The sequence below is a fragment of the Acinetobacter sp. NIPH 542 genome, from assembly GCF_000369825.1.
Classification (GTDB): domain Bacteria; phylum Pseudomonadota; class Gammaproteobacteria; order Pseudomonadales; family Moraxellaceae; genus Acinetobacter; species Acinetobacter oleivorans.
In genome coordinates, this window is record NZ_KB850206.1 from 1,848,131 (window position 1) to 1,963,473 (window position 115,343).

103 protein-coding genes and 2 pseudogenes (2 of these 105 running past the window's edge) are annotated in these 115,343 nt (G+C 38.2%); 55 read left to right on the forward strand and 50 right to left on the reverse strand.

The genetic code is table 11. The features are described 5' to 3' along the window. On the reverse strand, positions 1-671 hold the start of the coding sequence (locus F886_RS14120; RefSeq protein ID WP_005306567.1) for an AAA family ATPase. Its footprint begins 1,042 nt before the window's first position; 671 of the gene's 1,713 nt are visible here — the first part of the coding sequence; it begins with the start codon at positions 669-671; the stop codon falls past the left edge of the window. A 230-nt stretch (positions 672-901) separates the two neighbouring features. Here F886_RS14120 and mdh point away from each other — a divergent pair, with 230 nt between their 5' ends. Next, positions 902-2,074: an iron-dependent methanol dehydrogenase gene (gene mdh, locus F886_RS14125; protein ID WP_004791599.1), complete on the forward strand. Its 1,173-nt coding sequence runs from the start codon at positions 902-904 to the stop codon at positions 2,072-2,074. Between the two features lie 195 nt (positions 2,075-2,269). After that, complete coding sequence (locus F886_RS14130) at positions 2,270-3,238, forward strand: alpha/beta hydrolase (protein ID WP_005306570.1); 969 nt, start codon at positions 2,270-2,272, stop codon at positions 3,236-3,238. Here F886_RS14130 and F886_RS14135 read toward each other — a convergent pair. Next, positions 3,235-4,425 (reverse strand): helix-turn-helix domain-containing protein, encoded by a 1,191-nt coding sequence (locus F886_RS14135; RefSeq protein ID WP_005306572.1) that lies wholly within the window; start codon positions 4,423-4,425, stop codon positions 3,235-3,237. The two genes, F886_RS14130 and F886_RS14135, sit on opposite strands and share 4 nt — an antisense overlap. A 142-nt stretch (positions 4,426-4,567) precedes the next feature. On the opposite strand from F886_RS14135, the gene F886_RS14140 reads away from it, so the two are divergent. The 6 genes from F886_RS14140 (at position 4,568) to F886_RS20585 (ending at position 11,124) form a co-directional block, all read left to right on the forward strand. Then, positions 4,568-6,079: an acetaldehyde dehydrogenase ExaC gene (locus F886_RS14140; protein ID WP_004791594.1), complete on the forward strand. Its 1,512-nt coding sequence runs from the start codon at positions 4,568-4,570 to the stop codon at positions 6,077-6,079. Between the two features lie 220 nt (positions 6,080-6,299). Next, the gene (gene eat / locus F886_RS14145) at positions 6,300-7,736 is read left to right on the forward strand and encodes an ethanolamine permease (RefSeq protein WP_005306575.1); all 1,437 of its coding nucleotides are present in this window, start codon (positions 6,300-6,302) and stop codon (positions 7,734-7,736) included. 14 nt (positions 7,737-7,750) lie between these two features. Next, the gene (locus F886_RS14150) at positions 7,751-9,136 is read left to right on the forward strand and encodes an ethanolamine ammonia-lyase subunit EutB (RefSeq protein WP_005306579.1); all 1,386 of its coding nucleotides are present in this window, start codon (positions 7,751-7,753) and stop codon (positions 9,134-9,136) included. Positions 9,137-9,146: 10 nt separating this feature from the next. Further along, a complete protein-coding gene (eutC, locus tag F886_RS14155; RefSeq protein ID WP_005306581.1) occupies positions 9,147-9,962 on the forward strand; it encodes an ethanolamine ammonia-lyase subunit EutC in 816 nt (271 codons plus the stop codon). A 166-nt stretch (positions 9,963-10,128) separates the two neighbouring features. Next, a complete protein-coding gene (locus tag F886_RS14160) occupies positions 10,129-10,851 on the forward strand; it encodes a glutamine amidotransferase (RefSeq protein WP_005306584.1) in 723 nt (240 codons plus the stop codon). A gap of 159 nt (positions 10,852-11,010) precedes the next feature. Then, positions 11,011-11,124 (forward strand): hypothetical protein, encoded by a 114-nt coding sequence (locus F886_RS20585; protein WP_081399129.1) that lies wholly within the window; start codon positions 11,011-11,013, stop codon positions 11,122-11,124. A 118-nt stretch (positions 11,125-11,242) separates the two neighbouring features. Here F886_RS20585 and F886_RS14165 read toward each other — a convergent pair whose 3' ends face one another. Then, positions 11,243-12,970 carry a glutamine--tRNA ligase/YqeY domain fusion protein gene (locus tag F886_RS14165; protein WP_005306586.1) on the reverse strand — a complete coding sequence of 576 codons (1,728 nt, stop codon included), beginning with the start codon at positions 12,968-12,970 and terminating at the stop codon, positions 11,243-11,245. Between the two features lie 168 nt (positions 12,971-13,138). Here F886_RS14165 and F886_RS14170 point away from each other — a divergent pair, with 168 nt between their 5' ends. Together F886_RS14170 and F886_RS14175 are read left to right on the forward strand one after the other, a co-directional pair. Beyond that, positions 13,139-13,648 (forward strand): peptidylprolyl isomerase, encoded by a 510-nt coding sequence (locus tag F886_RS14170; protein WP_004791583.1) that lies wholly within the window; start codon positions 13,139-13,141, stop codon positions 13,646-13,648. Between the two features lie 15 nt (positions 13,649-13,663). Then, on the forward strand, positions 13,664-14,383 hold the full coding sequence (locus tag F886_RS14175) for a UDP-2,3-diacylglucosamine diphosphatase (protein ID WP_005306590.1): 720 nt from the start codon (positions 13,664-13,666) through the stop codon (positions 14,381-14,383). Positions 14,384-14,390: 7 nt separating this feature from the next. Here the strand turns inward: F886_RS14175 and F886_RS14180 are convergent, their stop codons facing one another. Further along, the gene (locus tag F886_RS14180) at positions 14,391-14,621 is read right to left on the reverse strand and encodes a hypothetical protein (RefSeq protein ID WP_005306593.1); all 231 of its coding nucleotides are present in this window, start codon (positions 14,619-14,621) and stop codon (positions 14,391-14,393) included. Positions 14,622-14,760: 139 nt separating this feature from the next. Here F886_RS14180 and nfsB point away from each other — a divergent pair, with 139 nt between their 5' ends. After that, on the forward strand, positions 14,761-15,414 hold the full coding sequence (gene nfsB / locus F886_RS14185) for an oxygen-insensitive NAD(P)H nitroreductase (RefSeq protein WP_005306596.1): 654 nt from the start codon (positions 14,761-14,763) through the stop codon (positions 15,412-15,414). A 35-nt stretch (positions 15,415-15,449) separates the two neighbouring features. Here the strand turns inward: nfsB and F886_RS14190 are convergent, their stop codons facing one another. From F886_RS14190 to tsaE, 5 genes are all read right to left on the reverse strand, one after another. After that, positions 15,450-16,310 carry a DMT family transporter gene (locus F886_RS14190; RefSeq protein ID WP_005306598.1) on the reverse strand — a complete coding sequence of 287 codons (861 nt, stop codon included), beginning with the start codon at positions 16,308-16,310 and terminating at the stop codon, positions 15,450-15,452. 141 nt (positions 16,311-16,451) lie between these two features. After that, positions 16,452-16,973, reverse strand: coding sequence for an RNA chaperone Hfq (hfq, locus tag F886_RS14195; RefSeq protein ID WP_005306601.1), 522 nt, complete (start codon positions 16,971-16,973; stop codon positions 16,452-16,454). Between the two features lie 94 nt (positions 16,974-17,067). Further along, positions 17,068-18,012, reverse strand: coding sequence for a tRNA (adenosine(37)-N6)-dimethylallyltransferase MiaA (miaA, locus tag F886_RS14200; protein WP_005306604.1), 945 nt, complete (start codon positions 18,010-18,012; stop codon positions 17,068-17,070). A 6-nt stretch (positions 18,013-18,018) separates the two neighbouring features. Further along, a complete protein-coding gene (mutL, locus tag F886_RS14205) occupies positions 18,019-19,968 on the reverse strand; it encodes a DNA mismatch repair endonuclease MutL (RefSeq protein WP_005306607.1) in 1,950 nt (649 codons plus the stop codon). After that, positions 19,961-20,434, reverse strand: a complete 474-nt coding sequence (gene tsaE / locus F886_RS14210) for a tRNA (adenosine(37)-N6)-threonylcarbamoyltransferase complex ATPase subunit type 1 TsaE (protein ID WP_034591353.1) — start codon at positions 20,432-20,434, stop codon at positions 19,961-19,963. Before tsaE ends, mutL begins: the two co-directional genes overlap by 8 nt. Positions 20,435-20,554: 120 nt before the next feature. Here tsaE and F886_RS14215 point away from each other — a divergent pair, with 120 nt between their 5' ends. The 3 genes from F886_RS14215 to F886_RS14225 all read left to right on the forward strand — a co-directional run bounded on the left by F886_RS14215 (position 20,555) and on the right by F886_RS14225 (position 22,425). Next, complete coding sequence (locus F886_RS14215; protein ID WP_005306613.1) at positions 20,555-21,463, forward strand: pseudouridine synthase; 909 nt, start codon at positions 20,555-20,557, stop codon at positions 21,461-21,463. Positions 21,464-21,574: 111 nt separating this feature from the next. After that, positions 21,575-21,883: a type II toxin-antitoxin system RelB/DinJ family antitoxin gene (locus F886_RS14220; RefSeq protein WP_005306616.1), complete on the forward strand. Its 309-nt coding sequence runs from the start codon at positions 21,575-21,577 to the stop codon at positions 21,881-21,883. Between the two features lie 98 nt (positions 21,884-21,981). Beyond that, a complete protein-coding gene (locus F886_RS14225) occupies positions 21,982-22,425 on the forward strand; it encodes a GNAT family N-acetyltransferase (RefSeq protein ID WP_002122286.1) in 444 nt (147 codons plus the stop codon). On the opposite strand, the gene F886_RS14230 is transcribed toward F886_RS14225, so the two are convergent. Together F886_RS14230 and F886_RS14235 are read right to left on the reverse strand one after the other, a co-directional pair. Beyond that, positions 22,418-23,122 carry a pseudouridine synthase gene (locus tag F886_RS14230; RefSeq protein ID WP_005306619.1) on the reverse strand — a complete coding sequence of 235 codons (705 nt, stop codon included), beginning with the start codon at positions 23,120-23,122 and terminating at the stop codon, positions 22,418-22,420. The genes F886_RS14225 and F886_RS14230 overlap by 8 nt on opposite strands. A 101-nt stretch (positions 23,123-23,223) precedes the next feature. Beyond that, complete coding sequence (locus F886_RS14235; RefSeq protein WP_005306622.1) at positions 23,224-23,442, reverse strand: hypothetical protein; 219 nt, start codon at positions 23,440-23,442, stop codon at positions 23,224-23,226. A gap of 251 nt (positions 23,443-23,693) precedes the next feature. On the opposite strand from F886_RS14235, the gene F886_RS14240 reads away from it, so the two are divergent. Further along, entirely contained in the window at positions 23,694-24,146 is a 453-nt protein-coding gene (locus F886_RS14240; RefSeq protein WP_004791554.1) for a DUF441 domain-containing protein, read from the forward strand. Positions 24,147-24,208: 62 nt separating this feature from the next. Here F886_RS14240 and F886_RS14245 read toward each other — a convergent pair whose 3' ends face one another. From F886_RS14245 to F886_RS14255, 3 genes are all read right to left on the reverse strand, one after another. After that, a complete protein-coding gene (locus F886_RS14245; protein WP_005306625.1) occupies positions 24,209-25,129 on the reverse strand; it encodes a LysR family transcriptional regulator in 921 nt (306 codons plus the stop codon). A gap of 287 nt (positions 25,130-25,416) precedes the next feature. Further along, positions 25,417-26,214, reverse strand: a complete 798-nt coding sequence (locus F886_RS14250) for a DUF4198 domain-containing protein (protein ID WP_005306628.1) — start codon at positions 26,212-26,214, stop codon at positions 25,417-25,419. A 151-nt stretch (positions 26,215-26,365) separates the two neighbouring features. Further along, on the reverse strand, positions 26,366-26,794 hold the full coding sequence (locus F886_RS14255; RefSeq protein ID WP_005306633.1) for a hypothetical protein: 429 nt from the start codon (positions 26,792-26,794) through the stop codon (positions 26,366-26,368). Positions 26,795-27,020: 226 nt separating this feature from the next. On the opposite strand from F886_RS14255, the gene F886_RS14260 reads away from it, so the two are divergent. Beyond that, positions 27,021-28,214 (forward strand): MFS transporter, encoded by a 1,194-nt coding sequence (locus tag F886_RS14260; RefSeq protein WP_005306635.1) that lies wholly within the window; start codon positions 27,021-27,023, stop codon positions 28,212-28,214. Positions 28,215-28,246: 32 nt separating this feature from the next. Here F886_RS14260 and F886_RS14265 read toward each other — a convergent pair whose 3' ends face one another. Both F886_RS14265 and F886_RS14270 read right to left on the reverse strand, forming a co-directional pair. Beyond that, positions 28,247-29,230 (reverse strand): ion transporter, encoded by a 984-nt coding sequence (locus F886_RS14265; RefSeq protein WP_005306638.1) that lies wholly within the window; start codon positions 29,228-29,230, stop codon positions 28,247-28,249. Positions 29,231-29,349: 119 nt separating this feature from the next. Further along, a complete protein-coding gene (locus F886_RS14270; protein ID WP_005306641.1) occupies positions 29,350-29,784 on the reverse strand; it encodes a hypothetical protein in 435 nt (144 codons plus the stop codon). 660 nt (positions 29,785-30,444) lie between these two features. On the opposite strand from F886_RS14270, the gene F886_RS14275 reads away from it, so the two are divergent. Then, positions 30,445-31,902, forward strand: coding sequence for a DASS family sodium-coupled anion symporter (locus tag F886_RS14275; RefSeq protein WP_005306644.1), 1,458 nt, complete (start codon positions 30,445-30,447; stop codon positions 31,900-31,902). A gap of 83 nt (positions 31,903-31,985) precedes the next feature. Here F886_RS14275 and F886_RS14280 read toward each other — a convergent pair whose 3' ends face one another. The 7 genes and pseudogenes from F886_RS14280 to F886_RS20685 all read right to left on the reverse strand — a co-directional run. After that, the gene (locus F886_RS14280; RefSeq protein ID WP_005306647.1) at positions 31,986-32,207 is read right to left on the reverse strand and encodes a hypothetical protein; all 222 of its coding nucleotides are present in this window, start codon (positions 32,205-32,207) and stop codon (positions 31,986-31,988) included. Between the two features lie 295 nt (positions 32,208-32,502). Beyond that, complete coding sequence (locus F886_RS14285) at positions 32,503-35,142, reverse strand: bifunctional aconitate hydratase 2/2-methylisocitrate dehydratase (RefSeq protein WP_005306651.1); 2,640 nt, start codon at positions 35,140-35,142, stop codon at positions 32,503-32,505. A 251-nt stretch (positions 35,143-35,393) separates the two neighbouring features. Further along, positions 35,394-35,756: a hypothetical protein gene (locus F886_RS14295; RefSeq protein ID WP_004791531.1), complete on the reverse strand. Its 363-nt coding sequence runs from the start codon at positions 35,754-35,756 to the stop codon at positions 35,394-35,396. A gap of 126 nt (positions 35,757-35,882) precedes the next feature. Then, positions 35,883-37,118 (reverse strand): lactonase family protein, encoded by a 1,236-nt coding sequence (locus F886_RS14300; protein ID WP_005306655.1) that lies wholly within the window; start codon positions 37,116-37,118, stop codon positions 35,883-35,885. A 319-nt stretch (positions 37,119-37,437) separates the two neighbouring features. Beyond that, the gene (locus F886_RS14305; protein WP_005306656.1) at positions 37,438-41,943 is read right to left on the reverse strand and encodes a translocation/assembly module TamB domain-containing protein; all 4,506 of its coding nucleotides are present in this window, start codon (positions 41,941-41,943) and stop codon (positions 37,438-37,440) included. A gap of 26 nt (positions 41,944-41,969) precedes the next feature. Next, a complete protein-coding gene (locus F886_RS20680; RefSeq protein WP_416202157.1) occupies positions 41,970-43,085 on the reverse strand; it encodes an autotransporter assembly complex protein TamA in 1,116 nt (371 codons plus the stop codon). Positions 43,086-43,120: 35 nt separating this feature from the next. After that, positions 43,121-44,702: pseudogene (locus F886_RS20685) on the reverse strand (POTRA domain-containing protein); the annotation flags it as partial. 166 nt (positions 44,703-44,868) lie between these two features. On the opposite strand from F886_RS20685, the gene F886_RS14315 reads away from it, so the two are divergent. Then, positions 44,869-46,191, forward strand: a complete 1,323-nt coding sequence (locus tag F886_RS14315) for an MFS transporter (protein WP_081402187.1) — start codon at positions 44,869-44,871, stop codon at positions 46,189-46,191. 3 nt (positions 46,192-46,194) lie between these two features. Beyond that, on the forward strand, positions 46,195-46,830 hold the full coding sequence (gene coq7, locus F886_RS14320) for a 2-polyprenyl-3-methyl-6-methoxy-1,4-benzoquinone monooxygenase (protein ID WP_004791519.1): 636 nt from the start codon (positions 46,195-46,197) through the stop codon (positions 46,828-46,830). A gap of 45 nt (positions 46,831-46,875) precedes the next feature. On the opposite strand, the gene F886_RS14325 is transcribed toward coq7, so the two are convergent. Continuing rightward, positions 46,876-47,424 carry a DUF2799 domain-containing protein gene (locus F886_RS14325; protein WP_005306667.1) on the reverse strand — a complete coding sequence of 183 codons (549 nt, stop codon included), beginning with the start codon at positions 47,422-47,424 and terminating at the stop codon, positions 46,876-46,878. Positions 47,425-47,829: 405 nt separating this feature from the next. Between F886_RS14325 and F886_RS14330 the strand changes: the two genes are divergently transcribed. Continuing rightward, complete coding sequence (locus tag F886_RS14330) at positions 47,830-49,254, forward strand: glutamine synthetase family protein (protein ID WP_005306669.1); 1,425 nt, start codon at positions 47,830-47,832, stop codon at positions 49,252-49,254. 76 nt (positions 49,255-49,330) lie between these two features. On the opposite strand, the gene F886_RS14335 is transcribed toward F886_RS14330, so the two are convergent. From F886_RS14335 to F886_RS14375, 9 genes are all read right to left on the reverse strand, one after another. Next, positions 49,331-50,047, reverse strand: a complete 717-nt coding sequence (locus tag F886_RS14335; RefSeq protein WP_005306672.1) for a response regulator — start codon at positions 50,045-50,047, stop codon at positions 49,331-49,333. An 11-nt stretch (positions 50,048-50,058) separates the two neighbouring features. Beyond that, positions 50,059-52,713 carry a sensor histidine kinase gene (locus F886_RS14340; RefSeq protein ID WP_005306675.1) on the reverse strand — a complete coding sequence of 885 codons (2,655 nt, stop codon included), beginning with the start codon at positions 52,711-52,713 and terminating at the stop codon, positions 50,059-50,061. A 38-nt stretch (positions 52,714-52,751) separates the two neighbouring features. After that, the gene (gene kdpC, locus F886_RS14345) at positions 52,752-53,357 is read right to left on the reverse strand and encodes a potassium-transporting ATPase subunit KdpC (RefSeq protein ID WP_005306678.1); all 606 of its coding nucleotides are present in this window, start codon (positions 53,355-53,357) and stop codon (positions 52,752-52,754) included. 13 nt (positions 53,358-53,370) lie between these two features. Continuing rightward, positions 53,371-55,410, reverse strand: coding sequence for a potassium-transporting ATPase subunit KdpB (kdpB, locus tag F886_RS14350; protein ID WP_081402188.1), 2,040 nt, complete (start codon positions 55,408-55,410; stop codon positions 53,371-53,373). Positions 55,411-55,418: 8 nt separating this feature from the next. Next, positions 55,419-57,128, reverse strand: coding sequence for a potassium-transporting ATPase subunit KdpA (gene kdpA / locus F886_RS14355; RefSeq protein WP_005306684.1), 1,710 nt, complete (start codon positions 57,126-57,128; stop codon positions 55,419-55,421). 258 nt (positions 57,129-57,386) lie between these two features. Further along, a complete protein-coding gene (locus F886_RS14360; RefSeq protein ID WP_005306687.1) occupies positions 57,387-57,824 on the reverse strand; it encodes a 2-amino-4-hydroxy-6-hydroxymethyldihydropteridine diphosphokinase in 438 nt (145 codons plus the stop codon). Next, positions 57,781-58,161, reverse strand: coding sequence for a dihydroneopterin aldolase (gene folB, locus F886_RS14365; protein ID WP_005306690.1), 381 nt, complete (start codon positions 58,159-58,161; stop codon positions 57,781-57,783). The genes F886_RS14360 and folB overlap by 44 nt, the downstream gene beginning before the upstream one ends. Positions 58,162-58,176: 15 nt before the next feature. Continuing rightward, complete coding sequence (locus F886_RS14370; RefSeq protein ID WP_005306693.1) at positions 58,177-59,475, reverse strand: ABC1 kinase family protein; 1,299 nt, start codon at positions 59,473-59,475, stop codon at positions 58,177-58,179. 58 nt (positions 59,476-59,533) lie between these two features. Continuing rightward, positions 59,534-60,310, reverse strand: coding sequence for a HesA/MoeB/ThiF family protein (locus F886_RS14375; RefSeq protein ID WP_005306696.1), 777 nt, complete (start codon positions 60,308-60,310; stop codon positions 59,534-59,536). Between the two features lie 173 nt (positions 60,311-60,483). Here F886_RS14375 and F886_RS14380 point away from each other — a divergent pair, with 173 nt between their 5' ends. Next, the gene (locus tag F886_RS14380; protein ID WP_005306699.1) at positions 60,484-61,062 is read left to right on the forward strand and encodes a flavin reductase family protein; all 579 of its coding nucleotides are present in this window, start codon (positions 60,484-60,486) and stop codon (positions 61,060-61,062) included. Between the two features lie 133 nt (positions 61,063-61,195). Here F886_RS14380 and F886_RS14385 read toward each other — a convergent pair whose 3' ends face one another. Next, positions 61,196-62,332 (reverse strand): acyl-CoA dehydrogenase family protein, encoded by a 1,137-nt coding sequence (locus F886_RS14385; RefSeq protein ID WP_005306702.1) that lies wholly within the window; start codon positions 62,330-62,332, stop codon positions 61,196-61,198. Positions 62,333-62,351: 19 nt separating this feature from the next. Continuing rightward, positions 62,352-63,122, reverse strand: coding sequence for a 3-hydroxyacyl-CoA dehydrogenase (locus F886_RS14390; protein WP_005306704.1), 771 nt, complete (start codon positions 63,120-63,122; stop codon positions 62,352-62,354). Positions 63,123-63,291: 169 nt separating this feature from the next. Between F886_RS14390 and F886_RS14395 the strand changes: the two genes are divergently transcribed. From F886_RS14395 to F886_RS14405, 3 genes are all read left to right on the forward strand, one after another. Further along, positions 63,292-64,320: an AraC family transcriptional regulator gene (locus F886_RS14395; protein WP_005306707.1), complete on the forward strand. Its 1,029-nt coding sequence runs from the start codon at positions 63,292-63,294 to the stop codon at positions 64,318-64,320. Between the two features lie 241 nt (positions 64,321-64,561). Continuing rightward, entirely contained in the window at positions 64,562-65,536 is a 975-nt protein-coding gene (locus F886_RS14400; protein ID WP_005306710.1) for an aliphatic sulfonate ABC transporter substrate-binding protein, read from the forward strand. A gap of 3 nt (positions 65,537-65,539) precedes the next feature. Further along, positions 65,540-66,379, forward strand: coding sequence for an ABC transporter permease (locus F886_RS14405; RefSeq protein WP_005306712.1), 840 nt, complete (start codon positions 65,540-65,542; stop codon positions 66,377-66,379). Between the two features lie 2 nt (positions 66,380-66,381). On the opposite strand, the gene prmC is transcribed toward F886_RS14405, so the two are convergent. Together prmC and prfA are read right to left on the reverse strand one after the other, a co-directional pair. Further along, on the reverse strand, positions 66,382-67,197 hold the full coding sequence (gene prmC / locus F886_RS14410) for a peptide chain release factor N(5)-glutamine methyltransferase (protein ID WP_005306715.1): 816 nt from the start codon (positions 67,195-67,197) through the stop codon (positions 66,382-66,384). Then, positions 67,197-68,285, reverse strand: coding sequence for a peptide chain release factor 1 (gene prfA / locus F886_RS14415; protein WP_005306718.1), 1,089 nt, complete (start codon positions 68,283-68,285; stop codon positions 67,197-67,199). The genes prmC and prfA overlap by 1 nt, the downstream gene beginning before the upstream one ends. 181 nt (positions 68,286-68,466) lie before the next feature. Here prfA and F886_RS20275 point away from each other — a divergent pair. The 5 genes and pseudogenes from F886_RS20275 to F886_RS14435 all read left to right on the forward strand — a co-directional run. Beyond that, positions 68,467-68,571 (forward strand): annotated as a pseudogene (locus tag F886_RS20275) (LysR family transcriptional regulator); the annotation flags it as partial. A 196-nt stretch (positions 68,572-68,767) separates the two neighbouring features. Continuing rightward, a complete protein-coding gene (locus tag F886_RS14420; protein WP_005306721.1) occupies positions 68,768-69,187 on the forward strand; it encodes a glycine zipper domain-containing protein in 420 nt (139 codons plus the stop codon). A gap of 237 nt (positions 69,188-69,424) precedes the next feature. Next, complete coding sequence (locus tag F886_RS14425; RefSeq protein WP_005306723.1) at positions 69,425-69,940, forward strand: glycine zipper domain-containing protein; 516 nt, start codon at positions 69,425-69,427, stop codon at positions 69,938-69,940. 133 nt (positions 69,941-70,073) lie between these two features. Beyond that, entirely contained in the window at positions 70,074-71,078 is a 1,005-nt protein-coding gene (locus F886_RS14430) for an LLM class flavin-dependent oxidoreductase (protein ID WP_005306725.1), read from the forward strand. Between the two features lie 147 nt (positions 71,079-71,225). Continuing rightward, entirely contained in the window at positions 71,226-71,789 is a 564-nt protein-coding gene (locus F886_RS14435; RefSeq protein ID WP_005306728.1) for an NAD(P)/FAD-dependent oxidoreductase, read from the forward strand. A gap of 40 nt (positions 71,790-71,829) precedes the next feature. Here F886_RS14435 and pgaD read toward each other — a convergent pair whose 3' ends face one another. The 5 genes from pgaD to F886_RS14460 form a co-directional block, all read right to left on the reverse strand. Further along, positions 71,830-72,288: a poly-beta-1,6-N-acetyl-D-glucosamine biosynthesis protein PgaD gene (gene pgaD / locus F886_RS14440; protein WP_005306731.1), complete on the reverse strand. Its 459-nt coding sequence runs from the start codon at positions 72,286-72,288 to the stop codon at positions 71,830-71,832. Next, positions 72,285-73,532 (reverse strand): poly-beta-1,6-N-acetyl-D-glucosamine synthase, encoded by a 1,248-nt coding sequence (gene pgaC, locus F886_RS14445; protein WP_005306734.1) that lies wholly within the window; start codon positions 73,530-73,532, stop codon positions 72,285-72,287. Before pgaC ends, pgaD begins: the two co-directional genes overlap by 4 nt. Beyond that, on the reverse strand, positions 73,532-75,358 hold the full coding sequence (gene pgaB / locus F886_RS14450) for a poly-beta-1,6-N-acetyl-D-glucosamine N-deacetylase PgaB (RefSeq protein WP_005306736.1): 1,827 nt from the start codon (positions 75,356-75,358) through the stop codon (positions 73,532-73,534). Before pgaB ends, pgaC begins: the two co-directional genes overlap by 1 nt. After that, positions 75,358-77,796 (reverse strand): poly-beta-1,6 N-acetyl-D-glucosamine export porin PgaA, encoded by a 2,439-nt coding sequence (gene pgaA, locus F886_RS14455; RefSeq protein ID WP_005306739.1) that lies wholly within the window; start codon positions 77,794-77,796, stop codon positions 75,358-75,360. The genes pgaB and pgaA overlap by 1 nt, the downstream gene beginning before the upstream one ends. 385 nt (positions 77,797-78,181) lie before the next feature. Then, complete coding sequence (locus tag F886_RS14460) at positions 78,182-79,018, reverse strand: posphoenolpyruvate synthetase regulatory kinase/phosphorylase PpsR (protein ID WP_004791471.1); 837 nt, start codon at positions 79,016-79,018, stop codon at positions 78,182-78,184. Positions 79,019-79,165: 147 nt separating this feature from the next. On the opposite strand from F886_RS14460, the gene ppsA reads away from it, so the two are divergent. The 12 genes from ppsA to alr all read left to right on the forward strand — a co-directional run bounded on the left by ppsA (position 79,166) and on the right by alr (position 91,571). Next, complete coding sequence (gene ppsA / locus F886_RS14465; protein ID WP_171056848.1) at positions 79,166-81,553, forward strand: phosphoenolpyruvate synthase; 2,388 nt, start codon at positions 79,166-79,168, stop codon at positions 81,551-81,553. A gap of 64 nt (positions 81,554-81,617) precedes the next feature. Next, entirely contained in the window at positions 81,618-82,373 is a 756-nt protein-coding gene (locus tag F886_RS14470) for an RDD family protein (protein WP_005306747.1), read from the forward strand. 316 nt (positions 82,374-82,689) lie between these two features. Beyond that, a complete protein-coding gene (gene cyoA / locus F886_RS14475; RefSeq protein ID WP_004791463.1) occupies positions 82,690-83,724 on the forward strand; it encodes a ubiquinol oxidase subunit II in 1,035 nt (344 codons plus the stop codon). Between the two features lie 3 nt (positions 83,725-83,727). After that, on the forward strand, positions 83,728-85,719 hold the full coding sequence (gene cyoB, locus F886_RS14480; RefSeq protein ID WP_004791462.1) for a cytochrome o ubiquinol oxidase subunit I: 1,992 nt from the start codon (positions 83,728-83,730) through the stop codon (positions 85,717-85,719). A 4-nt stretch (positions 85,720-85,723) separates the two neighbouring features. Then, positions 85,724-86,344 carry a cytochrome o ubiquinol oxidase subunit III gene (gene cyoC / locus F886_RS14485; protein WP_005306751.1) on the forward strand — a complete coding sequence of 207 codons (621 nt, stop codon included), beginning with the start codon at positions 85,724-85,726 and terminating at the stop codon, positions 86,342-86,344. Then, a complete protein-coding gene (locus F886_RS14490) occupies positions 86,344-86,673 on the forward strand; it encodes a cytochrome o ubiquinol oxidase subunit IV (protein WP_004643325.1) in 330 nt (109 codons plus the stop codon). Before cyoC ends, F886_RS14490 begins: the two co-directional genes overlap by 1 nt. A gap of 10 nt (positions 86,674-86,683) precedes the next feature. After that, on the forward strand, positions 86,684-87,562 hold the full coding sequence (gene cyoE, locus F886_RS14495; protein WP_005306754.1) for a heme o synthase: 879 nt from the start codon (positions 86,684-86,686) through the stop codon (positions 87,560-87,562). Between the two features lie 184 nt (positions 87,563-87,746). Beyond that, complete coding sequence (rpsF, locus tag F886_RS14500) at positions 87,747-88,130, forward strand: 30S ribosomal protein S6 (protein ID WP_004791455.1); 384 nt, start codon at positions 87,747-87,749, stop codon at positions 88,128-88,130. 11 nt (positions 88,131-88,141) lie between these two features. Further along, the gene (rpsR, locus tag F886_RS14505) at positions 88,142-88,369 is read left to right on the forward strand and encodes a 30S ribosomal protein S18 (protein WP_004791454.1); all 228 of its coding nucleotides are present in this window, start codon (positions 88,142-88,144) and stop codon (positions 88,367-88,369) included. Positions 88,370-88,377: 8 nt separating this feature from the next. Then, positions 88,378-88,824 (forward strand): 50S ribosomal protein L9, encoded by a 447-nt coding sequence (gene rplI, locus F886_RS14510; RefSeq protein ID WP_004700828.1) that lies wholly within the window; start codon positions 88,378-88,380, stop codon positions 88,822-88,824. Between the two features lie 198 nt (positions 88,825-89,022). Next, on the forward strand, positions 89,023-90,468 hold the full coding sequence (gene dnaB / locus F886_RS14515) for a replicative DNA helicase (RefSeq protein ID WP_004791451.1): 1,446 nt from the start codon (positions 89,023-89,025) through the stop codon (positions 90,466-90,468). A gap of 32 nt (positions 90,469-90,500) precedes the next feature. Next, a complete protein-coding gene (gene alr, locus F886_RS14520; protein ID WP_081402189.1) occupies positions 90,501-91,571 on the forward strand; it encodes an alanine racemase in 1,071 nt (356 codons plus the stop codon). A gap of 60 nt (positions 91,572-91,631) precedes the next feature. Here alr and F886_RS14525 read toward each other — a convergent pair whose 3' ends face one another. From F886_RS14525 to F886_RS14540, 4 genes are read right to left on the reverse strand one after another with little or no spacing between them, the layout of a single operon-like run. After that, positions 91,632-92,366 (reverse strand): proteasome-type protease, encoded by a 735-nt coding sequence (locus F886_RS14525; protein WP_004791447.1) that lies wholly within the window; start codon positions 92,364-92,366, stop codon positions 91,632-91,634. Positions 92,367-92,382: 16 nt separating this feature from the next. Next, positions 92,383-93,162, reverse strand: coding sequence for a transglutaminase family protein (locus F886_RS14530; protein ID WP_005306763.1), 780 nt, complete (start codon positions 93,160-93,162; stop codon positions 92,383-92,385). 2 nt (positions 93,163-93,164) lie between these two features. Continuing rightward, positions 93,165-93,761, reverse strand: a complete 597-nt coding sequence (locus F886_RS14535) for an alpha-E domain-containing protein (RefSeq protein ID WP_005306766.1) — start codon at positions 93,759-93,761, stop codon at positions 93,165-93,167. 22 nt (positions 93,762-93,783) lie between these two features. Further along, positions 93,784-95,334: a circularly permuted type 2 ATP-grasp protein gene (locus tag F886_RS14540; RefSeq protein ID WP_005306769.1), complete on the reverse strand. Its 1,551-nt coding sequence runs from the start codon at positions 95,332-95,334 to the stop codon at positions 93,784-93,786. Between the two features lie 227 nt (positions 95,335-95,561). Here F886_RS14540 and F886_RS20460 point away from each other — a divergent pair, with 227 nt between their 5' ends. After that, positions 95,562-96,569: a helix-turn-helix transcriptional regulator gene (locus F886_RS20460; protein ID WP_004791440.1), complete on the forward strand. Its 1,008-nt coding sequence runs from the start codon at positions 95,562-95,564 to the stop codon at positions 96,567-96,569. A gap of 377 nt (positions 96,570-96,946) precedes the next feature. Here the strand turns inward: F886_RS20460 and mnmG are convergent, their stop codons facing one another. Continuing rightward, complete coding sequence (mnmG, locus tag F886_RS14550; RefSeq protein ID WP_005306773.1) at positions 96,947-98,827, reverse strand: tRNA uridine-5-carboxymethylaminomethyl(34) synthesis enzyme MnmG; 1,881 nt, start codon at positions 98,825-98,827, stop codon at positions 96,947-96,949. 231 nt (positions 98,828-99,058) lie between these two features. On the opposite strand from mnmG, the gene F886_RS14555 reads away from it, so the two are divergent. The 11 genes from F886_RS14555 to F886_RS14605 all read left to right on the forward strand — a co-directional run bounded on the left by F886_RS14555 (position 99,059) and on the right by F886_RS14605 (position 109,574). Then, positions 99,059-99,352: a hypothetical protein gene (locus tag F886_RS14555; protein WP_005306776.1), complete on the forward strand. Its 294-nt coding sequence runs from the start codon at positions 99,059-99,061 to the stop codon at positions 99,350-99,352. Between the two features lie 155 nt (positions 99,353-99,507). Then, on the forward strand, positions 99,508-100,413 hold the full coding sequence (gene prmA, locus F886_RS14560; protein WP_005306779.1) for a 50S ribosomal protein L11 methyltransferase: 906 nt from the start codon (positions 99,508-99,510) through the stop codon (positions 100,411-100,413). Between the two features lie 12 nt (positions 100,414-100,425). Beyond that, complete coding sequence (locus F886_RS14565) at positions 100,426-101,271, forward strand: DUF3426 domain-containing protein (RefSeq protein ID WP_005306783.1); 846 nt, start codon at positions 100,426-100,428, stop codon at positions 101,269-101,271. A 376-nt stretch (positions 101,272-101,647) separates the two neighbouring features. After that, positions 101,648-101,917, forward strand: coding sequence for a DNA-binding transcriptional regulator Fis (gene fis, locus F886_RS14570; RefSeq protein WP_001086304.1), 270 nt, complete (start codon positions 101,648-101,650; stop codon positions 101,915-101,917). Between the two features lie 85 nt (positions 101,918-102,002). Beyond that, the gene (gene purH / locus F886_RS14575) at positions 102,003-103,577 is read left to right on the forward strand and encodes a bifunctional phosphoribosylaminoimidazolecarboxamide formyltransferase/IMP cyclohydrolase (RefSeq protein ID WP_013197325.1); all 1,575 of its coding nucleotides are present in this window, start codon (positions 102,003-102,005) and stop codon (positions 103,575-103,577) included. A gap of 124 nt (positions 103,578-103,701) precedes the next feature. Continuing rightward, complete coding sequence (gene purD, locus F886_RS14580) at positions 103,702-104,985, forward strand: phosphoribosylamine--glycine ligase (RefSeq protein ID WP_005306786.1); 1,284 nt, start codon at positions 103,702-103,704, stop codon at positions 104,983-104,985. 481 nt (positions 104,986-105,466) lie between these two features. Then, the gene (locus tag F886_RS14585; protein ID WP_005306789.1) at positions 105,467-106,339 is read left to right on the forward strand and encodes a MetQ/NlpA family ABC transporter substrate-binding protein; all 873 of its coding nucleotides are present in this window, start codon (positions 105,467-105,469) and stop codon (positions 106,337-106,339) included. Between the two features lie 75 nt (positions 106,340-106,414). Next, entirely contained in the window at positions 106,415-107,440 is a 1,026-nt protein-coding gene (locus F886_RS14590) for a methionine ABC transporter ATP-binding protein (protein ID WP_005306792.1), read from the forward strand. Beyond that, positions 107,437-108,132, forward strand: coding sequence for a methionine ABC transporter permease (locus tag F886_RS14595; RefSeq protein WP_005306795.1), 696 nt, complete (start codon positions 107,437-107,439; stop codon positions 108,130-108,132). Before F886_RS14590 ends, F886_RS14595 begins: the two co-directional genes overlap by 4 nt. Before the next feature lie 161 nt (positions 108,133-108,293). Continuing rightward, positions 108,294-109,025, forward strand: a complete 732-nt coding sequence (gloB, locus tag F886_RS14600) for a hydroxyacylglutathione hydrolase (RefSeq protein ID WP_005306797.1) — start codon at positions 108,294-108,296, stop codon at positions 109,023-109,025. Between the two features lie 345 nt (positions 109,026-109,370). Next, positions 109,371-109,574 (forward strand): hypothetical protein, encoded by a 204-nt coding sequence (locus F886_RS14605; RefSeq protein ID WP_003652518.1) that lies wholly within the window; start codon positions 109,371-109,373, stop codon positions 109,572-109,574. 177 nt (positions 109,575-109,751) lie between these two features. On the opposite strand, the gene F886_RS14610 is transcribed toward F886_RS14605, so the two are convergent. Then, positions 109,752-111,050 (reverse strand): dicarboxylate/amino acid:cation symporter, encoded by a 1,299-nt coding sequence (locus F886_RS14610; RefSeq protein WP_004791418.1) that lies wholly within the window; start codon positions 111,048-111,050, stop codon positions 109,752-109,754. Positions 111,051-111,496: 446 nt separating this feature from the next. After that, positions 111,497-112,069, reverse strand: a complete 573-nt coding sequence (locus F886_RS14615) for a TetR/AcrR family transcriptional regulator (RefSeq protein ID WP_005306800.1) — start codon at positions 112,067-112,069, stop codon at positions 111,497-111,499. A 133-nt stretch (positions 112,070-112,202) separates the two neighbouring features. Between F886_RS14615 and F886_RS14620 the strand changes: the two genes are divergently transcribed. Both F886_RS14620 and F886_RS14625 read left to right on the forward strand, forming a co-directional pair. After that, a complete protein-coding gene (locus F886_RS14620; RefSeq protein WP_005306802.1) occupies positions 112,203-113,405 on the forward strand; it encodes an MFS transporter in 1,203 nt (400 codons plus the stop codon). Between the two features lie 225 nt (positions 113,406-113,630). Next, complete coding sequence (locus F886_RS14625) at positions 113,631-114,284, forward strand: glutathione S-transferase family protein (protein ID WP_005306804.1); 654 nt, start codon at positions 113,631-113,633, stop codon at positions 114,282-114,284. 49 nt (positions 114,285-114,333) lie between these two features. Here the strand turns inward: F886_RS14625 and F886_RS14630 are convergent, their stop codons facing one another. Then, positions 114,334-115,343: the 3' portion of a sterol desaturase family protein gene (locus F886_RS14630; RefSeq protein ID WP_005306805.1), read on the reverse strand. Its footprint extends 142 nt past the window's final position; only the last 1,010 of its 1,152 coding nucleotides appear in the window; its start codon lies off the right edge, out of view — the gene reads right to left on this strand; it ends in the stop codon at positions 114,334-114,336.

Consider the following 115,343-nt stretch of genomic DNA (forward strand, 5'->3'; position numbering starts at 1 on the left):
ATATTGTGCGTATAAAGACGAGTAAAGGTCTCACCAATATCATGCGAGCGTGATTGACGTAATGCGTGTAAATGATCTGATTGAATATTCTGCGCACGAATGGCATTTAAAATCTGATTAAGAATTTCATCATCTTGACGGTGTTGTTCTGTTAAATAACATACGCGGAATTTGGCTTCGACCCATGCATCAGACATAAAACAGAACTTGTCACGGTTGGCTTCACTATTACGCCCAACGGGTGGCAATTGAAAGAAATCTCCAGCCACAATGACTTGAATGCCACCGAATGCTTCATCACTTTCTTTAAAATATTTTAAAACCTGATTGACCAGATTAAGCTGCTTAGCATGCAGCATCGAGATTTCATCGATGACGAGAACTTGCGCATTTTCAAGGTGTTCCTTGAGATATTTACGCTCTTTCATACGTTTTAGGTCATCGTCAGTTAACTGATCTTTAATACCGATGCCCGCCCATGTATGAATGGTCATGCCGTTCATATGTGTTGCAGCAATACCTGTAGATGCCGTGATTGCCACAGGCACTTTACGTGCTTTTAGGTATTGGATGTACTGATTAAGTGTATAGGTTTTCCCTGCACCAGCCGAACCGGTTAAAAAGACATTTTCACCTGCTTTAAGCAGTTTAAGCGCAGTTTCCTGTTTCATAATCTCATAAGTACATCTTCAACAGCCCATAGCTTAACGACTTTCCCGAAAAAATTAAATGAATGCGCCAGAATTTCTGTAAAATCATTATAAATCAATAATTAACAATAAAATAATATTTGGTAGGTTTTTGGTAGGTAGGAAAATAATCTTCACATCACAATACTAAGGCCATGGTGAGGCTCACCTGTAATAACAAACAATGGATTTATGGAAGAAGGAATCACTCCATGGCTTTTAAAAATATTGCAGATCAAACAAACGGTTTTTATATTCCATGCGTATCACTCTTTGGACCAGGATGTGCCAAAGAAATTGGTACAAAGGCACAAAACCTCGGCGCAAAAAAAGCATTAATTGTGACCGATGAAGGCTTATTTAAATTTGGTGTCGCAGATCTTATCGCAAACTATTTAACTGAAGCAGGCGTTGCGAGCCATATTTTTCCGGGTGCAGAACCTAACCCAACCGATATTAATGTTCATAACGGTGTAAATGCCTATAACGAAAATGGCTGTGACTTTATTGTCTCTCTAGGTGGTGGATCATCTCATGACTGTGCAAAAGGGATTGGTTTAGTCACTGCTGGTGGGGGTCATATTCGTGACTATGAAGGTATTGATAAAAGCAAAGTGCCAATGACACCGCTCATTGCAGTGAATACAACGGCTGGTACTGCATCTGAAATGACCCGTTTTTGTATTATTACCAATACAGACACTCACGTAAAAATGGCGATTGTTGACTGGCGTTGTACCCCACTCATTGCCATTGATGACCCGAAACTCATGATCGCAAAACCAGCTGGTTTAACAGCGGCAACAGGTATGGACGCGTTAACCCATGCAGTTGAAGCATATGTGTCTACAGCAGCAAACCCAATTACCGATGCGTGTGCAGAAAAAGCGATTACGATGATCAGCCAGTGGTTACAACCTGCTGTCGCAAATGGTGAAAATATCGAAGCGCGTGATGCAATGAGCTATGCACAGTACTTGGCTGGTATGGCATTTAACAACGCATCTTTAGGTTATGTTCATGCAATGGCGCACCAGTTAGGCGGTTTTTACAACCTACCTCACGGCGTATGTAATGCAATCTTGTTACCACACGTGTGTGAATTTAACTTAATTGCTTGCCCAGATCGTTACGCAAAAATCGCGGAGTTAATGGGTGTAAGAACTCATGGATTAACAGTGATGGAAGCTGCATATGCTGCTATTGATGCCATTCGTAAACTGTCTTCGTCTATTGGTATTCCATCTGGTTTAACAGAGCTAGGTGTGAAAACTGAAGACCTTGCGGTGATGGCAGATAATGCTCAAAAAGATGCGTGTATGTTGACCAACCCTCGTAAAGCAAACCATGCACAAGTTGTGGAGATTTTTAAAGCAGCACTTTAATACTGATGTAATGGCATATCCCTCTAGTAAGTCAAATCCCTCCGACCGTTGACTTACTTTTTTCGGGAATACTTAGCTCCAGCGGTATTCCCTTTTTTTAGAAACTATATTCCAACCCTCTCTAAACCTGATTGACAATTCGCCCATTTCATTGAAGGATACTCAGCATGTCTTAATTACAATAGCTCGATAAAAATGAATACATCTTCAGCTAATCAAAATTATGTTCCAGATATTTTAGGTACTGGCTACGAACAGCTCACACTCAATTTTTCTAATGATTACGAAGGAAAAGTTGTAGCTACCTTAGTGCGTAAAAAGGCTGCTCAATCAACTCAAAAAGCCGTGCTTTATATTCATGGTTTTTTAGATTATTTCTTTCAAACCGAAATGGCTGAGCAATTCAATGCTCATGGTTATGACTTCTATGCGCTAGATTTAAGAAAATATGGCCGTTCAAAGCTGCCTCATCAAATTTTCTATAATGTGCTTGATTTAAATGAATACGATGCTGAAATTACACAAGCATTAGAGATTATTGGCAAAGAACAGCACACACAAGTCTTGCTTGCAGGGCATTCGACTGGCGGTTTGACAGCGACGCTTTATGCTGCCCATAACCCAAACCACCCTCTGATTAAAGCACTTTGGGCAAACAGCCCGTTTTACGATTTTAATTTAAGCTTGGTCGAGAAAAAATTTGGTATTCCAGTACTCAGTCGAGTAGGAAAATATCTGCCAAAAGTTAAATTCCCAAGTCAATTAAACAAATGGTACACCGCGAGCCTTCACAAACAGCTCAAGGGCGAATGGGACTTTAATCTGGACTGGAAACCTACCTCTGCCCCTACGGTTCAACTCAGCTTTCTACATGCGATTCATACAGCACAAAAAGAGATACATCGCGGGGTCAAACTCAATGTTCCCGCACTAATTATGCATTCTCACCAGACTAAAAACCCTAAAAAATGGGGAACAGATGCGACTCAAAGCGATGTAATTTTAGATGTTAAAGACATTGAAAAATTTGGTAAAAAAATCAAAGGCGATGTCTCTGTTGTCTCTATTCACAATGGGTTGCATGATTTAGTCCTTTCGGCCCAGCCAGTACGAGAACAAGTCTATCAACAATTGTTTCAGTGGCTGGATCAAAAAATCACTTAACTGAGCTTAGGTGAGTCAAGGTATTTCACCAGTAATTGATGCGCAGGATGTTCACTCGGTAAGAGCTCCATAAGACGTTCTACCGCATCGATTGCTTCAGGGAAATGAGCTAAATGCTTAAGTAATAAATCCGTTTCTTGCGTTTTAAAAATTGCATCGCTCAAACGCGATTCAAGGCAATCACGCCATGCGCATAAAAATGGACTTTCCGTTTTTGCCAGAAATACACCTGTGTAAAGCTGCAAAGCCGAGGCTGCATATCCTGCATCCAGTGCTTGCTCCGCTTGTAAAAAATCGGCTTCAACATGTACCAGCAAACGATATGGGCGTGAACCAAGTAAACCGCCCAAAATATCTCGTAGTTGAGACATTTCAGCTTTAAGCGTACCCATACTGACTTTACGTTCACCATAGAGCGCCTGATAAAGATGCTCTAAAGTTAAACCATGTGGACATAACGCCAATATGGTTAAAATTTCAATTTGACGCGGTGTTAATAATAAACTTTTGCCATTAAATTTAACTTGTGGCGTCGAAAATGCACGAATATGTAATTGCTGGCGCTGCTGCTCTAGCAAAGCAGACTGAATAATGGATGCACAACGTTCAGCAGCCAATATTCCTAAACTATTATGGTTCTTCCACGTGGTTGATAAATCAACGACACCAAGGGTTTGTTTTGAGTATGGATCGATAATCGGTGCGGCATAGCACACCCATTCATGAATCGATTCCATGTAATGTTCATTTGAAAAAACACAGCTTGATTGTTGAGTTTTTAAAGATAAAGCCAAGGCATTTGTACCCACAAATTCTTCACGCCACTGACCACCCTTCACAAAATGTACACGTTCAGCAGCACTTTGCATTTGAGGACTTGGTGCCGTCCAGATAATGGTACTACCGATATCACCGACAGCAATCACCATTGAAGATTGCTCTGCAATATGACGTAAATCGTCAGCACACTGACTTAAAGCCATATCTAAAGCATTTTGTGAAGCAGTTTTTTTCTCGACTAATGGAGCAGCAAAACGCTCTTTAGGAATCGCAGCAGAAGCTGACCGTTCCCATGAGCTTGCAATACTTTGGCCGAGTTTGGCAGCATTCTGAGGAGAGAGACTATTTTGCGTGCGCAGTTGATCAATCAACGTCCGTTGCTGCAATAAATCCTTTTTTGTGAACATTTGTAAATTCCTTATATATCCACATTTCTATTCCAACCTTTCTCCAACCTTCTTCTTTATATCCTAATTATACAAAGTACGAAAGTACCTACTGACAGGGTTCTTGTTAGTCTTTAGTCCTAAAAAGCAAAGGAATATTTATATGCGCTATATCGATCCAAATCAACCAGGCTCAAAAGTTCAATTTAAATCACAATACGAAAATTTTATTGGCGGTGAATGGGTAGCACCTGTAAAGGGTGCGTATTTTGACAATGTATCTCCTGTTGACGGAAAAGCTTTTACACGTATTCCACGCTCTAGTGCCGAAGATATTGAACTCGCTCTAGATGCAGCGCACAAAGCGAAAGCAACATGGAATAAAGCATCACCAACAGTACGCTCGAATATCCTTTTAAAAATTGCTGATCGTTTAGAAGCAAATCTTGAAATGCTTGCTGTTGCAGAAACTTGGGATAACGGTAAAGCAGTGCGTGAAACTTTAGCAGCTGACCTTCCACTTGCGATTGACCATTTCCGTTATTTCGCTGGATGTATTCGTGCTCAAGAAGGTGGCATCTCTGAAATTGATGAAGATACCATTGCGTATCATTTCCACGAACCACTCGGTGTAGTTGGTCAAATCATTCCATGGAATTTCCCGATTTTGATGGCAGCATGGAAACTTGCACCTGCTTTAGCAGCTGGTAACTGCGTTGTGATTAAGCCAGCTGAGCAAACCCCAGTGGGTATTTTGTTGGTGGCTGAACTGATCCAAGACATTTTACCGCCGGGTGTCCTTAATATTGTCAATGGTTTCGGTTCAGAAGTCGGCCGTCCTTTAGCGACAAACCCACGTATTGCAAAAATCGCATTCACAGGTTCAACTCAAACTGGACAAATGGTGATGCAATATGCGACTGAAAATATTATTCCAGTTACCTTAGAACTTGGCGGTAAGTCACCAAACCTTTTCTTTGAAGATATCATGGATAAAGAAGATGACTTCTTAGAAAAAACGCTTGAAGGTTTCGCCATGTTTGCCTTAAACCAAGGTGAAGTATGTACTTGCCCTTCTCGCGCTTTAGTACAAGAAAGCATTGCTGATCAGTTCTTAGAAATGGCTGTCGAGCGTGTAAAACGTATTAAAACTGGTCATCCACTTGATACTGAAACGATGATTGGTGCTCAAGCATCTCTACAACAACAAGAGAAAATCTTACGTTGTATTAACACTGGTCGTGAAGAAGGTGCAGAACTCTTACTTGGTGGTAGCGGCCGTAAAGAAGTAGGCGATGGTTACTATGTCGATCCGACTATTTTTAAAGGTCACAATGGCATGCAAGTTTTCCAAGAAGAAATTTTTGGACCTGTACTTGCTGTAACAACGTTCAAAGACTTTGACGATGCAATTAAAATTGCCAATGACACCATGTATGGTTTAGGTGCAGGTGTATGGTCACGTTCAGCTCACATTTCTTATCGTGCTGGTCGTGCTATTGAAGCTGGCCGTGTTTGGACAAACTGCTACAACATCTACCCTGCACATGCTGCATTTGGCGGCTACAAGAAGTCTGGTATTGGCCGTGAAAACCATAAGATGATGCTAGATCATTATCAACAAACTAAAAACTTGTTGGTGAGTTATTCAACTAAACCAATGGGCTTCTTCTAAGTTTCGCACCAAGTTGATACCAAACTATCAACACTAGAAAGAAGTAAGATGACTAATTATATAAGAAGCCAGTAATTTAGATTGCTGGCTTCTTTATTTACGATTGTTAAGCTTGAATTTTTATTTTTTAAAATAAAAAAATTCCATCTACTCTCTAAAGTGCTTCATTTAGGCATTGCTTTTGCATTGATTCATACAAACCCACTCGCAGGAGTATTGTATGAATCAACCAGAAACAGCTTCCGTCATTTCTTCAAGCACAGAAGTCTCATCAGCAGAATATTTTGCTCAGCGTCAACTCAAACAAGGTACGGTTGGTTGGTTACTCCTGATTGGTTTAGGCGTAGCTTATGTGATATCGGGTGATTTTGCTGGCTGGAACTTTGGTATTGCTCAAGGTGGCTGGGGGGGTATGTTTATTGCCACTGCACTCGCTGCGCTTATGTACTTATGTCTATGTCTTTCTATGTCAGAAATGTCCACCATGATGCCGACAGCAGGTGGCGGTTATAGTTTTGCGCGTGCTGCCTTTGGTCCTTTTGGGGGCTATTTAACAGGAACAGCCATTTTAATTGAATATGCGATTGCTCCTGCGGCGATTGCCGTATTTATTGGTGGTTATTGCGAATCTCTATTTGGTATTAATGGCTGGATGATTTATCTCGCCTGCTACGCCATTTTTATGGGCATACATCTGAAAGGTGCTGGCGAAGCCTTAAAAATTATGTTCGCAATTACACTTGTCGCAGCTGTTGCTCTGGTTGTGTTTATTGTCGCAATGATTCCACATTTTAATACACAAAACCTGTTAGATATTCCTGTTGGCACAGCAGCTGGTGCAAGTCGTTTTCTACCTCATGGCTATTTAGGCATCTGGGCCGCAGTTCCCTTTGCAATCTGGTTTTTCCTTGCAGTTGAAGGTGTGCCATTAGCCGCCGAAGAAGCAAAAGATCCAGCGAAATCTCTCCCACGCGGTTTAATCGGTGCAATGCTCATCTTAACGGCGTTTGCCATGCTCATTTTATTCTTGGGTGCGGGCGCAGCAGGTGCAAGTACTTTACAAAACTCAGGTGCTCCCCTCGTCGATGCTCTGGTTAAAGTTTATGGCGCCAACACTTGGCTTGCGACTTTTGTTAACTTTGTTGGTTTAGCAGGTTTAATCGCGAGTTTCTTTTCAATTATCTATGCCTATTCCCGTCAAATTTTTGCACTCTCTCGTGCTGGTTACTTACCTACTTCACTCTCTTTAACCAATAAAAATAAAGCCCCTTATCTCGCAATTATTATTCCGGGCATTATTGGGTTCTTGCTTTCACTGACCAAAGAAGGTGATTCACTGATTTTAATCGCGGTTTTTGGTGCAACCATTTCTTATGTGTTGATTCTTTTATCCCACATCAAACTACGCCTATCTAAACCCGACATGCCTCGTCCTTATAAAACTCCTGGAGGAATCGTTACTTCAAGTATTGCCTTAGTTCTAGCAGTCGCTGCTGTAGTTGCAGGCTTTGTTGTTAATCCAAAAGTTTGGTTTATTGCTGCCGCTATTTATGTCGTATTTATTGCTTACTTTTTATTCTATAGCCGTTATCATTTAGTTAAAGGTACACCAGAAGAAGAGTTTGCAAATATTAAAGCCGCAGAACAAGAACTATAAAAAAGGATGCAACTATGAGTTATCGCAATATTGTCGCCAATCAACAGTATCACTTTGCTGACTTGAAGACCTTGATGGCAAAAGCAACGCCGTTACGTTCTGGCGATGAATTAGCAGGTGTAGCGGCCAGAGATGCAACCGAACATGTTGCGGCACAAATGACTTTGGCCGATGTACCACTTAAAACCTTTTTAAATGAGGTTCTAGTCGATTACGAAACTGATGAAATTACACGACTAATTATTGATGAACATGATCTGGCAGCCTTTGCCCCTATTTCACACTTTACAGTAGGTGATTTTCGAAATTGGTTACTTGGAGAAGAAGCCACTGCCCAAAACTTAAAAGCATTAGCATCAGGTTTAACTCCAGAAATGGTGGCTGCTGTCAGCAAAATTATGCGCAATCAAGATTTAATTTATATCGCCAGTAAATGTGAAGTAATCACCCAATTTCGCAACACGATTGGTTTAAAGGGTCATCTTTCTACCCGTTTACAACCCAATCATCCTACGGATGATGTGCTTGGTATTTCTGCCAGTATTTTAGATGGTTTGATGTATGGTAATGGGGATGCCGTGATTGGTATCAATCCAGCGACGGATAACCTACATAATTTGTCAGAGCTACTAAAACTACTTGACCATGTCATTCAGGAATATCAAATTCCAACACAATCTTGTGTACTTACCCATATCAGCTCAGGCATTCAACTGGCAGAAAAAAATGTGCCCATTGATTTAATGTTTCAATCAATCGCTGGCACCCAACTGGCTAATGAAGGTTTTGGAATTTCACTCGATTTACTACAAGAAGGATATGAAGCCACACTCGCACTTAAACGCGGAACCATTGGGCAAAATGTTATGTACTTTGAAACGGGTCAAGGCAGTGCCTTATCGAGCAATGCACATCACGGCGTTGATCAGCAAACATTAGAAACGCGTGCTTATGCAGTAGCTCGTAAATACAATCCGCTTTTAGTGAATACTGTCGTTGGCTTTATTGGTCCCGAATATCTTTTTAACGGTAAACAAATTATACGTGCAGGACTAGAAGACCACTTCTGCGGCAAGTTACTCGGAGTACCAATGGGCTGCGACATTTGCTATACCAACCATGCCGATGCTGACCAAAATGATATGGATGTTCTCCTTACTCTATTTGGTGCCGCGGGCATTAACTTCATTATGGGAATTCCGGGTTCAGATGATGTCATGCTCAACTATCAAACGACCTCGTTCCATGATGCCCTCTATTTAAGACAACTCCTCGGTTTAAAACCTGCTCCTGAGTTTTCAGCTTGGCTTGAACAGCAAGGTATTTTTAAACAGCAAAACTCTCAAATCTGTTGGGCAGACCATATGCCTGACCAATTCTCTCGTCTGCTCATGAACTAGGGAGAACGCAATGAAACTGAACCGTGATATTCAATATCCATCTTCTACCCATCAAGACCAGTGGGAAAAACTTAAACAGTTTACTGATGCCCGTATTGCTCTGGGCCGTGCGGGTTGTAGTATCCCAACACGAGCCTTACTTGAATTTCAGTTGTCGCATGCTCAAGCAAAAGATGCGGTTTATCAAGACATGGATGTTTCCTATTTATCTGAGCAATTAGCGCAAAGACAGCTGCAAAGTCTTCATGTCCAAAGTAATGCTCCTAATAAGGAAATCTATCTTAAACGTCCTGATTTAGGACGTCAGCTTTCAGATCAATCAAAAGATGTATTAATTAAAAAGTATGCAGAAGAGCCTCAGCAATACGATGTTTGTATTGTGGTCGGTGATGGACTCTCTGCAAGAGCGATTGAAGCGAATGCTATTCCATTCATTACTGCACTAAGTGAACAAGTTCAGCAAGAAAACTGGACTCTTGCACCCATTACACTGGCAACAGGCAGTCGGGTTGCTTTAGGTGATGAAGTTGCTGAGATCTTTAAGGCACCCATGCTAGTGATGCTCATCGGTGAGCGCCCTGGTTTAAGCTCTCCTGACAGTATGGGAATTTACTACACATGGAATGCATACTCAGGCTGTCTTGATGCCAAACGTAATTGTATTTCTAATGTCCGCTCTGCAGGCTTAAGTATTCCTGTTGCGGTACAACGTTTAATGACATTAATGAAAAAATCAAAACAGCTCGGCTTTTCAGGAGTTAATTTAAAAGATGAGCATCAACTTTCAGATATAGGTCTTGAGGGAACTCAAAAGCTATTATTTTAAACAGTAGAATATGTTTAGGGATTTATTCATAAATAGATAATCCTTTGCATAACAACATCATTTTAACGAAAAATATCAATTTTCAGGTATTGACGATTTATACAGATATTTTCTTCTTTATATTTATCGCTATACTCCACCTATTGATCTTCTATGAATCATTTGTATGAGCACAACAAACGCCTTCCCAAAAACTATTTATGCCATTCAGCATCTTGCTTTCGAAGACTTAGGTTCATTAGAAGATGTCTTTTATCAACTCGGATTTCGCGTCCGTTATTTTGAGGCAGGTGTTGATGATTTAACCCCTGCTTTTTCACATGAAGGTTTAACTATTATTTTAGGCGGTCCAATCGGAGTTTATGAAACTGACGATTATCCATTCTTAAAAGATGAAATCACTTTACTCAAACAACGTTTAGCAGCTGACAAGCCTACACTTGGTATTTGCCTAGGCGCACAGCTTATTGCTCATGCACTTGGTGCAAAAGTATATGCAGGACATCAAAAAGAAATTGGATGGGGTCCACTCAGCTTAAGCTTACGTGCTAATCAGGTTTTATCTGGTTTGCTTAACAATGTTCATGTTCTACATTGGCATGGCGACACTTTCGATCTTCCTGAAAATGCGGTGCTATTAGCAAGTTCCGATGTTTATACCAATCAGGCATTTGAAGTCGGTAATAATATTCTTGCCTTGCAGTTCCACATTGAAACGACTGAAGAACATTTTGAAAAATGGCTCATTGGTCATACATGTGAACTTCGCCATGCAAATATTTCAATTCCAAAACTTCGCGAAGAAAATCAGCAATATGCTCAAAACCTCGAACATGCTGCTTTTGATGTTATTCAAAAATTTCTTAAACGAATTGGATATAGTGGTTAATCTTTAATTCAATATATTAGTTAAAGTATATCCATAAAACTAAATGCTTATTTTTCACCCAAAGATGGATTATTAATCTGTCTTTGGGAACCTTTATAATTAATTTCCGTGTATTATTAATTTATTAACTTTGTAACATAAAATAAACGCTGATTTACTATGGAAATCCTGAAATTTCTTAAAAGCTTTAATACAGTGAATACTTATTTAACGCTAGCATCTATTCTTCTTATCATCATTGTTCTTTATTTCTACGTGGTTAATCCAGCTTAGCTTATTTGCAAAAGCACTATAAAGCATAATATATGTAAGAAAATAGATATAAAAAAAAGCCCAACTGAGTTGGGCTTTTTTTTATATCTGCTATTTGCTCAAAAATATTTTACGCGTCTTACTTTTTCTCAGGCTTAAAGCTATCTTTCAAATCGAGAATACGGTTAAACACTGGTTTTTCAGGTGAATGATCATGTTGATCAGCCACAAAATAACCTTCGCGTTCAAATTGGAAACGATCTTCTGGACTCGCTTGTGCCAAAGCAGGTTCAATTACAGCTTCTAACACTTGCAATGAATCTGGATTTAAGTTCGCCAAGAAGTCATCACCTGTTTCAGGATCTGCTTCTGTAAATAAACGATCATAAATACGTACTTCAGCAGGAATACCTTTTGTTGCAGATACCCAGTGAATTACGCCTTTCACTTTACGGCCTTCAGGGTTTTTACCCAAGGTTTCTGGGTCAATTGAACATTTAAGTTCAATGACTTCACCATTAGCATCCTTAATAACTTCATCACATTTAATGACATAAGCATGGCGTAAACGCACTTCACCGTCAGGAACTAAACGCTTGAAGCCTTTTGGTGGTACTTCTTCAAAGTCTTTACGGTCAATATAGATTTCCTTAGTTAAAGGAATTACACGGTCACCCATATCCACGTTTGGATGGCGAGCATGTGTAAGATCCATATCTTCTGGTAAATTAGTTAAAGTCACTTTTAGTGGACTTAAAACAGCCATTCCACGCGCAGCTGTATTTTCCAAAGATTGACGAATACAGAACTCAAGCATTGCAACATCTACAATACCATCAGTTTTAGACACACCTACACGTTTACAAAACTCACGTAAGCCTTCTGGTGTGAAACCGCGACGACGCATACCCACTACAGTCGGCATACGCGGGTCATCCCAACCATTCACATGGCCACCTTCCACTAATTTACGTAATTTACGTTTTGATGTAATGGTGTAGTCCACATTTAAGCGTGAAGATTCATACTGATGTGGAACCGCTGGAGATTTTACCTTTTCTACAATCCAGTCATAAAACGGACGGTGATCTTGGAACTCTAATGTACAAAGTGAATGAGTAATCCCCTCGATCGCATCAGACAATGGATGAGCATAGTCATACATTGGATAGATTTTCCATTTATCACCTGTTTGGTGATGTTCTGAATGCAATACACGATATAAAATTGGATCACGCATATGTACGTTTGGACTTGCCATATCAATTTTGGCACGTAAAACAGCTTCACCCTCTTTAAATTCACCACTACGCATTTTTTCAAAACGCGCAAGGTTCTCTTCAACAGATGCATCACGGTATGGGGAATTTTTACCCGGTTCAACAAAACTACCGCGGTTTAACTTAATTTCTTCTGGAGATTGTAAATCAACATAAGCATCGCCTTGCTCAATGAGTTGAACAGCCCATGCATATAATTGATCAAAATAACCCGATGCATAGCGTGGTTCACCGTTCCAGTTAAAACCAAGCCATTTCACATCATTAGCAATACCGTCAACATACTCTTGTTCTTCAGCATCAGGGTTTGTATCGTCAAAACGTAAATTACATAACCCATCAAATTCTTCAGCCACACCAAAGTTTAAGCAAATTGCTTTTACATGACCAATATGTAAATAGCCATTTGGTTCTGGTGGAAAACGCGTTACGATCTGCTTTGCACGCCCAGCAGCCAAGTCTTCAGTAATGACTTGGCGAACGAAATCTAAGCCAGCCTGTTGTTCTTGCTGCGCAGAATCGACAGAGGCATGAGTATTCGGTGTCGGGTTATTTGGCAGGCTCGAGACAACATCATTAGGCTTCATAGTGTATCAATCACTTCTTTGTAGATAAAATTTCGAAAAATTTAAACGCTATCTTCATTTTTCACAAAGATTTTAACGTTTTTTACTTGCCTTGTAGTTTACAGTTTGCTTATGCTTCTCTCAACCAAAAACCCATGGTCATAAGCCCATGTTTAGGAGATTAATGTAATGAGTTTTCCTCAAGTCGAATTAAACACCAATAAAGGTCGTATTGTTCTTGAACTGAATGCTGAAAAAGCACCTAAAACAGTAGCAAACTTTTTAGAATATGTACGTGACGGTTTTTATGACGGCGTTATTTTCCACCGCGTCATTGATGGTTTCATGATCCAAGGTGGCGGTATGGATGAAAACTTCAAAGAAAAAGCGACACGCGATTCAATTGAAAACGAAGCTGATAACGGTTTAAGCAACGACGAAGGTACGATTGCAATGGCGCGTACTCAAGCTCCTCACTCAGCGTCTGCTCAATTCTTCATCAATGTAAAAAATAACTCTTTCTTGAACCATACTTCTAAAACTGCTCAAGGTTGGGGTTATGCTGTATTTGGTAAAGTTGTTGAAGGTTTAGATGTTGTTGAAGCAATCAAAGGTGTTCGCACTGGCAACCGCGGTTATCACGCTGACGTTCCTTTAGAAAATGTAGTAATCGAATCTGCTAAAATTATTTCTGAATAATTTTAGGATAAAGCTGTGACTTATCTGTTTATCTCAGATTTACATTTGTCACCTGAACACCCTCGACTTGTTCGAGGGTTTTTAGACTTATTGGTGCATTACCAGCATAAAAATACTCAACTCTACATCTTAGGCGATTGGTTTAATGCCTGGATTGGAGATGACTATTCAGCACCATGGCTTGATGAAATTGTTGAGGCCTTAAAAGACTTTAATCAAAAAGGGAATCAGGTTTACTTTCAAGTCGGTAATCGTGATTTTGCGCTTAATCAGGTTTTTCTCAATAAATTTAATGGCGTCTTACTTCCTGACATTTATTCCCTCAATATCTCAGGACATCAATATCGTCTAGAACACGGCGATGCATTATGTACAGATGATATTTCTTATCAAAGATTTAAAAAGATTATTCGAAATCCGCTCTTAGTTGCTCTTTTACGCCGGACTCCTCTCAGTTTTCGCACTAAACTAGTGAATGGCTTTCGCAAAAGAAGCTCCGCTGATAAACAGCAAAAAAGCTATGAAATTATGGATGTAAATGAACAAGCTGTTATTTCTGCTTTAGAAGATGTAGATATACTGATTCATGGGCATACTCACCGCCCTTCAATTCATCAGGTACAAGCGAAACAACGAATTGTTCTTGGCGATTGGCGTGAAGATCAGGCTTATATTTTGGAAATTGATCCATCCTCAAATACGCAACAGCTCGAATTGATTGTCTGGAATTATTAACTAGTAATTAGTCATTTTTTATTTCAACTTTCAATTCTTTAATTTTTTTATTTAAATCAGAATCGTAAATCACACACATGCTGGCAATAAATATAAATCTCCAGCTTATATGTGCATGATCGTGATAATCAATGTATAAAATAAGAAGACTCAATACAAATATAAGAATGATAAAGGCTTTAACAATTCTAATTTCTCGCAGCTTACTCTTTGCATCTGTTGGCAGTAAATCAATCATTTTCAATAAATTACTAAACTTTTATATAAACATTATATTTCTTTATCAAATTACATAGGAAATGTTTTTGAATAAAATAGCGTATGATGGCAAAGATTAAATTCTCTCAATTGCCATAAGATTGATATGGAGCACACCTATGGACCTATTGAATTCTGTTAAAAGTCGCTATACAACAAAAGCGTATGATTCTGAAAAGAAAATTCCTCAAGAAAAATTTAATAAATTATTAGAAATTTTACGTTTTACCCCTTCTTCAGTAAATATTCAGCCTTGGCATTTCGTAGTTGCAGATAATCAAGCAGCTAAAGAACGAATTGCGAAAGCCTTAACAGGTAAATATGCCTACAACGCTCCAAAAGTACTCGAGTCATCACACACACTTATATTTTGCACAAGAACAGATATTTCAACTGAATACTTAAATCAATTGCTTGAACAAGATGATTTGAGCGGTCGTTTTAAAGATGAAAAAGCAAAGCTCGGCCAAAAAGATACTCGCCATGGCTATGTTGAATTCTATCGAAATGAGCAAAAAAATTTATTTGGGTGGATGGAAAATCAAACATTTATTGCTTTAGGGCAACTACTTTTTGCTGCGGGTTTAGAAGGAATTGATGCAACACCAATGGGCGGCTTTGATGAAGATATTTTAAATACTGAGCTTGGGTTAACTGAAAAGGGCCTTCGTAGTTCAGTCATTGTTTCTCTAGGTTATCGCAGTGAAAATGATTTCAATGCCAAACTTCCTAAATCGCGTCTACCAGATGAAGTTATTTTTACCTATTTATAAAATGAAAATAGTTCAAGAGATTCAACTCTCTTGAACTATAAACTCATTGCCCTAGCTAAGCAAAGTACGCCACTGATCCCCAATAAAATACCCAAAGTGGTAGGCCATTTTAATTTTTCTTTATATAAAATAACGCCACTTGCAATTCCTAATAACACAACGAGTATATTCATACTTGCAAAAACAATTGCAGGTGAATCCTTTAAAAAGATATGAGCCTTCACATATAAAGCAATATTTGAAAAATTAAGCACACCTAATACTAATCCAGCTATAGCACTTTTAAGCTGCCATTTTTGGGTTTTCTGCACCAATAAATATGAAATTGATAATATAAAAGATGTAATAAAAATAAGATTCAACGTGAGTGTAAATTGAAGACCTAAACTACTCGTATATTTTAAGAGAATGTCTACCGCGGCATATCCACACCAAACACTTAATAGAGCAACAATTGCTTTTCGAGATTGATGATTCGAAGAAGTATTCATTTGTCCAAATAAGACGAGTAAGACTGCAAAAACTCCTAGACCTATTCCCCACAGCTTTAATGCATTAAATTGCTCATTAAAAATGAAATAAGCTGCGAGTAAAGAAAGTACCACGGAAAGTCGTTGTGCAACCTCAGTTTTAACAATTCCTGCATATTCTAATGATTTAGCTAAACATAGAAAAATACTGGGCAAAATCACTCCTAATGCAACAATTAACCACCAAGGCGTCTTTTGTATTGAAATATGTTGAATATCTGGCTGAAACCACCAAAAGCAAAGAAAACTCGCACTCGCATAATTCCATGCAATCATTTGTAGCGGCTGGTAACCTTTTTTCTTTAAGTTTTTTAATAGGATGGACACCAAAACACTGCTTAAAGCAGCAGCTAATATTAATAGCATCGATTAAAACTCTATTTATTTAGATATATCAGCCATAATGATCAGATTACGACTACTGTTGAATTAAATATTCTAAATTAATTTATAAATAAACATAAAAAAAGCCAGTCATTATCTGACTGGCTTCTTTTTAGATTTCAATTAACGATTATTTTCGTCTTCTTGACCATCTTCAAATTTAGTATCGTTGTCAAAACCACCTTGATGACCACCGAAACCGCCTTGACCACCGAAACCGCCTTGACCGCCGAAGCCACCTTGACCGCCGAAGCCGCCGCCTTGACCACCGAAGCCGCCTTGACCGCCGAAGCCGCCTTGACTACCACCAAAGCCACCGCCTTGACCGCCACCAAAGCCACCGCCTTGACCGCCACCAAAGCCACCAGTAGGTTGACCACCGAAGCCGCCTTGTGCGCCACCTTGTGCTGGGAAGCCAGTACCTTGCGCGCCTGCTGGGCGTGGGTTACGTGCTGGAACAACAGTTGAAATAGCGTGTTTGTAAACCATTTGACTTACTGTATTTTTTAATAAAACAACATATTGGTCAAAAGATTCAATATGACCCTGTAATTTAATACCGTTCACAAGGAAAATAGAAACAGGGATACGTTCTTTACGGAGAGAATTTAAGAACGGATCTTGTAAAGTTTGACCTTTAGACATTTTTAACTCCAAAAAAAAATTTTTAAATCAGCGCAAAAAAACTATCTTTATTTTTCAACTAAAAATTATAAAAAGACAGTGTGCAAATTTTGCTTTATCCATAAGAGTTTCGCAAGTCTTCTTTCGCCTGCTTTATCGTCAAGTAAGTTTTAAAATCGTGTATTTCTTGCAAAGAACGTAACCACGTATATTGACGTTTGGCAAGTTGTCGTGTTGCAAATAAAGCTTTATCCTCCATTTCACGTTTACTTTTGAGACTTAAGTCACTTTTTAATAGAAATTCTAGTGCTTGTCGATAACCCACTGAACGCATTGAGGGTAAATTTTCATCTAAATCGTATTTTTCAATTAGAGCTTCAACTTCACTCAAAAAACCGATATCCCACATTTTGCTTAATCTTTGCTCAATGCGTTGATGTAATTCTACCCGATCTGGAAGTAAAGCATAATTATGAAATATGTATCGATATGGTACGTTTTTTGGTTGTTCTGCCTGCAATTTAGTAATTGGTTCGCCCGTAATCTTATAAACTTCTAATGCTCGAATAATCCTTTGCTTATCAGTCACATTAAATTTTATAGCGGCAGCAGGATCTACAGAAACCAACTCATCATAAACGGCCTGCCACCCTTCATTTAAACCTTTTTCTTCAATTGCTGCACGGACATTTGCATCCGCACTCGGTAAATTACCAGACAACCCTTCTAATAATGCCTTAAAGTACAACATAGTGCCTCCTACCAAAATAGGAGTCTTACCGCGTGAATGCATATCATCAATTAACTTACATGCATCTTCAACAAACTGAGCAGCTGAATAAACTTCAAGAGGCGTAATAATATCAATCAGATGATGAGGATAGAGCGCTTGCTCTTCACGCGTTGGTTTAGCCGTACCAATATCCATATCTTTATAGACGAGTGCAGAATCAACAGAAATTAGCTCAAAATTTCCCCGCTCGTATAATTCACATGCCAAAGCGGTTTTCCCGCTCGCAGTTGGTCCCATTAAATTGATGACGGGCAATTGATTTGACATGTAAAACTACTCTCCTCGAGCAAATAATTTATCTAATTGAGATAATGGAAATGCACGCCAAGTTGGCCGCCCATGGTTACATTGGCTCGCAAATTCAGTTTGTTCCATTTGACGAAGTAAAGCATTCATTTCTGAAAGGCTGAGTTGTCGATGTGCACGCACTGCACCATGGCATGCCATTCCTGCTAATAACTCGTCTCTTTTTTGAAGTAACCCTTGGGCTTCATCATTTGGATCTAAATCATTTAAAAGCTCTGGAATAAGATTTTCAAAATCAGCTTTTTGTAATATGGCAGGCACACCACGAACAATAACTTGCTCATCGCCATATAAATCAATTTCCAAACCTAAGCGCTCAAGTTGAGGTTTTAATTCCTCTACCCTAACGGCCTGCATACGGCTAATAGAAATGACTTTAGGTATAAGTAACTGCTGAGATGTCCAAAATTCAGGTTTATCCCAAGCATTTTTCATTTGTTGTAATAAAATACGCTCATGTGCCGCATGCATATCAACAATAATAAGCCCTTCGGTATTCTGCGCTAGAATATAAATTCCATGAAGTTGAGCAATTGCGATACCTAAAGGAAATTCATCAACTTTAGTTACTGGTTCAATATTTTCATTTACTGAAAAAGTAGCAGGTTGATCACGTAGAGGTGCCAAGTATGTCTTTAACGCATTATTTAATTGAGCAGAACCATTATATTTTGGTGTTTGATCTGCATAGTGAACAGCTTGCGGACGACTAGCATTAAAATCGGTTAATAACTCTGTTGGTGCGTGCTGAGTCTGTGGCTCACTATCTGCATTTAAAGTTTCATTTGCTCTGTGCAATGAAAATTGTTCTTGATATTTAGGCTGCGGCTGTACTGAGTAATCTGATTGTTCATCTACTTTCATCGCTTGAGCTAAATCAGCACTCGCTGTCTGAAATTGCGATAGAGTTTCTTTTGCATAATGCCTTACAAACTCATGCACTTCTCTTTGATTTAAAAAGCGAATTTCATGTTTTGTAGGATGAACATTGACATCAATATTTTCAGGATCGACTTCTAAGAAAAGTAGATAAGATGAATGTTGATGACCATGTAAAATACCGTCATATGCCATGCGTAACGCATGCGAAATTGTTTTATCTTTGACAATACGGCCATTTACATAGACATATTGCATATCAGCCTGCGCACGTGCATCAGAAGGATGGCCAAGCCAACCCGATAAACGCATGCTAATACTTTCAGCATCCATCCAATATGCATTTTGTACGAATTGCGAACCTAATAATTGCTGTACCCGCTGAAAACGCAGCTCGCCGCTATCCGCTATAGGTAAATTAATTCTAATATTATCATTATGCTCAAGCACAAAACGTATATCGAAATGTGTTAGAGCTAGACGGCGAACAATCTCTTCAATATGGCCAAATTCAGTGGTTGGTTTTTTTAGGAATTTACGGCGTGCAGGGACATTAAAAAATAAGTCCTGAACACGTATATGGGTTCCCTTTTGAGCAGCAACAGCTTGTACTTCTTGATGATCAAATGCTGTACCGTTTACTTCAACCTGATGGCCAATACCACTTTCATCTTGGCTACTGGTCAATGTCAATCTTGAAACAGCGGCAATCGAAGCAAGTGCCTCCCCGCGAAATCCTAGACTTACAATAGCGTGTAAATCTTCTGCCGTTTTAATTTTACTTGTGGCATGGCGCATAACCGCTAGTGCTAAATCTTCAGAATGAATACCATGCCCATTATCAATAATTTCTATTAGGGTCGAACCACCTTGAGCAATCCGCACAATCAGCTCAGTTGCACCGGCATCGATAGAGTTTTCTAATAATTCTTTAACAACAGATGAAGGACGCTCAATCACCTCACCAGCAGCAATCTGGTTGGCTAACGCTGCGTCTAATGTATGGATACGACGTTGTGTTAGCTTTTCATCAGTCATGAAGCTGTTCCTGCAAAGTCTGATACAAATGTTCTGTAGGTAAAGTTAGGGTTACTAAACGGCTCAACTCATCATCTGACTTTTGAATATCAATAATGATATCTGCCTCTGGAATTTCATCGCCACCTTTTGATGGCCATTCAAATAAAAATAATGCGTCTGCGATATCTAAATAATCACGGATTCCCATTAATTCAAGTTCGTACGGATCATTCAAACGATATAAGTCAAAATGAAAAATTTCTTTATCATTAATTTTATATGGCTCAACGAGTGTATAAGTTGGACTTTTAACAGAGCCTTTGTGGCCCAAAGCCTGTAAGAAATAGCGCGTAAGTGTGGTTTTACCCGCACCTAGATCCCCAATTAAATAAATTATACCCGACTGAACATGCTGCGCCAAAGCTTGAGCTAAACGCTCAGTATCTTCTTCATGATTTAAGACCAATTTCAATGAATACGACATAGCACACATAACATGATTCGAAATAATCGATATGATAACATTGCCCTGCCTTAAAAGCCTACTTAAGCCCTAGAAGTTGGCTTTTTTTATATCAATTTTCTTACATATTTACATTTTTTTATGTCTAGTCCGAACGATTTTTTGCCACCTATGGTTGATGGTGTAAGCGCAAGCCAAGTCTATCTTCCTGCACAAACAAATACTCAAACTATTTATGAGTATCTATGCCAACATTTCCAACATATTAAAGTGCAAGAGTGGCAACAACGATTTCAAGATGGACTTATTTATGGGGCAAATGGACAAAAACTAACATTAGACAGTCCATACCAAAGTAATACCCATATTTTTTATTATCGCTTTCTTGCATATGAACCACATGTTCCATTTGAACATCGGATTTTATTTGAGAATGATGATTTACTGGTGGTCGATAAACCCCATTTTTTAACAATTAGCCCGACTGGACAATATGTTCAAGAGACACTTTTAGTCCGTCTTAAAAAACAAACAGGCAATGAATTTTTAACCCCTATTCATCGTCTAGATCGTGAAACTGCTGGTGTTGTTCTATTTTGCAAACGGGTTGAGTCGCGTGGTATTTACCAACAATTATTTGCAGAGCGCCAAGTCAATAAAATTTATCACGCTGTTGCACCTTATAAAAAAGATTTAAATTTTCCTCAAACATTACATTTGCATTTAGATAAAGGTCATCCTTTTTACACCATGCGGGTTATAGAAAATGCAAAAACAAATACCGAGACCTATATTGAACTCATCGAACATAACCAGATTTGGGCAAAATATCGCTTAACACCGACAACGGGCAAACAGCACCAACTTCGCGTGCATCTTAATTACTTAGAAATTCCGATTAAAAATGATCCATTTTATCCAGTAGTTCAACACAAGGCTGAAGATGATTTCTCGGAACCATTACAGCTACTCGCTAAGCACATTTCATTTATAGATCCCCTCACAAAAGAGGGAATGTCTTTTAATTCTGAGTTTGAATTGACATTGTAATGTAACCGTAATGACAAAAAGATTATTTTTTATGCCAAAAAGCATTGAAATTACATTGCGATGGTTTAAAATAAATTCCTAAAAATTAAAAATCATTTGGTTTTGTTATTCATGCGAAAAACAGAAGTTTATCAGGTTCGACTTGACTCCCAAGAAAAAAAGCAGGCTTTTGCTGTTTTTAAACAACTGGGAATTACCCCTGCCCAAGCAGTACGACTTTTTTTTAAACAGGTCGTATTAACTAAATCTATTCCTTTTGCTATCGAAAATCAGAATATTAATATGGAACAATTATTAAAGCTGAGAAAAGCAAAAGCATCTTCATTGAACCAAAATCCATCAAATTTAGCTGAAGATGATGACCATGAAGATTTATTTGAAGAACTTAATGCACTTCTTGGTGAAAGCGACAAAACTTAACACTGTTGCATTTATAAACAAGTTTTAACGTCAAAAAGCTGTTTTTTTCGTTATGCTCTCTTTGTAAAAACATAATGATAAGTTACAAGGAGTGCCAAATGATCGTTAGACGAGCGACTTTTGAAGATTTAGAGCAACTCGCCGTTTTATTTGATGAATACCGCCAATTTTATGGGGCCTCTTCTAATTTTAATGAATCACTTCACTTCCTTAAACAACGTTTTGAGAATAGAGAAAGTGTGTTTTTCATTCATATTAAAGACGATAAAATCACGGGTTTTATTTTACTCTATTTAGGTTTTTCTTCAGTTGCTTGTTCAACTTACTATATTTTAGATGATGTATATGTTACGCCCGTTTTCCGCCGTCAAGGTTCTGCTAAACAGCTAATCGATACAGCAATCTTATTTGCAAAACAAGAAAATGCTTTGCGGATTAGTTTGGAAACTCAAAGTAACAACCATGAATCTCATCGTTTATATGAACAAATGGGATTTATTCGAGATAGCGAGTTCCAAACCTTCCATTGTTTTCTCAAATGATATTTTGAGCGCGTTGTTTTTGTTGTTCAGATAAATAAACCCACTCACCATCTTCAAGTTCAGGTAAAACCAATTGCCCTACTTGATGGCGATGTAATGCTTCTACCTTATTTCCTACAGCTGCAATCATTCTTTTTACTTGATGATAAACACCTTGATGAATCGTCATGGTTAATTGATGCGTTTCTAATATCTCCACATCTGTTGCAGCAAAAACACCTTTTTCTTGATGCAAACTCACACCTTGGCTCAGCATTTCAATTTGCTCAGGTGTAACTGGATCTACAGTCGTAACATGATAAACCTTGGGCACATGTTTACGAGGATGAGTTAAAGCTTGAAGATATTTACCGTCATCAGTAAGTAAAAGTAAGCCCGTCGTATCTTGATCTAAACGACCAATAGCCTGCACACCACGTTGAATCATAATTTCTGGTAAAAGGCTAAATACGCTTTGATGATGATGGGGCTGGTGTGAACACTCAAAACCTTTTGGTTTTTTTAGAGCAAGGTAAACTTTTTCTCGATATTGATAAGTTTCCCCAAAAAGAGAAAACTCTAAATTTTCTGGAGAGAATTGCTTTTTGAGATCATCTGCAACCTCTCCATCAATACTTACAGATCCGTTTTTTATTAACTGCTGACAATATTTACGTGAACCAAACCCTTGTGATTGTAAAATTTTTTCCAGCAGCATGAAGTTTTCTCATTAGAACTAAGCTGTTATTTTAACGTAGTTTCCACTTTTTACTAAACGCTACGAGCAGCTCTTTACATTTACTTCATGTAACTCGCACACTATTCTTCGACTACTCGATAAATATTTTCATTCTGTTCACTTTCAAATAATAATTCGGTAGTAGGCAGAATAATTTCATTATCAACAATAATATGTTCAATACGTTGGCTTAGCTTTAACGTTTCATTCTCATGTTCAACTAAATTTTTCTTTAGTTGCGCTTTTGCATCATGAATCTGGTCAAACTGATCTTTGATTTTGATATCTATAATGTCCATAAATCTATCCTGTACTCATGAGTAATGACTATTTTTATATCACAATTTTTAAAAACTAAAATTTTTAACTTGTTAATTTATATAACATTGTTTCCAAGCGTAACCAAAAATTAAAACTCTTTAGGATTGAGAGATATACAATCATTTATTCTTAAAAATAAGATTTAAAATCGGCTATATCTTTTAAAGCGTTCACATTACGAGTCTTAAATATTATACAATTCCATTTATTTACTTCCTCCGCACTCCCCATGCTTGCCCAATTTGATGTTAATTTAGTTGTTCTACTCGTTCTGTTGATCTGCGGCTTATTAAGTCAAAATGCAGCTGTAACGATTGCAGCTGGTGTGCTCATTGTCGTTAAAATTACGCCATTAAATGAGTTTTTCCCCTATATTCAAGCTCACGGTCTTAATTTAGGAATTCTTATTTTAACGATTGGTGTACTTACTCCAATTGCCAGTGGGAAGCTCAGTGGGGAGAGTATTTTAAAGTCCTTTGTTAGTTTTAAATCACTTTTGGCTATTGCAATTGGCTTATTAGTCGCTTGGTTGGGTGGTCGTGGAGTAAAACTAATGTCAAGCCAACCCGATGTGGTTGCAGGTTTACTGATTGGTACGGTTGCTGGTGTTGCTTTACTCCGTGGTGTACCAGTCGGTCCCCTAATTGCGGCAGGCTTACTCTCTTTATTCATTGGCAAATAAGAAATCGACGTGAAAAAGGTGCAATAAAGCACCTTTTTAACACTTAGGCTAAATTTTTATTTTTAGCCAGAATAATAAGCATTCCGTTTCAAAGAGAACTTTTCTAACTGCTTTAAAAATCCTTCAAAATAACTTTTCTCTTTTTCTTCAGTTCGATAACCCGCATATAAAGTTCGTCTTAAACCTGTAGAAGAAACACAATCTAAACGGCGGCTTGTGACCCAACCTTTTTGTTCATATTCATTTACTACCCAATCAGGTAAAGCAGCAATACCTCGTCCACTTGCAACAAGCTGAATAAGCATTTGAGTTAAATCAGTTGTTCGTATTTGTTTAGGCTGAATATTCGCAGGAATGAAAAGTTTAGACATAATATCTAAACGGTGCTTATCAACCGGATAAGTAATTAAAACCTCTTCGGCTAACTCTTGAACTGTAATATTTTCAGCCCGTACCAAAGGATGCGTATTTGATAAGACTAAACGTGATTCGTATTCAAAAATCGGAAAATACTCAATTCCTTTTAAAGCAATTGGGTCAGCTGTAATCAGTAAATCAAATTCTGCATTTTGTAAGAGTTCATGCGGATTGGCTTCAAAACCTGATGCAAAGTCTAAATCTACATCTGGGTATTGCTGGCGATACTGATTTAATAAAGGCATTAACCAGTCAAAACAACTATGGCATTCCGATGAAAAAATAATTCTGCCGGTCTGTCCATGCACAATACGCGTGATATCACTGTGGGTGATCTGAATTTGTGGCAAAACATCATCGGCTAACTTTAATAAGCGCTGACCAACATTAGAAAAACTAACAGGTCTGCTTCGACGATTAACAACCTCTACCCCATACCAATGATCTAATTCTTTTAACTGATGAGAAATAGCCGAAGGCGTTAAGCAAAGGTCATTTGCTGCCGAAACTAATGAACCATGCTCGCGTAAAGCAACTAGAGTTTTAAGGTGGCGTATTTCTAACATGAGCACAAGCCTACAAAAAGAGATTTATCTATAAATTGGGTAAAGCTCATGTTTGCTTTTCCATAAAACTTTCGATAAATCTTCATTAATGAATTTTATTCACTTTAACACAAAATTAGTTAGTTTGCCTCAACATGAATTTTATTTTACTATTTTTGCTTGGGATGAATTTAGGTCTTCAAAAATGAAGGAAAATTAAAGCGATTTTATAAAAATTTTTAAAGTGCTTAAAAAGCATAAGACAAAAATAGACCCTTATCAGGTCTATTTTTATAAAAAACTAAAAACTACTGTGCTAATACATTTAAGCTAATAATCGTATAACTCTGGTTTTTAGGTTTTACTTTCAAGTTTAGGGGAGCTGTTACTTCTACTAAGTACTCTCCAGCCTTTGGAAATCTAAGCTCAACCTGACCATTCTTTTCAGCCTTAAACTGCTGCACTTGTTTGTCAGTTGCACCTTTTTCTCTTACATTAACTTCAGCATAAGCTAAAGGCTGGCCCTTTTCAGTTATAGCTAATTTAACTGGTTGAGCAGCTTTAATCTGGTTTGGATGCACAGAAAAACTAACTTTAATCGGTGTATTAGGAAGCTGAATATCTGAAATTTTTCCCTTAGAAAGATAACTCTGCAATATCCACTCACGTGTTACTTGTTCTGTTTTAATTGTTTTTGTTTTAAGGTCAGTCGGAATCAAATATTCACGTTCTGCTTTCGGTGGAGCTTTATCAGCTGGCATATCAAAAAATAGATGCCATTCTTTTTGGTCAAATACATATTTTAAAGGGTAACTCGTCTGAGTTTGAACAATGTATGTACCTTCTTCAGGTAGATCTATATCAAAAACAGTTACAGACTTATGCACAGCTTCTGAGTTAACGGTTTTAAGCTCATTTTTAGGTGTAATTACAGTAAGCTTGGCATCCTTTAAAGGATATCCACTATTTAATGCTTCTTCAGCATAACCAGCAATTACGGGTACTTGAGTCTGGTCAGTTTTATAAGCTACAGGCGCTACATAAGGTTCATGAGCAAAGCCCGTTGTACATATCAATGCAAGTGACGTCATTAGAAATCTATTCATTATTACAAAATCCTGTTGTATGCAAAGTGAAAAAATCAGACAAAATATAAGCGAATATAGCATACACAAATAAAAATAATTCTTATTATCATTAATAGATTTAATTTTACATCAAAAAAGACCCGAAGGTCTTTTCTTATTTAATTTGATTTTATTGCTGCTTTATCTTTGGAAATGTCTGATCGAAATCAATTAGCTTATAGCTTTTCACTAAATCATCTGGTCCGTAAGATACTTCGTATGAAGTTTCTTTACCATTAAAATATGCTTCTGTCGGAGTCCCAAATACTTCCCAAAGGCCGATTGAAGCCACATCTGCCACACCATGACCAAAAGCTCTGCCGACTTTCACCCACTTTGAATAACCTTGCTGAAAAGTATAGATCTCAACGCGTGTTCCATCACGGTATTCTGAAAGTACAGGCGCACCAAACTCAGCAATCACATAATTACGAGAACTGCCTGGATTTAGAACATTTAAATTTTTTTTACTTGGTTGATTACCCGCCATAAATACTGCGCAACCAGACATAGATAACATAGCCATACCCATAAGGCAGGTAATAAATAATTTTCTCACGTTTTAGCATCTCTTTTTTTAGATATTTATACAACTTGTTGTAATGCTTAAAGTATTACGCGCTAATCATATATAATTTTTAAAAGTTTTTCGATGAATTATTTCATATAAAAATTTAAATTTACCTCATTTAAATACGTAATCATTTTCTCAATATTTTAGTTTTTTATTATTCTGTTCTCTTTTCCCTTATACTTCTCTTTTTTGTGTCTTCCCTTAACTTATTATGGCGTCCCCGCAATCCCCTCTTTCTACACATCAACACTATTCTCTCTTTTTAGCAATTTTCTCACTCGCTGTAGGTGGTTTTTGTATTGGAACTACCGAATTCGTCGCAATGGGACTGATTCAAGAAATTGCAAATAATTTACATATTACAGTTCCTGAAGCTGGCCACTTTATTAGTGCCTATGCATTGGGTGTAGTTATTGGTGCTCCTGTCATTGCTATTCTCGGAGCCAAAGTTCCGAGAAAAACTTTATTGCTTGGCTTAATGCTTTTTTATGGTGTAGCTAATGCCTGTACTGCTTTAGCTCATACACCTGAAACTGTTTTAATCTCACGTTTCATTGCAGGTTTACCACACGGAGCATATTTTGGAGTGGGTGCCTTAGTTGCAGCAGAACTAGCGGGTCCATCAAGAAGAGCTTCTGCGGTTGCCCAAATGATGATGGGTCTTACAGTGGCAACTGTAATTGGTGTTCCTCTCGCAACGTGGTTAGGTCAAAATTTTGGCTGGAGAGCAGGTTTTGAGTTTTCAGCAACCATTGCATTCGTTACTTTAATTGCGGTTGGTTTCTTTGTACCCAATATTCCAGTCCAAGCTACTGCGAGTATAAAAACAGAATTAGCTGGTCTTAAAAATATCAATATGTGGTTAACACTAGCGGTAGGTGCTATCGGTTTTGGAGGCATGTTTTCTGTTTATAGTTATGTCTCACCAATTTTGACTGAATATACTAAAGTTAATATCCAAATTGTCCCTATCGCTTTAGCTATCTGGGGTATCGGTATGGTTATAGGTGGCTTAGCAGCGGGATGGCTTGCTGATAAAAACCTAAACAAAACGATTGTAGGTGTATTAATTAGTTCAGCAATCGCTTTTGTTGTTGCCAGTTTCTTAATGAGTAATATCTATAGTGCTATTGCTTCATTATTTTTGATTGGTCTCACCGTAATGGGATTAGGCGGAGCTTTGCAAACCCGTCTAATGGATGTCGCAGGCGATGCCCAAACATTAGCAGCCTCACTTAACCACTCTGCCTTTAATATGGCCAATGCATTAGGTGCATTTTTAGGTGGATGGGTACTCAGCCACCAAATGGGTTGGATCGCGCCAATCTGGGTAGGTTTTGTTTTGAGTCTAGGTGGTCTTATCATTTTACTTATTGCATTTGCTGTTGAAAAAGCCAGTAAGTAAATTTAATCAAAGAAGACGCTAACTTATTATTTCTAATCAGTTAGCTTTCCACCACAGTGTGGGCAATAACATTTTTTCTCTCTAACAGATTCTTCTTGTTCTAATACTTTTTCTCGCATAATTTGAACAATCAGGTTATGCGCCTGCTCTTTGGGTAGACCAACTTTTTGACGGATTCGTTCTATTTCAACTTCATCATGTAAAATATCAATACCTCGTACTTGAAGTAATTCACGAAATTCTTGCTCTAGACGTTGATTACGCTGGTTAAGTTCATTTGCAAGCCCCGATGCCAAAATACCAGCTGGTAAAGCCGCAATACCCACACCCAAAATTGTAATAAGTGCCCCCAGTAACTTTCCTAAACTGGTCACTGGTGTTACATCGCCATAACCGACTGTAGTTAAAGTAACAACAGCCCACCACATAGATTTAGGTATTGAACTAAAAGCTTCTGGCTGAGCCTTGTTTTCAACCACATAAATTCCAGAAGCAGTCATAATAATCATAATGATTAAAATAAAAATAACAGCCTGAAAAGAACCTTTCTCACGTTTGATCACGCATAACAATATCTGTAGTGAGATAAAATACCGCGTTAATTTTAATAAGCGTAGTAAACGTAAGATTCTGAGCATACGAAGATCAATTCGTACAAAGAAATTGAGATAGGCAGGTAAAATTGCCATCAAATCAATAATTGCTTCCCCGCTTTTCATCCAGTTCAAGCGAATTTTCCATGCAGATTGTGTCGTATCTCGATCTGCAATACTCCACAATCTTAATAAATATTCAATACTAAAAATTGCAATTGAAATAACTTCAAAATAGTCAAACCAAACACGATAGCTTGTGTACAAATCATTTACTGTTTCTAATAAAACGGCAGCAACATTACCAACAATTAAAACAACTAAAAAATAATTAATACATCTACTTACGGTAGTTTCATAGTCATGATTATGAAGATTATTATAGAAAAACTTACGCAATCCCTTCAACGCTGAATTTTGCATATTGATCTGACCACTTGATATTGAAGATATAGTAAGCTCTCACTGCCTATTCACCAATATGGTCTTTAATAAATTTTCCTTAACACGCTTCGGTAATTAAAATTTTATATTTTTCTACTTCAGCTCGCCGCTACACATCGGAATTCATTTTCTTTCCACCACATCACATCATAGATTCCTGGATGTGATTTTAAGATAATATTTATATAATTTTGAAGTACCATAATATGATGGGTAATATCAATTTTTCGAAATAAAAATTTTCTTAAAATAGGTGTATTCGGTGAAATAAAAATTGCGAATCCGTTTCTATATTCTTCATAGACACTTATTCCAAGATACATCGTTATTTCAGGCAATGGAATTTCAATTTGCCATCCCCAATTTTCACTATATAGTTCAACATTTAAATGATATCTATTTCTCAATATACTAAAAATATATTGCGCGATGTCTTCAGTTTTTTGAACTAAAATTCCTCCTTCATTATAGTGTATTTTTTGTTCATATAGTTGATAATCATCAAATTTAAATTCAACTATTGTCTTTAGCATTCTCAAATTCCCTATATAAAATACCCATATTTTTTTTAATTATTTTTAAGTTCGTTTAATTATTTTAAAACAAAAAACCAGTTAATTACTACTACTATATTCAATTTTATATATATTAAATTTTAAAATGATATATTTAACATTTTTAAATAAACTCATGACTCATTTCACGCTTTCAATAAAATTAACAACTCAGAAAGACCAATTTTTACCCAATATTATATCTAAGTTATTTTATTTAATAATTTTTTATACCTATTATACCTTAATTTAGATATATAACTTATTTTTTGATCTTTAATATTTTCTAAAAATTAGTATTAAAATATATTAATTTAATTAGATATCTTTATAGCTTTTTTTAAAATTAACCATACTAAGTACTATTTATTAGACTGATATCTATAAAAAGAATTTATCATTCTGACATCCATTTCAGAGCTAAAAATTCAGTAAAACTTAATAATTTAGGTTTAAATTAAGAAATATTTAACTTAAAAGAATGACGTTTTCATAGAAATGAAAGCTAGTACTTATTGCTTGTGATTTTTTGAATTCTTGAATCATTTAATCGATAATAGAACTTTAATACTTATGTCTTTAGCGATTTACTCATAAAGAACTTTAATTTTGAATCATACGAAAACAAGGGGAAATTATATGGGATTTAAAGCCCTCCCTACACTTATTTCTTTATTTATTACATTGTTAATCTGGTTCATGATTCCTGTACCAAATGGTGTTGATCCTGATGCTTGGCATTTGCTAGCAATGTTTGTCGGTGTAATTGCCGCAATCATCGGTAAAGCGATGCCAATTGGTGCCATTGCCATTATTGCAATAACTTTAGTCGCTATTACTGGTGTGACTAACACGAGCCCAAGCGGTGCAATTCAAGATGCCCTTAGTAGCTTTGCTAACCCACTCATCTGGTTGATTGGTATTTCAATCATGATCTCTAAAGGTTTGCAAAAAACTGGATTGGGTGCAAGGTTAGGCTATTTATTTATCGCAGTTTGGGGCAAGAAAACCATTGGGATTGGCTATAGCATGGTACTTTCAGAACTCATTCTCGCCCCTGTAACGCCAAGTAATACGGCTCGTGGTGGCGGAATAATTCATCCGATTGTACTGGCAATTTCTACTAGTTATGATTCTGATCCTGCTAAAGGTACCGAAGGTCGGATGGGAAAATATCTGTCATTGGTTAACTACCAAGCCAACCCGATTACCTCTGCAATGTTTATTACAGCAACTGCCCCTAACCCATTAGTCGTTGATTTAGTGGCAAAGGCGACTAATAGTGAAATTTCATTAAGTTGGAGCACTTGGGCATTGGCGATGTTATTGCCTGGTTTGATTGCTTTAATTATTATGCCTTTGATTATATATTTGATGTATCCACCCGAAGTCAAAGAAACGCCTAATGCAGCTCAGTTTGCTAAAACTAAATTAAAAGAAATGGGCCCAGTCAGTAAAAATGAAATCATCATGCTTGGTGTATTCGGTATTTTATTGATGCTATGGGCAGGGATTCCTGCCATGATTTTGGGCTCTGCTTGGGCTGTTGACCCAACGACGACTGCCTTTATTGGTTTAGGATTATTGCTACTTACAGGTGTTTTAACTTGGGATGATATTCTGACGCAAAAGAATGCGTGGGATACGATTACTTGGTTCGCAGCATTAGTCATGATGGCAACTTATTTAAATAAGCTTGGTTTAATCACGTGGTTCTCGAGTGTTTTAGAAACTAGTATTGGTCATTTAGGTCTAAGCTGGATGCCAGCTTGTCTATTATTAATGCTCGCCTATTTGTACGCACATTATATGTTTGCTAGTACCACGGCACATATTACTGCAATGTTTGCAGCCTTTTATACGGCAGGACTTGCACTCGGTGCACCGCCAATGCTCTTTGCTTTAATAATGGCAGCAGCTTCTAGCATTATGATGACATTAACCCATTATGCGACTGGCACTTCCCCTGTAGTGTTCGGCTCGGGTTACACCACACTTGGTGAATGGTGGAAAGCTGGCTTTGTCATGAGCGTGGTTAATATCATTATTTTTGTAGTGATTGGCGGACTTTGGTGGAAAGTGTTGGGTTATTGGTAGAATTGTTTTAATTTTAAAAAAGCCCCTTATGATGGGGCTTTTCATATATTTATTTTAAAAAGTACTAAATTATATCTGCTGAATTAATCGGGCTTGATATCATAAACCCAATTTCGTGCTTGTTGGTCTGTTGTTGTTTCACAGACGTAGTAATCTTGATCCCACGAATCTTGATGAAAGATTTCTTTTTTGTGATAGGTTACATGTTTGTCATTTTCAACACAAACAAAGCTGTCCCCTTGGTCTTTAACCGCTGAACCGTTAAGGAATCCACCAATACATAAGAAACGCGATTGTTTAGCCATTTAGTTGAATCAACTTTTTAAGTCACTCATTTTCAATAATTAAATGATGGATTGATTAAATTGTAAAGACAAAATTACTGGACTACACCCATTAAAATTATTAGATATGTATAGTACAGAAATCACTACAATTTTTTGATTTAAAGCTTGGTATCAAATTTTAGATTAATTAGAAATTATTTCAAAAAAGAAGGGCTGATTAATCAGCCCTTCTTTTTAGCTTTTTGCTCAAGCAAATCATAGATTTGCTCTTGCACTAGGGAAAAGCCTTTCGGCTTTTCTTGATCCTAGCCCATTAAGTTAATTGAGCAGCTTGGATTTTCTTAGTATCAACTTGATCAGCTTCTTTAGTATATTCGCTCATCTTGTCGAAGTTTAAGTATTTGTAGATGTCAGCAGAAGCGCTGTCGATTTGCGACGCGTACTGTTGATATTCTTCTGGGCTTGGCAATTTACCAAGAACCGCAGCTACAGATGCAAGCTCAGCAGACGCTAAGTAAACGTTTGCACCTTGGCCTAAACGGTTCGGGAAGTTACGAGTAGATGTCGATACACATGTTGTGTTCGGCGCTACACGTGCTTGGTTACCCATACATAATGAACAGCCTGGCATCTCTGTACGCGCACCAGCACGGCCATAGATGTTATACAAGCCTTCTTCCATTAATTGGTGCTCGTCCATACGAGTTGGTGGAGCCAACCATAAACGAGTAGACAATGAACCACCAGGTACTTTATCAAGTAACTGACCAGCTGCACGGAAGTGACCGATGTTCGTCATACAAGAACCGATGAATACTTCATCAATTTTGTCGCCTTGAACGTCAGAAAGAAGTTTCGCGTCGTCTGGATCGTTCGGGCAGCAAAGAATTGGTTCTTTGATGTCAGCAAGATCGATTTCGTAAACTTTTAAGTATTCTGCGTCAGCATCAGCTTTTAACAAGCTTGGGTTGTCTAACCACTTCTGCATGTTTTCAGCACGGCGCGCCATTGTACGAGCATCGCCATAACCTTCTGCGATCATCCACTTCAACATGGTGATGTTAGAACGCAAGTATTCAGCAACTTTCTCTTCAGAAAGTGTGATTGAACAGCCAGCAGCAGAACGTTCAGCAGATGCATCAGAAAGTTCGAATGCTTGCTCAACAGTCAAGTCATTTTCCATTTCTGACAAATCGATCTCAAGGATACGACCAGAGAAGATGTTTTTCTTACCTTTCTTCTCTACAGTTAAGTCACCCGCTTGAATTGCGTAGTAAGGAATTGCATGTACAAGGTCACGTAAAGTGATACCAGGTTGCATTTTACCTTTGAACTTAACAAGTACAGACTCTGGCATGTCAAGTGGCATAACACCAGTTGCAGCTGCGAACGCAACAAGACCAGAACCCGCTGGGAATGAAATACCGATTGGGAAACGAGTATGTGAGTCACCACCAGTACCTACTGTATCTGGAAGTAACATACGGTTTAACCAAGAGTGGATAATACCGTCACCTGGACGTAAAGATACACCACCACGGTTCATGATGAAGTCAGGTAATGTATGGTGAGTTGTTACGTCAACTGGTTTTGGATACGCAGCAGTGTGACAGAAAGACTGCATTACCAAGTCAGCAGAGAAGCCCAAGCAAGCTAAGTCTTTTAACTCGTCACGAGTCATAGGACCAGTTGTATCTTGAGAACCAACTGTAGTCATCTTAGGTTCACAGTAAGTACCCGGACGGATACCTTGACCTTCAGCTAAACCACATGCACGACCAACCATTTTCTGAGCTTGCGTGAAGCCTTTACCAGTGTCAGCAGGTTGTACAGGTGTACGGAACAATGTAGAAGGTGCAAGACCTAATTCTTCACGTGCTTTAGCAGTTAAACCACGACCAATGATCAAGTTAATACGACCACCAGCACGTACTTCGTCTAAAAGTACTGGAGTTTTAAGTTCTGCTTCTGAAATTTGTACGCCATCTTTAAAAGCAGTAACTTTTGCAGCAGCGTGGTCAATTTTCAATACAACTTCGTCGCCCATATTCATGTTAGCAACGTCGATTTCTACAGGTAATGCACCTGCATCTTCCATTGTATTAAAGAAAATTGGAGCGATTTTAGAACCTAAGCACACACCACCATCTTTTTTGTTTGGAATGTGTGGAAGTTCGTCACCGAAGAACCAAAGTACAGAGTTAGTTGCAGATTTACGAGAAGAACCTGTACCAACAACGTCACCAACATAAGCAACTTGGTTGCCTTTCGCGATGAGTTCTTTGATTTGGCTTAATGGGCCAACTTCACCTGGTTTTTCAGGGTTGATACCATCACGCTCGTTTTTCAACATTGCATTTGCATGTAATGGGATATCTGGACGGCTCCAAGCATCTTGAGCTGGAGACAAGTCATCAGTATTTGTTTCACCAGTTACTTTGAATACAGTGATTTTGATTTCTTCTGGAACATCAGGACGGCTAGTGAACCATTCTGCTTCTGCCCAAGATTGTAAAACAGCTTTAGCCGCAGCGTTACCAGCTTTTGCTTTATCTGCTACGTCATGGAATGCATCAAATACAAGAAGTGTTTTCTTTAATGCTTCAGCAGCTAGGTTTGCAAGTTCAGCATCGTCAAGAAGCTCAACAAGTGGTGCTACGTTGTAACCACCAAGCATTGTGCCTAGTAAGTAAACTGCACGTTCTTTAGAAACGAGTGGTGAAGTTGCTTCGCCTTTTGCAATCGCTGCCAAGAACGCTGCCTTTACGTAAGCTGCTTGGTCAACACCTGCAGGAACACGGTTTTCAAGCAAATCAACCAAGAACGCTTCTTCGCCTGCTGGTGGATTTTTTAATAGTTCAACAAGCTGAGCTGTTTGAGCATCATCAAGTGGCTTCGGTGGGACTCCGAGTGCGGCACGTTCTTCAACGTGTTGGCGGTAAGCTTCTAGCACGGTGTTCATTCCTCTTTTTTTGAAAAATTACTTGCAAATTCCAGCTTTCTTAAAAAGCTTCACAAGTAATATGGACTACAAAAGTTTACTAGAGTTCAAGGTAAAAGTTAATGAAAACGGGGTGTTTCTGCGTGATGCCCATTATTTTGTATCTAAATACCCATGTATAAATAACGAACAAATTAGCCAAATTTGGATTATTTTTGAGCAAAAACACCCCTCAAGAGAGGAAATTCAATAACCTTACACAATTAGAACGATTTATATTTTGGCATTTTGTCATGAGGCGTTATCAAACATTCATCCATCGCTTGCTTTCTAACTTTTTCTTGGAGTGCTTGAGAATCTTGAGTTAATTCTTCTTTTGGAATCGCATAGACTTTATCAATAATATTAAGAATGAACTTTTTGGTAATGTCATCTTCAATTTTATTTGCATGCTCAACAGCCTGAGTTTTTTCAATTGCTTGCTGACGATCAAAAACAATGCTTCTAGCCGCATTTCCTACGCTAGTACAAAAGCCATGCCATTGCTCTTCAGGTGTTAATGGCTTCTTCTCTGAACAACCAACAAAAAATAAACTCACCGCAATCAATAAAATCTTTTTCATCATTTCACTACACTAATTATTGCTGCCCATATCATACGGAAAATCATCATTTTTGCAAAAACAGTCAAAAAACCGAGATGATTTTCCCTCGGTCTTTCTTATATCAAGCATTAAAAATGCTAGTTTGAGTTAATTAAAAAATTTGATATCAGTCGGTGTTGATATTTTTGCTGCATCGCCAACGGGTTTTAAGGTGCCTTTATTGGCATCAAAACGGAACAAGCTAATGTTATTACTATAAACATTGGTTACATACAGATATTTACCCGATGCATCGAATGAGAAAGCACGTGGTTCAATTCCATTGGCTTTATAAACTACTGGTTTAGCTAGCAATCCATTCTGCTGAATTTTAAATACCAAAAGTTTATTGTCTGTCCCTCTGTTAGCAGCAATCACATATTTGCCATTTGGACTGAGGATAATTCCACTCGCGCTCTTAAATTCAGGTGTTTTGTCTTCATGAATTAGTTTTAACTCAGCCACTTTTTTCAAATGACCATCTTGCACATTAAATGTAACAATTTCACTTCGCATTTCTGCGGTAACGTATGCATGTTTGCCATTTGGTGAAAAGACCATATGACGCGGGCCAGAACCATGCCTAAAAGTCACATCTCGGCTATTGTCCGCTTCGAGTGGTTGAGGTTTATTCGGGTTATAGTGAAAAGTATAGACTTTGTCATTTCCAAGATCGCTTGCATATAGATACTTACCATCTGGACTAAATGTGGTCGAATGCGCATGACCACTGTCCTGACGACCTTTGACGTGACCAGAACCCTCGCTAAAAACAATATTTTGTACTTTTTCACCTAAATGGCCGTTTGGCAAAATTGGGAAAACAGCTACCCCACCACGACCTTTATCAAATGCCGAATAGTTCGACACAAACAGGAATTTGCCATCTAAACTGATTGATGCATGTGTTGGATGTCCACCATGGCTATCCACTGTGTTCAACACATCCACATTTCCATTTTGAATTGATAATGCAGTCACCGCCCCTTCATTTTCTTCATTAGTGGTATAGGCAAAGCGGCCATCTTTCGATTTCACAATCCAAGAAGGACTTTTCATTTTCAAGACATTAACAGGAGTTAAGGTTCCATCGCTATTCACTTTAAGCTGATACAAACCTTCACTGGCTTGTTTTGGTTTTTGCGCAAGTGGTGCGTTAGGGATCGATGTCCATGTTCCTACTAAAGCAATTTGTTGTTGTGCAGCATTTACGGTAGAGCCCCATCCAAATGACAAAAGCGTCATCGACAATGTTGCAGTTAACTTTTGAATTAGCCCACGATATTTAATATTTGTATCGCTTTCCTTGTCATATTTAATTTCAACAGAAGTATCTATTTTCACTGGTATATCCTTGGAAAAAACCACCTTATTTGCACTTATCAACAAGGTATTATCAATTTAGTTTCATTTAATGATTCTGAAAACTAATTTATAAAATAGTAATTTTCAAGTGAGTTTTCTTTAATTAAAAGCCTCTGCAAGCTTTGGTTCTTTTTAAGAGAATCGATATTCTATATCGATAAATATTCAATTTTTTAAATCCTATAGAAATGCTTAAAATAAAAGCCCACTAAGAAGTGAGCTTTTATTTCATTATTACTTGAGACTAATCAAATCATTATAGGTACTAGGGTACTTTCTAATGTTTAATTTCCGCCTACTAGAAGCGCCAGTTATAGAATAAATCGATCGCTCTTTCTAAAGACTGACTTGCTTCTAAGTATAAACGTCGATTCATTTGATAACGTAAAGTCAGTTTGTTCACTGGAGTGAATACGCCAACACCATAACGAATAAATAGATCAGGTGTGATATAGCCCGTTAAGCTCACCTGCGTATCTTCACCCGTACCTTGTGCATCTAGAGCTAAGCCACTCAAACCGAAAGTACGTCCAATCTGATTCGTTAAAGCACGTGTACCACCCAAGCCCATACTAATCCCTGCGGCAGCAATGGTGTTATTTACATCGGACTTAAATCCTTCTGCATTACTTAAACCACTTGAACCTTCATTAATACGACCCGTAACAAGTGCGTTCAATGCTTCTTGCTCAGATAGTCCGGCATCATTGTAAACCTGAATGTTTGGCGATGTTGCAGTACCTGTAACACGTACCCCAACCATACTGCCCTGAACATTTTTGTTTGCATCGATATCTAAAGTCGGATTAGCCAATGGGCCATTAAAACGCGCAATTGCTCGATTCAAATCTAAACTTTGTCCGTAGGCTTCGATTTTCACTTTTTGGCTGACACCAATTGCTCCATTCGCTCGCATTGCAGTCTCGTAGCCACGTTGGCTTAAATTTAAACGACCAACTAATGGAATATTACTGTTGAAGCCTTGGAATATCACTTGGTTTCCAATATTAACAGCAATATCAGCTCGAATATCCCAAGGTTTAGCAGCTCGTAAAATTGCAAGCGGATCTTGGCCTTGTCGAACTATGCGGACATCTGATGAGGTGTTAATGACTGGAGCAGTTGTTTCTGGCATTGAAATACGTGCACGAGGAACATCTACCGATCCTTTTAAGCTTAAACGCTTATCGAAAGGATACATATCAAGTGTAAGGTTTGGATTAGCAATTGCAGTAATTAATGGGGCCTGACGTACAAGTAAATTATCACCTTTGAGGTTTAATTGAAGACGCGGCGAATCTTTCCATTCAAAACTACCTTTTAAAAGTCCTACGCCTTGACCACTATTAAACGCGCCATCAATTGTTGCCATGTCCTGACGAATTGATGAGTAAACCTGTACATTCGTTAAATTAACTGGAAGCGAAATCATACTGATTGCGCCATTTTTCAAACGCATTTCACCAGTAAATTGTGGCTGAGTTAATGTCCCGTTAACTTTACCAGCCAAGGCTAAGGTCCCGCTCAGTTTACGGACATCTTGAATAAATGGTTTTAATACTTTTAATTGAACATCATTAAAAGCGACTTCACCATGCATTGGCATTGATGGCTGGAATGGATTGATAATGACGTTCGCATAACCCGTACCAATATCAGGTGTTTTCACATCAACACGGAATAACAGTCCTTCAGATACACTTTTTGCAATAACACCCAGCTCGTCATAAGCCAGCGTGGTTGCAGGATCTTGTGGATCTTCAGCAGCTAAGCCAATTTCACCTTTACGCGTAATTAAACGTGCATCAAGTTTTGGATGTCCACCATTTACCCACGCTGCCTTGGCATAACCATTTAGTTGCCCAGTCATCGCCAAGCCTTCTGGCATAAATGCCGCGAAGTCACTTAAATCCATGTTTTGAGTTACAAACGAAATATTACCGCGAGCCTTACTTACTCGTACTGGCTGATCAAAACAGAGCTGGCTATTCGCACTTTGCCAACAATGTTGACCTACATATAGCTCAGATCTTGCAGAAGAATAAATCACTGGAGCATTTTGATTTTGTGCAAGACGAATGCGTCTTGAATCAAAACTTCCTTTTTGGATTTGCCCTAACCAATCATTGTTCTGGTTAAACCCACCTGCTAACTGAACATAGAACTTAGAAATACTATTATTGCCAAGTACTTTCAATAAATGCGCTTTTCTCGTTCCTGTCAAATTCACTTCAGCGGACTGAATTTGTCTATTTCCACTACGCAAATTATCTAATTTTGCGGTTAATTGAGTTGGCGTTGTTTCCGATGTTGGAAGTTCACCCTGAATACTCAATCTCTTCACACTCACTAAAGTATTAAAAGCAAAATCATCTACGGCGATATTTGCTGTTGCTTTTAAACGTGGCTGTGATTGTACATTCAGATCACCATAAGCTCGACCGCGTAATCCTGGGTATAACTCGTAAAGTGCTGGTGCATTGAGCTTGATTTTTAGATTTTGAGCATTACCTGTCGCTTGTAGCTGATTCTGCCCATAGACTAAAAATAAATTATTTGCTTCAAATTGCTGAGGTAAAAAGCCGTTTTGGTTAGAGTCCATCAATAAAGATAGATTACCCTTACCTCGAACAGGTTTATTATTTATAAAGCCAGCAAGATTCAGTTGTTGAATATTAATTCGTTTTAAATGATCTGCCCAAACCCCTTGAGTTTTCAGATTACCTGAAATTTCACCTTTTACAGCTGAGGTAAAATATTGAGGTTTAAAGCGCACCAACGAACTATTAATATCCCATGCAATGCGATCTTTCAAATTTACAGAACCTGTTGCATAGATTTTCCCAGCGACACCATCATGCTGTAACTGGTTAATTCGAATAAAATCTGGTGTGCCCGCTATAGAAAACTTCAATAAACCATTTGCCTGTTTTAGGGCTTTTAAAGATCCATCATAATTAACTGCAAAACCTTTAAAGCCACCACCAGCTTTTACATCATGGAATAATAATGCTGCAGTACTTTTCCCACCCAAACTAACAGTCTCTTGACCTGCTTGAGCCAGTCGACCAGTTAAATCAATTTTCTCAAATTGAATGATTTGCTGATTTGGTTTAGCAAAACCATTTGCTTTAATCGAACCATTTAAAAGATTGACAGGTGCTGCCGCATGAATACTTTGTGGATTAAAATCTTTTGCATTTAATAATGCATTCCAAACCAACTGACGTTTTTCAGTCGGAAGAAATACTTTAGCCTGACCAGTTAAGCTACCTTTTTCAGCAGCAAAACTAAAATTAGGAACATTTAAAATATTATCTTTAACATTCAAATTCGCTAGATATTGTCCTGCTGGCAATAAAGTTTTTTCATGCTGATATACTTTTGTTGCAACTTTAATATCTTGCTGACCATCACGTAACGTTAAATCGACCTGACCACTGTCACTACTTAACCACCCAATATAAGGCATTGCACGATCTATTTTCGTCCAAGCTACATTCATGAGCATTGGTTGAGGTTTATTATTTTTTTCAGGAGCCTGATTAAACTTAAGCTTCCAAGACTCATAACGGTCGAAATCAACATTAGCAAATACTTCTGTACCTTTTTCCAAAGAACCGGTTGAGGCAACAGCAGCATCTAAACTTGGCGGTAAAAAGTCTTGTACAACCTGAGGAATGGCTTTGTCCTTCGGATTAATATGGTCTAAACGGCCTTTGATATCCCAAGTAACATGATCTTTCCAGCTGACTAAACCTTTCAGGTTAACAGCGCCTTTCATGACTTGGCCATTAAAATCAGTGATATTTAACTGATGAACCAAATCAGTATTCATTAAAGCGTTGTATTGACCTTCAGGTAAATTCTCACCTTTTAAATCTGTATCAACGGCCAAATTAAGTTGTTTAATATCACCTTGAAACTTGATTACACCATTTTTTGCAAATAATTTTTGTTCAACTAATAAAGGTAAGTGATAATTTTTTAGTAGTAACTCACCTTGCATTGGAACTTCATCACGAACAGGATGCAATACCACCCAACCCGTTAATAAATCGGGAGTTGTTGTTGCAACCCCAGCTTTTAAAGTATCTAAACTTCCGCGTGCAACGACTTTAATATTTTGAATATTTAAACTTTTTAAAGATGGGATTCTTAAATCTGCTGTAGCATCTAATGGATATTTACCACTGAAATCCATTTTTCCTGTGGCATTGTGGACTGAAAGATACCCCATATCCATACTGGATTTTTCAAATTCCAGTTTAGTCTCTGACCAAAGTGCATCTTGCAAGTGAACATCATGGAAATTTACATCTGAGGTTGCTAGCTTAATTTCTAAATGATCAACATCAGCTTCATCGACGCGTAGAACAAATGGTAATTTAATTGGCTTAAATTCGAATGCCTTACCAGACGGCGGTGTTTTATTAATAATACGTAAATTACGCACATCTGCATGGCTTAAATGTACTTCTTTTTCTAATAATAAAGAGCGCCAACCTAAGCCTACGTCAGCTCTGTCTAATGAAACATCAACTTCGGTTAATTGCACCAAAACATTCTTAAGAATAATTCCGCGCAGTAAGTTTCCGCCTTCGTATTCATATTTAATTATTTTCTGAGCTTCTAAAACCCGATCTAATAAAAAACGACTTCCACGATCTGTTGACATCATGATGACTAACGAAGACGCTAATAATAAAAATATGATCAATATCGTCAGCAGGAAACTACGCAAAATGCGCCGCTTCTTAGGTGAGCGAGGTGCCGAAGTTGGCTGCTGTTCTACATCCGCCATAAAATAAACCTAATAAAATTTTATTTTTAAAGTTGTGGGCCTATAAAGAAATGTAAACGAATCGGATGGTTTTCATCTGAAATACCCGATGCGACATCTAAACGGATTGGTCCGATTGGAGACTTCCAGCGAATTCCAACCCCAACGCTATAAGCTGCTGGATTATTAAAGTCTTTATCATAGGCATTACCAAAGTCTGAGAAAACAGCGGCACGCCAACCGTCCTTAAACTGATAGTTATATTCTAAAGAACCTACAGCCAAAGCTTGTCCCCCAATTTTATATCCATCTACTTCTGGAGAAAGACTCTTATAGTCAAAACCACGAATTGTCTGGTCACCACCAGTAAAGAATCGAAGATTGTACGGAACTTTGTCAAAATCGTCGGTAAAAATGTAGCTAAGGTCAGATCTTCCAACGAATTGATGATCATCATTTTCACCAAGAGAATAAATAAATCTCCAACCTGCACTTGCAATAGCCATATTGGCATCGGACAGTAAACTCTCACTACCTAATTCTAATTTATAGGTTTGTTTAAAAGCTTTCGTTGGGTTTAACCGTGTATTACTTGAAGTTTTTGAGGTTTCATAACTAAATAATAACGCTTCTTGCTCTGATGCCGCAGTTTTAAAGGCATCTGGTAGCTCAGAAATATCAACATTACCCTGTTGGGTTAAACGGTCTAAACGGTAGCGGACACCAAAAGTATGTTGCCAGTTCCCTAGTGGACGCTTAATTATTCGCTCGCCACCAACAACAGCGGATTCAGTAAGCAAACTTACATCTGGACCAATGTCATCACGAGTTTCACGCTCATAACCGCCCACGATGTTAAAATAGTCATTTAACGGATGTTTATAGGGAATACTATATCGGCCATCAATAGATTGACGAATTTGTGAGACTTCTAAGTTGGCATCAAAAGAATGACCATATTTATTCACAATAGAGCGGCGATACTGACTACGTAAACGTGCCCCTGTATCGGTCCCATAACCAATACCCGTTTCTAAACTATTTAGCTTATCTGCATTTAAAGTCACAATGACTGGAATTCTTTTCGTTTCACGTGCTTGAGCTTGTAAGCGATCTTGTTCAGTTTCTTTGTCATCCTGCTGACTTGGAGCACTTTGCAACATTGCTGTTTGAGGCTCTCCCTCTTTTACTTTTTGTGTTCCAGCAAACTGTTTTTCATCTACTACATTTTGTGTAACTTCTTTATTAGATGTGGCTAATTGACGTGCTTTAGCAAGTTGTCTTTCTTCAGGTGAAAGTAAATTAGACTCATCAACATCGATATTTTGTTCATCGACTAAAGCTTGCAAATCTGGTGGTAGTTCAAGTGGTTTTTCAATTGGATCGGGTTTGATGCTATCAACTAAGGTGTAGTTAAAATAACGAGAGTTAGTTAGGTTATTTGCTAAAGTATTTACACGCCAAAATGCATAGTCATCACCCTCTTTCCAAGGGGCCATACTTTCTAAAATATTTTGATTCAAAGGCAACGGTTTCGATGGATCGCTCATGCGAAACTCAACCTTATCTAATTTATAACGTTCACCTGTTTCGTAGCGCAAATTGATATCGGCCTTGTTTTCTGGCTGACTCACTTTCACATCGTGCAGTCGCCAATAAGCATCAAAATAACCGTTATCAGTGGCTGCGTTAACAATTCGAGTTTTCGTGGTTTCATATAAACCATGGTTAAAGATATCCCCGACATCCTGATCAGGAATTAAGCGAATAACCTGAAACTGAGGGCGTTTTTCACCAGCACCAGTAAATTCGATATTTTGCTCATTAATTCGCACTGGTTCATTTGGGGTAACCTTAACACGAACTCGGCTCGGACTTAATTTTTCAAATTTAAACTCAGCATTATAATAACCAACTGCTTGAGCTGCCTGATTACTTAATGTTCTGAGCTGAGGTAAAGCCGCATTAAAATCTTCAAATGATTCTTGGGTAAATGTTGATAATTTCCCTTTAATATTTTTAGCCAGTGCATCTGAAGCACCGTCCACATCTGCACTAATACGCGGAACTTGTTCCATCGGAATTGCACGTGGTGGGCGCACTTTATTTAATATACGTTTAAAGAAACCAGCCTGCTCAGGTGGCTGCTCAGCCTCCGGAGTTAATTCAGGTAAAGTTTTTCCAGTTTCATTGGCTTCGACTACAATCTGACTATCAGATTTAATCTCTTGCATAAGCTGATCAATATTTACAGGCGCTTGATTAATCTGATTTAACTCAGACTGAGTTGCATCACTGACTGTAACTTCGGGTAGCTTCTGAGTACCATTTTGGAAGTTTTGCGCCTCACTTTTAGCTTCTTCAGCGACTTTATAAATTTCGTTTGCCATGTTTTGATCAACAGGCATGTCCGGTAAATCATCAAGATTATCAAGCGTAATTGGCTTAAATTCATCAATTTGATTTGGAAATTGTTCTTGTTGTTGCAATATAGCCAAGCTATCTTGTTGTTGCTGCGCTTGAGTCACAAGTGTAGCAATATCTGTTATTGGAGCAGTTGTTTGCTGACTCACTGGAACTGATTGTTCAGTTGACGCATCAGACCCCGTTTGATTTAAAGTTGAAGTGTCACTATCAACTGAAGTTTGAGCAAAACTTTGTGTTACACAAACCGTGAACAACAAGCTGCTACAAATAAGTTTAGGAATCCCCTGCATTTTTAAAATTAAATGCATAGAATGAGAGAGAGTTGACTGTTTAAACTTAATTTTAGAAGGCATAGAAAACTCTAGACTTATTTTTTAATAAAACGCACCAAGGTAAGTGTAAAACTCACTCAAAACCATTGATTTTTCATTTAATCAAGCGTTAAAAATATCATACATGGTTTTCGATGCAAATTAACAATCGGTCACATTTTTTTATAAAACACAATGAAGTTTGCACATGATGAAACAAGATGAGCACCTGATGACATCACGTCGGTTCGTACCGATGTTTTTTACCCAGTTTTTTGGCGCATTAAATGATAACGTTTTTAAGCAAGCTTTATTATTAGTGATTACTTATGGCTTGATTCAACAACAATCTGCCCCTGTAAGTACCCTCAATAATTTAGCAGCTCTCTTGTTTATTTTGCCCTATTTCTTTTTTTCGGCCACTGCTGGACAAATTGCAGATAAATATGAGCGCTCACAGCTCGTCCGTGGCATAAAAATTTTAGAAATTATTATTATGCTCATCGGTACTGCGGGTTTCCTGCTGGGGCATTTATGGTTACTTCTTTTTGCCTTATTTTTGATGGGGACACATTCAACGTTCTTTGGTCCTATCAAGTACGCAATTTTGCCTGAAATTTTAAAACCACAAGAATTAATGTCTGGTAATGCTCTGTTTCAGTCGGGCACATCAATGGCAATTTTATTCGGGATGATTTTAGGTGGTGCTGTAATTGCATCATCACATGGGAACTTATTGTGGATTAGTCTTACTGTTGTAATTATTGCTTGCATTGGCTATTTATGTAGTCGCTTCATCTTGCCTCAGAAAGTTGCTGCTCCCGATTTAAAGATTGATTGGAATTTTCTTCGCACAAGTTTTCAAACGATTAAATATGCTAAAAGCTTACCTTTAGTGTTCACCATTTTGTTAGGTAACTCATGGTATTGGTTTTATGGCGCTACTTATTTAACGCAAATTCCACAGCTTACCCAACAAAATCTGCATGCATCAGAAAATGTCGTTAGTCTTCTGCTGACTTTCTTTTCAGTCGGTATTGGCGTCGGGTCTCTTCTTTGCCGTAAAATTGGTGGTTCAGAAATTAATATTAAAATGGTACCAATTGGTGCGATTGGCCTTACCCTTTTTGCGCTTTACCTTGCTGCCAGTTTAGCTTTTGTACCCGAAAGAACTGGCGCATTACTCACGTTAAAAGATATTTTTACCCAAGGTTGGGTTTACTATCACGTCATGTTAGCGGTGACTTTACTTGGGATTAGCGGCGGTTTTTATATTGTTCCTTTATATGCCATGATGCAGGCTTATTCACCACGTTCACATCGTGCTCGTGTTGTAGCAGCAAACAACATTTTAAATGCCGTTTTTATGGTTTCATCTGCAATTTTTTCAATCTTAATCTTAAGTGTTTTAAAAATTGATATTAAAATACTATTTATTATTACAGCTGTACTTAGTGCAATCTTTAGTATTTGGCTTCTAGCGCGTCTAAAACCAATGCTTGCCACAGCACATCTTTCTTTGGAGGACTAATTTATGCGCCACTATACTGGAATTGATCAGCTCATTAACTCTTTTGATCAAGCATTACGTAGTCTTGTTCCGGGTGCAACCGCAGCACAGCGCCAAAATCCGGCCGAATCGGTTGAAGCAAAACTAGGAGTAGAAGATGCTCGCCATGTCGCAGGCTTAATGCGTGTTAACCATAGTGGTGAAGTGTGCGCTCAAGCACTTTATCATGGACAAGCATTAACGGCGAAATTGCCAAATGTACGCAAAGAAATGCAACAAGCAGCAATTGAAGAACAAGATCATTTAGCGTGGTGTGAAGTTCGTTTAAAAGAACTAAATAGTCATACCAGTTTATTAAACCCAATTTGGTATGGGCTTTCATATGGTATGGGCGCACTTGCTGGTATTGCGGGTGATAAATATAGCTTAGGTTTTGTGGCCGAAACTGAACGTCAAGTCAGCCTTCATTTACAAGATCATTTAAACCAGTTACCTGCTCAAGATGATCGTTCTCGTAAAATTTTAGAGCAAATGAATGAAGATGAATTACATCATCGCCATACAGCGCTTGAGGCAGGTGGTGTTGAATTACCATATGCAGTAAAAATTACGATGACTGCCATTTCAAAGTTAATGACAAAAACGAGTTATTACCTTTAAAAAAACAAAGGATTGATCTAATTCGGATCAATCCTTTTTTAAATATTATTTTAAGCCGTGATCATATTTGAAACGTTCAATATCTCGAATTGAGTTCCAATAGTTTCGATTAATACGGTCACGATCATTTTGTAATTCTCTTAAAAGCTTACGATAACGTTCACGCTCTTCTGGCTTTAATTTTTCGTTATAAGCACTGTCAGAATATTGCTTAAACTTTTCGTCATAACGATCATATTCATTTTTTGCATTATAGTAGTCGGAAGCTACCTGATAATACGGTCTTAAACGATTACGCTGCTCGATTGGGCATACATTAATATTACCGTTCCCCTCTAAAGCGTTATAAAAAATGTTTGATGGCTGGCAATAATACCCTAGACCTTCTTTGTAGCCACGTTCATATGACTTTTGATCTGGAACAATATTGGCTTTTCCACATGCTTTGTAATATTGATCTAAACGTGGCGACGAACCTTTTGAACCATCTTTCTCACCCACTAATGACCAATTCGCAGTCTTACATTCTTCTACGCTCATTGCTGCACAACCTGAAAGGCTGATTGCTAGAATGGCTAAACCGATATTTTTCATATTAAGAGAACTCAAAAAATAAATTAAAAAAAACGCAAAATAAAATTCCAGTAAACACCCTAAAAGGTCCTGCTCTATTCAAGACTTCAAAAATAAGTGATTCACTGGATAAGTCTTAAGTTTAAATCAGTTTAACCCTCTCACCAAATTGAAAGGTCATAATTGTTAATATTATTTAATTAAAAAAATCAAATTCACAGAAATTTGCTCACTCTTAAACGACCTTTATACACTAATTTTACTTAAAATAATTACCTCAAAAATTAATTACAAGTTTATGATTATTAAAATAAAAAACTAAAACCACTCATGAATTACTGTTTAATCATTTTACTCTTTTTTTACGCGATTAACTTCCAAGGCTAAGGTAGGATTTTAGCTAAATAACCACCAAGGTTTTTTATAATGAGTACGCATATTTACCCAAGTTTAAACTTACAAAATCCTCACTTTAAGGCATTTAAAATATCAGATGATTTTATTCCTCCAACACAAACTCACATTTTCAATTACGAGCTTTTTTTAAAAGAGGTTGATGAATATTTAAATTTATACCCTCACACTCAACACATTGATATTTGTCTGCACGACTTAAACGGGCATATTCGTGGCAAACGAATTGATGTTAAAAGTTTAAAGAATCTATCCAATGGCTGTTATTTTCCACTTTCTGTATACGCTATGAGCCTAGATGGAAAAGTGATTGAAGAGACAGGTTTAGGAAAATATATTGGTGAACCAGACAGACTTTGCCTACCCATTTTAGGCAGTTTGCAACCCAGTGCATTATCTCCTGAATTGAATGCCCAGCTTTACCTATCCATGCAAGAAGAAGATGGTTCAGATTGTCACTATGAACCACGCAATATATTAAAAAAATTATTAAATCAGTTACAGACTACCAATTATTTTCCTGTCATGGCTGCCGAACTAGAGTTTTATCTTTTCTCACCTCAGCATCAGTCTGAAACCTGCATAGAAAACCAATGTTTCGATATTGATGCACCGAATAACTATCAGCAAGTCCTAGGTGAAGTTGAGAAAGCAGCCCTACTTCAATCTATTGAAATTACCGCTATTGTTGCAGAATCATCACCTGGACAATACGAGTTAAACCTCCAACATAGCCATGATATTTTAAAGCTCTGTGATCAAATTAATGCTTTAAAAAGAATTGTAAAACAAGTCGCAAGAAAGCATGACTTAACTGCTTGTTTCATGGCAAAGCCCAATTTAGCAAAAGCTGGTAGTGGCATGCATTTTCATATGAGTCTACTCAATCAATACCATGAAAATATATTTAGCTCAGAAGAAAAAAAAGATGAGCTTTCCGTCAAATTACTAAACGCGATTAGCGGACTCATTGAGTTAATGCCTGCATCCATGGCGATTTTAGCGCCTAATATTAATTCTTATAGACGTTTTAAAATTGGTCATCATGTGCCATTAGAAGCCAATTGGGATACCAATAACCGTAATGTCGCAATACGAATTCCATGTTCAGATGTACAAAATCAACGTTTAGAATATCGGGTTGCTGGAGCCGACTGTAACCCCTATCTGGTTGCAGCGACTATTTTAGCTGGCGTGTCTTATGGCTTATCTCATAAGTTACCGCTCCCAAAACCTGCACATCTTTTAAAATTTCAAGACGAGCACATTTTATTATCTAATAACCAACCAGAAGCCTTAAAAATATTTAAAGGAAGTCTTATTTTAAAAGGATATTTAGGCGCTGACTTTGTCGAACATTGGTACACAGTGAAACAGGCTGAATATCAAAATATTTACAGCCAAATGACTGAAGCAGAACAACATTGGGATATTTAAATAAAAAAAGCTAAAAGATATAAACCACTTTGCAATCCCTTAGGGAGAAATTCCCTAAGGTTTTTTTTATATCTCATTAATGATTTTTCTGTTGAGCTAAAAAACGTAATCCAACACCAGGTTCAGTAGCAATATAGCGTGGTTGAATCGCGTTATCCCCCAACTTACTACGTAACTTCCCCACTAAAATACGTAAATAATGCGTATCTTCCTGATGGGTTGGCCCCCATAATTCTTTTAAAAGTTGTGGCTGTGTTAAAAGCTGACCTTGATAGCGCATTAATAACGTCAAAAGTTGAAATTCTTTTCGAGTTAACGTAATTGGCTGTTGCTCGATCCACACCAAACGTTGCGTAACATCAACTTTAAGATAACCATCGTCATATACATGTGCATCTTGCTGAATCGGTTGGTTTCTTAAAATGACACGTATGCGCGCTAAAAGCTCTTGCACACTAAAAGGCTTGCTCATGTAGTCATTTGCGCCAGCATCGAGCAAAGCAACTTTTTCATATTCATCGGCACGTACAGATAACACAATAACAGGCACATTCGACCAGCTACGTAATTCTTGGAGTACTTCTTTACCATCTAAATCAGGTAAACCTAGGTCAAGAATAACCAAATCAGCACCTTGGGTCGCCAAAGTTTCTAGGCCTTTGTAACCAGTCTCACAGAGCGTAGTTTTGTATTTTTGTGTTCTTAAAGCGATGTCTAAAAATTTACGGATTTGAGGCTCATCATCAATAATCACAATACGTGTTTCTACAGGAGATGTTTCTGAAGTTATCATGACTTTACAACTTATTCTTTTACTGGATGAATGGGTAATCTGATTTGAATTAAAGTACCTTTATTTTGGCGTCCTGAAAATGCTTCTATTGTACCCATATGAGCACCAATAATTGCCTTAACAATCGTTAGCCCTAAACCTGTACCAAATTTTCCACGGTCTCCACGCTCCATGGTGTAAAACATATCAAAAATGCGGTTTCTTTCGTCTTCAGGAATTCCCGCTCCTCTATCTTCAATTTCTATTTTAACTTCATCTTCTGATGAAAGTTGAGCACGAATCATGACAGATTCATCTGGAGGTGAAAAGTTTGCCGCATTTTCTAAAACATTAAAAATGGCTTGCTCTACCAGTGCTGGGTGTACATATAAACTAATCGCTTGTTCAGGTAATTCAACCGACACTTGAGTATCTGGTTTATAGCGCTTTAAACGGCGGGTTGCAGAACCAATTAATTCATCCACACCAATCCAGTCTCTTTTTAAAGATAGACCTTCATGTCCTAAACGTGTCATATCAAGTAGGTTTTGAATATAACGATCTAAGCGTTCGCCTTCTAAATGAATGGTTTCGAGTAAATCCTGTTGGTCTTGTTCTGACATATCAGCTTTAAAATGGGCAAGTGTGTCTGCTGCACCAATAATAGAAGCAAGCGGTGAACGTAAATCATGCGATACCGAAGATAATAAAGCAGAACGTAATCGCTCTGTTTCACTGGTGACTTTTGCTTGTTCAAGTTCATTGACCAATTGAGTTCGCAGTGCTGCTTGTGCAATATACTCAATTACACTTTCCGTCAGTTTCTTTTGCTCAAAATTTAGAGAAACCACATCATCCTTAAAGTAAATTCCCACTATACCTAGGCTATTTTTCTGTTCTAGAAGAGGTAAAAACCACCAGTTTGACTGACTGAGTGTATCGGTAAAACGTCCGCACGGCTGCCTGTGTTTTAAGCACCAATCTGCAGCGACTTTTTCTTTATCGCTTAGCTCTATATCAGATGAAATGACTCTATCTTGAATAGAAATCCACACCTTCGTTTGAAGTTGGGTTTCTAAAGTCATTCGGCCTGTTTGCATAACTTCTTCAAGGTTTACTGCACTAGAAAGCTTACGCGCTAAATCTTGCATTACCGTAGTGTAAGCATTGGCAGCTTTTAAGGATAAAACCTGCTGACGTAATTGAGAGGCCAAACGCCCAGCAATTAAAGCTGCCGCAAAAAAAGCCACAACAGTAACCACACCTTGGTGTGCTGAAATTTGTAGGGTAAAACGTGGAGCAATAAAGAAAAAATTATAGGCCAAGAAACAAATAAGAGCAGCTACTACCGCAGCAAGCATTCTAGTTTTCGTTGCTACAATTAAAACTGAAATAATAAAAATGACAGAAAAATCTTCAATACCTAAGAGAACTTCGGCAAAGTGAGCGATAAAAATACTGGCACATGTAACAGCTAGAACAAAAATACTTTCTTTTAATGATAAAAATGACGGCTTTTCAATCTGATTGATCTTCTTAGTACCCTGTTCTGGATGCAAAATGGTTAAAGCAATCGAGTTTTCTTGATTTAATAATTGTTGAGCTAAATTTTTCTTAAATAACTTTAACCACCACGGCGAAATACTTTTACCAATGACTAGATTGGAAATACCTCGATCAACGGCGGCATCCATTAATACTGACGCAACTCGATGCCCATATAAAACCTCTGTTCGACCACCGAGTTGCCGAGCCAATTCAAATGCACGATCAATCTCAATATATTCTTTTTTATATGAGTTTCCTGAACTCTGTCCAAAGTTCAAACTTTTAGCAACATTCACTACAGTCCATGTTGCCCCATAGCGTTCAGCTAGCCGACAACCTGCTCGTACTAAATATTCAGAAGAACCTTGTCCGTCTATCGCAATCATTAATTCATTTTGCAACGAGATAGACTTCAAACCTTTAGAGGCATAGCTCTCTTTTAAATCTGAATCGACATGTTCAGCAACGCATTGCATTGCCAGTTCACGTAAGGCAGTTAAGTTTGAAATGCTGAAAAAGCCTTGTAACGCCAGATTTGCTTGCTCTGGCACATAGACTTTTCCTTGATGGAGCCTTTCGATCAGTTCACTGACAGGTAAATCAATTAAGCGAATGTCTCGAATACGATCAAACACTCTATCTGGTACCGTTTCATTTACTCGAATCCCCGTAATCTGGTAAACAACATCATTTAGGCTTTCTAAATGCTGAATATTCATGGTGGTAAATACATCAATACCTGCGTCTAGCAATTCATTGACATCTTGCCACCGTCTTTCATGACGACTATTGGGTATATTGCGATGAGCCAACTCATCAACCAAAACAATTTCTGGATGCCTAAGCAAAATAGCATCGAGGTCCATTTCTTCTAAAGTATGCCCCTGATATTGCATTTCCTTTCTAGAAATTTGGGGCAACCCTTCCAAAATTTTTAGAGTTTCTATTCGTCCATGAGTTTCAACAATACCTACAACAACATCTGTGCCCTGTTGAAATAACTCTTTGGCGCGGGCAAGCATGGCATAGGTTTTTCCAACACCAGGTGCCGCACCTAAAAAGACCGTTAGTCGACCGGCTTGATATCTGTTGACATGATTTAATAAGGCCTCAGCCTGATTTTCGCGATTGCTTTGCACTTGATATCATCCGGTAAACTAACAACTTTATTTTTAAGTTAATGTGTAGATTGTAATTGATCTAAAGCAATATTGAGCTGTAATACATTAACACGAGCTTGCCCCAATACACCAAACTGCTTCGGTTCAATATGCTTTTGCAAAAGCTCTTCCACAATCTTAGGCTCTAAATGACGCGCTTGAGCCACTCGAGCAACCTGTAACTGAGCAGATTCAGGACTAATATGCGGATCAATACCACTCCCCGATTTAGTCACCAAATCGCTTGGAATCGGTGCATTACCTGTGTGATTTTGTTTTTTTACCGCAAGAATCTGAGCATCAATTTGTTGCTGTAGTTCAGGATTAGTACGAGCTAAGTTTGTACCTGCCATAGCCATCGGGTCATAAGCGACTGCTGAAGGACGCGGATGAAAATAAGCCTCTCCCACAAATGGCTGAGCGACTAATTTTGACCCTAAAACTTTATGATCTATTTCAATCAAACTACCATTCGCTTGATTGTTAAATAGCACCTGTCCCGCACCTGTAGCAATCGCACTATAAACAGCACCACAGCCAACTAAAGTAAAAATTAATAATCCCAAAGATGCTCTTAAGGTCTGACCCAAATTTGCTTCTGAATTTTGTACATAAGTTTTCATTTCAAACTCCAGATTACAAACCAAATAGTTGAACAATCACAACATCAATCGCTTTAATGGCAATGAATGGTAGAACCACACCGCCCACCCCATAAATCAACATATTTCGACGTAGTAACTGAGTTGCAGTTGAAGGTTTAAATTTCACGCCTCGGAGTGCAATTGGAATTAATAACGGAATAATAATCGCGTTAAAAATTAATGCAGATAAAATCGCACTGCTTGGACTTGCTAAGTGCATTACATTCAATACTTGCATTTGTGGAATCGCAGCAGCGAACAATGCAGGCAAGATGGCAAAGTATTTAGAGACGTCATTTGCTAAAGAAAACGTTGTTAAAGCACCACGAGTAATCAACTGCTGTTTACCAATTTCAACCACAGCAAGTAGTTTGGTTGGGTCAGAGTCTAAATCGACCATATTGCCAGCTTCTTTTGCAGCTTGTGTCCCCGAGTTCATGGCTAAGCCAATATCGGCTTGTGCTAGTGCTGGTGCATCGTTGGTTCCGTCACCAACCATTGCAACTAAACGACCTTGTTGTTGTTCAGTACGAATACAAGCCAATTTATCTTCTGGTTTTGCTTCGGCAATATAGTCATCTACACCCGCTTCAGCAGCAATCGCAGCAGCAGTTAATGGGTTATCACCTGTGACCATGACGGTTTTGATGCCCATTTCTCTTAAACGGGCAAAACGTTCTTTAATGCCATGTTTAATCACATCGGAGAGTTCAATCACACCCAATACATGATGTTGATTTGCGACAACCAATGGTGTTGCCCCTTTTTTGGCAACTTGTTCAACACGTGCTTTTAACTCTAAATCTTGAGAATAATCTTCATCTACAAACTTTAAGATTGCATCTAAAGCACCCTTACGAATTTGGTCACCACTCGGTAAATTCACACCGGAAATTCGAGTCGAAGCACTAAAAGAGATAAATTCGGCTTGCTCAGGTTCTTGCTGTTTTAGACCTTGCTCTTTTGCTAACTTAACAATCGATTTCCCTTCTGGTGTTGGGTCAGCAAGAGAACTTACCCAAGCAGCGGCTCTCAACTCCGACTCAGTTACCGAAGTTAAAGGATAAAAAGAAGTCGCTTGACGGTCACCATAAGTAATGGTTCCTGTTTTATCAAGTAAAAGCACATCAATGTCACCCGCAACTTCTACAGCTTTACCTGATTTTGCCAAAACATTGGCTTTGAGTGCACGGTTCATCCCCGCAATACCAATCGCAGGTAATAAGCCACCAATCGTTGTTGGAATCAGGCAGACCAATAACGCCACGAGCACAACTGGATCAAGTTCAATATGCAAATACTTGGCAATAAATGGCAGGCTAATCACGACAATTAAAAACGTGATTGTCATCACCATTAATAAGAAGCCAAGCGCAATCTCATTCGGTGTTTTTTGGCGATTTGAGCCTTCAACCAAAGCAATCATACGGTCTAAGAAACTTTGACCAGATTCAGCAGTCACTTGCACAACAATACGATCTGTCAGAACTTTGGTTCCGCCAATAACACCTGAACGGTCTGTTCCAGCTTCACGTAACACAGGTGCTGACTCACCTGTAACAGCTGATTCATTAATAGTTGCAAAGCCTTCTACAATCTCACCGTCGGCTGGAACAAGCTCACCTGCATGTACTTCAATAAAATCATTTAAATGAAGTTCAGTAGCTGCTATTTGGGTGGTTTGACGGTCTGTCAAAGAGTTGAGTCTTCGAGCCGTTAAATTTTCTCTTGCTGCACGTAATGAAGATGCCTGCCCGCGACCTCTGGCTTCTGCAACCGCTTCAGCATAGTTGGCAAATAAAATGGTAATAAACAGAATTGCTGTAACCGCGAAACCAAATAACAGCGTGGTGTAACCCAAGAATGTACTAATTGCAGTAACCACTGTTCCAAGCCATACAATTGCCATCACAGGGTTTTTAACTGCATGCTGCGGTAGCAGTTTCACAAATGCATTTTTCCAAACTTCAAAATTTGGCACTGCCATAGTTTGTTTATGGCTATTTACATGAGTTTGTGTATTCATTTTCACTCGCCTCCTTAGCCTTTAACCAACAAAAGTTGATCGGCAATAGGCCCAAGGACAAGAACTGGCATAAATTGTAATAAGGTAAGCAACACAACAATCGTAATCAGCGTTAAACCAAAGGTTGGAGTTTCAACTTGAAGACTACCTGCTGTTTCGGGTGCTTTTCTTTTTGCTGCTAAACGTGTCGCAATCATTAATGGCAAAATTAATGTCGGAAAACGTCCTAACAGTAGAGCGATACTACAAGTGACATTCCACCATACAGTGTTGTCTCCAAGACCTTCAAAACCTGAACCATTGTTGGCAAATGCAGAAACATATTCGTAGAACACTTGGCTAATACCATGTGGTCCCGGATTACTAATTCCAGATATGCCTGGAATGCTGAGGCTTAATGCGGTAAATGCAAGAATGACTAAAGGTTGAATCAAGATAATAATCGCGAGCAATTTAATTTCTGCTGCTTCAATCTTGCGCCCAAACAATTCAGGGGTACGGCCTGTCATTAAACCTGCAATAAATACTGCAAGTAATAGATAAATCATAAATTGTTGCAGACCACAGCCCACACCACCCCAAATCGCATTAATCAACATATTGATGAGTTCGACTAAACCAGTAAGCGGAGCAGAAGAATCATGCATCATATTGACCGAACCGTTATTCACCTGCGTAGTGATCGCTGCCCAAACTGCTGATGCGACTGGTCCAAAACGTTGTTCTTTACCTTCCATTACGGCAAGTTGAGATGCTGTCGATGACATACTCTCAGACCAGACAGCCGCTGCACCTGAAATAATCGACATGAAAAGCATGCTGCCAAACACAAAGTAGGCAAATTTTTTACGCTGGGTAAAATGTCCCACCATAAAAATCACGGTAAGTGGAATGAGTAATATCGCAATCATTTCTAATAAATTAGAAAGCGGTGTTGGATTTTCTAAAGGCACACTACTATTTGGACCATACCAACCGCCACCATTACTTCCCAATTGCTTAATCGCGACCATTGGTGCAACTGGACCTAATGGAATTTTTTGGGTTTGTATGGTATTCGCTTTATCAATCAGCTGTACTTCAGGCCCGCCTTGGAAAGTCGCTGGTACGCCTTGGCTGTTGAGCAATAACGACCAGACGAAACAGAGCGGAAGCAAGAATCGGACTGTAGGGCGAATTACATCTGCCCAATAATTCCCAATCAAAATTTGATCTGGTTGCTCGGCAACATCGGCTGCAATATGGTTAGGACGTTGATAAAAGAAAGCTCTTAAGGTCGCAACCACCAAAGCTAGCCCCATCATTGGAGTAATGACTTGCAAGCCCACAATACCTGTCATTTGCGACAAATAAGATAATTGAGCTTGCCCAGAATAATGCTGTTGATTGGTATTAGTTAAAAATGAAATAACCGTGTGTAATGCTAAATCCCAACTCATATTTGGTGCATGATTTGGATTTAATGGTAGCCATGCTTGTGTCATAAAAATAGCAAAAACGGCTATAGCTAGAAAAACACAGCTAACAACAAATGCTAGAGAATATTGTTTCCAGTTCATTTGTTGTTGTGAAGATATACCTAACAAGCGATAAACAGGATTTTCAATCCAGCGAAATAATCCATCGCCCGCCATCGGCTGATTTGTCATCACTTTGGATAGATATTTACCGAGGCACCATGCTAGAAAAATAGCAATAAATAAAACAAGTATAAGTTCTAACATGGCTATTCTCCTCTATACCCCTTGGCTTGATTTGCCAAACTGGAAATAAGGAGAGATGAAGAAATATCATTTGTTTTAAGTCCGCATAACACAATGCCAGACTGATGCAAGATGCGCATTTGAGAATTTATAAGCATCTTTATTGTCCTGAAATAACACTAATTTAGTGAATTTCAGTATGGATAAAATGCCCGTAAATTCTCTATTGAGGAAATTAAAGACCGCGTAAAGTTTGCGTAAAATCTAATTTGAAAGCCTTTAAACTTTAAAGTTAACGACTGGATAAAGCATGCTATCAGCCTTTAAGGTTTCACAAGACCAAAGTTCATATAAAGGAATTTTTACATCAAGTGCCAAAGGTAATTTTTTAGAATTAAATTGCATATGGTCCAGATCACTTCCCCATGCAATCAAATCTACATCTAATGAGATATGATGCGATGGACGAACACGCCCCGAATCTAACTCAAGTTTCTTTAAAAAAGATTCAATTTGGTCACACGATAAAGTGCTTTTTAATAGACATGCTGAATTCCAATAATCATCTCCAATACCATCTCGGCATGGAATTTGATAAACAGATGAAAACTGCACTTTCCCCAAAGTTGCTAATTGCGTATACGCAAAAGTAAAGTGCTGATCTGCGTCTAAATTACTCGCTAGGGCGAGCGCAAAAATTGTTTCTGGTGCGTTCAAGACGAATTCCTACAGCATTAGCTTCTGCAATGATGGCGGGCTTACGGATGGTTATGGTAATTTTTTCAACTGTTGGAAAGGTTTCAAACAAACATTTCAAAACAAGATGTGCTGCATGTTCAATTAATTCAGGTTTAGCTTGTTGAATGGTTTGAGCCGATAACTCACAAATCTGGGCATAGTTGAGTGTGTCCTCAAGTTTGTCAGACTCTGCTGCTCGGCTCAAATCATTATGGATGGTTAAATCCAACATTAAAGGTTGAATAATTTGTCTTTCCCAGTTGAAACAGCCAATCACTGTCTCAACCTTCAAGCCTTCAATAATAATGGCATCCATAAATTTAAACTGACCTTAGTGCTTTAACAACGAAGCAGGTTCCATATTTTGAACCATTTTCAAACGTTGGTCTGCATAAATATCAGTATATGGTGCGAGTACGCGCATAAAACGATCGAAATAAAGCATTTGCTTAAATAACAAGGCAAAATCACGTGGGAATTTAATACCGTGGCGCTCACCAACCCCTACCATATCCATCATGATATCGTTTAAATCAGCTGGATTTGAAGCGAGAATTTGTTGAGGGTCAGACATTAATACGCCATTAAATAAGCGCTCCAAATCTTGTGCTAATACATCAACATCAACTTTGTTATGAGTCATACCCATTTTCAGCATATTTTCAGCCATTGCCTGATAATCAGTTTTTTGCAATGCATCCATAAAGGCCATACATGCTGTCCAGACTTCTGGCTTTAACTGACCGACAATACCAAAATCGATAAAACCAATTCGACCATCTTCAAGCAACATTAGGTTTCCAGCATGTAAATCCGCATGGAAACTCTTACATAGCATGAGGCTACCGAACCATGTATTCATGGCAGTAATGAGTACTTGCGATGGATCTTTAGCATATTGTTTTACAACACTAAAGTCTGTCAAAGACACACCGTATAGGCGTTGCATAGTTAAGACACGACGTGTAGAAAACTGATGATAAACTTTAGGCGCAGTCGCAGCTTTGTTTTGTGAAATATTCAGATATTCAATAAAGTCATCTAAGTTTTGTGCTTCTTCAATGAAATCGACTTCACGAACCATACGGCTTTTAATTTCATCAACAATTTCGGAAAGAGCAGCAAATTTGATTTTTGGTACTGCACGTTCAAGTAGCTTGGCAGCCCAATGCACCACACTTAAGTCGGTATATAAAATGGTTTCAACGCCAGGCTTTTGTACTTTAATAACAACATCTTCACCTGTGGTCAGCTTAGCTGCATGAACCTGAGCAATTGAAGCAGAAGCTAATGGCTTTTCATCGATGTAGCTAAAAATTTGGCTTAAATCACGCCCTTCAAATTCAGACGCAAGCACACCTTGAATATAACTAAATGGGAGTGTTGGTGTCTGGTCTAAACAACCTTGAAATTCTTCTACATATTCTCGCGGGAAAAGCGATGGAGTACTCGCAATAAACTGACCAAGCTTAATATAAGTTGAACCAAGTGACTCAAAAGTCTCTCGCATGAGTTTGGCATTACTTGGTTTTTCAGTTGCGTATTTAATTCCAGCTTTGGCCGCAACCACTGCTGTTTCACCAATGCGGGCGACGGAACGTAACCCATCAAACAAAATATTTTTTTTCATATTTCTTCAAAACCAAATCATTCAGGTTGAGTGTAGCAAATTTTGTTTCATTTACTGATTAGCTTGCCTGACAAAGTGGGCAATTTACATCTTTATCAAAACTAACAATACGTTGTGTCATATTTAAACCATCCCACAATAATAGTTTCTGCTTTAAAGATGTACGATTTAACCCTAAATACAGCAAAGTGTGATGTGCTTGTAATGACGCTATCATTACAGGAGTAGTCGCAAGCACCCCTGATTCTGCACAGCGCAGTCCTTCATTGCTATGTTGTTCTTTCGGAAAAAGGCACTCATAACAAGCTGAATCTCCTTCAACCATAAACATTTGTGCCTGAAAACCAATTGCTGAAGCACTAATTAAAGTGACCTGATGCTTCTTACAAGCTGCATTTACTAAATAGCGAGTTGTAAAATTATCACATCCATCTAAAACCACATCTTGGTGTTCAACCAGTCTATCAATGTTATGTTCGTCTAAACGTTCGTTGTAGTATTCAACACAGATATAAGGGTTAATTTTCTGTAAACGTTTAGCCAAAATTTCTGCTTTATAACGTCCGATATCTTCATGACCAAATGCAATTTGACGCTGTAAATTACTTATCTCAATCGTATCTGCATCAATCAGTGTAATTTTTCCAACCCCTGCTCGCGCTAATAGCTCTGCACTGCTACAACCTATTCCACCAGCACCTACAATCAGCACATTAGCAAGTTTGAGTTTTTCCTGAGCTTCAATATCCCATCCATCAAGTAAAATCTGACGGCTATAGAGATGCATTTCTTCATCACTTAACTCTACAAAATCGATATCTTGAAGCTCGGTCACGCGTTAATCCTTTCACTTAGAAGCGAAATGATTTTATGACTAAGTTCGTTATTATGAAAGCTATAAAATAGAAACAACTTTTTTATTCTAATAAAGCTGATTTACCAACATTGCATCTATCAAGCTTTCTGCAACAATAGAAATATCTATTTTCTTTATTACTTAGGCTAAATATGACGCAATCATATATTGCACCTGTAGAGTTAGAAAAAGCTTATCGTTTATTAAATCATGGTCCAACTGTCCTAGTTTCTGCACAACATGGTGATGATCGCAATGTAATGGCTGCCGCTTGGGCATGTGCCTTAGAGTTCAAACCAGCCAAAGTGTCCGTGGTTCTTGATAAAAGTACTAAAACCCGACAGCTCATTGAGCAAAGTGGCTATTTCACATTACAAGTTCCCTGCTATGCACAGCTCGATCTGACTCATCAACTTGGAACCATTAGTAAGTTGGATGATCCACAAAAGCTTGAGCACTGCGGAGTAGAGCTATTCTATCAAGAAGACCTGAGTAGCCCACTTGTATCAGGTTGCATTGCATGGCTTGTCTGTAAACTTATTCCAGAACCTCATAATCAGTCAGCTCATGATTTATTTATTGGTTCTGTTGTGGGTGCATGGGCAGATAGCCGCGTTTTTAGAGATGGTCACTGGCATTTTCAAGATGCACCGAAAGAACTTCGAAGCCTACATTATATTGCTGGAGGAACCTTTTACTTGATTGGTGAAGAAGTCCAAGCTCAGCTTTAATCATCAAAAAGCGAGTTTCATTTAAATTTTGAAGTGTATTGAATTCAACCTAGAAAATTTCTGCTCAATGGCAAAAGACCGCAATTGTTATGCGGTCTTTTGCAGTCAGTGACTATTTTTTAAAATTTCATATTTAAATTTGAGCAACTTCACGAGCAATCACCAAACGTTGAATATCCGAAGCGCCTTCATAAATCTGGCTTACACGAACATCACGATAAATTCTCTCTACAGGGAAGTCACTGACGTAGCCATAACCGCCATGAATCTGGATTGCATCTGAACATACTCGCTCAGCCATAGTTGATGCAAACAGCTTTGCCATTGAGGCTTCTTTTAAACAAGGTAGCCCCACATCTTTTAAAGTTGCCGCGTGCAAAACTAGCTGATGCGCCGCTTCAATCTGAGTTGCCATATCAGCCAAGCGAAAACCGACAGCTTGATGCTGAACAAGTTCTACACCAAAGGCCTTACGTTCATTTGCGTATTGCACAGCTGCATCAAAAGCAGCTCTTGCCATTCCAACAGATTGAGCAGCAATACCAATACGTCCAGCTGCTAAATTAGATAGCGCAATTTTATAACCTTCACCTTGTTGCCCCACCAAATTTTCTAAAGGAATTCGGCAGTCTTCAAGCGTAATGGTCGCTGTATCGGAAGCATGTTGCCCCATTTTGTCTTCAATACGAGTTACCAAGTAACCTTGTGTATTAGTCGGTACAAGAAAGCACGAAATGCCTTTTTTACCAGCTTGTTTATCTGTAACCGCAAACACCAAAGCCACTTGGGCATTTTTACCGCTGGTAATAAATTGTTTTACACCATTGAGTACCCAATGGTCGCCATCTCGCTCGGCTTTACATAGAATTGCGCTCGCATCGGAACCGACATGTGGCTCAGTTAAACAAAAACATCCTAGCCATTCACCAGATGCAAATTTTGGCAAATAGGTTTGTTTTTGCTGCTCTGAACCGTACGCGAGCGTAATACCGCAAATCAATGAATTTTGAACACTTACGATAGTCGAAATAGCACCATCACCTGCGGCAATTTCTTCAATTGCAAGCACTAAGGATACATAGTCCATTCCCGCACCGCCCCATTCATTTGAAACGGTCATGCCCATAGCACCTAGTGCCCCTAAATCTTTTAATTCCTGAGCAGGAAACTCATGAGTTTTATCGCGATGTGCGGCTGTTGGTTTTAACTGATTCTGCGAGTAGTTACGCATCATCTCCTGAACCATACTTTGTTCAGCATTTAGAATCATTCAAATCCCCTTATTTTTATTATTTTGCTGCCATACGAATCGCACCATCTAGACGGATGACTTCACCATTTAAGTAAGAGTTTTCAGCAATATGCCCAACTAAACGAGCAAATTCTTCGGGTTTTCCTAAACGAGATGGATATGGCACCATTTGTCCCAAAGCATCTTGAACATTTTGTGGCATGCCCTTAAGCATTGGCGTTTCCATAATTCCCGGTGCAATGGTCATAATGCGAATAGCATTTCGCGCAAGCTCACGAGCAATCGGCAAAGTCATCGCCACAATAGCGCCTTTAGATGCTGAATACGCAGCCTGACCAATTTGACCATCAAATGCAGCAACAGAAGCAGTGTTAACAATGACGCCACGGTCTTCTTCACCTGCTTCAACCGTGTTTTTACTCATTGCATCTGCTGCAAAACGCAGCATGTTAAATGTACCTGTGACATTAATATTTAAAGTCTTTGCAAATAATGCCAAATCATGAACACCTTCACGGCCAACTACTTTTGCAGAAGGGCCAATACCCGCACAGTTCACTAAGCCATGCAAACGACCATGTTTTACCAAAATATCTTTAAAGAACTGTTCAGCAGCAACTTCATCGGATACATCAAGTTTTACAAAATCAGCTTTTGGTCCTAATTGTTTCGCCTGCTGCTCACCTGCTTCTACATTCATGTCGACCAATGTGACTGAAGCACCTTGCTGGACTAAATACTCAGCTGTAGCAGCTCCTAAACCAGAGCCGCCACCTGTAATCACGAAATGTTTCCCTTGAATTTTCATTATTTACGATCCTATAAAAATGTTCTTTAACTTTAGTTGTGAGAGTAAAAGTTGTTGTTTTCCGATACAATTTCAAAAAGCCTCAATATGCTTGCAGCTTTTGATCAATCCAAATTTTAAATATGAAATATTTCACTTGAAATATATGAAGAAAATATGAGTCTTTGACATGGTTGTCCAATCTTCTTTAAGTAAAGGCACAATTTCGATTGCACTAGTACATGAAGCACTGAGTGCGGCTTATGCCAAAGGCCTAAATACACAAATAATTCTAAATAAAGCAGGCATTCCCGCTGAATTACTAATGTCTCCAAAGGCTCGTGTGCCTGTTACGACATATGCCCAATTATGGATAGAGCTTGCCAACGCCATGAACGATGAGTTTTTTGGTATGGATAGTCATCCCATGCGTCGTGGCAGCTATAAGTTATTGACTAAACTCGTCAGTACGGCCGAAACTTTAGAAAAAGCACTCTACGATATTTTGAAGTTTTTTAACTTTGTGCTTGATGACATGCGCGGAGAATTAATACGAGATCAAGAAAAAGCTTATTTGGTGATTCATGATCGTGAACAACCTAAACGCATGTTTAGCTATGCAACCTTTTTAATATTAGTACACGGACTTATGTGCTGGTTAGTAGACCAACGAATTGGCTTAAATAGTATTAGAGTACGTTGTCCTAAACCGAACGATATTCAGGATTATCTCGTACGTTTTGGTGAAGATATTCAATTTAATGCCGAGATAAATCGAGTTGAATTCGATGCCCACTATTTAGATATTAAAATTAAAAAAGATAAAAAAGCGCTTTATGATTTTTTAGAACAAACCCCACAAAATCTTTTAGTTCGCTTTAAAAATGAAAATGCCTTGAGCGTTCTTATTCGTCGTCATTTATTGAAACTCCACCCCGCCCAATGGCCCGAACTCAAAGATGTTGCAAAACAACTCAATATTTCAGAAGCCACCATTCAGCGCCGCCTCAAACATGAAGGGGTCAGTTATCAACAAATTAAAAATGAAATCCGCTGTGATATTGCCGTTGAACGTTTAAGTAAAACGAATGATTCAATTCAAGATATTAGTGAAGATTTAAGCTTCCAAGACCCTAGCGCCTTTCATCGTGCCTTTAAAAAATGGACTGGCGTCAGTCCAGGTGCGTATCGAGATAATTTAACTGCCCACAAGCAATAAAATACAAACTCAACGAAGCTTGAGATAGAGAAGCTTAAACTTATGATATTTATGTCTTTTAAATTCAATATTTCAGATAAGTGTATTCCTCAAAACTTAATAATCACTATAAAACATCAACTTATAATTTTATCTAAACTTTTATCTTTCAATCTGATTTATAAATCAAAATAACTAAGTTTGTAAGCCATCAAACGCGTGAAAGGATAATCTCTTATTTCATTTCGGTTCTATTTTTATCATGTCTTTAAAATCAAAATTTTCTTTATCAAAGACTTTGTTGGCATCAACATTGGGGTTTGTATTTGCTTCATCTGCTTTTGCAGCAGTTCCGGCTACACTTAAACTTGATTATGCTTACTACGCACCAACCAGTTTAGTCGTCAAAGATCAAAAACTTCTTGAGAAAGCACTCCCAAATACTCAAATTAAATGGGTTTTTAGTCAAGGCAGCAATCGTTCATTAGAATACCTCAATAGTAACAGCATCGATTTTGCGTCTACCGCTGGATTAGCAGCTGTATTAAGCCGAGCAAATGGTAGTCCCATTAAAACTGTGTATGTACAAAGCCAACCTGAATGGACTGCCCTTGTTGTTGCAAAAGACTCACCAATTAAAAGCCTAAAAGACTTAAAAGGTAAGAAAATTGCAGCCACCAAAGGAACTGATCCATTCTTATTTACACTACAAGCGCTAGACACTGTAGGCTTGAGTAAACGCGATGTACAGCTGGTTCATTTACAGCACCCAGATGGAAAAACTGCATTAGAACGCGGTCAAGTAGATGCTTGGGCTGGACTTGATCCTTTAATGGCTTCAGCTCAAATTCAATCGGGCGCGAAATTACTTTATCGTAATGTAGCATTTAATAGTTATAGCGTACTAAGTGTTAAAGAAGACTTTGCAAAGCAAAGCCCTGAAGCGGTTGAAGCCGTTATTAAAGCCTACGAACAAGCCCGAAAATGGGCAAAAGCCAATCCAGATAAAGTGGCAGCACTTTTAGCTCAAGAATCAAAACTCCCTCTACCTGTGGCTAAGTTACAACTGAGTCGAACCAACTTTGATCAAAGCATTCCATCAGCAACTCAAGCACAAGCGCTAAAACGTTCTGGGAAAATTTTGACAGAAGAAGACTTGGTTAGAAAAGGTACCAACGTCAATCAAGTGGTTGATCAGTTACTAGATCCACGTTTTGCTCAAAAAGTCGTGAAATAGTATATGAGTGATTCATTTAACAAAGCTGAGCTAAATCATTTCTTAGCTCAGCAGGCTTTAAAATCTCAGAAAAAGCATCTAAACAACAAATTCACACGGTGGTTTAAAGCGCTACTCATTCCCCTCATCTTTTTAGCGGCTTGTGAATTTTTAGTCAGAAATGGCTATATCGATGCTTATCTACTCCCTGCACCATCTAGTTTATGGCAATCTTTTTTAGATTTAGCTCATAGCGATCTATTTGCCCACATTTATATTAGTACATGGCGTGTTCTGTTGGGCTTTATTATAGGAAGCGGTTTAGGTTTAGTTTTTGCGATTTGGGTGGGATTAAGTAAAGAGGCAGAAGCATATTTAGAACCAACTTTTTCAGCAATTAAATCAATTCCAAGTCTTGCGTGGATCCCACTGCTATTACTTTGGTTAGGAATTGATGAGGGTTCAAAAATTACGCTTATTGCAATTGGAGCATTTTTTCCAACCTATACCAATACAGTTGCAGCAATTCATAATGTAGATAGAAAGCTCATTGAAGTTGGAAAAGTTTATCGGCTTAATGCTTTTCAGCGGATTATATCTATTATTTTACCGGCAGCCTCTCCGGGCATTTTAACGGGTTTACGCAACAGTTTAAGCTTATCTTGGATGTTTATGATTGCAGCTGAACTGATTGCAGCTACTCAAGGGATTGGCTATTTACTCAGTGATGGCCGAGAAACCTCTCGCCCAGATATTGTTATCATTGCAATTATTTTATTAGCCCTATTGGGTAAAGTAACCGATACCTTAATGAAACTTATTGAAAACTGGTTATTACGTTGGCGGGATACACTACAAAAGTAATTTTAAATCCAGCATGCCAAAGTGACTCGATCATTTTGGCCATAGTCTTGAATGGTTTTAATCTCACTAAAACCATGCTCAGCAAATATATTTCGAACAGCTTGCCCCTGATCATAACCATGCTCTAGTGCAATCCAGCCTTGAGGTTTTAACCAGTTTTTTCCTTGAGCAATAATAATTTCAATATCAGCCAGTCCCTGATGATCTGCAACCAATGCACGGCGTGGTTCTGTTGCCAAAGCTTGCATGTGTTCATCTTCAGGGTCGATATACGGCGGATTAGAAACAATTAAATCAAATTTTTGTGGCTCTAGTGCTTCAAACCAAGCGCCGCAAGCGAATTTTACACGTTGCAAATTATGAGCTAGTGCATTTTCTTTTGCGACTTCTAAAGTAGGTGCATAAATATCAGTTGCTGTGACGAACCAATCCGGACGTTCACTCGCTAACGCAAGCGCAATTGCACCTGTCCCCGTTCCTAAATCCACAATATTTGCATTATTTGGCAAATTTAGATTTAAAACGGTTTCAACTAAAATTTCAGTATCAGGTCGCGGCACTAAAGTATCAGATGTTACTTTTAAATCGAGCGTCCAAAATGGCTGTGAACCCGTCACATAAGCTAAAGGTTCACCTTTTTGAATACGTTCAAGACCAGCTACATAGTCTTGCTCTTGTTGGGCTGTTAACTCTTGCTCAAGTCTAAACTTTAATTCAAGCGAATTGATTTTTAGAAAATGCTCAAGCAACCAAGCATTTTCTTGCCGTTCATAACTATCAGGCTCACCACGAATTGCAAGCGCTTGAGCAATATTCATTAGCCGCCATTTTCCTGTGCAAGCATCGCAAGCTGATCTGCCTGATATTCACGATGTAAGCTATCAAGCAATTCAGTTAAATCACCTTCCATAATCGCGTCTAACTTATATAAAGTTAGGTTAATACGGTGGTCAGTCATACGACCTTGCGGGTAGTTATACGTACGGATACGTTCAGAACGGTCACCAGAACCTACTAAATCACGACGCATTTCAGAAGTTGCTGCATCAGCCGCTGCACGTTTCGCATTTTCTAAACGTGATACTAACAAGGCCATCGCTTTAGCTTTGTTTTTATGCTGTGAACGTTCTTCTTGGCACTCAACGACTGTACCTGTTGGAATGTGGGTAATACGTACCGCCGAATCAGTTTTGTTAATATGCTGACCACCTGCACCAGAGGCACGGTAAGTATCAATACGTAAATCTGCCGGATTAATTTCAACGTTGGTATCAACATCAATTTCAGGCAAAATCGCAACTGTACAAGCTGAAGTATGAACACGGCCCTGTGATTCAGTTGCTGGAACACGTTGCACACGATGCGCACCACTTTCAAACTTTAAGCGGCCATACACACCATCGCCATCTACACGGCAAATGACCTCTTTAAAGCCACCATGCTCACCTTCATTTTCAGAAAGTACTTCAATACGCCAATTTTGTGTCTCGGCATATTTACTGTACATGCGGAATAAGTCACCAGAGAAAATTGCAGCCTCGTCACCCCCCGTTCCAGCGCGAATTTCTAAATAAGCTGCATTAGAGTCATTTGGATCTTTTGGAATCATCAAAATATTGAGCTGGCTTTCTAACTCTACAAGCAAATCTTTATTTGCTTGAATTTCTTCTTCTGCCATATCTTTAAAGTCAGGATCAGACTTCATCATTTCAGCAGTTTCAATATCTTCTTCTGCTTGACGGTATTTGCCCCAAACTTCGGTAATTTCAGATAAATCACTATGTTCGCGAGACAATTTACGGAAACGTTTGTTATCGGAGATGACTTCCACATCTGCAAGCAACGCGGTAAGTTCTTCATGTCGATCACAGAGTTGATCAAGTCGTAAACGGAGTGACGCTTTCATAAGAGGAAATATCTCAAAAGTCCAAAAAGCTTATCGAATGCTATATAAATAGAAGATAAGCAAAATCGTAAAAATAGCGCATAGTTTACAGATTATGCCGCTTAAATGACATATATAATCAGCCAATTCATCAACTTTCACTGTAAATAGCGACTTATCAATGTAATGATTTTAGATGAGATTTGCAGGTCACTCACGTCTCTTCTCTTTACTATATGCACAACATAAATATATGTCTTTTGCCACGAGAGCTTTAATCAACTTTCCATGTTCAGATTGTGAGTAATCAACTCATTAAAATTAAATGAGACTCATGTTTATTTATATGGGTATTAAATATTCTATTTTAATAGAAAACATACAAACCAGACACTAAACTACAATAATGAATTGATGGTTCTCCATATTTTGAGAAACGTGTTTTGTTACATTTGCCGTAACAAAAGATATAGCGTCCTGCTGCTAAGGACACGGAGTAGAAAATGAAATTAAATGCTTGGTTATGTAGTGCTGTTTTAGCAACTTCTATGGTTACTGTAGCGCATGCTGACAACACAACACATGTAGCAGCTGCTTCTGCTTTAGGTAGTGTTGCTGGTACTGCAATTGGTAAAAGCATGGGTGGTACATCTGGCGCAACAATTGGTGCTGCTTTAGGTGGTGCTGGTGGTGCAGCAGTTGCAAGTGACCGTCGTCACCGTACAGAATCTGCAATTGGCGGTGGTTTAGGTGGTGGTGCTGGCTATACTGTTGGTAAAAGCATGGGTGGTACAAACGGTGGATACATTGGTGCTGCTTTAGGTGCTGCGGGTGGTTCTGCTTTAGGTAATAAAATTTCTAAAGATCGCGATTATGATCGCTCTTCTAAACACTGGAAGAAAAAACACCGTCGTCATCACTAATCAAATTTGATGAAACGTCTCTAAGCACCTTCGGGTGCTTTTTTATTAAGATCAATAAATATTCATAACCTCTCGCTTGCTCAGGATTTATCCATAAATTAATAGAAACCATACAAACAGACACAAAACTAACGTATCTCCTTTGGGGTTCTCCATAATTATCACGAAATTTTTTATTACATTTATCTCAAGATAAAAATACTGTCCTTCTCAGTAAAAAGGACATGGAGTTGCAAGATGAAAATGAATATTTGGTTAGCTAGTGCATTAATTGCAACATCATCTATGGTGACAGTTGCACATGCAGATAATGGTACTCGTGTTGCTGCAACCTCTGCATTAGGTAGTGTTGTTGGTACAGCAATTGGTAAAAGCATGGGCGGCACAACAGGCGCAACAATTGGTGCTGCTTTAGGTGGTGCTGGTGGTGCAGCGGCAGCGAGTGACCGTCGCAATCGTACCGAAGCTGCCATTGGTGGTGCTTTAGGTGGTGGTGCTGGTTATACCGTCGGTAAAAATATGGGCGGTACCAACGGTGGTTACATCGGTGCAGCGGTAGGTGCTGCGGGTGGTTCAGCGCTAGGTCGTAAAGTTTCTGAAGATCGTAACTACGATGATCGCTATGATCGTGGTAGCCGTTATGATCGAGATGATCGTAGATATGACGATGGTGACCGTCGTTACTATAGTAAAGGTGGCCATCATCGCCGTCATGACAATGGTTTACACCGTGGTTGGTATAAAAATCGCTAATTCACATATAAAACAAAAGAGCACCTTCGGGTGCTTTTTTATTGAGAGATAAAAGTTAATATCGAAAAAAAACGATATACATTACCCCTCATATATCGTAGTATTTCGATATACCCCTATTCGAGAATATCGCATGCGATCACTTCAAGATACCAAGTTTTCAATTTTGGAACTTGCTCCCATTCGTAATGATAAAACCATCGAATTTTCGTTACGTCATGCATTAGAGTTAGCTCAACATGCAGAGAAATTAGGTTATGAACGTTTCTGGCTTGCAGAACATCACAACATGGATGGCATCGCAAGCTCTGCTACAGCGGTCTTACTCGGTTTTATTGCAGCACATACACAGCATATTCGTTTAGGTTCCGGCGGCATTATGCTTCCTAACCATGCTCCTTTAGTTGTCGCAGAACAATTTGGAACACTAGCTACGTTATATCCAAACCGTATTGAACTTGGGTTAGGCCGTGCTCCTGGTACAGATCAACTTACCATGCGAGCTTTACGTCGTGGTCATCAAGAAACAGAAGATCAGTTTCCAAGAGATGTTGTCGAAATCCTAAAATATTTGGATGCCCCTCAGGCAGGACAAAAGATTATTGCAACGCCAGGACAAAATACCCATGTTCCTGTTTGGTTACTTGGGTCTAGTCTTTTTAGTGCGCAACTGGCGGCAAAACTTGGACTTCCCTACTCATTTGCATCTCATTTTGCACCGCGTATGTTAGGTCAAGCGATTCAGCTCTATCGAGAGAACTTTGAGCCTTCTGAGTACTTAGATAAACCTTATGTTTCAATGGGTGTGCCTGTTGTTGTGGCAGATACAGATGAGGAAGCTCAGTTCTTAGCAACGAGTGCGTACCAACGTGTATTAGGTTTAATTCGTGGCGAAAGTTTAAAGCTTAAGCCGCCGGTTGAATCAATGCAGGGATTATGGAATACAGCAGAACAGCTTTCTGTTGAGAACTTCTATGCAATGGCGCAAATTGGTTCTGTAGATACAGTTCGCTCTGGTTTACAAAAACTTTTAGCGACATACGATGTTGATGAATTTATTTTCACATGCGATGTATACGATACCGCTAAACGTTTAGAAAGCTTTACACAACTAATGAGCGTAAAAACAGAACTTTAAACTCCCTTCGCATTCCCATACTTGAATTGATTTCGAGTATGGGATGACCATCTATCTGAAAAGACTTTACCCCGACTTCCTGCTTGGTTATTTATATTAAAACGATAAAAACATCATGATTTAAAAACCAAAAGGACTTTTGGAAAAATGAGTATTAATATTAAAAATAACACTTCAAAATCAGTAATTTTTCAAAATACCTCTCAAGATTTTGAAGACTTTATTGGTCAAGTGATTCCATCAACCTCAATTAAAGAATTTGATTTTTCAGATTCATCTGTCGCGATTGTTGGTACAAATCAAGATACGGTGACCCATCTTGAAAAAATCTGTCAACAAGCAAAATTTGTGACCGTATTTCAAATCATACCTCACTTTATTTTGCCCCACAGTCAAATGGGCACAAATAAGTTAATTACCCATCCTCTCATTATCAAAAACCGGAGATTATTTAACAATCGAGTAAAAAGTCTTTTGGCCTTACGTTTTCTTGATACTCAGGTGAGTGAAACATGGCTTAAGCGCCTTTTAACCCCCAATATGGCAACGGCTAAAAAGGTATTTTTTAAATCTGATAGTTATTATGCGGCACTCCAAAAATCCAACTGTAAATTACAAACTTGGCCCATTGTTAAAGTCAACCATAAGTCAATTCATAGTATGGACGGCATAGAACAACCTGTTGATATCATTATTAGAGCAACCGCATAAAAATAAAAAAAGCATGGTTTTTAAGCCATGCTTTTTTTATTTACTCATACTTTTGCAAATTCCCATGATCATCGTAATGCAAAATGACACGTTGTTTCTTTTGCAGCTCACTTAACATCTCGGAACTAACTGAAAATTGGGCTGCTAACAGTTCAACAGAACTATTAGGCGCCTTAGCTCTTCGGTCCTCGCCACTAAACCTAATCCAGTTATAACTCGCCCATAAAATTAAAATGAGCGCGCTAATTCCGATGAGCAACGCTAAATGTAATAAGGTCTTAACTTCTGATATATGGTCAACCCAGACATAATCATAAATTAAGTGTCCTTCAAAAACCCATAAAAACAGTGAAACCAATGGAAACAACAACCACATTAAACAAAACCAACCAATGGTTTGTAATGTGTAGTTTGCCGTTTTATTTTTGACGTATTCTGGCTGGTCAATATATTCAGGGATATCTAACGTTTCGATATCCTTATTTTCCTCAGGTTTCATGGGTTATCTCCACGGAAGCCTCGGTCTGGGCTTACCCAGCGGGCACGTTTTTTAGTGTTAAATAAAGTCTTGGGTACCGCAACAACACTTGTGAACAAAGTCAGTAGCCAGAAAAATAACGGATACCAAATGACCCAAAAATAATTTCTAAAGAAGCGACTACGGTCATAGCGTTGATCAATCCACAAACTCACCAAAAACTGGATTAAACATGTTCCGCCGAGTATTACACCATACCACTGAGGCATAAGCGTTTTGATCTGCCATTGCAGAGGCAACTCAATAAACAATCCAACAAAAAATAGCGTAAAGATCAGAATCATGACATAAGACCAGATAATACTAACTAGCGCCTCGATCATGACAGGCCACATTCTGCGAACACGCAGTTTGAACATTTGTGGAATATATTCTATAAGAACCTCTACCCCACCTTGTGCCCAACGAAGGCGTTGCTTCCATAACCCTTTAAATGTCTCAGGCATATAGATATAACAAAGCGCTTGTGGAATATACTGAATATCCCAATGGTCGAGCTGTAGCTTCCATGAAATATCAATATCTTCGGTAATTTTATCGTCTGACCAAAAACCGACTCGAACGAGTGCTGTTTTACGAAATGCTGCAATCACACCCGATACTGTAAAAATACGACCATATGTACGCTGTGCACGCTTGATCAAACCAATAATCGAAGAAAACTCACCAACCTGTAATTTTCCTAAAATACTAGATCGGTTTAAAATTCGTGGGTTCCCCGTTACAGCACCAATTCGCGGGAAGTTAATAAATGGCTGCATTAACCAAAGTACGGCATGCGGATGTAACAATGCATCGCCATCGATACAAACAAGATATTCGTATTTACTAACCAATACGCCCGATCTTAAAGCTACCGCCTTACCCTGATTTTCTGCTAAGTGCACAACCCGAAGTCGTGAGTCTTGCGCTGACAATTCATCTAGAATTTCAGCTGTCCTGTCACTACTTCCATCATTAACGGCGATCACTTCAAAATTAGGATATTTGGTTTGCAGTGCATAACGAATTGTTTGGCGTACTTGAGCTTCTTCGTTAAAACACGGAATAATGATACTGCATCCTTCGCTGGTCGGTTCAGGAAGTGCTTGTTCACGGTATTCTCTTTTAAAGAAGAACCAAAGTCCCCCTACCATCCATGTCCAAGCCATCAGTAAGGGATATAAAAAGGCAAAAGCAAATAGAATATCGAGTAATACCCTCATTACTTTTTCCCCTCTACCAATCCAGCAAAAGGCTGATACATCACAGGACTAGCATTCAAACTAATCGGATTATATAAATATTGATGAACATCTTTTGATTTTTCAAAATCATAGCCATCGATACCGAATTTCTGGATTCCTACTCGCTGAATCGAAAAAAGTCCCTGCTGTACTTCTTCCCAAGCCGTTTTTTGCGAGTTTTCTGGTAATTCTAAAGTCAGCATTATTCTTTGCTTATCATTTTCATCAAGTGTATTTAAAAGCATTAACAACTCATTAAATTGCTTTTTCTTACCAATCACATCGAACTTCAAATTGACTAAATCATGTTGTAATAAAAGCGTTTTGATAAGCCCAGGTAGCTTTTCCACATGATCTAAATCAGGTGTAAGCAATAAACTAAACTGCGCCTGATTACTCATGTTTAAATAAGGTTTTACCGCTTTTTTAGTCATTTGACTCAGTTGTGCGAGCTGTTTTGATTGCTCAATACAACTGTTTTCTTGGACTGTTATTTTTTGCATTGCGCAGTTTAAAGCTGTTCCTGCATTGAGCTGAACACCGCTTAAATTACTGTTAAAGCGTGCGATATCTTTAGCCAAATCTACTGTTAAAAATGGCTTATCTTTTTGAGGATAAGCTGGCAACTCTAATATTACCGATTGACCTGCCCGAGTTTGAGCCTGCCATAAACTACGGTTTAAAATATCTTGTTGAACGAGTATTTTATTTGTAGGGAAATAAGCAACATCATATTGCCCATCTCCGTTTTTATCTTCCAAAGGCTTTAAGATTAGAGCATTGTTTTTTAGGCTATATAGTTTTGATAACAACTGCCCTAGTTTTTCATCGGTCTGAGCATTCTGTTGAGCTGCTAATTGCTTTAAATCCATACTCACAAAATGACGAGGTTGCTTAAATAAATCTGACTCTTCGAAATTCAGAATATTTAACATACCTTCGGTGAGCTGTTCGGCTGTAGGGTTACCTATAACCAAGCTACGCTTAAAAGTTGAATCATTCACACGATTCATACCATCACGACCCAAACTGAAAGAAAACTCAAAGCCTGCTTGCTGCGCTAGTTTTTCCAATTGCTCATTCACAGCGCCATAAGGCCAAATAATTGCTTTCGGATTAACACCGACTTCTTTTTTCAAAACGGCGTAGGATTTTTTCAAATCCTGCAAAATACGTTGTTGATATTCTGCATCTGTTTCATAACGTGATTGCGATTTTAAATAAGCATAAGAAGTGGCAGCCGGTTGCTCATTACCCTGAGGATTGGCCAATACACCATGATGTAAATCATCACTATGGCTTGCAAACTCGGCTAACCCCGATGCTTGCATTTCGCGAACTTGAGCCCAGTTCACCAAGTTACCCTGCCCATAAGCTTCATAACCTGCCTGAGTATTGCCATTTAACCAACTGGTTGGAAGAGCAAATACTGCTGGAATTTTATATTGCTTAAGTAAAGGAAATACTCGGCTATAACTACTCAACGCACCATCATCGAAGGTAAGTAGAATAGAGTTATGAGGTAATTCTTTACCTTGCTTACGAGCCTCTTCAATATCTTTCAGACGAATTGGTTTCCAATCAGACTGACTGAGCCAATCGAGAAACTGCGCCAGATTATTGGTCTGAATCGCATAAACATCACGGTCGCCCTCCTTTAGTACGTCATCTCGCACATCATGAAAAGTTAAAGAAACCGTATGATTTTTTGGTAGTTCAGTTTCAATGCGGGCATGAGAAAATTGTACGGGTAATAATGTTGAAGCAAACACACAGCTCAACATTTTTGACTTCATATTATTCATTAAAAACGCCCTTCAAATCCGAAAATACCATAGGTATGTTGTTCATCATGACCATCGTATGGATGGTATTGCCAACCAATTCCATAATTAAGTTGCCAAGTCCGTGAGAGCTGCCATTGATGTTGATATTGCAAAGAATATATTGGTCGAGCTGAGTAATCTGCTTGTTTATAAAGCCCGACTCCAGCTTCAAAATGCTGCTTAAATGAGCGTTCGTATTCTCGCCAAGTGATCCAGTCATGACTTAAATTCAACTCAGCACTGTAGTGATTGCTTGGGCTAAAGTAAGCTGTCTGATCTTGGCTATTGCTGCCATAAAATCCACGAACGGTTCCGTAAGTAATATGGTGAGGCGCATCAAATAATCGCTCGCGCCAAAAAGTAGAAAATTCTTGTTGTTTATTACCGTCGCTTATATCCGTTAAACCATAACTCGCCCCAATCTGACGTGACTCATCTTTTTGCCATGTCAAAGCGGCACGGTAAGCTTGCCCATCCTCACCAGCGTCAATTGCCTGCAATGGAATATTAGCTTGACTGTCATATTGCAATTGATATTGCCAGTGGTCATTTAACCATTGCGACCAATCAAGACGAACCCCTGCTTGTCCACCATCTGTACTTTGCGACAAAATTGCCGACAATGCCTTACGGTTCGCTTGCCACTCAGCACCGACGCCATAACGTTGGTCATGCACATCACCAAAACGATATTCTCCGAAACGGTCTTGATGCCAAGCAAATAGACGATAATTATCTTTAATCCACGGGCTATTAAGACGAGTTTCCATTTCACGGTCTTTTAAACCATTTTGCCCGCTCACAGAATCACTGTTCTCTGCTTTACTTTGGCCCCAAGTTGTTGAGTGCGAGATGGTTGCTCTATCACGATCATCCAACTCCTTTCGACTTTTAACTACGCCGCTATCTTCAGGATAATATTGCAAAAGAGTTTCTGTACTTTTGCGCCATTCCGGAATATCGCCTAAAGCCTGAGCGTTTTGCATCTGGTTAATTCGAGTATCTTTAGCAACTGGTGTTAAGCCATTTAAACGAGCAATTGTTTTTTGGGACTGTAAAGGTTTATCTCTCCAACGCTCAACACGAGCAAGGTTATTAATTAAGCCTTCGTTAGCAGGTGCAAGATCTACTTGTTTCTGGAAGTGTTTTTCTGATTGATCCAAATGATTTGCATAAGCTAAATGCATACCTTGTAAAGCAATATAATCATCACGATCAGGATGGCTTGATTTATCTACTCCTTTCGCTTGACTATATTTATACGTAGGGATTAACCGATCAACATCACTTAAAAGTTGTTCAGCTTGTTTATATTTTTCTTGTTCAATATATGAGTAGTACAGTCCAGTATATACCGTCATATCTGAATAGTTTTTTTCAGCAAGCAAGGTTTTAAAAGCAAGCTCAGCTTGTTGCGGCTGTCTTTCAGCCAAATAACTATCAGCGATCGCATGACGAATATAGGCAGGTAGTTTTTCTAGAGGTACATTTAATTTAGTAAATTGATCTAATACCGTACGGCTACACCCGCGGAAATCTAAGGCATATATATAGTCATAATGGAATCTTAAATAATTAGGATCTGACGGTTGAATCAAAGGCTGCATTTGCTCGCCTTGCTTTAACACAGCATCAAGCTCAGCAAAAGCTTCACTATCTGCCATGCCTTCCCGATTCAAATATTTATAACGAGTAATTGCGTTATTTACACGTTGAGAAAACTCACTCACTTGTAGCCAGTGTTGTAACGATTCAGTTTGTGCATTTTTATCGCTGGCAAGCACTAACTGCTGAGCCTTGTTATACGCCCCTACAGCCGCTAAGTCATAACTGTATTCTTGTAAAACGGCAAAAGACTTCGGCTGCTGCTTATATGCTTGTTCAATTACAGATAAAGCATCTACAGGCGAATTGATAAGTCGATATGCATAGGCGATTTGTACAAGTTGATCAGTCTTCAGATTTTTAGTATTAATCTTTGCTAACTGTGCTTTGCCATTTACAACATCTTTAGCTTCAGCATATAAAACTGCCAGCAAAATCTGTCCATCAGGCGTCTTTTGAATATTAAATTTATTTGACCAAGCAATCGCATCTTTAAAGTGTTTAAAATCACGGAAATTACGTATTAAAGGTAGCTGTCCATATTCTGGAAAAGTAACGAAATTAATATTCGCTAAATGCTGAGAAAAAGTTACTAGATCTTTTTTTTCATTTGACATTACAACTAAATAATCAGCTAGCAATTTTTGATCATGCGGATAGATTTTTAGCAATTGATCCAGTTGAAATATTGCTTGGTGAGTTTGTCCAGTTTTGTAGGTGTGAATAGCCTGCTCTCTCAATTCATCCACTTGAGCAGCATATAAATTGAGAGGCAAGATGTATACCAATGAAAAAACACATTTTTTTAGCATTTTGATAATCGGATAGTCCCATATCGAGGTGGGAAAGTATAATTAAAATCAAAAACCAATCACACAACACAAAAATAATGTGATCTATTTATCATTTTTAAATATTTAATATATTTTTACATGATTTTTAAAAATATTTAGCAAAATTAAATAATTAGAATTTTTAAACTTACTCAAATATATACATTTCTTTTCAATATTCTTATTTTATTTCACAATTGAATTATAAAAACCTTACAGGCTGATAACTAATAAAAACGTTTTAATAACTTTTTGTTTTATATTTAAAACTTTTATTTTTCTCATGTTTTATATTTAAAACCATTCAAATTACCTATAAATTAATATAAAAAATTTGAATGGTTAAAATAAAGATTTGATTAAATTAACCAATACGACGTTTTAATCCTGTCATTTGTAAAACGCGCGTTGAAATTTCTTCAATCGACATTTCAGTCACATTTAAATATTTAATCCCTTCTGAAATATAGATTCCTTCAATTGCTCTGAGTTCCATTTGGCATTGGCTAAAACTTGCATAACGACTATTCGCTTTACGCTCACTGCGAATCGCAACTAATCGCTCAGCATCAATCATTAAACCAAATAATTTACTGCGATGTGGTCTTAGTACTGCCGGCAAACGGTTATCATCCAAATCTTCTTCAGTTAAAGGATAGTTTGCAACACGGATACCAAATTGAAGAGATAAGTAAATAGAAGTTGGTGTTTTACCCGAACGAGAGACGCCAATTAAGATTAAATCCGCTTTATCATAATGACGAGTACGCGCTCCGTCATCATTATCAAGCGCAAAATGAACAGCATCAATACGAGCTTTATAAGATTCAGAATCGGTTACGGCATGTGTCTGCCCAACTAATGTCGTAGGTGGCGTACCTAACTCTTGTTCCAATTTACTGATTAAACCTTCAAACACATCAAGATTAACTGCTTTAGCAGTATTAATGATTTCTCGTACGTGTGGATCAACTAAAGTATCAAAGACTAAAGGTAGACAACCATCTTTGGTTTGACATCTATTAATTTCAATCACAACATCCATTGCCGCCTCTTCAGTTGTAATATACGGCATGATATGAATATCAAAATCAACATTGGGAAATTGTGCTAATAACGAATGTCCAAGAGTCTCGGCAGTAATTGCAGTTCCATCAGAAATAAAAAAAACGCTCCGTCTAAACTGTTTACTTTCTGACATTAAAATTCTCCTTAAACATTTGTCTTAGTGCTATATAATCTTTATAGTAAACTGATCTTACATGACTGTCGCTTAGTATAATTCTCAACTAAGCACTTTATTTTTATAATTTCATGCCAAGATAGACATTAATACTGCAAAAGTGGAGTGAAAACTTTGGAAGCGCGCGTAATCGGTCTAGAAAAATTAGGGAAACACGATGTCGAACTCGTAGGTGGGAAAAACTCATCTTTGGGTGAAATGATCAGCCATTTATCAAATGCTGGTGTATCGGTACCTGGCGGTTTTGCAACTACTGCTGATGCCTATCGTGAGTTCTTAGATCAAAGCGGTCTTAACGCTCGAATTCAAGCAGAACTTGCTCAACTCAATGTTGATGATGTAAATGCCCTTGCTGAAACAGGTGCTAAAATTCGTCAATGGATTGTAGAGACTCCACTCACTGCAAACCTAGAACAAGAAATTCGCGCCGCTTTTACAACACTTTCTAACGGCAACCCAGAAATCGCGGTTGCCGTTCGTTCATCTGCAACTGCTGAAGATTTACCAGATGCTTCATTCGCAGGTCAGCAAGAAACTTTCTTGAATATTCGCGGTATTGATAACGTTCTTATTGCGATTAAAGAAGTATTCGCTTCTTTATATAATGACCGTGCAATTTCTTACCGTGTACATCAAGGTTTTGACCATGACGTCGTTGCACTTTCTGCAGGCGTTCAGCGTATGGTTCGTTCTGAAACTGGTGCTGCGGGTGTAATGTTTACACTTGATACTGAGTCTGGTTTCCGCGACGTTGTATTTATTACAGCATCTTATGGTTTAGGTGAAATGGTTGTACAGGGTGCCGTTAACCCAGACGAATTTTACTTATCTAAACCATTATTAAATGCTGGTAGACATTCAGTTTTACGCCGTAACCTTGGTTCAAAACACCAGAAAATGATTTATGGTGAAGAAGGTTCTGCTGGTAAATCAGTTGTTGTTGTTGATGTTGAGAAACAAGAGCGCCAACAATTTGCTTTAAATGATCATGAGTTACAAGAGCTAGCTAAACAAGCGCTTATTATTGAGCAGCACTACGGTGCGCCAATGGATATCGAATGGGCAAAAGATGGCGATGATGGTCAAATTTACATTGTTCAAGCTCGCCCTGAAACAGTAAAAAGCCGTCAAAATGTAGGCACAATGGAGCGTTACCTTCTTAAACAAAGAGGTACTGTTCTTTGTGAAGGCCGTTCAATTGGTCAACGTATTGGTTCTGGTAAAGTCCGCATCATTAATTCAATTAAAGAAATGGACAAAGTTCAAGAAGGCGACGTTCTTGTATCAGATATGACCGATCCTGATTGGGAACCGGTAATGAAACGTGCTGCGGCAATTATTACTAACCGCGGTGGTCGTACATGTCACGCAGCAATTATTGCACGTGAACTTGGTGTACCTGCTATTGTCGGCTGTGGTAACGCAACAGAAGTATTGACTGATGGTCAAGAAGTAACTGTTTCTTGTGCTGAGGGTGACACTGGTTTCATTTATGAAGGTGCTTTAGATTTCGAAGTTCAACGTAACTCAATTGAATCTATGCCTAAGCTATCGTTCAAAATTATGATGAACGTAGGTAACCCTGACCGCGCGTTTGACTTTGCTCAAATTCCAAATGAAGGTATTGGTCTTGCTCGCCTTGAGTTCATTATTAACCGTATGATCGGCGTGCATCCTAAAGCCCTACTCAACATTGATAGCCTACCGCGTGAAACTCGTGCTGCAGTTCTAACTCGTACTGCGGGTTATGCTTCACCTGTAGATTTCTATGTTGAAAAATTGGTTGAAGGTATTGCGACCCTTGCTGCTGCATTCGGTGACAAGCCAGTTATCGTTCGTATGTCTGACTTCAAATCAAATGAATATGCAAACTTGATTGGCGGTAAGTTATACGAGCCTGAAGAAGAAAACCCGATGCTCGGTTTCCGTGGTGCAAGCCGTTATGTATCTGATAATTTCCGTGACTGTTTCGAATTAGAATGCCGTGCACTTAAAAAAGCTCGTGATGAGATGGGTTTAACCAATATTCAAATCATGATTCCTTTTGTCCGTACTGTATCTGAAGCAAAACGCGTTATTGAGCTACTTGCACAAAATGGTTTGAGACGCGGTGAGAACGGCTTAAAAGTAATCATGATGTGTGAATTACCAACTAACGCTTTACTGGCTGAACAGTTCCTAGAGCATTTTGATGGCTTCTCTATTGGTTCGAATGACTTAACTCAGTTAACGCTCGGTCTTGACCGTGACTCTGGCATTGTTTCACATCTATTTGATGAACGTGATGCAGCAGTTAAAGCCCTTCTTTCAATGGCAATCCATGCCTGCCGTAAAGCAGGTAAATATGTAGGTATCTGTGGTCAAGGTCCTTCAGACCATCCAGATCTTGCAAAATGGTTAATGGAACAAGGTATTGAGTCTGTCTCTCTTAACCCAGACTCAGTTTTAGATACATGGTTCTTCCTTGCTGAAGAAAAAATCAAGCAAATCTAATATGTTATAAAAAAAGGCCCATCCGTGGGTCTTTTTTCATCTTTAGAATAGAGAATTTTTATTTATGCAAATTTACTTGGCACGTAATAATCAACAAGCTGGGCCTTACACCTTAGAGCAAGTAAATCAAATGTTGGCTAGCCAACAAATTTTGTTAACTGATTTAGCTTGGCATGAAGGCATGACAGAATGGAAAGCTTTAGGAGAATTAACCCAAGGTAAACTTGTATATCAACCTATCGGTTATTCTGTACCTGTCATAAACACCAATAGCTCACCTAATGAAACTATTCGTCAAATTCGTGTAGAGCCTAAAATTCACGAACTTGCCTCTATTCAATCTCGAGCTTTGGCAAAAATTATTGATTTATTACTTTGGTTACCCATAGCTGCGATTCCTTCTTTTTTCTTTAATGAATCTCAATATAAGCAATTATTTGAATTGCAAAAACAAATGCAATCAGCTGAAGTTGCTTCAACTAAAGCAGCAGAGCTACAACATCAACTTTTTACTTTAATTCCTATTGAAGCTTGGCATTCTATGCTTGCTTACGTCGTAATCATGCTTGCAATTCAAGCCTTTCTTTTAACAAAATATGGGCAAAGTATAGGTAAGAAAATTGTTGGAATTAAAATCGTAGATGCTGAGAGCAATGGTAAAGTTAATTTAACTCGCATCTTCTTATTAAGAAGTGTTGTTTTCATCATACTCAACTTGTTGTTTATGCCTATTAGTACAATTATTGACTACGCTTTTGCATTAGGGCAAAAGAGACAGGCACTACATGACAAAATTGCAAGAACAAAAGTGATCAAATGATAGTGAATGACTCATTCATTTAAGGTCTAAAAAAAAAGGAGGCACCCCACCTCCTTTTTTCTATAGAGAGTTGATATTTAAATAAAAGCTTCATATTGATTCGATACCCTACAAAAAAAATCGGGTTTTAAAACAATTATTTCAGACTACTTTATGTATAGCTTAGTTTGTCGATATGAGGCATAATGCCCTACAACGTAGCGGTGTCATATAATTGAGAAGTCTAAATTTAAGGATTAGCGTTCTCAATCATGCGACACTTTAATCGCTATCCCATATTTAATTAGGGAATGGGACTCTTCACCGAGGTTGTAAAATGAGACAAACGATTTTAGCTGTATTGTCTTTATCAACGCTTGCCGCACTTTTGACTGGGTGTGGTGGTGATATGGTACTTCTAAACTCTAAAGGTCCAGTTGGTCAAGGTCAAAGTGACCTTATGATGACTGCGATCTATTTAATGTTACTTGTGGTGATTCCTTCAATCATCATGGCATTATGGTTTGGTTGGAAATATCGCGCGTCAAATAAAGATGCAGACTATAAACCTACATGGGCACACTCAACTACAATTGAAGTTGTAGTATGGGGTATCCCTGTCATTATTATTGGTATTTTAGCTTGGTTAACTTGGTGGGGTTCCCACAAGTATGACCCATACCGTCCTTTAGAATCAGATAAAGCTCCTTTAACTATTCAAGTTGTTGCAGAACAGTTTAAGTGGATCTTCATTTATCCTGAACAAAACATTGCAACTGTTAACGAAGTACGTTTCCCTGAAAAAACTCCGTTAAGCTTTAAAATCACCTCTAACTTTACAATGAACTCTTTCTTCATTCCACAGTTAGGCGGCCAGATTTATGCAATGGCAGGTATGCAAACTCACCTTCATTTGTTAGCAAATGAAACTGGCGTATATCGTGGTTTCTCTTCTAACTACTCAGGTTACGGTTTCTCTCAAATGCGTTTCAAGGCGCATAGTGTTACAGAGCAACAGTTCAACGAATGGGTAGCAGCTGTAAAAGCGGGTAATGGTTCTACTATTAACCCAGAAGCAGTTCAAAAAACTACGCTTGACCAAGCTGAATTAGCAACCTTACGTGATGGTGACCGTTCTAAGCACCAGATCGAGCATTTAGTAAATCGTGCTAAAGCTGCTGGTGATCAAGAAGCGCTTGCTAAAGCTGAAGCTATGAAACCGTTCCCGACTAAGCCACACCCTGTGACTTATTACTCTTCAGTTGAACCACAATTGTTTGAAACAATTATCAACCATTATATGAGTAACTATCATGGTGTTGACCACTCTGCTGCGCATGCAACAGCTGAACACGCTGCTCAAGGGGAATAAGACATGGATATGATTTTTGGTAAACTGGGTTGGGACTCTATCCCGACAGAGCCAATCGTGCTTGTCACCATGGTCCTTATGGCACTTGGTGCAATTGTTGTGCTTGGCGGTATCACCTATTTCAAAAAATGGGGATACTTGTGGAATGAGTGGTTTATTACGGTAGACCATAAAAAAATTGGTATCATGTACATTCTTGTATCTGTGGTCATGCTTTTGCGTGGTTTCGCCGATGCAATTATGATGCGTCTACAACTTTTCCTCGCTAAAGGCGGCGGCGAAGGTTATCTACATCCAGACCATTACGACCAGATCTTCACCGCACACGGTGTAATCATGATCTTCTTCGTAGCAATGGGTCTTGTTGTTGGTATGATGAACATCTCTGTACCATTACAGATTGGTGCTCGTGACGTTGCATTCCCATTATTGAACTCTTTAAGCTTCTGGTTATTCGCTGGTGCTGCTGGTTTGATGATGCTTTCACTTGTATTAGGTGAATTTGCTGCGACTGGTTGGATGGCTTACCCTCCTCTGTCTGGCATTCAATATTCTCCTGGTGTAGGTGTTGACTACTATATCTGGGCACTTCAGGTTTCTGGTCTAGGTACGCTTTTATCTGGTGTTAACTTCTTCGTTACCATCATCAAAATGCGTGCACCTGGCATGAAATTAATGGACATGCCTATTTTCACGTGGACTTCACTTTGTACGGCTGTATTAATCATTGCATCGTTCCCTGTATTAACAGGTACACTTGCAATGTTAACTCTAGACCGTTACTTCGGCTTCCATTTCTTCACAAATGAGCTTGGCGGTAGCCCAATGCTTTATGTGAACTTGATCTGGACATGGGGTCACCCTGAAGTATATATCTTAGTATTACCAGCATTTGGTCTATACTCAGAAATCGTTGCAACCTTCTCTCGTAAAGCGTTGTTCGGTTACAAGTCTATGGTGTATGCAACTATCGCGATTACAGTTCTTGCGTTCGTTGTATGGCTTCACCACTTCTTTACCATGGGTGCTGGTGCGAACGTTAACGCGTTCTTCGGTATCATGACCATGGTTATTGCGATTCCTACTGGTGTGAAAATCTTCTCTTGGTTATTCACCATGTATAAAGGTCGCATCACCTTTACTACTCCAATGTTATGGACGCTTGGCTTCCTTATTACATTTGGTATCGGTGGTTTAACTGGTGTACTTATGGCTGTTCCACCTGCGGACTTCCTTGTACACAACTCATTATTCTTGATCGCTCACTTCCATAACGTAATTATCGGTGGTGTGGTGTTTGGTATGTTTGCCGGCATCATTTACTACTGGCCAAAAATGTTTGGTTGGAAGCTCAATGAAGCATGGGGTAAAGCTGCGTTCTGGTTCTGGTTCTTCGGTTTCTATTTTGCATTCATGCCACTTTATATCCTTGGTTTCATGGGTATGACTCGTCGTTTGAATACATATGACAACCCAGAATGGGATCCTTACCTTGCAATTGCATTATTTGGTGCTGTTCTCGTTGCGATTGGTATTGCATGTTTCTTAATGCAAATCATTGTTGGTTTCTTACAACGCAAAGACAACATGGACCTTACAGGCGATCCATGGGATGCACGTACGCTTGAATGGGCGACTTCTTCCCCTGCTCCGTTCTATAACTTTGCGCATGAACCAGATGCAAGCGGTATTGACCGTTTCTGGACTGACAAAGAAAATGGTGTAGCATACGCACGTAACACTAAATATGAAGACATCCACATGCCGACTGATCGTGCTGCTGGTTTTGTCATTGCAATGTTCATTACTCTTCTTGGCTTTGCACTCATCTGGCATATTTGGTGGCTCGTTGTTGTTTCATTCGTTTCAGCTGTTGTTAGCTTGATCGTAAGCTCATTCACTAAGAATGTTGATTACTACGTTCCTGCTGCTGAAGTTGAGCGTATTGAAAACGAACGCTATGCTTTACTTGAAAAACACTTGAAGAAGGACTAAGGAAATGGCTGAAGTACTTCATCACGACAACCACGGCCACGATGGTCATCATGAGCATGATGATACTGACTTAACGGTCTTTGGTTTCTGGACATACTTGATGAGTGACTTGATTCTTTTCGGATCACTCTTCATTGCGTTCGCTGTATTAAGCAGTCATATTCCACCAGGAACTCCAAGTGCATATGACCTGTTCCATGACTCATTGGGCTACGTGTTAACTGAAACATTTGCCTTATTGATTTCATCGGTAACTTTCGGTTTTGCTGTACTTGCATCTTATAAAAAGAATGTAAATCAAGTTATCACTTGGTTATTTATTACATTCCTTTTTGGTGCAACGTTCATTGGAATGGAGCTTTATGAGTTCCATCACCTTGTAGAAGAAGGTCATGGTCCAACTCACAGTGCATTCTTATCATCGTTCTTTACTTTGGTTGGTACACACGGTATCCACGTAACTTCTGGTTTAGTGTGGATGTTGGTATTGATGTATCAAATCAAAACTAAAGGTTTGACATTACCGAATACACGTCGTCTAGCTTGCTTAAGCTTGTTCTGGCACTTCCTTGACATCGTTTGGATCTGTGTATTCAGCGTCGTTTACTTACTGGGAGTTCTCTAATGAGTAGTCATGACCATAATGCTGCAGGTGCGTCACACGGTAACTTTAAGCAATACACTGTTGGATTTATCCTTTCTGTTATCCTCACCATCATCCCGTTCGGGATGGTGATGGCGGGTGGTTTCAGTCGTGGAATTTTAGTTACAGTAATTGCTATCGCTGCTGTTGCTCAGGTTCTTGTACAACTTGTGTACTTCCTACACATGAATACATCATCTGAACAACGCTGGAATATGATTGCATTCATCTACACAATCTTATGTATCGCTGTGCTTTTAATCGGTTCTGTGTGGATTATGAATTACCTTCACTACAATATGATGATCTAAACTGATTGTCATGTTGAAAAAATATTTATTCCTGACTAAACCAGGAATTCTCTTCGGTAATTTCATTACCACCTTGGGCGGCTTTTTCTTAGCCGCCCAAGGCTCTATAGACATCTTATTATTACTACTCACCTTACTTGGAACAACTTTAGTTGTCGCTTCTGGTTGTGTTGTAAATAATGTGATAGACCAAGACATCGACACAAAAATGCAGCGCACGCAAAACCGTGCATTAGTCAAAAAAACCATCTCTCCTACTGTTGCACTTATATATGCATTTGTTCTTGGACTTATCGGTTTTAGTATTTTGTGGTTCGGTGTAAATGCTTACGCTTTCTTGTTTGCAATGATTGGTTTTGTTGTCTATGTCGGTTTTTATAGTTTGTGGACAAAACGCACCTCAATCCATCAAACCGTCATTGGTAGTATTTCCGGAGCGAGCCCTCCTGTTATTGGTTATACAGCAGTAACTCATCATTTTGATGTAGCCGCTTTACTTTTGTTTTTAGCTTACGCGCTATGGCAAATGCCACATTCATGGGCAATTGCTATTTATCGTTTTGACGATTACAAAAATGCGGGAATTCCCATTCTGCCTGTTGCACGTTCTATTTATCGTACGAAAGTAGAGTGTGTCATTTATATTGTGTTGTTTGCAGCCGTATTGAATGGTTTATATTGTTTTGGCTATACCAATATATTTTTTCTAGTAACTTTTAATGCATTAACAGCGTATTGGTTCTATTTATCAATTATTGGCTTTAAAGCTGAAAATGACCAACTTTGGGCTAAACGTTTTTTCCTTTACTCGGTCATATTAATTACCCTGTTAAGTTTGAGCTTTAGCTTTACCTATCAATCCCCTGCTCCAAATCTTCCTCTCTTTTAAATAAGGGAGGATTTCCTCCTCGATAGTAAAGAAGTTTTACTTTTCTCATCAAAAGATTTGTTTTTAGTCGAACTTTTACTTATAATTCAGCCTTCGCAAATTTTGCGACATAACTTTCAAGTTATGACTCCTTGCTTCTAATTTTTTATTTATTAGGGGCTGTTTAAACCGTAAGGAGCTGACAATGCGTCATTACGAAATCGTACTTTTAGTACACCCAGATCAAAGCGATCAAGTTGTAGGTATGGTTGAACGCTATATCTCTCAGATCAAAGAAGCTGAAGGTCAAATTCACCGTTTAGAAGATTGGGGCCGTCGTCAATTGGCTTACCCAATTAACAAAATTCACAAAGCACACTACATTCTTATGAATGTTGAGTGTGGTCAAACTACACTTGATGAGTTAGAAGAATTGTTCCGTTATAATGACGCGATCATTCGTAACCTTATCATTCGTCGTGAACACGCAATCACTGAAGAGTCATTGCTTGCTAAAAGTGCTGAAGAAAAGCGTGCGCGTAAAGCTCAACGTGAAGAAGCACAGCAAGTTGCTCAAGACGCTGAATAAGGAGAACATCAATGGCACGTTTTTACCGTCGTCGCAAGTTCTGCCGCTTTACAGCTGAGAATGTTGTGTACATCGACTACAAAGATATCGATACTTTAAAACAGTACATCACTGAAAACGGCAAGATTGTTCCTAGCCGTATCACTGGTACTAAAGCTCGTTATCAACGTCAATTAGCTCTTGCTATCAAGCAAGCTCGCTACTTGTCTTTGATTCCGTACACTGACAACCATAAGTGAGGTGATCTGTGGACGTTATCTTATTACAACGCATTAAGAACCTTGGTAAATTAGGCGATAAAGTATCAGTTAAAGCTGGTTACGGCCGTAACTTCCTTATCCCTCAAGGTAAAGCAGTTGCAGCTACTGAAGCTAACACTGCTGCTTTCGAAGCTCGTCGCGCTGAACTTGAAAAGCAAGAAGCTGAAATTTTAGCTGCTGCTCAAGCACGTGCTGAACAATTGAATGAAGTTAACATCGTTATCACTGCTAAAGCTGGTGACGAAGGTAAACTCTTCGGTTCTATCGGTACTCGTGACATCGCTGACGCTTTAACGAATGCTGGTCTTACAGTTGACCGTGCAGAAGTTCGTTTACCGAATGGCGCGCTTCGTCACACTGGTGAATTCAACATCGCAATCCAATTGCACCATGATGTTGTTGCAGAAGTTCTCGTTACTATCGTATCTGAGTAATTTCTCATCAAAAAAAGAGCATGCTTCTGCATGCTCTTTTTTTATGTGCCCTATTTTTAAAATAAGATATATTAATTCCTGATCAGTTCTTTAGTTTAATTGGTTTTTTAATTAGGTAGTTTATTTCATTTTGTTTTAAGATAGTTCTCGGCCTCACAGGCTATTTGCGTACATCTTTCTTTATCATCAGGTCTAATTATGTCTCAGGCGAATGCCACTTCTTTAACTCTTTCATCTCCAACAGAAAATAAGACGAGTGAATCAGGCCAACTTAAAGAGTTTCGCACTCCCCCACACAATTTAGCCATTGAACAGGCTGTTCTTGCGGCCTTAATGACAGTTGCCGAATCTTTTGAACAAGTCAGCGACTTATTAAAAGAAAATGATTTTTATGCAACACGTCACAAATATATCTATCGTGCCATTGAGAAACTAGCACAAGAAAACTCTCCTTATGATGCTGTATTAGTAAGTGACTGGCTCTTAAAACAAAATTTACTCGATGCAATTGGTGGCGAAGAATATTTAATGCAGCTTATGGCTGATTCACCATCAAGTTTCTATAACTTAGAAACGTATGCCAGTAAAATTAAAGAATTCTCTACGCTTCGCAGCATGATTAAAGTTAGTACTGAAATTTTACAAAATGCTTATGACACAAAAGGTCGTGGTGTTAGTGAAATTCTAGACTTGGCCGAAACGAGTATTTTCTCTTTAGCAGAACAGCACAATAACAATAAAAAGGATGCAGGCCCCAAATCTATTAGCTCTGTTACCGCCGATGTAATTAGTAAACTTGATGAGCTCTCAAAACTCGATGGCAATATTACAGGTTTAACCACAGGCTTCTTAGAACTTGATAATAAAACATCTGGTATGCAACCTGGTGACTTAATTATTGTTGCTGCACGTCCATCGATGGGTAAAACTACTTTTGCCATGAATTTGGTTGAAAGTGTTTTGCAATATAACAAGTTACCCGCTCTGGTTTTCTCTATGGAGATGCCAGCAGACTCTATTGCGATGCGTCTTATTTCTGCAATGGGTAAAGTTCACCAAGGACATTTACGTTCGGGTAACTTAGATGCAGATGAATGGACCAAGGTGACTGGTACCATTTTACAACTTCAACAAATGCATTTGTATATTGATGACTCATCTGCCCTACCTCCAACGGAACTTCGTGCCCGTGCTCGACGCGTTGCTAAAATGCATGATGGAAAAATTGGTTGTATCATGGTCGATTACTTGCAGCTTATGAAAGTTCCTGGCATGGGTGATAACCGCGTAGGTGAGATTTCAGAAATTTCACGTAGTTTGAAAGCATTAGCAAAAGAAATGCAATGTCCAGTTATCGCACTTTCCCAGCTGAACCGGAGTCTGGAAAACCGTCCAAATAAACGCCCAGTAATGTCCGACTTACGTGAATCTGGTGCGATTGAGCAGGATGCCGACTTAATTATGTTTATTTACCGTGATGAGGTTTATAACAAAGAGTCGAAAGAAGCTGGTACCGCAGAAATTATTATTGGTAAGCAGCGTAACGGTCCAATTGGTTCAGTCCGTCTTGCCTTTGAAGGTCAATATACTCGATTTAGTAATCTCTCTCCTGAGTATTACAGCCAATATGATGATGAAGAATAAACTCTATCTCTAGCCCAAAGGAGTAAATGAGGGTGCGCCAAGCAACAGTTTATATTGATCGCAATGCGCTTCAATATAATTTAAACCGTGTCAAACAACTCGCAGCAAATTCAAAAATTGTAAGTATGGTGAAAGCTAATGCTTATGGACATGGAATCAAAGACTGTTTAGCAGCCTTAAATGCCTCAGATGCCTTTGGTGTCGCCTGCCTACAAGAAGGTTTAGAAATTCGTGAACTCGGATTTCAACAACCTGTTACTTTAATTGAAGGGGTATTTTCTGAAGATGAAATGCCAATTGCAATTGAACAAAAATTTGAATGTGTGATTCACCATCAACAACAATTTGAATGGTTAATTAAACATAAGCAAAAATACATCGCTCAAAGTTTAAAAGTCTGGGTTAAGCTTAATAGCGGCATGAACCGTTTAGGCTTTAAAGTTACTGAAATTATTGAAGTTATTAAAACTTTAAAAGCTGAAGGATTTACATGTGTGCTAGCGATGCATTTCGCAAATGCAGATGTAGAGCACCCGCTTAACGAACAACAAAAGCAACAATTTTTACAAGTTAAACAAGCTTGTGATCCAGTTTTAGCATCTTGCTGTAACTCTGCTGCTATTTATAAATGGCCAGAATTACATTTTGATTATGTTCGTCCGGGTATTATGCTTTACGGCGCTTCACCTTTTGCAGATAAAACAGTCCATGATCTTGACTTAAAACCAGTCATGACTTTTTCAGCAGAAGTCATTGCACTAAACCATATTCAGACTAATGAGCATGTCGGTTATGGCTCTACTTTTTGTGCAAAGCAAGCAATGGATATCGCGATTGTTTCTATAGGCTATGGTGATGGTTACCCACGAGCTTATATTAAACAGAACTATGTCGCTATTAATAAACAGCTCTGCGCAGTTGTAGGCCGAGTGAGCATGGATATGCTTGCAATCGATGTGACAGGTATGCAAGTAAAATTAGGTACGCCAGTCGAACTTTGGGGTGCACACCGTTTAGTGGATGATGTAGCTGATGCAAATGGAACGATAGGATATGAATTACTCTGTCGCTTAAGCAATCGCCCCACTCGTAAAAGCAGTTAAATAATAAAATGTAAAAAAATCCAAGCATGCTTGGATTTTTTTATTTATGTACTCAAAATTTTATCGCCAGTAGTCATCAGTCGGTTTTGGCATTTCCTGTAAGCCGCGACGTAGAGTATCCGACCACTGCCGACTGATTTGTGAAAAATAAGGATCATCTTCTGTAATTCGTTTTCCCATCGGAATTACAAAACTATCTTTCATATAAATCAACGCATCTAGTGGTAAACCAACAGAAACATTTGAACGTAAAGTTGAATCAAAAGAAATTAAACTACAACGTAATGCATCATCTAATGGCATTGCATAATATAAAGCCCGGTCCAGAATTGGTTTGCCGTATTTACTTTCACCAATTTGAAAATAAGGCGTATCCGTCGTTGCGCAAATAAAATTGCCTTGTGGATAGACATTATAAAGTTGCATGTCACCACCTTTAATCTGTCCACCCACCAAAATACTACAGGCATAATTCATTTGTTCTTGGGTGTCCGAACTAATATCCTCTAAAACAGCTTTTAAAGTTTTACCAATGAGTTCTGCTGCCTCGAACATCGTATTAACACTATATAAATTAGGCTCTTGCTGTAAAGTAAGCGCATTTTGCAAATGACCTATAACAGCTTGCGTTGTGGCTAAATTACCGGCTGTTTGCAAAGCAATAAAACGCTCTCCGGTAACACCGAAAGTATGCAATTTTCGGAACACAGAAATATGGTCAACTCCTGCATTAGTCCTCGTGTCACTAATAAACACTAAACCTTGTTCCAATCTTAGCGCACAACAATAAGTCATTTCATTCTCTTTACATTCAACATGCCAACACTTGAACCACGGACATCATGTTCTCAACCCCACCTTGCTCTCTTACACCACGAATAGGTGCCACATCGAGATAGTCACGGCCAACTGCAAGGTAGATATGATGTTTGGGTGTAAACAACTGATTGCTTACATCAAAACAATACCACTGATTTTCTACAAATACTTCCGCCCAAGCGTGACTGGCAAGGTGCGGATAGTTTTGATCAAATAGATAACCAGAGACATAACGTGCTGGTAATTGTAGCGCACGACACATTGCAATTAAAACATGAGCATGATCTTGGCATACACCTTCTCCAGCATGAAAGGCTTCAGTTGCAGTTGTCTGAACTGAAGTACTTTCAGGCTGATAAAGTATTTTCTGTAAAATATATTCACTTAATAATGCAATATGCTGTCGATCTTTGACTACTACAATATTTCTAGCAAAATCCAACATTTCTGGATCACATCGTGTTGCACCTGTCATCTGCAAAAACAAATTTGTAGGTGTAGATAAATTTACACAACCCAGCTCTACATCTTGAAGCTCAACAATCCCTTGAGCCATGAATGTAAGATGTTGGTATTGATAGCGCTGACTAGCCGTCATCCAGACATTGTTAAATATGTCCCTTTTAATCGTTTTCTCACCTGGCACGCTAATTGCCCAATTCATAACATGTTGATGCGGCGATGTTTGAGGCATCATTTTAATATACTGAATACTGTTTTGAGCAGTTTCCGTATAGCTATAATGCGTTTGATGATTAACCATCAATTTCATAATCAGACCTCAAACATATTTTCCAACTGCTGCGTAAAAGTATAATAAGTGTCCCACGTAAGTTGCTGTTTCAGCACTTGCCAATTTTGATCTATATTCTCCCACCCTAAATCAGCAAGCCGCTTCACCAAAATATCTAGCTCCAACACCAGAGCAGATAAATCTTGCCCAAAACGTAACTCAATATCAAATTGCTCTATTTTTTGACCCAAATGCAGAAATAAACAAACATCTTCATTTTCCGCTTCTAGTATTTGAGTACATTGTTCAACTGCATTTCTCAAGATTTCAGGTTGAGCTTCAAGCGTGTTAATAACATGATTTAATTCTGCATAAGCCTTTGATGACAATATACCTCTTAGTTCCTGAATATTATCTTTAGCAATAATGAACTGGTTCAGTAATGAAAATGTTTGCTTCTTGTCTAACATATAGTGATTTAGTAATTCAGCATTTTCTATGACCAAACCAAATGCTGCTGCAAATTTTGTTGCTTTCTCATCTTGTGTAAAGGGTAAATGAGAGGCTGCGAATTTAACTCGCATTAAATATCGACCCAACCAATATATTTGATGCGCACTCGAATTGAGTAAAACCATAAAGTTCCTCTTTAACCCACAATCAGGAATGTAATGTTTCGACAACCCATGTATCTTTTATACCGCCACCTTGGGACGAATTTACGACTAGAGAGCCAGCCTGCATGGCTACACGTGTTAAGCCACCCGGTACTATTTCAGTACGATAAGGTGAACTCAATACAAATGGACGCAAATCAATGTGACGTTCAGCCACCCCTCCTGTCGTTAAAGTCGGAGCAACAGATAAAGCTAAGGTAGGTTGTGCAATGTACATATGAGGCGTGGCGATCAATTTTTTTCTAAAGTCATCAATTTCACACGAGCTGGCTTTAGGCCCAATTAACATGCCATAACCACCTGAACCCTGTGCTTCTTTAACAACCAATTGATCTAAATTAGACAGCACATAATCTAAATGTTCATCTTTACGGCACTGATAAGTAGGTACATTTTTTAGAATTGGAGTTTCACCCAAATAGTATTGAATCATTTGATCTACGTAAGGATAAATAGATTTATCATCAGCCACCCCTGTTCCAGGCGCATTTGCAATCACCACATTTTTTTGCAAATAAGCAGACATAAGACCTGCCACGCCTAATGCACTGTCTGGCCGGAATGCTAAAGGATCTAGAAAATCGTCATCTAAACGGCGGTAAATTACATCTACTTTTTGACGCCCACGAATAGTTTTGACAAAAACTTGATCATTTTCTACAAATAAATCCCGATTTGTAACCAACGGCACATCCATTTCACGTGCCAGAAAAGCATGCTCATAAAAAGCACTGTTAAAACGTCCCGGTGTTAGTACCACCACAAAAGGTTGGTCTGCAGGTGAGTTCTCCTGCAATATTTCTTTTAAAAGTTTTGGATAATGCTCAATTCCCTGTAAATTATTGGCTGCACATAGCTCTGGCATCAATTGTTGGCTAATGTTTCTGCTTTCGATCATATAAGACACACCAGAAGGGGTTCTTAAATTATCCTCCAATACAAAAAACTCTCCCTCACCATCACGGATAATATCAATTCCGCTAATTTGTGAATAAATTTTACCTTTCAAAGCATGTTTGAGCATGTGGGGTTGGAAAGCCTCATTCCCCATGATTTGATCTTCGGGAATCAGTTGTTCTTTTAAAATATGTTGTCCATGATAAATATCATCTAGGAAATAATTTAATGCTTTAACGCGCTGCGCACAGCCCGACGCTATTTTCTCCCACTGTTTTTTTTCAATTACCCGGGGAATTAAATCAAAAGGAATCGTTCGCTCTGTACCTTCTTTATCACCGTATACGTTAAAAGTAATTCCATGATAAAGAAAATGCTGCTTCGCTTGAGCATTTAATTCTTTTAAATCATCTAAAGTACGAATACTCAACCATTGTTCAATTTTTTTAGAAGCCGCTCCATTTGATGTCACATCATCCAGCATCTCATTAAAAAATTCTGATTTTAACTGTTCAAATAGATTGGTTTGTACGGAAATATGTTCTAAAAAAGAGGTTGGGTTAATGAGTGCCGTAGTTGTCTGCTCTTGTATAAAAAAATCATTATCTATATGTAATTCATGCTCTTGTTCTGACATAACCACCTCGTCTTATCATTTATCTATATTTCATTTTTAAATAAGCAATTTCAGTGCCATTTATATATGTTTAATATTTTTACGGTGTTTTGTTATAGCTTTCTTCTTCCAAATCTTAACATCGATTGTAAAAGGTTCAGTAAACCGAATCTGACAAACTTGCTAAATGTGTAAAGATTTTTTATTGTGTTGACACCAAAGCAATTGGATATAGATGTATTACGCTTATGTCTGTAATAGAAAAAGAAACTTCGAATAGTTTATATCGCCAATGGCAGATCTTGTCTCGCCTTCCAACCGGTAAATGGATCGGAACACGGGAATTACAAGAAATGCTTGAACGTGAAGGTATTGATATCAGCTTAAGGACTATTCAGCGTGATTTAAATCAAATTGCTCAGCGCTTTCCGATTGAAAGCAATAAGGCCGTACCTCAAGGCTGGCGGTGGCAATCCGATGCGCCTATTCAAAGCTTACCGCACATGACGAGCTCTCAGGCAGTAACCTTTATGATGGTTGAGGAGCATCTTAAACACTTACTTCCACCTAGTCTGCTTGATGAGATGGGACCTTGGTTTGATTTAGCTAAACGTAGTCTCTCTACACAAAATAATGTGAGACAGTGGATTAACCGAGTACGTATCGTACCTGCAAGCCAACCACTTATTCCACCTGTAGTCGACCGTGCTGCTCAACAAGCAATTTATGAAGGTCTACTTCAAGATAAACAAATTGAATGTGTTTATCAGGCTCGAGTAAATCAAGGTGAAGATAAAACTTATGTTTTAAACCCTTTGGCGTTGGTACAAAAAGGTGCAGTAATTTATTTGATTTGCACACGACATGACAAAACTGAAGTTCAAACGTTTGCCTTGCACCGTTTTAAATCAGCAAAAGTCTTAGATAGTCGAGCACTGCATCCTGTCAATTTTGATATTGATCATTATATTGATTCAGGTGCTTTAGGCTTCAGAGTGGACTATAAACAGCCAACTGAGTCAATCCAGCTCACATTAACTATGACAGAGCAGACTGCTCGAACTTTCTATGAAAGTCAGTTAAGTAAGGACCAAACTATCATTCCACTTGAAGAAAATATTGTAGAAGTTACCGCAACAGTACCTTTTACATCTCAACTGGTGTGGTGGCTACGTAGTTTTGGCAAAAAATTACTGCATATCGAACCTATTCAAGTACACAACGCTGTTCGAGAAATTGAATCTGAGAATAAATAGATATAAAAAAGAGAACCATAAGGTTCTCTTTAGATTTTGAATTATAATTTTCTTAATTTTATATTAGCTCTTATATTTATAGTTGTCTCAGATCAATCTGTTCTCCCCCTACAAAACTGATCTGCTCTTTCTTTTGCGCTATTTTGAACATGAACATTGGCATGCCATTTCATATCCATTGTAGCGAATTGATTTCATTGTCATGGTTAAAGCCCTCTTGTTTGAACGTGAATTTAATATAACTGGCTACCTGAAATATGTGAAATAAGAAAAAAAGGAAGCGAAATCTATTTTCTTCCTTAGGAAGTTTCCATATATTTTTTGAACAGAAAATAAAAAAGCCCAGTCTTAACTGGGCTTTTTGTACACTTAAATGATTAAGCTGTTTTCTTAATCATATTGTTTTTACGAATTGTGATCATTACAAGCTGAACAGCTGCTGGTGTAACACCAGGAATACGGCTTGCTTGAGCTAATGTTTCCGGAAGAACTGTTTTTAATTTCTGGGTAATTTCGCGAGATAAACCAGACACGACGTCATAATCAAAATCGGCAGGAATTTTAGTTTCTTCAAGACGCTTTAACTGTGCCACATCTTCATGCTGACGGTTAATATAACCTTCGTATTTCACAGCAATCTCGATTTGCTCACCAACCTGCTCAGAAACTTCAGAACCTGTAAGTTCTGCAATTTGACCAAAGCTAATATTAGGGCGTTTAAGCAAATCAATTGCGCTACATTCTTTACTTAAGTCAGCACCCGTCATTTCAACGAATTTTTTACCCATAGGGTTATTTGGTGCTGCCCACAAATGTTGTAAACGAGAGGTTTCACGCTCAACCGCTTCCATTTTTTCACAATAAGCAGCCCAACGAACATCATCAACTAAACCAAGTTCACGACCAACAGTCGTTAAACGCTGATCTGCATTGTCTTCACGTAGCATCAAACGGTATTCCGCACGTGAGGTAAACATACGGTACGGTTCTTTGGTTCCTAAAGTGATGAGGTCATCAACCAACACACCCATGTAAGCTTGGTCACGCTTAGGTGTCCATTCTTCTTGCTCCCACGCACGGCGCGCAGCATTTAAGCCAGCAAGTAAACCTTGAGCACCTGCCTCTTCATAACCTGTCGTACCATTAATTTGGCCAGCAAAATATAGACCATTAATCGCTTTAGTTTCGAGGGTGAATTTCAAAGCTTGCGGATTGAAATAATCGTATTCAATCGCATAGCCTGGACGCAAAATATGCGCATTTTCCATACCACGAATAGAGCGAACAAGCTCAAACTGCACATCAAATGGAAGCGAAGTCGAAATACCATTTGGATAAAGCTCGTGTGTATCTAAACCTTCTGGCTCCAAAAATACTTGATGTGAGTCTTTATCAGCGAAACGGTGAATTTTATCTTCGATTGATGGGCAGTAACGTGGACCAACACCTTCAATAACACCGGTATACATTGGTGAACGATCTAGACCACCACGAATAATGTCGTGAGTTTTTTCATTCGTATGCGTGATATAACAATTTACTTGTTCTGGGTGCATAGAAGCATCACCCATGAATGACATGACCGGAGATGGGAAATCACCCGGCTGTGGAATCATGACTGAAAAATCAACCGAACGCGCATCAATACGTGGTGGAGTACCAGTTTTTAAACGACCAACAGGCAGTTTTAATTCACGTAAACGTTGAGCAAGTGCAATAGAAGGTGGATCACCCGCACGACCACCGCTTGATTTTTCTAAACCAACGTGGATTACACCGCCTAAGAATGTACCTGTAGTCAACACAACAGTTTTAGCATCAAAGCGGATACCCATTTGGGTAACTACACCTTTAACTGTATCACCTTCAACAATCAGATCATCAGCTGCTTGCTGGAAAATATCAAGATTTGCTTGATTTTCCAAAGTATCGCGGATGGCAGCTTTATAGCGCACACGGTCAGCTTGAGCACGTGTTGCACGCACTGCTGCACCTTTGCGCGAGTTTAAAATACGGAACTGAATACCACCTTTATCGGCAGCTAAAGCCATTGCGCCACCAAGTGCATCAATTTCACGTACTAAATGCGATTTACCAATACCACCGATTGCTGGGTTACAACTCATTTGGCCCAAAGTCTCAATGTTATGGGTCAAAAGCAAAGTCTGTCGTCCCATACGCGCAGCAGCAAGGGCCGCTTCCGTACCTGCGTGACCGCCGCCGATAACAATAACATCATAAACTTTAGGGTAGTGCATGAGTACAAAACACCAGAAAAAAAAGACGGAACATTATAGCAAAATTATCTGCTTATTGATGTACATAATTACAAAATTGTCTCTACACGGTTTACGGTACTCCACATGTTTTGACATTTTGTTGCATGAATTCAATACAAAGTGAATGTTTTTAAGAATTTTTCATCTTAGAATAAAAAATGTACAGCACTTCTACGACTTTAAAATTAACGCAACGAGAAGGAACACAAAATGAAAACGACTATGTTAAAAATCTTAACCGCATCTCTCCTTTGTTTTTCAAGCGTAACGTTTACCCACGCTGCGACGAATCATACTGCTAAATCGACTCATACGGCTAAATCAAGTAAAACAGCTAGTCATACTGCAGATTCGAGCAAATCAGTTGCGCAAAAAGAACTTAGAGCTTGTGTAAAAAAACAGCAAGGTGAATGGGTATCTTATAGCCATAATGGTGTAACCTTTAATGGTACTTGTGAACCAAACGAAAACGGTAAACTACAATTTAAAGCCCCTGCTCCTTAAGCAGTTTTGAAATAAGGTAGAGAAGAAGTCATTTATTTTCCGCCACATCTCATCAGTATTTTCAAAGACGGCTCATTAAAGATGAGCCGCTTTCTTTTTTAAAATGGTCTAGTCCGCTACAATACGCCTTTAAATAAAATTTTTAGGTCCTTTTCGTGAAGTGGTTACAAATACACATTACCGTTGATCAAGAACAAGTTGAGTTCACAGAAACACTTTTAATGTCTCTAGGTGCGGTAAGCGTAACTCTGGATGATGCTGAAGATCAGGCTTTACTTGAACCATTACCAGGTGAAACACCTTTATGGAACAAAGTAATCGTGACAGGCATCTATCAACAAGACGAACAAGACCCAATTGATGTCGACACTTTAGAAGCTTTCTTAAAAGCTCAACTTCCAGATGCTCCTATACGTCACGAAGAACTTGAAGACCAAGTATGGGAACGCGCATGGATGGATTATTACGAACCAATCCAAATTGGGGAAAAGTTCTGGATCGTACCTGAATGGCTAGAGCCACCAGAAGCAGATGCAACTAATATTAAGTTAGATCCAGGTCTTGCGTTTGGTACAGGTAACCATGCAAGTACCTTCTTATGCTTACAATGGCTAGGTAAAACTGACGTCAAAGATAAGATCGTGATTGATTATGGTTGTGGTTCAGGCATTTTAGGTGTAGCCGCTTTATTATTAGGCGCAAAAAAAGTATATGCCACAGATATTGACCCTCAAGCTGTTTTAGCAACAAAACAAAATGCTGAACTTAATGGGGTATTAGATGGACTATATGTAGGCCTTCCTGAAGAATTCGATCAAGAGTTCAAACCTCAGCAAGCAGATGTTCTAGTTGCAAATATTTTGGCTGGTCCATTAATGGCACTTGCGCCAGAGTTTGCAAATTTAATTAAATCTGAGGGTGAGTTCGCACTCGCAGGTGTAATTGAAGAGCAAGTTGCTGATGTTTCAGGTGTTTATTCTGAATTTTTTGATATATTAGATGTCGAAAAGCGCGAAGAGAACTGGTGTCGCATTTCAGGAAAACGTAAAACAATAAATTGAGACTTTTAACTCATGAATGAAAAACAAACCCGCTGCCCTAAGTGTTTAACAGTTTATAAAGTATCTCTTACTCAATTGACTGTTGCTCAGGGTATGGTTTGTTGCCCTAAATGTGATTCAAGCTTTAATGCACTCACTCATCTGATTAATATTGAAAACCCTGTCATAGTTAACTCATCTACATTAGCCAATGGTTCAATGCAAACGAGATATATGACACATTCACATGTGTTAGATATCTTTGATCAAAAAGTTGAAAATTCCAATATTGATCTTTTAACTTATCTCAACAACTTAAATTATTTTCATAACGAACCTATTAATGCTCTGCCAAATCTTAATTTAGCTGAACAAACTTCCTCGCAAGAACAAGACAATAATAAAAAGCATAGTTGGCTGTACTACACGCTCTGGAGTTCTGCTAACCTTATTTTAATTTTAGTTTTTACTTTTCAAATTCTCTGGTTTAATCCTAAGCTCATGCATGCAAGCCCAACCGTTAGCCATGCATTTAATTACGTTTGCGGAATAATGCACTGCAATAAGTCAGCCGAACAATATCAACTTATTTATATAGAAAAGTTAAAACTTCGCAAAGTTGACACAAGTCATACGCAATTCTCAGGCATATTGCTTAATCAAAATGATAAAAGTATTGAACTTCCAAACCTAAAGTTGAGTTTTGCAACAGAGCCAAACAAAACAGAAGAAATTATATTGACTCCTCAACAATATCTTGTTGAAAACTTACGAGGTATTCAACGCATTCCCTCTGATACCCCTTTCCGATTCCAATTTGAGCTAAACAAAAGCAAAAAAAGCCTATTAAATTATCGATTAGAAATTGTCCACCCCTAAAATGTAAAAAAAGTGAAAAAAAAATAAAAAAAAATGCAGTTAATTTGCTCACTTTTTCCTAGACAATGGTATGATACGCGCCACGAAAGCTTTGACTCATATACTCCTCGCTCTCAATCCAAAAAAAATACTGTTAAGCATGTGTGCTTTTCTACTTTAAGCACATAGCCTAACTTTTTTTGTTTTTGAGGGAGCTGTAACAAATATTTAACTATTGTTACGCTTATTTTTTATTCAATACGAAGAAATATGGCAAGCTAATTGTTCTTATGTTTTAGAGTCACTGTTTTAGGATCTAAAACAGGACTCCGTATTTTTAGACCACATTTATATACTACTTTATCCAAGTTAGTATTTGATTTTCGGATTAACTCGCATGAATAGCAAATCTCCTATTTTTACTGCACAATCTGATGTTGCTCTTCGCATCCACGTGGATCGCGCAGTTCGTCATTATTTTGCACAATTGCAAGGTGAGCAACCATCTCAGGTATATGACATGGTGCTAGCAGAAATGGAGAAACCTCTTTTATCTGTAGTTCTTGAATATACACGTGGTAATCAAACCCGTGCTGCAGAGATTCTTGGACTCAACCGTGGCACTTTACGTAAAAAGTTAAAAGCTCACGGTTTAATGAGTGAATAAATGATAAAATGCTCACGACTTCGTGGGCATTTTTTTATGCTTATTGGTTTTAATCCGTAGACTTGAAATTGTTGAATTAAACATCATGACTATTAAACGTGCTTTGATTTCTGTATCTGATAAGACAGGAATTGTCGAATTTGCTCAAAACCTTGCAGCTTTAGGGGTAGAATTATTATCTACAGGCGGCACATACAAGTTGCTTAAAGATAATAACATCGCAGTTGTTGAAGTATCTGAACATACTGGCTTCCCTGAAATGATGGATGGTCGTGTTAAGACATTACATCCAAAAATTCATGGCGGTATTCTTGCTCGTCGCGGCTTAGACGAAGCAGTAATGGAAGAACACAATATTGATCCGATTGATCTAGTTGTTGTAAACCTTTATCCATTCGCTGCGACAGTTGCAAAACCTGACTGTACTCTTCCTGATGCAATCGAAAATATCGACATCGGTGGTCCTACAATGGTTCGCGCAGCTGCTAAAAACCATGCTTCTGTAGGTATTGTAGTAAATGCTTCAGATTACGACACCGTAATCAATGAATTAAAAACTGCTGGTTCACTTTCTTATGAAACACGTTTTGATTTAGCTGTTAAAGCATTTGAACATACTGCTCAATATGATGGCATGATCGCTTCTTACTTAGGCGCTCGCGTTGGTAAGACCGAAGGTGAAGCTGATTTATTCCCTCGTACGTTCAATACTCAATTGAACAAAGCACAAGATCTACGTTACGGTGAAAACCCACACCAATCTGCTGCATTTTACGTTGAAGCAAATGCAAAAGAAGCATCAGTTTCTACAGCAAAACAGTTACAAGGCAAAGAATTGTCTTATAACAACATTGCTGACACAGATGCTGCACTTGAATGTGTTAAATCATTTGCAAAACCTGCTTGTGTAATTGTAAAACATGCTAACCCTTGTGGTGTTGCTGTTTCTTTAGACGGCATTAAAGCTGCTTACGATTTAGCTTATGCAACAGATCCAGAATCTGCTTTCGGTGGCATTATTGCATTTAACCGTGAGTTAGATGTTGCAACTGCTCAAGCAATCGTTGACCGTCAATTCGTTGAAGTGATTATTGCTCCAAGTATTGCTGATGGTGTGCTTGAAGTTACTGGCGCTAAGAAAAACGTACGTGTTTTAGTATGTGGCGAATTACCTGCGATTGACGCACGTGCACCACAACTTGACTACAAACGCGTTAATGGCGGTTTATTAGTTCAAGATCAAGACTTAGGTATGATTACTAAAGATGATCTTAAAGTAGTAACTAAATGCGCACCAACTGAACAAGAAATTGATGACCTCATCTTTGCTTGGAAAGTTGCGAAATATGTAAAATCAAATGCAATTGTTTATGCGAAAAATCGCCAGACTATTGGTGTTGGTGCAGGTCAAATGAGCCGTGTTAACTCAGCTCGTATTGCTGCCATCAAAGCTGAACATGCAGGTTTGGTTGTTGAAGGTGCTGTGATGGCATCTGATGCATTCTTCCCGTTCCGTGACGGGATTGATAATGCAGCTAAAGCTGGCATTAAATGCATTATTCAACCGGGTGGTTCTATGCGTGATGAAGAAGTAATCGCAGCAGCTGACGAAGCTGGTATTGCAATGGTCTTCACTGGTATGCGCCATTTCCGCCACTAATTTAAATTTAGTCCTCCCTAACCCTCCTTTTATTCAGGAGGGTTTTCCACAATAATGGAGCTAACTCTCCAACTTGAGGGATAGAGGGAGATGAAAAGGATTAAAGTTAAGGAACAAATTAAAAATGAATATTTTAGTTTTAGGTAGTGGTGGTCGTGAACATGCTTTAGCATGGAAAATTGCGCAAGATACCAATGTTACTCAAGTTTTTGTTGCGCCAGGTAATGCTGGAACTGCAACAGAAGACAAATGTGTTAATGTTCAACTTGATATTTTAGACAACTCAGCAATCATTGCTTTTGCTAAAGAAAATAATGTTGATCTTATTATTGTTGGCCCAGAAGCACCATTAGTTAATGGCGTGGTAGATGCTGCACGTGAAGCAGGTTTAAAAATTTGGGGACCTACTCAATATGCAGCGCAGCTTGAAGGTTCAAAAGCATTTGCTAAGCACTTTTTAAAGCGTCACAACATTCCAACTGCGTTCTATGACGTTTTCACTGAAGTAGATGCAGCTAAAGCATATGTTGAAAAAAATGGTGCACCAATTGTAATTAAAGCTGATGGTCTTGCTGCTGGTAAAGGCGTAATCGTTGCAATGACCAACGAAGAAGCTTTTGACGCAATTGATGACATGCTTGCTGGCAACAAATTTGGTGATGCTGGTTCACGCGTTGTGATTGAACAGTTCCTTGCAGGTGAAGAAGCTTCTTTCATTTGTATGATTGATGGTAAAAATATTTTACCAATGGCAACTTCACAAGATCACAAGCGTATTTTTGAAGGCGATCAAGGTCCTAATACCGGTGGTATGGGTGCTTACTCTCCTGCTCCAGTGGTAACTTCTGACATTTTCGAACGCGTTATGACTGAAATCATGCGTCCGACTGTTGATGGTATGGCTGCTGATGGACATGTTTACACTGGTTTCTTATATGCTGGTCTAATGATTGATGAACAAGGCCAACCACGTGTGATCGAGTTTAACTGTCGTTTTGGCGACCCTGAAACTCAACCGATCATGATGCGTTTAAAATCATCTCTTGTGGAATTAGTAGAAGCTGGTATTGCTGGTAATTTACCAAAAGAAGCTGAATGGGATGAACGCAAGTCAATCGGTATTGTACTCGCAGCTGAAGGCTATCCTGATAGCGTACGCAAAGGTGATGTAATTTCTGGTATCGGACAATCACCTGAAGATACTAAAATTTTCCATGCAGGCACTGCAACTCGTGAAGATGGTCACATTGTGACTTCTGGTGGTCGAGTTCTTTGCGTAACAGCATTGGGCGACAGCGTTCTTGAAGCACAAATTAATGCGCTAGAAGTATGTGGTCAAGTTACCTTTACTGGTATGCAATATCGTAATGACATTGGCTACCGCGCAATTGCACGTGAAAAAGCTTAAAAAACCTACAAGTTTAAAATGCTAATAAAAAAGCCTCTATATAGAGGCTTTTTTATTACGTATCACGATATAAGAAAATCGTATAAATCTTTAAAATTTTGCTAAAGATATCAACAAATAAAAAGAAGCCCCCTATATCAAGCATACTTTTATTGATATCATTAGCATACGTTGTAACTGTCATCAGACACTGCTGTTTTAATAATTTCCATAAAGACTTGCTCTACACATTATGACTGTAGAGAGTTTTTTAATATTCTAAATTTATGAATGCTCGTTTGGCTACTGTTGGGGATGAACTGTTTGGGGAAACAGTTTTTGTTTATTAAACAATTACCCTCTGTTATAGCCAAAATATGCAAGCAAATTATGGAACCCCAGAAAAAGATCACAGAGTTTAGACTAGTTGTAATTTCAACTCCTCTCTTTTCATATTGATATAGATCAATCTTTATTGTTCTATATCTTAGGACTTTTTTAAATGAAAAAGCTGATCAGCCTTTTTTTAAGCATGTCAGTAGTATTATTGACAGCATGTAGCAAACAAGAAAATGCTCAACAAGCCGAACAAAACAATGATAGTTCCAAAGTACAAAAGGTAGTAATTGCCTCTACAGGTTCAGATGCTGATATTTGGCGTTATATCGCAACTTTACCTGAAACCCAAGCTGCTGGCTTAAAGTTAGAAGTGAAAAACTTCACAGACTCCGTTTCAATGAATACAGCAATTGCAAATAAAGAAGTAGATTTGAACGCATTCCAAGCTTATTCTTATCTTACTGCATTTAATAATTCAAACCCGGATAAGATTGCAGCGGTTTCTACCACTTATATTGAGCCAATGGGGATTTATTCAAGTAAATACAAAAAAATTGAAGAACTTCCTGAAGGTGCAATTATTTCAATCCCGGATGATGCTGCCAGCGAATCTCGTGCGCTACTCTTGTTACAAACTGCTGGCTTAATCAAGCTTAAAGCTGACTTTAATCCTATTCAAGGCAGTCCAATTGATGTTATCGAAAATCCCAAAAAGATCAACATCAAACCAATCAAAATGGAAACTGCATTACGTCTTAAAAATGAATTTGATGCAGTTGTATTAAATAATACCATAGCACTCGAGGGAGGTTTAAACGTACTCAAAGATTCTATGTTCTATGAACCTATTGATCAAATCTCAAAAATTAGTGTCAACGTTCTAGCAACTGCTGAATCACGTAAAAATGATCCTGTCTTGCAAAAAGTTGGTAAGCTTTACCACAATGCAGCTGTTAAAAAATACATTGAAGAACACTTTGGTGGAACAAAAGTTGACGTAGACAAACCAATCAGCTATCTCTCAGAAGCTAAATAGTAATATAATAGCCCAAACGTGAAACAGGCAAATTCTCTTTGCCTGTTTTTTCTTTCCAGCATAGTTTCTGAAGATATGATTCAATTTAAAAACATTTCAAAGCACTATCAGCTCAAAAGTCAAACCATACGCGCACTCGACGAAATCAATTTAGAGATTCCAGAGGGCAGTATTTTTGGCATCATTGGCTATAGTGGTGCAGGTAAAAGTACCTTAATCCGCCTGATCAACCTACTTGAGCGACCAACAGAAGGTCAAATCATTATTAATCAGAAAGATTTCACCGCTTTGGATGCGCGCTCATTACGTCAGGAACGTGCAAGTATTGGAATGATTTTCCAGCACTTCAATTTGCTACAAACCAAGACAGTTGCTGAAAATATTGAAATGCCAATGCGCCTACTGAATTACAATAAGGTAGAACGTGAAAAACGCCTGAATGAGTTATTGGAGTTCATTGATCTTAAGCATAAAAAAGATGCTTACCCAGATGAACTTTCTGGCGGACAAAAGCAACGTGTCGGTATTGCCCGTGCTTTGGCAAATCATCCAAAAATTCTTTTGTGTGATGAAGCAACTTCTGCTCTAGATCCGCAAACTACCAAATCAGTTTTAGAACTGCTGAAGAAAATTAATCAAGAGCAAAAAATCACGATTGTTATGGTGACCCATGAAATGGATGTCATCGAAACTATTTGTGATCATGTGGCTGTGATGGAAGCAGGTAAAGTCATTGAACAAGGTTCAACGATTGATATCTTTAGTAAACCTCAACATCCAACGACTAAAAACTTCATTCAAACTGTTTTACATCAACAGTTGCCTGTGAACATTTTAAATCAGCTTGAAAACCAGCATCATCATAGTATTTACTGTTTACAGTTTTTAGGGCGTTCTGCTCAAGAACCTGTAATTCAGTCACTGATTAAACAATTCGATATTAGCTTAAATATTTTATTTGCCAACATGACTGAAATTAATGGCACAGTCATTGGTCAAATGTTTGTGCAGCTTTTAGGTGATCCTCAGCTAATTAAGCAGGCTATTGAGTTTTTGGAACAAAATGAAGTAGGTGTAGTTCAATCAGGAGATCAAGTATGAGAGATTTAATCGTACAATGGTTAACTGAACTTACTCAACCTTTCTGGCACAGCTCCCTTTCTATTGATCAATTCGTTACAGCTTTGCAAGAAACCTTTAATATGGTTTTCTTCGCACTTTTGTTTGGTGGTATTTGGGGATTTATTCAGGGAATTATTTTATTAGTTACCCGTCCAGATGGCATTTTACCGAATAAAGTGATTTATCATTTACTTAATCCAATTGTAAATGCTTTACGCTCCCTCCCTTTTATTATTTTACTTATTGCAGTGATTCCTCTTACTAAGCTGTTAGTAGGTACTTCAATTGGTACATGGGCAGCTATTGTTCCATTGACTATTTATGTTGGTCCTTATATGGGACGTCTGATTGAAACTTCATTGCTTGAAGTCAATGAAGGAATTATTGAATCTGCTCAAGCAATGGGTGCTACACCTTGGCAAATTATCTATCGCTTTATTTTGCCTGAAGCACGCAGTTCGCTCATTTTAAACCTTACAACAGCGACAATCAGTCTTATCGGTGCAACCGCTATGGCTGGCGCAGTTGGTGCAGGTGGTATTGGTGATTTAGCGATTTCTTATGGTTATCAACGTTTTGATACCAGCGTTGTTATTTTAACAGTCATTATCCTATTACTATTAGTACAGATCGTACAAACGCTAGGAAACTGGCTCGCTAAACTCCGTTAAGTCATCCATACAAAAAAGCTCTCTTCTAGAGGGCTTTTTTTGTTTTATACAACTCTTTTCTTAAAGATAGTTGAGTACATGGCTCAATACCATTTTCTGGTATGATCAGACTTAGTCATTATTATTCATTTACTCTTTGGATTTAGTTTCAGGATAAAACAATGCGTTATAGAATTCATTTTATTGATGTGCAGAATGCCCTCCAAAACTATATCTGGATTTTAGAAGATACTGAAACCCAAGAAGCTGTAGCAGTTGACCCAACAGAAGCAGAACTAGTCACACAATTTTGTCAGAAGCATCAGTTAAATTTAAAACAAATTTGGCTTACTCATTGGCATAAAGACCATATAGGGGGTGTTGCTGATTTAACGGCCACCCAAAATATTACTGTCTATGGTCCCCGTGATGAGCTCACAAAGATTCCGGGAATTACCCATCCCTTACAACATGACGATCATCTAAAATTTAATGATTTAAAAGTAGAAATTATTGCAACTCCAGGTCATACCTTAGGGCACATTGTATATTTTATTGAAGAATTAGAAGCTGTATTTTGTGGTGATACTTTGTTTGCAATGGGATGTGGTCGATTATTTGAAGGCACGGCTGAACAAATGTATCACTCACTGAGCCGTCTAGCAGCATTACCAACCAACACAAAAGTTTATTGCACACATGAATACACGCTTTCAAATGCCGAATTTGCTTTAACGGTAGAACCGCATAATCTTGCCTTATCAGAACGAGCTCAAGAAGTCCGTGAACTACGTAAACAAGGTTTAATCACGCTACCAAGTACGATTGAACTTGAATTGGCGACCAACCCCTTTCTTCGCGCAGAAAGTGTTGAAGACTTCGCACATATACGTACTCTTAAAGATAATTTCTAAAATTGGGCTTTAAAAAAAAGATACGGTTTCATTTTAAGAACTGTATCTTTTTGCTTATTAGCTGTTGTCTGTAATTATTTTTTACATTTACTCTGTTTTTTATTTACTCACTATTCTAAAAATAACGTTGAGTTTATATTTTCAAAAACACTCAAGAAGACTGCTCTTTAAATAAAAATTTATTATTTTTCATACATATGATGAATTTATTATTTTATAAAAATAAAATCTTTTCTTACTTTTTTACAAGTTGAAAAATAAAAAAAAGTTTTACCCCTTTAAAAAATCCAATTAAAACCCTATTAATAAATAAGATGTAATGCCACGGATAGAAGGAGTTCTCACGTGAAAAAGGTTGTTAAAGCTAAAAATTTGATTGCGTTTCGTATTTGGTTAGAAAAGTTAGGGTATTCAGTTAAAAATCTCGCTGACGGGAAAGGTTTTACTTTTAGTTTTAAAAAAGAATATGGTTTGGTCACTTGTGAGTTAGCAGGTAATTCATTAGCTATGCAATTAGGTGAAGAGTTTGAGGATCACTTAAAAGCATAATTTTTTACGACTTGATTTTAATTACAGTACTGTCTTTCTTGAAAGACAAGTAATGTAATGTTGCAGAACTTTAGAATGGCTTAATTAAAATATATTTTTTAGTTATTAAATAAAAAATCTGTAGCAGGGCTACTCTCCCAAATTACCCTTAGCTACAGATTTTTTTATTTTGTAAGGTTAATCTGCTTTATGGTTCTTTAATGCTTTATCAAGAAGATCTTTATCTAAAGCCTTATCCCAACGTGCCACCACAATTGTTGCACAAGCATTACCAACTAAGTTTGTTAATGCACGGCATTCCGACATAAAACGGTCGATACCAAGAATTAAAGCCATACCTGCGACAGGAACAGCCGGCACAACGGATAGAGTTGCAGCCAGAGTAATAAAGCCTGCACCAGTCACCCCTGCTGCACCTTTAGAACTTACCATTGCAACAAGAAGCAATGCAATTTGTTCACTAATTGATAAATCTACATTACACGCTTGTGCAATAAACAGAGCTGCCATAGTCATGTAGATATTTGTACCATCAAGGTTAAATGAATAACCTGTTGGAATGACTAAACCTACCACTGATTTTTCACAACCTGCTTTTTGCATTTTGTCCATTAAAGATGGCAAAGCTGCTTCTGAAGAACTTGTTCCTAAAACCAACCAAAGTTCATCTTTGATATAACGAATTAAATGAATAATTGAAAAACCGTTGTAACGAGCTACTGCACCTAAGATCACTACGACAAATAACACCGCAGTAATATAGAACGTCATAATTAATAGTAATAAATTACCAATTGATTCGATTCCATAAGCACCGATGGTAAAAGCCATTGCACCAAAAGCACCAATTGGAGCAAGCTTCATTAACATACCGACCAAATAGAAAACTGGAGCTGTTAAGTTATTTAAAAAATCGGTAATTGGGCGCGCTCGGTCGCCTAAAGCAGCTAAAGAAATACCAAATAACACCGCTACAAATAACACCTGCAAAATCTCGCCACCAGCCAGAGGACTGACTAAGGTTTGCGGGATAATATTCATGAAGAAGTCGGTAATATTTGTTGCATGTGCCTTCTCAACGTAAGTATTTACTTTATCGTTGACTAAGGTAGCAGGATCGATGTTAAGGCCTTTACCCGGTTGGATAATATTTGCCACAATCATACCAACCACAAGAGCCAAGCTTGAGAAGGTCAGAAAATAAAGCATCGCTTTACCAGTTACACGACCCACACGGCTCATGTTTGTCATACTGGCAATGCCTGTAACAACTGTTAAAAAGATGACGGGAGCAATAATCATTTTAACGATCTTGATGAATGCATCACCAAGCGGTTTTAAACTTTCGCCAAGTTCTGGGTAAAAATGACCAATTAAAATGCCCAAAATAATTGCAAAAATGACCTGTACATACAAAATTTGGTGAAATTTCTGTTTTTTCTGTACCGTTTCTTGGTCAAGGGTATTGAAATCCATTATCTAAATACCTTTTCGATGGGGATAAAAAAATAAAATATAAAGCTAGCACCACAAGCTGCTTTAACAAGGAAAAGCCATTGTAAAGAATAAAAAACACCCTGTGTTATAAATTTAAAAAATGTCAAATTCAAAAATCATGCATTAATTTGTATAGAATACTTTTTATTTTAAGATTTAAAAAATTATAAAATTTATTAAAAATAAGATTAAATTATTGTTTATATTAAAATTAAACTCTATTTAAGTTAATAAAACCGGCTTTAATAACTTGTTTAACTGATTCAGGACTATCATTTATTAAATAAATGACTTTATTAAAAACATGTAAATTATAAATTATGAAAATTTAATTTAAAAATAATAAGAAAAATTGATATATAATTTTTTAACAAGAGAAAATGCCTATTTCTTGTTAAAAAATTACACTAATAAGCTGTGATAAATTAATTAAAATTAGGGTGGGCCTTAAATAACCGCTCTAATAAAATATGGACATAGTCTAAGCTTAATGTACGATCAGTGAATAAGATGCGGAATAACATAGGTGCAATAACAGCTTCGATAATTTCTTGATTTTCTATAGTTAATTCACTACGTGCCTTAGCTCTGGCTTGAATAATATCAAGTTGTTGAACGATTAAAGTTTCGCACTTTCGAGCGTTTGAAGATTCAGTTGCATATAGCAAATCTCGTAGCAGTGTTTGCCCTACTTCAGAAGAGTACTCTTCAAAATATTGTTCGACCCATGTCGTGATATCAAGCTGAAATGAGCCTAAATCTTTTGGCTCCATATCGGGTTTCAGCTCATTAAGAGCAACATCTGAAAATAACTGATTGATATCTCCCCAACGACGATAAATTGTAGAAGGTGTTACACCTGCTTCATCAGCAATCATGGGTATAGTAATTTGGCTTTGCTCCAGATTTTTTTGAAGCTCTTTTACTGCTTGATGTACCGCAGTTTGAATTCTTTCACTACGACCACCCGGGCGTAACCCAGTAACAACTTTTGCCATTAATTAGCTCTACTTCAATAAAAACGATTAAAATAATATTTGTATATACAAAATACACTAAAGCTAATGATTTGCTTTAGTGTAAAAATCATGTATAAAAGCTAAATATTCGCTTTTATGTTATTCATCTTATATGAACAATTCAAGTTCAAAACGGTCTGGATCAGTTTTTCAGTTAGATTCAACAGTAGCGTTGACCTTAAACACAATCACGCTTATGACCTTTATGGCGGCGTCTAGTGCCCCTACGCCTTTATATCGTTTGTATCAGCAGATATGGCAATTTTCGCCCGTTATCTTAACTTTAATTTTTGCAACCTACGCGTTTACCTTACTTGCTTCTTTACTCATTATTGGCTCTTTATCTGATTATATCGGACGTCGGCCCGTCATTATTTCAGCAATTTTTTTGCAAATCGCTTCAATGAGCTTTTTCCTTTTTGCCTCAGATGTTTCTATGTTATTTATTGCGCGTGGCCTACAAGGTATCGCAACAGGTCTTGCCGTTTCTGCAATTGGAGCTGCAATCTTAGATTTTAGTAAGCATCATGGTTCCTTAATTAATAGTATTGCCCCAATGGTCGGCATGGCAGTAGGCGTTTTTATTACATGTTTTATTCTGCAATTTTCAGCTCAACCCTTACATTTGGTTTTTGAACTCTTATGTGTTTTGTTTGCACTTGAACTTATTTTAAGTTTCTTTAATCCTGAGACTGTACGTAAAAGATCTGGAGCTTTGGCTTCTTTAAAACCCAACATGGCTATTCCTCATCAAGCAAGAGGTGCTCTATTAAGTATTAGCCCTATTAATATTGCACTTTGGATGGTCAGTGGTTTTTTCTTATCACTTATGCCCTCTTTACTGGCAAAAATTTTTCAGACATCTTCAGCTTGGCTAAACGGCAGTATGTTTATGGCGCTCGCTCTTTCAGGTGCTGCAGGGATTCTGACGCTTAGAAAATCTACCAATTTTCGTATTTTGCTCACGGGCACCTTATCCATCATTATTGGTGCAACCGTTTTATTTTTAGCGATCAATTTTACAAGTGCTGTGGTTCTACTTATTGGTTCTATTATTACTGGAGTCGGTTTTGGTACAGCTTTCATGGGAGCAATTCGCACAGTCATGCCGCTCGCTTTACCGGAAGAACGCGCAGGTTTAATGGCTGCATTCTTTGTTGAAAGCTATTTGGCTTTTAGTGTTCCAGCAATTCTGGCAGGCTACTTTGTGGGTAAAATCGGACTTATGAACAGTGCCAATATTTATATGAGTTTAATTATTGCTCTTGCACTGATTGCCCTTCTAATGATTTTTAAAAATATTAAAAGTAAATAAGGATGTGTTAAAAAGTCAGCCTCAAATGAAGCTGACTTAAATAATTTAAAACAAATGATACTTAAATAAATAATTTAACTTCCGATTACTACATTGATGTCTATTGAAATTCGTTAGACTATTTTTAATATCAAAATTCACTCGTGAGCTGAACTTCGATACTAAATAAATAAAATGCTCAAAAGGATTTTCTATTTATCATTATAAAATATAAGGAAATTTATTATGGATAATTTCATTTTGACAACTTTTGACTGGGTTCCAGAATTACCACGAGGTTTTGTAAGAGATATAAGGATAAGATGGGCATTAGAAGAGGCAAAAATGCCCTATCAAATAAATAGCGTATCTTTTTATGAACGAGGAGATGATCATTTTTCTCACCAACCTTTTGGGCAAGTTCCTTGGTTAACAGATGGTGATATTTCAATTTTTGAAAGTGGCGCTATCTTATTTTATTTGGGTGAACGTAGTGATGTACTTTTACCTACAGATCCGAAACAACGTAATGAAGCTATAGAATGGTTATTTGCAGCACTTAATTCAGTAGAAATGGCGAGTCTTCCTTGGGCTTTATTAAGATTTTCTAATGCTCAGACAGATAGTCCCGCACACAAACAATTTGATGCCTTTCTTCAGTCTCGCCTTCAACATATGGAGTCATTTCTTGCAGAGCGTGAATGGTTAGCTCAGTCGTTTTCTATTGCCGATATTGTTATGGCTGACGTATTACGTTTGGTGAATAAATTTGATGGGTTGACAGAATTCCCCCATTGTCTCGCATATGTTCAGAGAGCGACTATACGCCCTTCTTTTCAAAAAGCGTATGCTGACCAAATGGCTCATTTTGCAGTGGCAGATGCCAAGAAGAATGCTTAAACATGTCATCATTTAAGCATTCTACATTTATTAAGCTAAAACTTAAGATTTACTGATCACGCCAAGGCTTCAAAAAACGTTTTACATATTTTTTAAAAGGCCACGTAAACTGTTTTACAAAACTATTTGGGATTTTATAGCCCACGGTTCCATATACACTCGCCAAATGACTAGGCATATATACGCTTTTAAAAATGACATCATAGAGTGGAATAAACGCAGCGTAATTTTTATCAATGGCAGGTTTTTCTGAAGAATGATGCCAATGGTGAAACTCTGGCGTTGCGATAATCCAGCGCAAATATGGAAAACGAAAACGCACATTAGAATGAATAAAAATAGCGTGAAATGAAATAAAAACTAAATAAGCAAAAACTGCTGAAGTATGAAAACCTAACAGAAAAATCGGTAAAGTCGCAATAAAGCGAGTCATTAGCACTTCAATGACATGCAAACGAGAAGATGCTAACCAATCCATATATTCAGTCGAATGATGAATTGCGTGAAAACGCCATAAGAAATTAACTTCATGCATAGCGCGGTGCAACCAATACACCGTAAAGTCGACCACAATTAATAGTTCAATAAATTGCAGCCAAATTGGCTGAGCTTGTACATAAGGCACAATTGGATTATCAGGTAGATGCGTAATCCAATATTGAATCGGCATGACGGTTAAAAAGCTAAATAATTGAATGCCAATATGACTGACCATGAAATATTTCATATCAGTCACCCAGCCTATCCTTAATATTTTCTGTTCAGGATTTTTAGCAAAAAAACCTTCAAGCGGAATAAAAATGAACGCTAAAATGAATAAGGTTAGTACAAAATAATCGATACCTGCATAAAACGGTACACTTGGTAAAACGGGTGCTTCAATTACCCCACACCCCAAAACCGCTGCTAAAAGTGAAAAACATAGTCCGTAAAAGCCATATCGGTTTTGACGGACAATTGCACTAAATGCACCGAAACCAGCGCTAATAATAATGCCCGTAATCAAGCCATAATAAAAAATATGATAATGTTTTGCGTAAAGAGGACGGAGTTCTGGAG

What these genes read in the sequence shown, in the direction of transcription:
- F886_RS14435 (WP_005306728.1), top strand. Translation starts at nt 71,226, where the DNA reads ATGAGTATTAATATTAAAAATAACACTTCAAAATCAGTAATTTTTCAA.
- F886_RS14460 (WP_004791471.1), bottom strand. Translation starts at nt 79,018, where the DNA reads ATGTCAGAAAGTAAACAGTTTAGACGGAGCGTTTTTTTTATTTCTGAT.
- F886_RS14405 (WP_005306712.1), top strand. Translation starts at nt 65,540, where the DNA reads ATGAGTGATTCATTTAACAAAGCTGAGCTAAATCATTTCTTAGCTCAG.
- F886_RS14380 (WP_005306699.1), top strand. Translation starts at nt 60,484, where the DNA reads ATGACGCAATCATATATTGCACCTGTAGAGTTAGAAAAAGCTTATCGT.
- F886_RS14330 (WP_005306669.1), top strand. Translation starts at nt 47,830, where the DNA reads ATGAGTACGCATATTTACCCAAGTTTAAACTTACAAAATCCTCACTTT.
- F886_RS14540 (WP_005306769.1), bottom strand. Translation starts at nt 95,334, where the DNA reads ATGTCAGAACAAGAGCATGAATTACATATAGATAATGATTTTTTTATA.
- F886_RS20460 (WP_004791440.1), top strand. Translation starts at nt 95,562, where the DNA reads ATGTCTGTAATAGAAAAAGAAACTTCGAATAGTTTATATCGCCAATGG.
- F886_RS14625 (WP_005306804.1), top strand. Translation starts at nt 113,631, where the DNA reads ATGGATAATTTCATTTTGACAACTTTTGACTGGGTTCCAGAATTACCA.
- rpsR (WP_004791454.1), top strand. Translation starts at nt 88,142, where the DNA reads ATGGCACGTTTTTACCGTCGTCGCAAGTTCTGCCGCTTTACAGCTGAG.
- F886_RS14225 (WP_002122286.1), top strand. Translation starts at nt 21,982, where the DNA reads ATGATCGTTAGACGAGCGACTTTTGAAGATTTAGAGCAACTCGCCGTT.
- F886_RS14525 (WP_004791447.1), bottom strand. Translation starts at nt 92,366, where the DNA reads ATGACTTATTGTTGTGCGCTAAGATTGGAACAAGGTTTAGTGTTTATT.
- cyoE (WP_005306754.1), top strand. Translation starts at nt 86,684, where the DNA reads ATGTTGAAAAAATATTTATTCCTGACTAAACCAGGAATTCTCTTCGGT.
- F886_RS20680 (WP_416202157.1), bottom strand. Translation starts at nt 43,085, where the DNA reads ATGTTGCAAAGTGCTCCAAGTCAGCAGGATGACAAAGAAACTGAACAA.
- F886_RS14390 (WP_005306704.1), bottom strand. Translation starts at nt 63,122, where the DNA reads ATGAAAATTCAAGGGAAACATTTCGTGATTACAGGTGGCGGCTCTGGT.
- F886_RS14270 (WP_005306641.1), bottom strand. Translation starts at nt 29,784, where the DNA reads ATGCTAAAGACAATAGTTGAATTTAAATTTGATGATTATCAACTATAT.
- F886_RS14150 (WP_005306579.1), top strand. Translation starts at nt 7,751, where the DNA reads ATGAGTTATCGCAATATTGTCGCCAATCAACAGTATCACTTTGCTGAC.
- F886_RS14425 (WP_005306723.1), top strand. Translation starts at nt 69,425, where the DNA reads ATGAAAATGAATATTTGGTTAGCTAGTGCATTAATTGCAACATCATCT.
- F886_RS14565 (WP_005306783.1), top strand. Translation starts at nt 100,426, where the DNA reads ATGAATGAAAAACAAACCCGCTGCCCTAAGTGTTTAACAGTTTATAAA.
- nfsB (WP_005306596.1), top strand. Translation starts at nt 14,761, where the DNA reads ATGGACCTATTGAATTCTGTTAAAAGTCGCTATACAACAAAAGCGTAT.
- mnmG (WP_005306773.1), bottom strand. Translation starts at nt 98,827, where the DNA reads ATGCACTACCCTAAAGTTTATGATGTTATTGTTATCGGCGGCGGTCAC.
- F886_RS14610 (WP_004791418.1), bottom strand. Translation starts at nt 111,050, where the DNA reads ATGGATTTCAATACCCTTGACCAAGAAACGGTACAGAAAAAACAGAAA.
- F886_RS14215 (WP_005306613.1), top strand. Translation starts at nt 20,555, where the DNA reads ATGTCTAGTCCGAACGATTTTTTGCCACCTATGGTTGATGGTGTAAGC.
- mutL (WP_005306607.1), bottom strand. Translation starts at nt 19,968, where the DNA reads ATGACTGATGAAAAGCTAACACAACGTCGTATCCATACATTAGACGCA.
- kdpC (WP_005306678.1), bottom strand. Translation starts at nt 53,357, where the DNA reads ATGAAAACTTATGTACAAAATTCAGAAGCAAATTTGGGTCAGACCTTA.
- kdpA (WP_005306684.1), bottom strand. Translation starts at nt 57,128, where the DNA reads ATGTTAGAACTTATACTTGTTTTATTTATTGCTATTTTTCTAGCATGG.
- F886_RS14140 (WP_004791594.1), top strand. Translation starts at nt 4,568, where the DNA reads ATGCGCTATATCGATCCAAATCAACCAGGCTCAAAAGTTCAATTTAAA.
- rpsF (WP_004791455.1), top strand. Translation starts at nt 87,747, where the DNA reads ATGCGTCATTACGAAATCGTACTTTTAGTACACCCAGATCAAAGCGAT.
- F886_RS14260 (WP_005306635.1), top strand. Translation starts at nt 27,021, where the DNA reads ATGGCGTCCCCGCAATCCCCTCTTTCTACACATCAACACTATTCTCTC.
- hfq (WP_005306601.1), bottom strand. Translation starts at nt 16,973, where the DNA reads ATGTCTAAAGGTCAAACTTTACAAGATCCGTTCTTAAATTCTCTCCGT.
- F886_RS20585 (WP_081399129.1), top strand. Translation starts at nt 11,011, where the DNA reads ATGGAAATCCTGAAATTTCTTAAAAGCTTTAATACAGTGAATACTTAT.
- F886_RS14170 (WP_004791583.1), top strand. Translation starts at nt 13,139, where the DNA reads ATGAGTTTTCCTCAAGTCGAATTAAACACCAATAAAGGTCGTATTGTT.
- fis (WP_001086304.1), top strand. Translation starts at nt 101,648, where the DNA reads ATGAATAGCAAATCTCCTATTTTTACTGCACAATCTGATGTTGCTCTT.
- F886_RS14335 (WP_005306672.1), bottom strand. Translation starts at nt 50,047, where the DNA reads ATGATAACTTCAGAAACATCTCCTGTAGAAACACGTATTGTGATTATT.
- F886_RS14370 (WP_005306693.1), bottom strand. Translation starts at nt 59,475, where the DNA reads ATGAAAAAAAATATTTTGTTTGATGGGTTACGTTCCGTCGCCCGCATT.
- pgaC (WP_005306734.1), bottom strand. Translation starts at nt 73,532, where the DNA reads ATGAGGGTATTACTCGATATTCTATTTGCTTTTGCCTTTTTATATCCC.
- F886_RS14160 (WP_005306584.1), top strand. Translation starts at nt 10,129, where the DNA reads ATGAGCACAACAAACGCCTTCCCAAAAACTATTTATGCCATTCAGCAT.
- pgaB (WP_005306736.1), bottom strand. Translation starts at nt 75,358, where the DNA reads ATGAATAATATGAAGTCAAAAATGTTGAGCTGTGTGTTTGCTTCAACA.
- gloB (WP_005306797.1), top strand. Translation starts at nt 108,294, where the DNA reads ATGCGTTATAGAATTCATTTTATTGATGTGCAGAATGCCCTCCAAAAC.
- F886_RS14265 (WP_005306638.1), bottom strand. Translation starts at nt 29,230, where the DNA reads ATGCAAAATTCAGCGTTGAAGGGATTGCGTAAGTTTTTCTATAATAAT.
- eutC (WP_005306581.1), top strand. Translation starts at nt 9,147, where the DNA reads ATGAAACTGAACCGTGATATTCAATATCCATCTTCTACCCATCAAGAC.
- purH (WP_013197325.1), top strand. Translation starts at nt 102,003, where the DNA reads ATGACTATTAAACGTGCTTTGATTTCTGTATCTGATAAGACAGGAATT.
- cyoA (WP_004791463.1), top strand. Translation starts at nt 82,690, where the DNA reads ATGAGACAAACGATTTTAGCTGTATTGTCTTTATCAACGCTTGCCGCA.
- F886_RS14280 (WP_005306647.1), bottom strand. Translation starts at nt 32,207, where the DNA reads ATGGCTAAACAATCGCGTTTCTTATGTATTGGTGGATTCCTTAACGGT.
- F886_RS14535 (WP_005306766.1), bottom strand. Translation starts at nt 93,761, where the DNA reads ATGGTTTTACTCAATTCGAGTGCGCATCAAATATATTGGTTGGGTCGA.
- F886_RS14295 (WP_004791531.1), bottom strand. Translation starts at nt 35,756, where the DNA reads ATGATGAAAAAGATTTTATTGATTGCGGTGAGTTTATTTTTTGTTGGT.
- F886_RS14555 (WP_005306776.1), top strand. Translation starts at nt 99,059, where the DNA reads ATGAAAACGACTATGTTAAAAATCTTAACCGCATCTCTCCTTTGTTTT.
- coq7 (WP_004791519.1), top strand. Translation starts at nt 46,195, where the DNA reads ATGCGCCACTATACTGGAATTGATCAGCTCATTAACTCTTTTGATCAA.
- F886_RS14590 (WP_005306792.1), top strand. Translation starts at nt 106,415, where the DNA reads ATGATTCAATTTAAAAACATTTCAAAGCACTATCAGCTCAAAAGTCAA.
- F886_RS14615 (WP_005306800.1), bottom strand. Translation starts at nt 112,069, where the DNA reads ATGGCAAAAGTTGTTACTGGGTTACGCCCGGGTGGTCGTAGTGAAAGA.
- F886_RS14245 (WP_005306625.1), bottom strand. Translation starts at nt 25,129, where the DNA reads ATGTTAGAAATACGCCACCTTAAAACTCTAGTTGCTTTACGCGAGCAT.
- prmC (WP_005306715.1), bottom strand. Translation starts at nt 67,197, where the DNA reads ATGAATATTGCTCAAGCGCTTGCAATTCGTGGTGAGCCTGATAGTTAT.
- F886_RS14250 (WP_005306628.1), bottom strand. Translation starts at nt 26,214, where the DNA reads ATGAATAGATTTCTAATGACGTCACTTGCATTGATATGTACAACGGGC.
- F886_RS14315 (WP_081402187.1), top strand. Translation starts at nt 44,869, where the DNA reads ATGATGAAACAAGATGAGCACCTGATGACATCACGTCGGTTCGTACCG.
- F886_RS14135 (WP_005306572.1), bottom strand. Translation starts at nt 4,425, where the DNA reads ATGTTCACAAAAAAGGATTTATTGCAGCAACGGACGTTGATTGATCAA.
- F886_RS14430 (WP_005306725.1), top strand. Translation starts at nt 70,074, where the DNA reads ATGCGATCACTTCAAGATACCAAGTTTTCAATTTTGGAACTTGCTCCC.
- pgaD (WP_005306731.1), bottom strand. Translation starts at nt 72,288, where the DNA reads ATGAAACCTGAGGAAAATAAGGATATCGAAACGTTAGATATCCCTGAA.
- dnaB (WP_004791451.1), top strand. Translation starts at nt 89,023, where the DNA reads ATGTCTCAGGCGAATGCCACTTCTTTAACTCTTTCATCTCCAACAGAA.
- F886_RS14180 (WP_005306593.1), bottom strand. Translation starts at nt 14,621, where the DNA reads ATGATTGATTTACTGCCAACAGATGCAAAGAGTAAGCTGCGAGAAATT.
- F886_RS14325 (WP_005306667.1), bottom strand. Translation starts at nt 47,424, where the DNA reads ATGAAAAATATCGGTTTAGCCATTCTAGCAATCAGCCTTTCAGGTTGT.
- F886_RS14240 (WP_004791554.1), top strand. Translation starts at nt 23,694, where the DNA reads ATGCTTGCCCAATTTGATGTTAATTTAGTTGTTCTACTCGTTCTGTTG.
- F886_RS14620 (WP_005306802.1), top strand. Translation starts at nt 112,203, where the DNA reads ATGAACAATTCAAGTTCAAAACGGTCTGGATCAGTTTTTCAGTTAGAT.
- folB (WP_005306690.1), bottom strand. Translation starts at nt 58,161, where the DNA reads ATGGATGCCATTATTATTGAAGGCTTGAAGGTTGAGACAGTGATTGGC.
- purD (WP_005306786.1), top strand. Translation starts at nt 103,702, where the DNA reads ATGAATATTTTAGTTTTAGGTAGTGGTGGTCGTGAACATGCTTTAGCA.
- F886_RS14220 (WP_005306616.1), top strand. Translation starts at nt 21,575, where the DNA reads ATGCGAAAAACAGAAGTTTATCAGGTTCGACTTGACTCCCAAGAAAAA.
- F886_RS14385 (WP_005306702.1), bottom strand. Translation starts at nt 62,332, where the DNA reads ATGATTCTAAATGCTGAACAAAGTATGGTTCAGGAGATGATGCGTAAC.
- F886_RS14420 (WP_005306721.1), top strand. Translation starts at nt 68,768, where the DNA reads ATGAAATTAAATGCTTGGTTATGTAGTGCTGTTTTAGCAACTTCTATG.
- F886_RS14395 (WP_005306707.1), top strand. Translation starts at nt 63,292, where the DNA reads ATGGTTGTCCAATCTTCTTTAAGTAAAGGCACAATTTCGATTGCACTA.
- F886_RS14595 (WP_005306795.1), top strand. Translation starts at nt 107,437, where the DNA reads ATGAGAGATTTAATCGTACAATGGTTAACTGAACTTACTCAACCTTTC.
- F886_RS14190 (WP_005306598.1), bottom strand. Translation starts at nt 16,310, where the DNA reads ATGCTATTAATATTAGCTGCTGCTTTAAGCAGTGTTTTGGTGTCCATC.
- cyoB (WP_004791462.1), top strand. Translation starts at nt 83,728, where the DNA reads ATGGATATGATTTTTGGTAAACTGGGTTGGGACTCTATCCCGACAGAG.
- mdh (WP_004791599.1), top strand. Translation starts at nt 902, where the DNA reads ATGGCTTTTAAAAATATTGCAGATCAAACAAACGGTTTTTATATTCCA.
- F886_RS14530 (WP_005306763.1), bottom strand. Translation starts at nt 93,162, where the DNA reads ATGAAATTGATGGTTAATCATCAAACGCATTATAGCTATACGGAAACT.
- F886_RS14275 (WP_005306644.1), top strand. Translation starts at nt 30,445, where the DNA reads ATGGGATTTAAAGCCCTCCCTACACTTATTTCTTTATTTATTACATTG.
- F886_RS14235 (WP_005306622.1), bottom strand. Translation starts at nt 23,442, where the DNA reads ATGGACATTATAGATATCAAAATCAAAGATCAGTTTGACCAGATTCAT.
- F886_RS14230 (WP_005306619.1), bottom strand. Translation starts at nt 23,122, where the DNA reads ATGCTGCTGGAAAAAATTTTACAATCACAAGGGTTTGGTTCACGTAAA.
- prfA (WP_005306718.1), bottom strand. Translation starts at nt 68,285, where the DNA reads ATGAAAGCGTCACTCCGTTTACGACTTGATCAACTCTGTGATCGACAT.
- pgaA (WP_005306739.1), bottom strand. Translation starts at nt 77,796, where the DNA reads ATGCTAAAAAAATGTGTTTTTTCATTGGTATACATCTTGCCTCTCAAT.
- F886_RS14400 (WP_005306710.1), top strand. Translation starts at nt 64,562, where the DNA reads ATGTCTTTAAAATCAAAATTTTCTTTATCAAAGACTTTGTTGGCATCA.
- tsaE (WP_034591353.1), bottom strand. Translation starts at nt 20,434, where the DNA reads ATGTCGTATTCATTGAAATTGGTCTTAAATCATGAAGAAGATACTGAG.
- F886_RS14490 (WP_004643325.1), top strand. Translation starts at nt 86,344, where the DNA reads ATGAGTAGTCATGACCATAATGCTGCAGGTGCGTCACACGGTAACTTT.
- cyoC (WP_005306751.1), top strand. Translation starts at nt 85,724, where the DNA reads ATGGCTGAAGTACTTCATCACGACAACCACGGCCACGATGGTCATCAT.
- eat (WP_005306575.1), top strand. Translation starts at nt 6,300, where the DNA reads ATGAATCAACCAGAAACAGCTTCCGTCATTTCTTCAAGCACAGAAGTC.
- F886_RS14585 (WP_005306789.1), top strand. Translation starts at nt 105,467, where the DNA reads ATGAAAAAGCTGATCAGCCTTTTTTTAAGCATGTCAGTAGTATTATTG.
- F886_RS14130 (WP_005306570.1), top strand. Translation starts at nt 2,270, where the DNA reads ATGAATACATCTTCAGCTAATCAAAATTATGTTCCAGATATTTTAGGT.
- F886_RS14305 (WP_005306656.1), bottom strand. Translation starts at nt 41,943, where the DNA reads ATGGCGGATGTAGAACAGCAGCCAACTTCGGCACCTCGCTCACCTAAG.
- miaA (WP_005306604.1), bottom strand. Translation starts at nt 18,012, where the DNA reads ATGTCAAATCAATTGCCCGTCATCAATTTAATGGGACCAACTGCGAGC.
- F886_RS14470 (WP_005306747.1), top strand. Translation starts at nt 81,618, where the DNA reads ATGCAAATTTACTTGGCACGTAATAATCAACAAGCTGGGCCTTACACC.
- F886_RS14165 (WP_005306586.1), bottom strand. Translation starts at nt 12,970, where the DNA reads ATGAAGCCTAATGATGTTGTCTCGAGCCTGCCAAATAACCCGACACCG.